At 59.5% G+C, this 115,343-nt stretch carries 88 protein-coding genes, 1 tRNA gene and 1 pseudogene (2 of these 90 only partly in view); 36 read left to right on the top strand and 54 right to left on the bottom strand.

Annotated elements, in window-relative coordinates; genetic code table 11:
• Both KVG88_RS12835 and KVG88_RS12830 read right to left on the bottom strand, forming a co-directional pair.
• Nucleotides 1-470: the 5' portion of a queuosine precursor transporter gene (locus tag KVG88_RS12835; RefSeq protein WP_217871627.1), read on the bottom strand. Its footprint begins 403 nt before the window's first position; the window shows 470 of its 873 coding nt (coding positions 1-470); the start codon lies at nucleotides 468-470; the stop codon falls past the left edge of the window.
• Nucleotides 463-1,059, bottom strand: a complete 597-nt coding sequence (locus KVG88_RS12830) for a helix-turn-helix transcriptional regulator (protein WP_217871833.1) — start codon at nucleotides 1,057-1,059, stop codon at nucleotides 463-465. Before KVG88_RS12830 ends, KVG88_RS12835 begins: the two co-directional genes overlap by 8 nt.
• A gap of 410 nt (nucleotides 1,060-1,469) precedes the next feature.
• Here KVG88_RS12830 and KVG88_RS12825 point away from each other — a divergent pair, with 410 nt between their 5' ends.
• The 4 genes from KVG88_RS12825 (at nucleotide 1,470) to KVG88_RS12810 (ending at nucleotide 5,249) form a co-directional block, all read left to right on the top strand.
• Entirely contained in the window at nucleotides 1,470-1,838 is a 369-nt protein-coding gene (locus KVG88_RS12825) for a DUF6124 family protein (protein ID WP_217871626.1), read from the top strand.
• A gap of 41 nt (nucleotides 1,839-1,879) precedes the next feature.
• Nucleotides 1,880-2,134 carry a hypothetical protein gene (locus KVG88_RS12820; RefSeq protein WP_217871625.1) on the top strand — a complete coding sequence of 85 codons (255 nt, stop codon included), beginning with the start codon at nucleotides 1,880-1,882 and terminating at the stop codon, nucleotides 2,132-2,134.
• 404 nt (nucleotides 2,135-2,538) lie between these two features.
• A complete protein-coding gene (locus tag KVG88_RS12815; protein WP_217871624.1) occupies nucleotides 2,539-3,660 on the top strand; it encodes an HlyD family secretion protein in 1,122 nt (373 codons plus the stop codon).
• Nucleotides 3,657-5,249 (top strand): DHA2 family efflux MFS transporter permease subunit, encoded by a 1,593-nt coding sequence (locus KVG88_RS12810; protein WP_217871623.1) that lies wholly within the window; start codon nucleotides 3,657-3,659, stop codon nucleotides 5,247-5,249. Before KVG88_RS12815 ends, KVG88_RS12810 begins: the two co-directional genes overlap by 4 nt.
• 22 nt (nucleotides 5,250-5,271) lie before the next feature.
• On the opposite strand, the gene KVG88_RS12805 is transcribed toward KVG88_RS12810, so the two are convergent.
• The gene (locus KVG88_RS12805; RefSeq protein WP_150703163.1) at nucleotides 5,272-5,712 is read right to left on the bottom strand and encodes a carboxymuconolactone decarboxylase family protein; all 441 of its coding nucleotides are present in this window, start codon (nucleotides 5,710-5,712) and stop codon (nucleotides 5,272-5,274) included.
• Between the two features lie 211 nt (nucleotides 5,713-5,923).
• On the opposite strand from KVG88_RS12805, the gene KVG88_RS12800 reads away from it, so the two are divergent.
• From KVG88_RS12800 to KVG88_RS12790, 3 genes are read left to right on the top strand one after another with little or no spacing between them, the layout of a single operon-like run.
• The gene (locus tag KVG88_RS12800; protein WP_150703162.1) at nucleotides 5,924-6,430 is read left to right on the top strand and encodes a sigma-70 family RNA polymerase sigma factor; all 507 of its coding nucleotides are present in this window, start codon (nucleotides 5,924-5,926) and stop codon (nucleotides 6,428-6,430) included.
• Nucleotides 6,430-7,389: a FecR domain-containing protein gene (locus KVG88_RS12795; RefSeq protein ID WP_217871622.1), complete on the top strand. Its 960-nt coding sequence runs from the start codon at nucleotides 6,430-6,432 to the stop codon at nucleotides 7,387-7,389. The genes KVG88_RS12800 and KVG88_RS12795 overlap by 1 nt, the downstream gene beginning before the upstream one ends.
• A 15-nt stretch (nucleotides 7,390-7,404) precedes the next feature.
• Nucleotides 7,405-9,789 (top strand): TonB-dependent receptor, encoded by a 2,385-nt coding sequence (locus tag KVG88_RS12790; protein ID WP_217871621.1) that lies wholly within the window; start codon nucleotides 7,405-7,407, stop codon nucleotides 9,787-9,789.
• Nucleotides 9,790-9,855: 66 nt separating this feature from the next.
• Here the strand turns inward: KVG88_RS12790 and KVG88_RS12785 are convergent, their stop codons facing one another.
• From KVG88_RS12785 to KVG88_RS12770, 4 genes are all read right to left on the bottom strand, one after another.
• A complete protein-coding gene (locus KVG88_RS12785; protein ID WP_150703159.1) occupies nucleotides 9,856-11,298 on the bottom strand; it encodes a mechanosensitive ion channel domain-containing protein in 1,443 nt (480 codons plus the stop codon).
• A 167-nt stretch (nucleotides 11,299-11,465) separates the two neighbouring features.
• Nucleotides 11,466-12,092, bottom strand: a complete 627-nt coding sequence (ycaC, locus tag KVG88_RS12780; RefSeq protein WP_150703158.1) for an isochorismate family cysteine hydrolase YcaC — start codon at nucleotides 12,090-12,092, stop codon at nucleotides 11,466-11,468.
• A 55-nt stretch (nucleotides 12,093-12,147) separates the two neighbouring features.
• Nucleotides 12,148-12,831 carry an isochorismatase family protein gene (locus KVG88_RS12775; protein ID WP_150703157.1) on the bottom strand — a complete coding sequence of 228 codons (684 nt, stop codon included), beginning with the start codon at nucleotides 12,829-12,831 and terminating at the stop codon, nucleotides 12,148-12,150.
• A 94-nt stretch (nucleotides 12,832-12,925) separates the two neighbouring features.
• Nucleotides 12,926-13,792, bottom strand: a complete 867-nt coding sequence (locus tag KVG88_RS12770) for a pirin family protein (protein ID WP_150703156.1) — start codon at nucleotides 13,790-13,792, stop codon at nucleotides 12,926-12,928.
• A gap of 104 nt (nucleotides 13,793-13,896) precedes the next feature.
• Here KVG88_RS12770 and KVG88_RS12765 point away from each other — a divergent pair, with 104 nt between their 5' ends.
• The 3 genes from KVG88_RS12765 (at nucleotide 13,897) to dkgB (ending at nucleotide 16,387) form a co-directional block, all read left to right on the top strand.
• A complete protein-coding gene (locus KVG88_RS12765) occupies nucleotides 13,897-14,805 on the top strand; it encodes a LysR substrate-binding domain-containing protein (protein ID WP_217871620.1) in 909 nt (302 codons plus the stop codon).
• Between the two features lie 124 nt (nucleotides 14,806-14,929).
• Entirely contained in the window at nucleotides 14,930-15,469 is a 540-nt protein-coding gene (locus KVG88_RS12760) for a PaaI family thioesterase (RefSeq protein ID WP_150703154.1), read from the top strand.
• A gap of 114 nt (nucleotides 15,470-15,583) precedes the next feature.
• Nucleotides 15,584-16,387 carry a 2,5-didehydrogluconate reductase DkgB gene (dkgB, locus tag KVG88_RS12755; RefSeq protein ID WP_217871619.1) on the top strand — a complete coding sequence of 268 codons (804 nt, stop codon included), beginning with the start codon at nucleotides 15,584-15,586 and terminating at the stop codon, nucleotides 16,385-16,387.
• Here dkgB and KVG88_RS12750 read toward each other — a convergent pair.
• The 6 genes from KVG88_RS12750 to KVG88_RS12725 form a co-directional block, all read right to left on the bottom strand.
• Entirely contained in the window at nucleotides 16,384-19,575 is a 3,192-nt protein-coding gene (locus KVG88_RS12750; RefSeq protein ID WP_367616842.1) for a transporter substrate-binding domain-containing protein, read from the bottom strand. The two genes, dkgB and KVG88_RS12750, sit on opposite strands and share 4 nt — an antisense overlap.
• 48 nt (nucleotides 19,576-19,623) lie before the next feature.
• A complete protein-coding gene (locus tag KVG88_RS12745) occupies nucleotides 19,624-20,250 on the bottom strand; it encodes a response regulator transcription factor (RefSeq protein WP_150703151.1) in 627 nt (208 codons plus the stop codon).
• A gap of 108 nt (nucleotides 20,251-20,358) precedes the next feature.
• Nucleotides 20,359-20,772, bottom strand: a complete 414-nt coding sequence (locus KVG88_RS12740; protein ID WP_150703150.1) for a response regulator — start codon at nucleotides 20,770-20,772, stop codon at nucleotides 20,359-20,361.
• Between the two features lie 129 nt (nucleotides 20,773-20,901).
• Nucleotides 20,902-23,604: a magnesium-translocating P-type ATPase gene (gene mgtA / locus KVG88_RS12735; RefSeq protein ID WP_217871617.1), complete on the bottom strand. Its 2,703-nt coding sequence runs from the start codon at nucleotides 23,602-23,604 to the stop codon at nucleotides 20,902-20,904.
• Between the two features lie 484 nt (nucleotides 23,605-24,088).
• A complete protein-coding gene (locus KVG88_RS12730; protein ID WP_217871616.1) occupies nucleotides 24,089-25,426 on the bottom strand; it encodes a lysine N(6)-hydroxylase/L-ornithine N(5)-oxygenase family protein in 1,338 nt (445 codons plus the stop codon).
• Nucleotides 25,427-25,575: 149 nt separating this feature from the next.
• Entirely contained in the window at nucleotides 25,576-26,088 is a 513-nt protein-coding gene (locus KVG88_RS12725; protein ID WP_150703147.1) for a sigma-70 family RNA polymerase sigma factor, read from the bottom strand.
• Between the two features lie 351 nt (nucleotides 26,089-26,439).
• Here KVG88_RS12725 and KVG88_RS12720 point away from each other — a divergent pair, with 351 nt between their 5' ends.
• From KVG88_RS12720 to KVG88_RS12710, 3 genes are read left to right on the top strand one after another with little or no spacing between them, the layout of a single operon-like run.
• Complete coding sequence (locus KVG88_RS12720; protein ID WP_150703146.1) at nucleotides 26,440-27,612, top strand: efflux RND transporter periplasmic adaptor subunit; 1,173 nt, start codon at nucleotides 26,440-26,442, stop codon at nucleotides 27,610-27,612.
• Nucleotides 27,613-29,586: a MacB family efflux pump subunit gene (locus tag KVG88_RS12715; protein ID WP_217871615.1), complete on the top strand. Its 1,974-nt coding sequence runs from the start codon at nucleotides 27,613-27,615 to the stop codon at nucleotides 29,584-29,586.
• Nucleotides 29,587-29,593: 7 nt separating this feature from the next.
• Nucleotides 29,594-30,988: an efflux transporter outer membrane subunit gene (locus tag KVG88_RS12710; protein WP_217871614.1), complete on the top strand. Its 1,395-nt coding sequence runs from the start codon at nucleotides 29,594-29,596 to the stop codon at nucleotides 30,986-30,988.
• Between the two features lie 85 nt (nucleotides 30,989-31,073).
• Here the strand turns inward: KVG88_RS12710 and pvdP are convergent, their stop codons facing one another.
• Nucleotides 31,074-32,684, bottom strand: coding sequence for a pyoverdine maturation tyrosinase PvdP (gene pvdP / locus KVG88_RS12705; protein WP_150703143.1), 1,611 nt, complete (start codon nucleotides 32,682-32,684; stop codon nucleotides 31,074-31,076).
• Between the two features lie 239 nt (nucleotides 32,685-32,923).
• Between pvdP and pvdM the strand changes: the two genes are divergently transcribed.
• The 5 genes from pvdM (at nucleotide 32,924) to KVG88_RS12680 (ending at nucleotide 41,185) form a co-directional block, all read left to right on the top strand.
• A complete protein-coding gene (pvdM, locus tag KVG88_RS12700) occupies nucleotides 32,924-34,273 on the top strand; it encodes a pyoverdine-tailoring dipeptidase-like protein PvdM (RefSeq protein WP_217871613.1) in 1,350 nt (449 codons plus the stop codon).
• A gap of 29 nt (nucleotides 34,274-34,302) precedes the next feature.
• A complete protein-coding gene (pvdN, locus tag KVG88_RS12695; protein ID WP_217871832.1) occupies nucleotides 34,303-35,595 on the top strand; it encodes a pyoverdine-tailoring periplasmic protein PvdN in 1,293 nt (430 codons plus the stop codon).
• 135 nt (nucleotides 35,596-35,730) lie between these two features.
• Nucleotides 35,731-36,594, top strand: a complete 864-nt coding sequence (gene pvdO, locus KVG88_RS12690; protein WP_217871612.1) for a dihydropyoverdine dehydrogenase — start codon at nucleotides 35,731-35,733, stop codon at nucleotides 36,592-36,594.
• 207 nt (nucleotides 36,595-36,801) lie between these two features.
• Complete coding sequence (locus KVG88_RS12685) at nucleotides 36,802-38,451, top strand: cyclic peptide export ABC transporter (protein ID WP_150703140.1); 1,650 nt, start codon at nucleotides 36,802-36,804, stop codon at nucleotides 38,449-38,451.
• Nucleotides 38,452-38,704: 253 nt separating this feature from the next.
• Entirely contained in the window at nucleotides 38,705-41,185 is a 2,481-nt protein-coding gene (locus KVG88_RS12680; RefSeq protein ID WP_150703139.1) for a TonB-dependent siderophore receptor, read from the top strand.
• Between the two features lie 249 nt (nucleotides 41,186-41,434).
• Here KVG88_RS12680 and KVG88_RS12675 read toward each other — a convergent pair whose 3' ends face one another.
• The 5 genes from KVG88_RS12675 to KVG88_RS12655 all read right to left on the bottom strand — a co-directional run bounded on the left by KVG88_RS12675 (nucleotide 41,435) and on the right by KVG88_RS12655 (nucleotide 67,063).
• Nucleotides 41,435-42,391, bottom strand: coding sequence for an alpha/beta hydrolase (locus tag KVG88_RS12675; protein ID WP_217871611.1), 957 nt, complete (start codon nucleotides 42,389-42,391; stop codon nucleotides 41,435-41,437).
• Between the two features lie 143 nt (nucleotides 42,392-42,534).
• Nucleotides 42,535-54,297 carry a non-ribosomal peptide synthetase gene (locus tag KVG88_RS12670; RefSeq protein WP_217871610.1) on the bottom strand — a complete coding sequence of 3,921 codons (11,763 nt, stop codon included), beginning with the start codon at nucleotides 54,295-54,297 and terminating at the stop codon, nucleotides 42,535-42,537.
• Nucleotides 54,297-65,279 (bottom strand): non-ribosomal peptide synthetase, encoded by a 10,983-nt coding sequence (locus tag KVG88_RS12665; RefSeq protein WP_217871609.1) that lies wholly within the window; start codon nucleotides 65,277-65,279, stop codon nucleotides 54,297-54,299. The genes KVG88_RS12670 and KVG88_RS12665 overlap by 1 nt, the downstream gene beginning before the upstream one ends.
• Nucleotides 65,280-65,533: 254 nt before the next feature.
• A complete protein-coding gene (locus tag KVG88_RS12660) occupies nucleotides 65,534-66,268 on the bottom strand; it encodes a thioesterase II family protein (RefSeq protein ID WP_217871608.1) in 735 nt (244 codons plus the stop codon).
• A 99-nt stretch (nucleotides 66,269-66,367) separates the two neighbouring features.
• On the bottom strand, nucleotides 66,368-67,063 hold the full coding sequence (locus tag KVG88_RS12655) for an HAD-IA family hydrolase (protein ID WP_150703134.1): 696 nt from the start codon (nucleotides 67,061-67,063) through the stop codon (nucleotides 66,368-66,370).
• A gap of 245 nt (nucleotides 67,064-67,308) precedes the next feature.
• Between KVG88_RS12655 and KVG88_RS12650 the strand changes: the two genes are divergently transcribed.
• Together KVG88_RS12650 and KVG88_RS12645 are read left to right on the top strand one after the other, a co-directional pair.
• A complete protein-coding gene (locus tag KVG88_RS12650) occupies nucleotides 67,309-72,156 on the top strand; it encodes an RHS repeat-associated core domain-containing protein (RefSeq protein ID WP_217871607.1) in 4,848 nt (1,615 codons plus the stop codon).
• A gap of 3 nt (nucleotides 72,157-72,159) precedes the next feature.
• Nucleotides 72,160-72,555 carry a hypothetical protein gene (locus KVG88_RS12645; RefSeq protein WP_217871598.1) on the top strand — a complete coding sequence of 132 codons (396 nt, stop codon included), beginning with the start codon at nucleotides 72,160-72,162 and terminating at the stop codon, nucleotides 72,553-72,555.
• Nucleotides 72,556-73,035: 480 nt separating this feature from the next.
• On the opposite strand, the gene KVG88_RS12640 is transcribed toward KVG88_RS12645, so the two are convergent.
• The 8 genes from KVG88_RS12640 to KVG88_RS12605 all read right to left on the bottom strand — a co-directional run bounded on the left by KVG88_RS12640 (nucleotide 73,036) and on the right by KVG88_RS12605 (nucleotide 76,262).
• Nucleotides 73,036-73,254, bottom strand: a complete 219-nt coding sequence (locus tag KVG88_RS12640; protein ID WP_150702812.1) for a hypothetical protein — start codon at nucleotides 73,252-73,254, stop codon at nucleotides 73,036-73,038.
• A 107-nt stretch (nucleotides 73,255-73,361) separates the two neighbouring features.
• Nucleotides 73,362-73,550 (bottom strand): hypothetical protein, encoded by a 189-nt coding sequence (locus tag KVG88_RS12635; protein WP_150702813.1) that lies wholly within the window; start codon nucleotides 73,548-73,550, stop codon nucleotides 73,362-73,364.
• A 127-nt stretch (nucleotides 73,551-73,677) separates the two neighbouring features.
• Complete coding sequence (locus tag KVG88_RS12630; protein ID WP_412071271.1) at nucleotides 73,678-74,094, bottom strand: glycine zipper domain-containing protein; 417 nt, start codon at nucleotides 74,092-74,094, stop codon at nucleotides 73,678-73,680.
• A 164-nt stretch (nucleotides 74,095-74,258) separates the two neighbouring features.
• Entirely contained in the window at nucleotides 74,259-74,627 is a 369-nt protein-coding gene (locus tag KVG88_RS12625) for a hypothetical protein (protein WP_034150136.1), read from the bottom strand.
• A gap of 311 nt (nucleotides 74,628-74,938) precedes the next feature.
• Nucleotides 74,939-75,127 (bottom strand): hypothetical protein, encoded by a 189-nt coding sequence (locus KVG88_RS12620; RefSeq protein WP_150702866.1) that lies wholly within the window; start codon nucleotides 75,125-75,127, stop codon nucleotides 74,939-74,941.
• Between the two features lie 144 nt (nucleotides 75,128-75,271).
• The gene (locus KVG88_RS12615; protein ID WP_150702815.1) at nucleotides 75,272-75,592 is read right to left on the bottom strand and encodes a YbjQ family protein; all 321 of its coding nucleotides are present in this window, start codon (nucleotides 75,590-75,592) and stop codon (nucleotides 75,272-75,274) included.
• An 88-nt stretch (nucleotides 75,593-75,680) separates the two neighbouring features.
• Nucleotides 75,681-75,863, bottom strand: coding sequence for a hypothetical protein (locus tag KVG88_RS12610; protein WP_217871596.1), 183 nt, complete (start codon nucleotides 75,861-75,863; stop codon nucleotides 75,681-75,683).
• Between the two features lie 309 nt (nucleotides 75,864-76,172).
• Nucleotides 76,173-76,262, bottom strand: a tRNA-Ser gene (locus KVG88_RS12605).
• A 308-nt stretch (nucleotides 76,263-76,570) separates the two neighbouring features.
• Here KVG88_RS12605 and KVG88_RS12600 point away from each other — a divergent pair.
• The 3 genes from KVG88_RS12600 to KVG88_RS12590 all read left to right on the top strand — a co-directional run bounded on the left by KVG88_RS12600 (nucleotide 76,571) and on the right by KVG88_RS12590 (nucleotide 79,343).
• Complete coding sequence (locus KVG88_RS12600) at nucleotides 76,571-77,260, top strand: crotonase/enoyl-CoA hydratase family protein (RefSeq protein WP_150702817.1); 690 nt, start codon at nucleotides 76,571-76,573, stop codon at nucleotides 77,258-77,260.
• A 214-nt stretch (nucleotides 77,261-77,474) separates the two neighbouring features.
• Nucleotides 77,475-78,197, top strand: coding sequence for a lysophospholipid acyltransferase family protein (locus tag KVG88_RS12595; protein WP_217871593.1), 723 nt, complete (start codon nucleotides 77,475-77,477; stop codon nucleotides 78,195-78,197).
• 174 nt (nucleotides 78,198-78,371) lie between these two features.
• Nucleotides 78,372-79,343, top strand: a complete 972-nt coding sequence (locus KVG88_RS12590) for a magnesium and cobalt transport protein CorA (RefSeq protein WP_150702819.1) — start codon at nucleotides 78,372-78,374, stop codon at nucleotides 79,341-79,343.
• A gap of 84 nt (nucleotides 79,344-79,427) precedes the next feature.
• Here the strand turns inward: KVG88_RS12590 and KVG88_RS12585 are convergent, their stop codons facing one another.
• The 3 genes from KVG88_RS12585 to KVG88_RS12575 form a co-directional block, all read right to left on the bottom strand.
• Nucleotides 79,428-80,150: an amidotransferase gene (locus KVG88_RS12585; protein WP_150702820.1), complete on the bottom strand. Its 723-nt coding sequence runs from the start codon at nucleotides 80,148-80,150 to the stop codon at nucleotides 79,428-79,430.
• Between the two features lie 95 nt (nucleotides 80,151-80,245).
• Nucleotides 80,246-82,390 (bottom strand): 3-hydroxyacyl-CoA dehydrogenase NAD-binding domain-containing protein, encoded by a 2,145-nt coding sequence (locus KVG88_RS12580; RefSeq protein WP_217871592.1) that lies wholly within the window; start codon nucleotides 82,388-82,390, stop codon nucleotides 80,246-80,248.
• Nucleotides 82,391-82,414: 24 nt separating this feature from the next.
• Entirely contained in the window at nucleotides 82,415-83,620 is a 1,206-nt protein-coding gene (locus KVG88_RS12575; protein ID WP_217871591.1) for an acetyl-CoA C-acetyltransferase, read from the bottom strand.
• A 300-nt stretch (nucleotides 83,621-83,920) separates the two neighbouring features.
• Between KVG88_RS12575 and KVG88_RS12570 the strand changes: the two genes are divergently transcribed.
• Both KVG88_RS12570 and KVG88_RS12565 read left to right on the top strand, forming a co-directional pair.
• A complete protein-coding gene (locus tag KVG88_RS12570) occupies nucleotides 83,921-84,124 on the top strand; it encodes a hypothetical protein (RefSeq protein ID WP_150702823.1) in 204 nt (67 codons plus the stop codon).
• Nucleotides 84,125-84,221: 97 nt separating this feature from the next.
• Nucleotides 84,222-85,043, top strand: coding sequence for a c-type cytochrome (locus tag KVG88_RS12565; RefSeq protein ID WP_217871590.1), 822 nt, complete (start codon nucleotides 84,222-84,224; stop codon nucleotides 85,041-85,043).
• Between the two features lie 106 nt (nucleotides 85,044-85,149).
• On the opposite strand, the gene KVG88_RS12560 is transcribed toward KVG88_RS12565, so the two are convergent.
• The 10 genes from KVG88_RS12560 to KVG88_RS12515 all read right to left on the bottom strand — a co-directional run bounded on the left by KVG88_RS12560 (nucleotide 85,150) and on the right by KVG88_RS12515 (nucleotide 94,368).
• Nucleotides 85,150-85,953, bottom strand: coding sequence for a transglutaminase family protein (locus KVG88_RS12560; RefSeq protein WP_217871588.1), 804 nt, complete (start codon nucleotides 85,951-85,953; stop codon nucleotides 85,150-85,152).
• On the bottom strand, nucleotides 85,950-86,900 hold the full coding sequence (locus tag KVG88_RS12555; RefSeq protein WP_150702826.1) for an alpha-E domain-containing protein: 951 nt from the start codon (nucleotides 86,898-86,900) through the stop codon (nucleotides 85,950-85,952). The genes KVG88_RS12560 and KVG88_RS12555 overlap by 4 nt, the downstream gene beginning before the upstream one ends.
• A 12-nt stretch (nucleotides 86,901-86,912) precedes the next feature.
• The gene (locus KVG88_RS12550) at nucleotides 86,913-88,322 is read right to left on the bottom strand and encodes a circularly permuted type 2 ATP-grasp protein (protein WP_150702827.1); all 1,410 of its coding nucleotides are present in this window, start codon (nucleotides 88,320-88,322) and stop codon (nucleotides 86,913-86,915) included.
• Between the two features lie 477 nt (nucleotides 88,323-88,799).
• Nucleotides 88,800-89,144: a ribonuclease E inhibitor RraB gene (locus KVG88_RS12545; protein ID WP_150702828.1), complete on the bottom strand. Its 345-nt coding sequence runs from the start codon at nucleotides 89,142-89,144 to the stop codon at nucleotides 88,800-88,802.
• 214 nt (nucleotides 89,145-89,358) lie between these two features.
• The gene (locus KVG88_RS12540; protein WP_217871586.1) at nucleotides 89,359-89,592 is read right to left on the bottom strand and encodes a hypothetical protein; all 234 of its coding nucleotides are present in this window, start codon (nucleotides 89,590-89,592) and stop codon (nucleotides 89,359-89,361) included.
• Nucleotides 89,593-89,826: 234 nt separating this feature from the next.
• The gene (gene speE / locus KVG88_RS12535) at nucleotides 89,827-90,702 is read right to left on the bottom strand and encodes a polyamine aminopropyltransferase (protein ID WP_150702830.1); all 876 of its coding nucleotides are present in this window, start codon (nucleotides 90,700-90,702) and stop codon (nucleotides 89,827-89,829) included.
• 268 nt (nucleotides 90,703-90,970) lie between these two features.
• Complete coding sequence (locus tag KVG88_RS12530; protein ID WP_075948699.1) at nucleotides 90,971-91,162, bottom strand: PLDc N-terminal domain-containing protein; 192 nt, start codon at nucleotides 91,160-91,162, stop codon at nucleotides 90,971-90,973.
• A gap of 82 nt (nucleotides 91,163-91,244) precedes the next feature.
• Nucleotides 91,245-91,775, bottom strand: a complete 531-nt coding sequence (locus KVG88_RS12525) for a hypothetical protein (RefSeq protein WP_217871585.1) — start codon at nucleotides 91,773-91,775, stop codon at nucleotides 91,245-91,247.
• 136 nt (nucleotides 91,776-91,911) lie between these two features.
• Nucleotides 91,912-92,430 (bottom strand): ankyrin repeat domain-containing protein, encoded by a 519-nt coding sequence (locus KVG88_RS12520; protein WP_150702832.1) that lies wholly within the window; start codon nucleotides 92,428-92,430, stop codon nucleotides 91,912-91,914.
• A 111-nt stretch (nucleotides 92,431-92,541) separates the two neighbouring features.
• Nucleotides 92,542-94,368 carry a long-chain-acyl-CoA synthetase gene (locus KVG88_RS12515; protein ID WP_217871583.1) on the bottom strand — a complete coding sequence of 609 codons (1,827 nt, stop codon included), beginning with the start codon at nucleotides 94,366-94,368 and terminating at the stop codon, nucleotides 92,542-92,544.
• Between the two features lie 366 nt (nucleotides 94,369-94,734).
• On the opposite strand from KVG88_RS12515, the gene KVG88_RS12510 reads away from it, so the two are divergent.
• A complete protein-coding gene (locus tag KVG88_RS12510; protein WP_150702834.1) occupies nucleotides 94,735-95,013 on the top strand; it encodes a DUF3509 domain-containing protein in 279 nt (92 codons plus the stop codon).
• 118 nt (nucleotides 95,014-95,131) lie between these two features.
• Here the strand turns inward: KVG88_RS12510 and mtnC are convergent, their stop codons facing one another.
• The 5 genes from mtnC to aroC are packed head-to-tail and all read right to left on the bottom strand — an operon-like array spanning nucleotide 95,132 to nucleotide 99,266.
• Nucleotides 95,132-95,815 carry an acireductone synthase gene (gene mtnC, locus KVG88_RS12505; RefSeq protein WP_217871581.1) on the bottom strand — a complete coding sequence of 228 codons (684 nt, stop codon included), beginning with the start codon at nucleotides 95,813-95,815 and terminating at the stop codon, nucleotides 95,132-95,134.
• Nucleotides 95,816-95,819: 4 nt separating this feature from the next.
• On the bottom strand, nucleotides 95,820-96,365 hold the full coding sequence (locus tag KVG88_RS12500) for a 1,2-dihydroxy-3-keto-5-methylthiopentene dioxygenase (RefSeq protein ID WP_150702836.1): 546 nt from the start codon (nucleotides 96,363-96,365) through the stop codon (nucleotides 95,820-95,822).
• 12 nt (nucleotides 96,366-96,377) lie between these two features.
• Nucleotides 96,378-96,998 carry a methylthioribulose 1-phosphate dehydratase gene (locus KVG88_RS12495; RefSeq protein WP_217871579.1) on the bottom strand — a complete coding sequence of 207 codons (621 nt, stop codon included), beginning with the start codon at nucleotides 96,996-96,998 and terminating at the stop codon, nucleotides 96,378-96,380.
• A complete protein-coding gene (locus KVG88_RS12490; RefSeq protein ID WP_217871577.1) occupies nucleotides 96,995-98,146 on the bottom strand; it encodes an MFS transporter in 1,152 nt (383 codons plus the stop codon). The genes KVG88_RS12495 and KVG88_RS12490 overlap by 4 nt, the downstream gene beginning before the upstream one ends.
• A gap of 28 nt (nucleotides 98,147-98,174) precedes the next feature.
• Entirely contained in the window at nucleotides 98,175-99,266 is a 1,092-nt protein-coding gene (gene aroC / locus KVG88_RS12485; RefSeq protein ID WP_054048587.1) for a chorismate synthase, read from the bottom strand.
• 84 nt (nucleotides 99,267-99,350) lie between these two features.
• On the opposite strand from aroC, the gene KVG88_RS12480 reads away from it, so the two are divergent.
• Complete coding sequence (locus KVG88_RS12480) at nucleotides 99,351-100,349, top strand: alpha/beta hydrolase (protein ID WP_217871576.1); 999 nt, start codon at nucleotides 99,351-99,353, stop codon at nucleotides 100,347-100,349.
• Nucleotides 100,350-100,448: 99 nt separating this feature from the next.
• Nucleotides 100,449-101,240, top strand: coding sequence for a hypothetical protein (locus KVG88_RS12475; RefSeq protein ID WP_217871574.1), 792 nt, complete (start codon nucleotides 100,449-100,451; stop codon nucleotides 101,238-101,240).
• Between the two features lie 89 nt (nucleotides 101,241-101,329).
• Here the strand turns inward: KVG88_RS12475 and prmB are convergent, their stop codons facing one another.
• Entirely contained in the window at nucleotides 101,330-102,238 is a 909-nt protein-coding gene (gene prmB / locus KVG88_RS12470; RefSeq protein WP_217871573.1) for a 50S ribosomal protein L3 N(5)-glutamine methyltransferase, read from the bottom strand.
• Nucleotides 102,239-102,477: 239 nt separating this feature from the next.
• On the opposite strand from prmB, the gene KVG88_RS12465 reads away from it, so the two are divergent.
• The 4 genes from KVG88_RS12465 to KVG88_RS12450 all read left to right on the top strand — a co-directional run bounded on the left by KVG88_RS12465 (nucleotide 102,478) and on the right by KVG88_RS12450 (nucleotide 104,667).
• Nucleotides 102,478-103,065: a cysteine hydrolase family protein gene (locus KVG88_RS12465; RefSeq protein ID WP_217871571.1), complete on the top strand. Its 588-nt coding sequence runs from the start codon at nucleotides 102,478-102,480 to the stop codon at nucleotides 103,063-103,065.
• Nucleotides 103,066-103,197: 132 nt separating this feature from the next.
• On the top strand, nucleotides 103,198-103,518 hold the full coding sequence (locus KVG88_RS12460) for a hypothetical protein (RefSeq protein WP_150702844.1): 321 nt from the start codon (nucleotides 103,198-103,200) through the stop codon (nucleotides 103,516-103,518).
• Between the two features lie 76 nt (nucleotides 103,519-103,594).
• A complete protein-coding gene (locus tag KVG88_RS12455) occupies nucleotides 103,595-104,152 on the top strand; it encodes a Smr/MutS family protein (RefSeq protein ID WP_095059191.1) in 558 nt (185 codons plus the stop codon).
• Between the two features lie 305 nt (nucleotides 104,153-104,457).
• Nucleotides 104,458-104,667, top strand: coding sequence for a hypothetical protein (locus KVG88_RS12450; protein WP_212625048.1), 210 nt, complete (start codon nucleotides 104,458-104,460; stop codon nucleotides 104,665-104,667).
• 59 nt (nucleotides 104,668-104,726) lie between these two features.
• Here KVG88_RS12450 and KVG88_RS12445 read toward each other — a convergent pair whose 3' ends face one another.
• Together KVG88_RS12445 and KVG88_RS12440 are read right to left on the bottom strand one after the other, a co-directional pair.
• Complete coding sequence (locus tag KVG88_RS12445; RefSeq protein ID WP_217871570.1) at nucleotides 104,727-105,140, bottom strand: response regulator; 414 nt, start codon at nucleotides 105,138-105,140, stop codon at nucleotides 104,727-104,729.
• A gap of 212 nt (nucleotides 105,141-105,352) precedes the next feature.
• Nucleotides 105,353-105,607 (bottom strand): DUF1652 domain-containing protein, encoded by a 255-nt coding sequence (locus tag KVG88_RS12440; RefSeq protein ID WP_217871559.1) that lies wholly within the window; start codon nucleotides 105,605-105,607, stop codon nucleotides 105,353-105,355.
• A 269-nt stretch (nucleotides 105,608-105,876) separates the two neighbouring features.
• Here KVG88_RS12440 and KVG88_RS12435 point away from each other — a divergent pair, with 269 nt between their 5' ends.
• Nucleotides 105,877-106,362 carry a DUF6130 family protein gene (locus KVG88_RS12435; RefSeq protein ID WP_217871831.1) on the top strand — a complete coding sequence of 162 codons (486 nt, stop codon included), beginning with the start codon at nucleotides 105,877-105,879 and terminating at the stop codon, nucleotides 106,360-106,362.
• A gap of 317 nt (nucleotides 106,363-106,679) precedes the next feature.
• Here the strand turns inward: KVG88_RS12435 and KVG88_RS12430 are convergent, their stop codons facing one another.
• Nucleotides 106,680-108,092 (bottom strand): DUF1254 domain-containing protein, encoded by a 1,413-nt coding sequence (locus KVG88_RS12430; RefSeq protein WP_217871556.1) that lies wholly within the window; start codon nucleotides 108,090-108,092, stop codon nucleotides 106,680-106,682.
• Between the two features lie 697 nt (nucleotides 108,093-108,789).
• On the opposite strand from KVG88_RS12430, the gene KVG88_RS12425 reads away from it, so the two are divergent.
• Nucleotides 108,790-108,999, top strand: a complete 210-nt coding sequence (locus KVG88_RS12425) for a hypothetical protein (protein ID WP_217871554.1) — start codon at nucleotides 108,790-108,792, stop codon at nucleotides 108,997-108,999.
• A gap of 284 nt (nucleotides 109,000-109,283) precedes the next feature.
• Nucleotides 109,284-110,630 (top strand): protein kinase, encoded by a 1,347-nt coding sequence (locus KVG88_RS12420; RefSeq protein WP_217871553.1) that lies wholly within the window; start codon nucleotides 109,284-109,286, stop codon nucleotides 110,628-110,630.
• A 259-nt stretch (nucleotides 110,631-110,889) separates the two neighbouring features.
• Here KVG88_RS12420 and KVG88_RS12415 read toward each other — a convergent pair whose 3' ends face one another.
• The 4 genes from KVG88_RS12415 to KVG88_RS12400 all read right to left on the bottom strand — a co-directional run bounded on the left by KVG88_RS12415 (nucleotide 110,890) and on the right by KVG88_RS12400 (nucleotide 114,503).
• A complete protein-coding gene (locus KVG88_RS12415; protein WP_217871543.1) occupies nucleotides 110,890-111,489 on the bottom strand; it encodes a DUF4145 domain-containing protein in 600 nt (199 codons plus the stop codon).
• Nucleotides 111,490-111,606: 117 nt separating this feature from the next.
• A complete protein-coding gene (locus KVG88_RS12410; RefSeq protein ID WP_217871540.1) occupies nucleotides 111,607-112,260 on the bottom strand; it encodes a hypothetical protein in 654 nt (217 codons plus the stop codon).
• Between the two features lie 547 nt (nucleotides 112,261-112,807).
• Nucleotides 112,808-114,085, bottom strand: coding sequence for a translesion error-prone DNA polymerase V subunit UmuC (gene umuC, locus KVG88_RS12405; protein WP_217871530.1), 1,278 nt, complete (start codon nucleotides 114,083-114,085; stop codon nucleotides 112,808-112,810).
• Complete coding sequence (locus KVG88_RS12400; protein ID WP_217871523.1) at nucleotides 114,078-114,503, bottom strand: LexA family protein; 426 nt, start codon at nucleotides 114,501-114,503, stop codon at nucleotides 114,078-114,080. Before KVG88_RS12400 ends, umuC begins: the two co-directional genes overlap by 8 nt.
• A 194-nt stretch (nucleotides 114,504-114,697) precedes the next feature.
• Between KVG88_RS12400 and KVG88_RS31065 the strand changes: the two are divergent.
• Nucleotides 114,698-114,784 (top strand): annotated as a pseudogene (locus tag KVG88_RS31065) (DUF159 family protein); the annotation flags it as partial.
• Nucleotides 114,785-115,024: 240 nt separating this feature from the next.
• Here KVG88_RS31065 and KVG88_RS12395 read toward each other — a convergent pair.
• On the bottom strand, nucleotides 115,025-115,343 hold the 3' portion of the coding sequence (locus KVG88_RS12395; RefSeq protein WP_217871522.1) for a DNA adenine methylase. Its footprint extends 476 nt past the window's final position; only the last 319 of its 795 coding nucleotides appear in the window; its start codon lies off the right edge, out of view; the stop codon is at nucleotides 115,025-115,027.

The following is a 115,343-nucleotide window of genomic DNA, read 5'->3' as shown; positions in this document are numbered from 1 at the left end:
ACAAGAATAAAAGCATTGCTCGCGAAGGCAAAGTATATAGCCCTCCTCGCCAACCTAAGACCATAGGACTCATTCAAAAGGTCGACGATCAAAAATGTCAGAGGATAGAGAAACACCCCTGGAGTAACCACAACATCAAAATATTCAAGATAAATCAGCTTCGCCGCCGCAACATTGGTAAAAATATAGAGAGCGAACAACAATAGATTAAGAACAACATAAGCCATCCAGGACCTTTCATGGCGATCACTGATCTCATAGGCCGTTATTGCACCGCCCCCAGAATAAAACTTCCTGTAAACATCCTTCACTTCCACCTTACTAAAGTCATCCATAACTTCACTCTTCAACAAATCACGCAGCTTGACCTTGACAACCTTTCCTGTCGAGACAACCATAATGACTGCAAGTGACTTTTTATTCTCAAACCCCAAAAGCTTGAATTTACTATTATCCGAATCGCTAGCCATTGAATCTTTCCTCTATTATTTCACCCACAATGCAAACCGCATCGGGGTCAAAATAATCTGCACTGACGATCAATAGCTTCTTTGTTTTCTTGTCGTACACCAGTTTTTCTCCGTCTCCGTACAGCATTCCTTTGTTTACGATCAATAGGTCTCCCGGTTCATTCACACCGCTAATTTCATTTTCCAAAAGCACGCCGATCAGGTTACAGGCAGTACCAAAGTAATACGTAAGAGGATAAGTTGCTGCCAACTCCCCCACTCTCTTGTCGAGACTCTGAAAAAGAAGACCCTCTCTAATAATAGGCACTGCAGCCGGATTCATATTGCCTTCGGGCGAGACACTAGCCTCTATGATTTCTCTTTCTTCAAAATCAATGACCTCTATCTCTTGATAAGACACGCCAAAGAAATCTGAAATCTTCCGAATGGTCGATTGCTGAACATTAACCACCCTTCCTTCTAAAATATTATAGATAGTCGTCCGCGTTAATCCACTGGAGTTACACAATGACAACTGTGTCTCTCCACGACTTTTTATCAGATACTTTATATTACTTTTCAGCCTTTCTGTTTTTTCCTTTTTGTGCATCATCCAATTACCACTCCGCTACTTTAGCAGAATATCTGCAAAGCTATTTTCGAGAAAAACATCCTACCTCCGCCGATCATGATGCAGAGAACAATATTGCAACCTCATCAAACAATCGTCAAATCCTGGTGCTTCAGAGTAAATTCCTACAACCTACACCTACTTAATTTCGAGACTTTTCTCACAAAGATTAGAAATCTATCTGGCGAATCAACCTACAGAAAAATAGCAGTAGATTGTGAAGCAACTAAACATGAATCATTTAATTACACAGATGTTCAATATTTTGATTAATTATTAGGAATTTTCTGGTAATAAATCTGGCAACCCGCCGACTCAACCAATGCCATCAATCAATTTCTTTGACGGCATTAGACGGGCACATCTTTAACGTTGCTAGGAACTCCCATATGAAAAAGACATCCCCTAAATCTCCGCAAACTCCTGATGCAGAATCCATCGATATATCGAAGCTCTCTGACATCACCGAACCTCTGGTCAGTGCGCGTCTGCGTAACCCGAACCGCCCCGATCCTGTCAGCCGTGTCTTTACCATCATTCCGAATATCGATACGGAGTCCTTGCTCTGTCACGCCTGTGAAACCCTCGCATCCCTGAATGTCATGGCCACCGATCTTGCGTGCGAGTTGGAGGGCTCGCGACGCAACGTGACGCTGGCCATTCAGCAACTGGCAGTGCTGGGCGAATTGCTGGTCAATCGGGCACTGGACAACCTCGACCCACCCAGCGGTTTGCCAGAGCCTCCATCCAGTAGCTAACGCACAGTGGCCCGTTCTTTTTCCAAGGAGGTATTTTTGTCATGGATCGATACATGCCCATCACTGGCATCGACTGCCCCATTGCGTCGTTGCTGATCGACACCGAAGCACCACTGGACGTATTGCATGAAACCGCGGCCTACCGCATTCGCACGGCAACTCAACTGTTGGAGGCTTTTGCATTCAGCGAAAGCGTTCACAGCGAACTAGCGCGAGTGCTTGTGACTTCATTGCGAGACGGCTGTGATTTGCTGGATATCGTTGGACGACGATTGCAGGCACAGCTTTCGGCATAGGTCACAGGCCAAACGACAACGGGCGCCCTACGGCGCCCTTTTTATTGCATGTTTCCATTTTCAGGATCAAAAGATCGCAGCCTGCGGCAGCTCCTACATTGGCTGATGCAGACCCAGAGTTTGCAGCGCCCGCGGCACTTGTAGGAGCTGCCGCAGGCTGCGATCTTTTGATTTTGCCTTGATGTTTTCACGCCGCAACTGGTCGCTTTCCATCAATCGCCCTCTCCCCTCGCCCCCTAGATTAGGTCCCAGAAGACGAGGCCGTACCGTACGGCCAGACACAGAGGAGATCGCTGCCCCCCCCACTTCACCCGACAATAGGCAGCACAAACCAATTGCAACAATATATTACCTACGTCATATTATTATCATCATAAACACACTGCGCCGACAGGTAATCCTCAATGACCAGCATGCCCACCGTTGAACCCGACCTGGCTGCTCCGGTGTCCAACGCCAGACCACCTCGGCTCAAACGCCTGCTCTTGCTGACCGCAGGCGTTGTGGGGCTGGCATTGGTCGGTGTGTATGCCACGCACTGGTGGACTGCCGGCCGCTTCATCGAAGAAACCGACGACGCTTACATCGGCGGCGATGTGACGGTGATCGGGCCGAAAGTTGCCGGTTACATCGACGAAGTGCTGGTGACCGACAATCAGAAGGTCAAGGCGGGCGACGTGCTGATCCGCCTCGATTCCCGTGACTACCGCGCCAACCTGGCCAAGGCCGAAGGCGCGGTGGCCGCTGAAGAAGCCTTGTTGGCCAACCTCGACGCCACCGAACAATTGCAACAGGCCGTGATCGGACAGGCCCGCGCTGGTATTGATGCGGCCGGCGCCGAAACCGCGCGTTCGCGCGATGACGATGCGCGCTACAAAAAACTGGTCAGCACCAACGCCGTCTCGGTGGAAAGTGCGCAACGGGCCAACGCCACGTTCAAGACTGCCCAAGCGCAGACCAATCGCGCCCAGGCTGAATTGCTGGCGGCGCAACGACAGCTGAACGTCATCGCCACCCAGAAACAGCAGGCCCGCGCCGCGTTGATACAAGCCAAGGCCGAACGAGACCTGGCGCAATTGAACGTCGGCTATACCGAATTGAAAGCCCCGGTGGATGGCGTGATCGGCAATCGACGGGCGCGGGTTGGCGCCTATGCCCAGGCCGGTTCGCAGTTGCTGTCGGTGGTGCCTTCCAGTGGTTTGTGGGTCGATGCCAACTTCAAGGAAGATCAACTGGCGCGCATGGTGCCCGGGCAACGAGTGATCATTCACGCCGACGTCCTATCTGGGCAGGAATTCCACGGTCACCTGGACAGCCTCGCGCCCGCCAGCGGCTCGCAGTTCAGCGTACTGCCACCGGAAAACGCCACCGGCAACTTCACCAAAATCGTGCAACGGGTGCCGGTGCGGATTCACCTCGATCCGGCCGACAGTGTGCTCGGTCATCTGCGCCCAGGTCTGTCGGTCACCGCTGAAGTCGACACCCGCAAGGAGCCTGAAACGTCCGCCGTGGCCAGCGCGCCATGAGCCGCGCCCTCGCGGCCCCGGCGCAACCGTTCAATGCCGCGGACATGGCCACGGCGACCAAAGTCTTCGCCTTCGCCAGCATGTGCATCGGCATGTTCATTGCGCTGCTGGACATCCAGATTGTTTCGGCATCACTGCGTGACATTGGCGGCGGGCTTTCCGCAGGCACCGACGAAACGGCCTGGGTGCAAACCAGCTACCTGATCGCGGAGATCATTGTGATTCCGCTGTCCGGCTGGCTTTCGCGGGTGTTCTCCACGCGTTGGCTGTTCTGCGCCTCAGCCGTAGGTTTCACCCTGACAAGCCTGCTCTGCGGCGCCGCCTGGAACATCCAGAGCATGATCGCCTTCCGCGCGCTGCAAGGGTTTCTCGGCGGCTCGATGATCCCGCTGGTGTTCACCACGGCGTTCGTGTTTTTCACCGGCAAGCAACGGGTGATCGCCGCCGCCACCATCGGCGCAGTGGCGTCGCTGGCACCCACTCTGGGGCCGGTGATCGGTGGCTGGATCACCGACATTTCGTCCTGGCACTGGCTGTTTTACATCAACCTGGTCCCGGGTATTTTCGTCGCGGTTGCGGTGCCGATGCTGGTGAAGATCGATCAGCCGGAGTTGTCGCTGCTCAAAGGCGCCGACTATATAAGCATGGTGTTTCTGGCGCTCTTTCTCGGCTGCCTGGAATACACCCTCGAAGAAGGCCCGCGCTGGAACTGGTTCAGCGACAGCACGATTCTGACCACGGCGTGGATCAGTGGCCTGTCGGGGCTGGCGTTTATCGGCCGGACGCTGCACGTGGCCAATCCGATTGTCGACCTGCGCGCCTTGAAGGATCGCAACTTCGCCCTCGGTTGCTTCTTCTCGTTCGTTACCGGCATCGGCCTGTTCGCGACGATTTACCTGACACCGTTGTTCCTCGGTCGGGTACGCGGTTATGGCGCGCTGGACATTGGCCTGGCGGTTTTCTCCACGGGCGTGTTCCAGATCATGGCGATTCCGCTGTACGCCTTTCTGGCCAACCGCGTCGACCTGCGCTGGATCATGATGACCGGCCTTGGGCTGTTTGCGTTATCGATGTGGGATTTCAGCCCGATCACCCACGACTGGGGGGCCAAGGAGTTGATGCTGCCGCAAGCCCTGCGCGGGATTGCCCAACAATTGGCAGTGCCACCGGCGGTGACGCTGACCCTGGGCGGGTTGGCACCGGCGCGGCTCAAGCATGCGTCGGGCTTGTTCAATTTGATGCGTAATCTGGGCGGCGCCATCGGCATCGCCGCGTGCGCGACCATTCTCAATGACCGCACCAACCTGCACTTCACCCGGCTGGCGGAAAACCTCAACAGCACCAACGAAGCCCTCAACCAGTGGTTGTCCCAGGTCGGCACCAACTTCGCCGCTCTGGGCCAGAGCGGCGATGTCGGGGTGACGGCCAGCCTGCGTCAACTCTGGCTGCTGACCTACCGCGAAGCGCAGACGCAAACCTACGGCGACGCGTTTCTGATGATCATGGTCTGCTTCATCATCGCCACGGCCATGGTGCCCTTGATGCGCAAGGTGCAACCACCGGCCGCGCCGAGTGCCGATGCCCATTGAGGCTCGGCACTGTTGCTGACAATCAGGCCTGAGGGGTTTTGCGAAAGCCTACCGCCAGGCGGTTCCAGCTGTTGATGGTACTGATGGCGACGGTCAGGTCGACCATTTCCTTGGGGCTGAACTGCGCCGCGACCACCTCGTAGTCTTCGTCCGGAGCGTGGGTCAGGCTGAGCTGGGTCAGGGATTCGGTCCACAACAGGGCTGCGCGTTCACGCTCGGTGAAGAAAGGCGCTTCACGCCAGGCCGTTACTGCGAACAAACGACGCGGGGTTTCGCCGCCCTTGATCGCGTCAGCGGTGTGCATGTCGATGCAGAAGGCGCAGCCGTTGATTTGCGAGGCGCGCAACTTGACCAGTTCGATCAGGTTCTTTTCCAGTGGCAGTTTGGAGACCGCAGTTTCCAGGGCGATCATGGCTTTGAGGGCGTCAGGGCTAGCGGTGTAAAAATCGATGCGCGATTGCATGGCGTGCTCCAGGGCAAATGGGTGTGGAGCTAAGTTAGTCCCGCGAGCGTTTTGTACAAATAGCCAATATTCGAGAAGTCGAGGAGGCCACTGGGGCAGCCCTGAAAGAAAGTGCGAAATGTGAATTGCCATCACTCGGTCCGCCCCACTAGAATGCGATCAATTCTTAATTGCACTCACGCAGGACGCCCGAGTTGAGTATCTGCCCGCCATGTCGTCCGCCGATCAGCCTCTGAACCAGCAAGTCCACACTCTTTACAGCGAACATCACGGTTGGCTGCAGGGTTGGCTGCATCGCAAACTGGGCAACCGATGCGATGCGGCCGACCTGGCCCACGACACGTTCCTGCGCTTGTTGACGCGTCAGGTGGTGAAACCGCTGGGCAGCGAACCGCGAGCCTTGCTGACGCACATTGCCAAAGGCCTGGTGATCGATCGCTGGCGACGCCAGGACATCGAGCGCGCTTATCTGGACACCATCGCGCATCTGCCGATGGCCGAAGTGCCGTCGCCGGAAACCCGTCTGCTGATCCTCGAGACCCTGTGGCGCATCGAAGCATTGCTTCGTGAACTGCCCGCCGTTACCCGCGAGACGTTTTTGCTGTCGCAGATCGAGGGCCTGACGTACGCGCAGATCGCCACCCGTTTGAACGTCTCGTTGATCACCGTCAAACGCCACATGCGCACGGCGTTCATTGCCTGCCTGAGTGTCGCCTGATGAATTCGTCGATGATCAATCCGCAGATTCTTGGCGAAGCCGCCGACTGGCTGGTGCAATTGCATTCCGGCACGGCAACCCCCGCCGATCACCAGGCCATCGCCCAATGGCGCAGCCGCAGTGCCGAACATGCCCAGGCCTGGCAAAGGGCCGAAGTGCTGCTCGGGGATTTTCGTGGAGTGCCGGCCAACATCGCCATGCAAACCCTGCAACGGGCTTCACGCAAGGATGGCCTGAGTCGCCGACAGACCCTCACTCGCCTGGGCTTGCTGTTGATGGCCGGACCGCTGGGCATCGCTTCGCAGCACCTGCCCTGGGAGCAATGGACCGCCGATCAGCGCACCGCCGTGGGCGAGCAGAAAAACCTGCAACTGCCCGATGGCAGCCAGTTGCTGCTCAACACCGACAGCGCGGTGAACATTGCCTTCAACCCACACGAACGACGGATCCTGCTGCTTAATGGCGAGATGCTGGTCAGCACCGCCAAAGACCCTGGTGCCCGGCCCTTTATCGTCGAAACCCCGCAAGGGACGGCCCGAGCGCTGGGCACGCGGTTTTGTGTGCGCACCGCAGACGCCACCAGCCAGGTGTCGGTGCTCGAAGGGCAAGTTGAAGTCACGCCGCAGTTGCTGCGCCAAAGCACAACCCTCAGTGCCGGCGAACGACAGAGTTTCAGGCTCAACCGGCTCGATGCCGCGCAACGTTTTGACGTTGAAACCCTGTCCTGGGACAAAGGCATGTTACTGGCCAACAACATGCGCCTGGATGACCTGTTGAGCGAACTGAGCCGCTATCGCCCGGGCATGTTGCGCTGCCATCCGGATGTCGCTGCGTTGCGTGTATCGGGGGCATTTTCCCTGCGCGACACCGACGCCAGCCTGCGCCTGCTCAGCGACACCTTGCCGTTGAATATAAGCCGCATGACCCGTTACTGGTTGTCGGTTGAACCGAGGGTCTGACGCGATCAGTCGTCGATGTTTACTCATACTTTTCTTCGCCTCGCCCTGACCTGCCTGGCCTTGCTGCCGCTGCATGGCCAGGCCGTCGATAACGTCAGCGAGAGCGCCAGCCGCAGCGTCGCCATCGCGCCGGGCCTGCTCAGCGAGGTGCTGGCACAGTTTGCCGTGACGGTCGGCGTGCCGCTGTCGTTCGATCCGGCCTTGTTGGGCGATCGGCAGAGCCCGGGCCTGCGCGGCAACTTCAGCGCGCAAACGGGATTTGAACGGTTACTCGATGGCAGCGGATTTGCGTTGATGCGCAGCGGTGAAAGTGGTTTCACCCTCAAACCCCAAGACGCCGCTGGCGAGGCGCTGGAACTAGATACCACCCTCATCAGCGAGTCGGGCGCCGATACCTACGACGGTGGACAAGTTGCCCGTGATGCGCAGATCGGCGTGCTCGGCCATCAGGCACTGAACGACCTGCCCTTCAGCGTCACCAGTTTCACGGCCAAGACCCTTGCCGACCAACAGGCCCGCACCCTCGGCGACGTGCTGCTAAATGATGCGTCGGTGCGCCAGTCCGCCGGTTTCGGTAATTTTTCCCAAGTGTTCATCATTCGTGGCTTGCCACTGGCTTCCGATGACATCTCCTACAACGGCCTGTACGGCGTACTGCCTCGGCAGATCATCGCCACCGAAGCGATGGAGCGGGTCGAACTGTTCAAGGGACCCAGCGCCTTTATCAACGGTGTGACACCCAGCGGCAGCGGCATCGGTGGCAGCGTCAACGTGCAACCCAAACGTGCCGCTGACCTGCCGACCCGCAGCATCACCCTTGATTACAACAGCAACGACCGCGTCGGCGGACACCTCGATCTGGGGCGGCGTTTTGGCGAGGACAATCGTTTCGGAGCGCGGGTCAATCTGCTGCAACGCGAAGGCGATACCGCCGTGGAAGGCGAAGACCAGCGCACCTCATTGATCAGCCTGGCCCTGGATTATCGCGGTAAACGCCTGCGCCTCTCCACCGATCTGGGCTACCAGAAGCAGGTGATCAATCAGGGGCGCGCCGTGGTGTATGTCGACTCCACCTTGAGCAAAGTCCCCAAGGTGCCTGACGCCAACGCCGGTTATGCGCAGCGTTGGAGCTACTCGCAACTGGAAGACACGTTCGGCATGGCCCGCGCCGAATATGACCTGAGCGAATCCTGGACCGCGTACCTCGCCGGCGGTGCCAAGCACACCCGGGAAAACGGCGTGTACTCTTCGCTGACCGTCACCGACCTCGATGGCAACGCCCGGGGCGGCATGCTCTACCCGCCCCACGACGAGGACAATCAAAGCCTGATGGCCGGTCTCAACGGACGGATTCAAAGTGGTCCGGTCAGCCATCAACTGAACCTGGGGCTGGCGGGGATTTGGGGACAGCAGCGTTCGGCTTTCGAGACCATCGGCAGCGCCGGACGCTACAGCAGCAATCTCTACAATGTCACTCAGCAGCCGCGTCCTCCGGCCACATTGTTCGGCAGCGACGTTCATGATCCCCGCATCGTCGGCAAGAACACCCTGCGCAGCATCGCCCTCGCCGACACCCTCGGCTTCATCGACGACCGGGTATTACTAACCCTCGGCGCGCGTCGCCAAACGTTGGAAGTCGACGGCTGGAGCAGCACGTCCGGTGCCCGAACTTCACGTTATGACGCGGCGATCACCACCCCGGTGTTCGGTCTGGTGATCAAGCCCTGGGACCACGTTTCGTTCTACGCCAACCGCATCGAAGGCCTGGCGAAAGGCCCGACGCCACCGACCAGTTCACTCAACCGCGACGACACTTTTGCCCCGGTGCGCAGCAAGCAAATCGAAGCCGGCGTACGTCTGGATAATGGCAGCTACGGTGCGGGCCTGAGCGTGTACCGCATTGAACAACCCTCGAGCTACACCCAGGACGGTTTTTTTCGGGTCGATGGCCAGCAGTTGAACAAAGGTGTTGAACTCAACGTCTACGGCGAACCACTCGATGGCCTGCGCCTGCTCAGTGGCGCGACCGTCATGAAGACGGAAATCGAAGGCAGTGCACAAGGCGTCAACGACGGCAACCGCGCCGTTGGCGTGCCGCGCTTTCAGTTCAATCTGGGGGCTGACTGGGATGTGCCGGGGGTCGAAGGTGCGGCGCTGAGCGCCCGAATGCTGCGCACCGGCGGGCAATACCTGAACGCCGCCAACAGCCAAAGCATTCCGGCGTGGAATCGTTTCGATGTGGGCGCGCGTTATGCCTTCAAGGTCGACGAACAGCACATCACTGTGCGCGCCAACCTTGAGAATGTCGCCAATGAGGCGTACTGGGCGTCGGCCAATGGCGGGTATCTGACCCAAGGGACGCCGCGTACGTTGAAAGTTGGGGTGACGGTGGATTTTTGAACTAACCCGGCCATCGCGAGCAGGCTCGCTCCTACAGTTGGCCGCATTCCATATTCGTTATCCACGCTACGCCCGCTTGAGCAGCCACTGCAAAAAGCCCTTGCGCTGCACCACCACCGGCACTTCATCTATCAGCGCCTGGGCTTTGTGCAAGCGGAAGTCCAGCAAGGTTTTCATCGCATCGTTGATGTCGTGACGGGCTTCCAGGCAAGGTTTCAGGTAGCCCTTCTCGATGCGATAAAGGGTGCAAGGGGTCTTCGCGGAAAACTCCGCCGGCAGCGCACTGTCACTCAGGATACCGGCCTCGCCGATCACTTCTCCCGGCCCCATGCGCCCGGACTCGATGAGCGTCCCGTGACGGTTCAACGTGACAGACACCACCCCGGATTCAATGATGAACAGGTGATCGCTGACTTCCTGCGCGGCCAGGATCGTCTCGCCGGCACGAAAGTTTTGCAGGGTCATGTTCTGGCTGAAGGTTTCTTTCTCTTCCTGGCGCAAGGTGGAGAAAAGCGGCGAACTGTCGAGCAACATCCGTTGCCGCGAAAGCTCGCTCACCGGGGTCGGTTCCACGCTCGACAACAGGATGACCCCGGATGCCTGCAAGTGCCGATAGGCCAGGTCGTACAGTTGATTGCGCACCGTGCGCTTTTCGCTCATCGAGGCGACGAATCCGCTGATTTCATATTCGGCGCCCGCAGCACTTGAGCTTTTGAGTGCCACTTTCGGCCCGGGTGCACTCAGCAGAATCCGGCAGCCCTGCATGGCCCGTTCAAGGGCATCGATCACGATTTGCGGGCGGACGTGAGGGCTGACCTGCAAACTGATGGACACGCCAAACATGTCGCTGGGCCGGCTGAAGTTGGTGATCTTGGCCTTGGCCGCCAGCGAATTGGGAATCACGATCATGCTGCCCTGGGACGTTTGCAGTCGTGTGGCACGCCAATCGATATCGATCACCCGGCCTTCGGTGCCGTCGATGGCGATCCAGTCATCCAGTTGATAAGGCTTGGTGGTATTGAGGACGATCCCGGAAAACACGTCGCTCAGGGTACTTTGCAAGGCCAGGCCGACAATGATCGCCAGGGCGCCGGACGTAGCCAGCACGCCTTTGACCGGCAAATTGAGCACGTAGGCCAGGGCCGCGATAACCGCCACCAGGAAAATCACCGCGCCGAGCAGGTCTTGCAGCAAACGGCCAGTGTGCCCGACCCGTTGCATCATGGCCGCGCCAATCAGCACCGTCAGCACGCGTGCGCCAAACAACCACCATCCGATCTGCAACCCCGTGGCCGCCAGGTGCATCGGCACGTTGTCGTCCCAGGGCGGCGGCTCCATCGGGCTTAAACCTTCATTGAACAGCAGGAGGCTGTACAGTGAAAAAATCACCACCCTCAACAACAGTTTCCAGTTGGGATGGTTGGCACCGACGAAACGCCACAACACCAGATCAATCAGGATCAGGGCAAAGGCGCAAACCAGCGGGTGTTCGGCGAGCATTGACAGCATCAAGCAGCTCCAGCAAAGGGCATTCACGCAAATATCGCATAGATTGTAGGAGCTGCCGCAGGCTGCGATCTTTGGATCTTGATTTTTTAGCGAAATGAAACCGCTCTAAGATCAAGATCCAAAGATCGCAGCCTGCGGCAGCTCCTACAGGGGCGATATACGTGGAGTTATTTGCTGTTGGTCAACGTGCTGTAACTGGTCATCAGATTGCGGTAATCCGGGATATGGTTGGAGAACAGCGTGCCCAACCCTTCCACATCATTGCGCCAGTCGCGGTGCAGTTCGCAGGCCAGGCCGAACCAGGTCATCAATTGCGCGCCGGCGCTGGACATGCGGTTCCACGCCGATTCGCGGGTCAGTTCGTTGAAGGTGCCGGACGCATCGGTGACCACAAACACGTCAAAACCTTCGGCCAGGGCCGACAGCGCCGGGAACGCCACGCACACTTCAGTCACCACGCCAGCAATGATCAGTTGCTTCTTGCCGGTGGCCTTGATCGCCTTGACGAAATCTTCGTTGTCCCAGGCATTGATCTGGCCAGGACGGGCGATGTACGGCGCGTCCGGAAACTGTGCCTTGAGCTCGGGCACCAACGGGCCGTTGGGGCCGGTTTCGAAACTGGTGGTCAGGATGGTCGGCAGCTTGAAGTAGGTGGCCAGGTCGGCCAACGCGAGCACGTTGTTCTTGAAGCGGTCCGGATCAATGTCGCGCACCAGCGACAGCAGCCCCGTCTGATGATCCACCAGCAGAACGGCGGCGTTGTCTTTGTCGAGTCGCTTGTAGGAAGTCGTCATGGCAGTAGTCCTTAAAAGTTATCGGTGCCGATAGAGTTCGGCGTTCGGTACCCGGTTAACGTTCGGAATCCAGCTTTTCGTGTTCGTTGGCCACTTGTTGCGCCTTGATATAGCTCTCGATCAGCAGTTGATAATGCGGCATGGCCTGGGCGTAGACGGCGGCCCACTGCTCGGCATCCGGACGGTTCCACGAGCCTTGCAGCTCAGAGAGCGTAGCCATGATGTCGATCGGCACCACCCCGGCCTGGGCCAAACGGGCGACCGTCAGATCAGTGGCAAGTTTGGAGTGGTTGCCCGATGCGTCGACTACGGCAAACACTTTGTAGCCTTCATGCACCGCCGCAATCGACGGGAACGCCAGACAGACGCTGGTCAGGGTGCCGGCGATCACCAGGGTTTTCTTGCCGGTGGCTTTGACGGCAGCGTGAAATTCCGCGTTGTCCCAAGCGTTGATTTCGCCCTTGCGTGCCACGTATTGCGCATGCGGCGCGGCCTCGTGAATTTCCGGAATCAACGGCCCGTTTGGCCCTTGAGGGACCGAGGCCGTGGTGATCACCGGCATTTTCAGCAGCGTCGCGGCCTTGGCCAGTGCGATGGCGTTGGCCCGCAGTTGCGGCACGTCCATGTCCTTGACGATCTGGAACAGCCCACTCTGGTGATCGATCAACAACATCGCACTGTCATTGGGGTCGATGGTCGGCTTTTGGCCATTGAAGTTGGCTACATTTGCAGCGTTCATGAACGTTTCCTCTTTCTTTTGGGCAACAGCCATCCCTGGCCTGAAAACCGGCCTACTCATCCTGGGTAGAGTCGGGTTGTAGAAGCGCTACGGATTAACCGTGCATCTGGCCGAAGCGGCCGGACTGGAAGTCGGCGAACGCCTGATGGATTTCCTGCTCGGTGTTCATCACGAACGGGCCGTGACCGACGATGGGCTCGTCGATCGGCTCGCCGCTGAGCAACAGCACCACAGCGTCGCCATTGGCTTCCAGGGTCAACTGGTCGCCCTCGCGTTCCAGCAGGGCCAGTTGACCCTCGCGCACCAGTTCCAGGCCATTGACCTGAACCGTGCCGCGCAGCACCACCAACGCTGTATTGCGACCTTCGTGCAGGTCGAGGGTCAGCAACTTGCCGCCGTTGAGGCGCAGGTCCCAGACGTCAATCGGGGTGAACGTGCGCGACGGGCCGGTATGACCGTCGAACTCACCGGCGATCAACCGCAGGCTGCCAGCGTTGTCCTTCAAGGCGATGTTCGGGATATCGCCATCAAGAATCGTCTGGTAACCGGGTTCGGCCATTTTGTCCTTGGCGGGCAGGTTGACCCACAGTTGCACCATTTCCAGGGTGCCACCGCTTTTGGCGAAATCGCCGGAGTGGAACTCTTCATGCAGGATCCCGGACGCGGCGGTCATCCATTGCACGTCGCCGGGGCCGATCTTGCCGCCGCTGCCGGTGGAGTCGCGGTGTTCCACTTCACCCTTGTAAACGATAGTCACGGTTTCGAAGCCGCGGTGCGGATGCTGACCAACGCCACGCCGCTCGGTGGTCGGAGTGAATTCGGCGGGACCGGCGTGATCGAGCAGCAGAAACGGGCTGATGTGCTTGCCAAGGTTGTCGTAGGAAAACAGTGTGCGGACCGGAAAACCGTCGCCGACCCAATGAGCCCGTGGGCTGGTGTAGATACCGATGATGTTTTTCATGGTGTCTCCTGATGAGGTGAGTGAAGCCATGGACAAAGCTTAAAACCGTGACCTTTGCTGCGCTAGACTGCAAAAATCAGTCTTAGCGTTCTATCTGGAGAACGATGGTGGAAGACCTCAACACTCTCTACTACTTCACCCAAGTGGTGGAGCATCACGGTTTTGCCGCAGCCGGTCGGGCGCTGGACATGCCCAAATCCAAGCTCAGCCGGCGCATCGCCGAGCTCGAAGAACGCCTTGGCGTGCGCCTGCTGCACCGCACCAGCCGCCACTGCTCATTGACCGAAATCGGCCAGGCCTATTACCAGCGCTGCCTGGCCATGCGGGTGGAAGCGGAAAGCGCGGCGGAATTGATCGAGCGCAATCGTTCGGAGCCCCAAGGCCTGGTGCGCATCAGTTGTCCCACGGCGCTGCTCAACTCGTGGGTCGGGCCGATGCTCACCCGTTACCTGCTCAAGTACCCGCTGGTGGAGTTGTTCATCGAGAGCACCAACCGTCGGGTCGATCTGATCCACGAAGGTTTTGATATCGCTCTGCGGGTGCGTTTTCCGCCGCTGGAAAACACTGACATGGTGATGAAAGTACTCGGCAACAGTACCCAAAGCGTCGTCGGCAGTCCGGCGTTCGCCGAGCGCCTGTCGACCCCGCCCTCACCGGCCGACCTCAGCGGCTTGCCGAGCCTGCACTGGGGCGCGGCGCAGCGCGAGTATCAGTGGGAACTGTTTGGCGCCGATGGCAGCAGCGCGGTGATCCGGCATGCGCCGAGAATGGTCACCGATGACCTGTTGGCCTTGCGGCATGCAGCCGTTGCCGGGATCGGCGTCGTGCACCTTCCCAGTGTAGTGGTGCGCGATGAAATCGCTGCCGGGCATCTGGTTGAACTGGTACCGGGTTGGGCGCCGAAAAGCGGCATCATCCACGCGATTTTCCCCTCGCGTCGCGGCTTGCTGCCGTCGGTGCGCACGCTGATCGACTTTCTCGGCGAAGAGTTCAGCCACAGCGACATCGCCTGACGAAACCTGTAGCAGCTGGCGCAGCCTGCGGCTACAGGACGGAAGGTGTGGTGGAGTTTTTATTTCGGACATAATATCAGCGAGGATTACAACCATAATATCCATTCTCGCCGAGGTCTTGATCATGCAGAGCCCCAACCGCGACGCCACGCTCGCCCAATGGATCGCCCAGGAACAGGCCATGCGCGCGCGCCTTCAAGGCCCGGGCAGTTTGTCCATGGCCGAGGTCAGTGCGCTGTCGCCCGCTGAGTTTTTCGAAGGCATCGGCAACGGTGACCTGCCCTCGCCGCCCATTGGCGCGCTGATGGATTTCATCCCCATCGAATGGTCCGACGGGCTGTTCATTTTCCAGGGCACGCCGGATGCGCGGCACTACAACCCGCTGGGCACTGTGCACGGAGGCTATGCCGCGACACTGCTGGACTCGTGCATGGGCTGCGCCATCCACACGCAATTGAAAAGGGGCCAGGGCTACACCACGCTGGACCTGCGCATCAGCTATGTCCGCGCACTGAATAACGCCAGCGGCCCGGTGCGCGCCGAGGGCAAGATCGTTCACCTCGGGCGTTCAACGGCCCTGGCCGAGGGGCGGATCTATGATGTCGATGGGCGGCTGTATGCGACGGGGTCGACGACTTGCATGATTCTTGAGCCGCGGGGGTAGGCTTCAAGGATTTTTGATTTACGGTAAACATTGCTTTGCCCATCCAGCGGTTTTTCCCACGAATGCAGGCGGGGATACTCCTGCCCATTCCCACTGCAACTTCTGGAGTCAAACATGTCTGTTCCCGCATTCGGCCTGGGTACTTTTCGCTTGCAAGGCCAGGTGGTCATCGACTCGGTCAGCACCGGCCTCGAACTGGGTTACCGCGCGATCGACACCGCGCAAATCTACGAGAACGAAGCCGAAGTCGGTGAAGCCATCGCCGCCAGCGGCATCTCCCGCCAGGACCTGTTCATCACCAGCAAGATCTGGGTCGCCAACTTCGCCAAGGATCGTCTGATCGACAGCCTCAAGGAAAGCCTGCAAAAACTGCAGACCGACTACCTGGACCTGACACTGATCCACTGGCCGTCGCCCGAAGACCAGGTGCCGGTCGAAGAATTCATGGGTGCCCTGCTCGAAGCCAAACGCCTGGGGCTGACCCGGCAGATCGGCGTCTCGAACTTCACCGTCGACCTGATGAAACAGGCCATCGTCGCCGTCGGCGCCGAGAACATCGCCACTAACCAGATCGAACTGCACCCGTACCTGCAAAACCGCAAAGTGGTCGAGTTCGCGCAGAGCCGGGGCATCCAGATCACCTCGTACATGACCCTGGCTTACGGCGAAGTGCTCAAAGACCCGGTCATTGCACAGATCGCCGAACGTCTTCAGGCAACGCCCGCGCAGGTCACCCTGGCTTGGGCCATGCAACTGGGGTATGCGGTGATTCCTTCGTCGACCAAATGCGCCAACCTCGAAAGCAACCTCAAGGCCTATGACTTGCAATTGAGTGATGCTGACATGGCGCTGATCGCCAGTCTGGATCGCGGCCAACGCCTGACCAGCCCCAAAGGCATCGCACCGAACTGGGATTAATCGCCGCTGCCCTCAAGGCTGTGGTCCAGGCGCAGCATGGCGTGTTGCAACTGATCGACGGCGGCGTCGATCAGTCTGGCGTCGCCCTCACCGCAGGCACGCTCCAGATGTTCACAACAGGCCACCAATGCCTGTGCACGGACCATTTGCGCGCCGCCCTTGATGCGGTGCGCCAGGTCTTGCAGGCCTGGATAGTTCTGGGCAGCGTGGGCCTGCAGCAGGCGCGCGCGATCTTCACGATTGGTCGCCACCACGTCGCGTAGCAGTTCGGCGATCAATTCGTCGTCCGAGCCGACATAGTTCGCCAACCCGCTCAAATCGATCTCGGCGTTCGGACCGCGCTCGCTGGCTTTGACCGGCCCATGCGAAAACCTTCCCAGCAACCAAGCGCGCAGGTCATCCAGTCGAATCGGTTTGAACAGGCAATCGTCCATACCCGCTTCGATACAACGGACCTTTTCCTCTGGCTGAGCATTGGCGGTGAACCCCAGAATCAAAGTCGGCGGCCCCCCCTGGAAGCGTTCTTCATCGCGGATCGCACCGGCCAATTCGTACCCACTGGTCACTGGCATGTTGCAATCGGTGATGACCAGATCCAGCTCGTGCTCGCGCCACAATTCGAAACCTTGTTGGCCATCCTGTGCTGTCAGCACCTGATGCCCCAGATAGCTCAACTGCCGCGAGAGCAACAAGCGATTGGCCGGATAATCATCGACCACCAGAATCAGCAGCGCCGGGACCGGTGGCTGTTGTTCCTGCGCCTGCGCAGGTGGTAATGGGTGCAACTCAGTCAATTCAAGGCTGATGTCCACCTGGGTGCCGCGCCCGAGAACGCTGTCGAGTTGCAATCGACCGCCCATCATTTCGCACAACGTACGGCTGATCACCAGCCCCAGACCGGAGCCCTGACGGCCCGACTGCTGGCTGTTGCCGGCCTGCACGAACGGGCTGAACAACCGCTGCTGGTCCAGCGCGCTGATGCCGATGCCGCTGTCTTCTATGCGCAGGCTGACCGCCAGGCGTTCGGGCGATGTCGGCAGCACTCGCAACCGCAGACTGACCTCGCCCTCTGCGGTGAACTTGATCGCATTGCTCAACAAATTGGACAGCACCTGCTTGAAACGCGTGGGGTCAATCAGCACGTCGCGGTCGCTGTGGTCGTCGAGTTCGACCCGCCAGCGCAGATTCTTTTGCTGCGCCAGGCCTTCAAACACCCGACACACCGAAACCACCAACTCTCGCAGATTGGCCCGTTCCGGTGTCAGCGACAAATGCCCGGACTCAATGCGCGCGATGTCCAGAATGTCGCCGATCAACCCCAGCAACTGTTGCCCGGCATTCGACGCCACTTCGATGGCCGCGCGGTCGGTGACGCCCTCGTCTGCCCGTTTCAGCGCCAGCTCCAGCATGCCGATCAAGGCATTCATGGGTGTGCGGATTTCATGGCTCATGGTCGCCAGAAACGTGGTCTTGGCCCGGTTTGCATCGTCGGCCGCTTCCTTGGCGTCCTGCAATTGCCGCAGCCACTGTTGACGCTGACGAATCTGCCGGCGCTGCCAGACGATCCAGGCCAGCGCGAGCAACAACAGGACCCCGGCCACAGCGAAGGTCTGAAGAATTTGCTGGCGATGGCGCAACCAGTAGCTCTGCTCAAGCATCAGGTCGTTGCGCCAATACTGGGTCATTTCGTCGATTTCTTCGGGGGCGATGCTCAGCAGGGTCTTGTCCAGAACCGAATGCAGCTCGGACGCGTCCCGGCCGGTCGCCAGCGTGCTGCGAGCAGGATCGACGCCAACGGTGCTGGTCACTCGCAGTCGACCTCGATACAGGCGCGAAATCATATAGCGAGCGCCGATCAGCGAGTTGATCCCGCCATCGGCTTTGCCTTGGGCAACCATTTCCATCGCGTCCGCCGTCAACGGCGCATTGACCAGCCGGATCTGCGGAAAATGCTGGCGGATAAACTCGCCGGTGCTGTTGCCCTGAGTGATGGCCAGGGTTTTGCCGGCCATGTCGTCGAGGGTGACGGGGCTGCCCGCTTCTACGCGAGTCACCAGTACATTCGGACTGGTCAGGAACGGGCGAGTGAATTGCAGCTCGGTTTCGCGCTCGATACTGGGGCTGATTCCCGCGACGAGGTCCACCTGATCGGTCCTGATCCACTCCAGCATTTCAGCGACAGATCGGGTCGGGCGAATATCGAACTTCAAACCGGTGCGCAGGCTGATTTTCTCCAGCACATCGGCACCTATACCGCGAAATCGACCCTCATTGTCAAAGAAGGAAATCGGCATCAGGTTTTCATTGATTGCCACCCTCAAACGCGGGTGTTGCTTGAGCCAACGCTGCTCGGCCACGCTGAACTGCAAAGGCTGATTGCCGGAAATAGAAGCCCCGCCAGCGCCCCAGCGGCGCAAGATGTTGATCTGTTCATTGGCGCTGATTGCCGACAAGGCCTGGTTGACGATGCGCAGTAACCGGCGATTGTCGCGGGCCATGGCAAACGCGAACCGGCCCGGTTCAATGGAGGACAAATCCGCCAGCTTGACGTTGTTCAGGTAGTTTTTGCTGATCAGGTAATGGGCGCTGATGGCATCGCCCAGGTAAACATCCGCTTGCCCGAACGCCACGGCCCCTACCGCCCCCAGTGTCGAAGGAAACAGCTCGACCTGCGCCTTGGGGTAGAACCGCTGCACGTACCCTTCAGGCAAATAGTGATACAGCATCGCCAGGCTTTTGCCGGTCAACGCCCGGTCCAACGTTTGCGGTGAGTCGGTGCGGGTGATCAATACCGGTTGATCGTCGGCATAGCTGCCGGACATTTGCAACTGTGGGTCCTGTGCTTCGAAGCGGTTGGCCGTACCCAGAATGTCAGCCCCGCCCTGCTTGAGAGCCAGCACCGCCTCGGCACGCGAGGCGTAGCGATGAACGTCAATCGGCACCTGCAACGACTGTCTGAGCAGGTCGGCATAGTCTGCGGTCAGACCTTCCAACGCATGCCCGGTCGTGGTGATGTCGAAGGGTGGATAGTCCGGTGCGGAAACCGCCAGCACCAAGCGACCCTTTTGCTGCAACCAGCGTGCATCGGCCTCCGACAGTTTGACCGCATAGCCCTCAACGCTGGAGCGTCCCAGCAACGTCAGTGTTTGCGGCTGCGCGCAGACACTTGATGCCCACAGCAAAAGCACCAGCCATAAGGTTTTTTTAAAGCTGCGCAACGGTTCGATGGCGTTCTCTCAGATCAGATGATTGCGCCGGGCAAGATCCCTCAGGTGCACCGACGACTCCACGTTGAGCTTCTCGGTCAAACGGGTTTTGTAGGTGCTGACGGTCTTGTGGCTCAAATGCATGACTTCGGCGATGGCCTTGTTGCTCATGCCCCTGGCCAGTTGCAAAAAAATAGTCAGTTCCCGGTCCGACAGGTTGTCGATCATCTGCTTCTCGCTGCGCTGCAAGGTGCTCATCGACACTGAGCTATTGGGAAGCCGCGAGAAGTAGGTGTAGCCCCCCATCACCGCGTGCACAGCCTTGTGCAGATGCTGAAGATCGTTGGTTTTGGCGACGTAGGCCGCGGCACCAGCGCGCATGCAGCGATCCTGATAGAACATCGGTTCCTGGGACGTGAAGACCACCACACGACACCTCACGTCAAGAGCCTGGATACGCGCCAGCACATCCAGCCCGTCCAGCGACGGTATGTTCAGGTCCAGGATCACCAGTTCCGGTTTGTGTTCACGGATCATCGGCAACACTTCATTACCGCTGGAGGCTTCGTGGATGCGCTTGTACCCCTCCAGCTTGAGTACGATCTTGACTGCGCCGCGAATCACCGGATGATCGTCCACAATCAGCACTGACTTCATGGCAACTCCTGGCAAAAACACGACAAACGGGCGCTGACAGCCCTCGGACAAAGCCCGAATCACACGCAACGGCTGCGCGTCGACTGTTGCATGGAACGCGGGGTGAAACTACCTGACAGAAATGACAGTACCGACAGACGGTCGCAGCGGATCAACCAGCGCCATCAGGCGCTGAATCAATGGCAGTTCAGGCAAAACGGCATGACTGACATGAACCATTTGCTGCGCGCAGCCTGTGATCACAGGCAGGTGCGCCCGCTGGCCGTCGTAGATCATCACTCGAGCGAGCTGGCGGTTATCGAGGCAAAAATCCAGCAGGTTGAGTTTCCCGTGACCCAACGCGGCATTGATGACCAATAGGTCGATCGGCTCGCTGCCGTACTCCACCAGGGACAGCAGCTCCTCCAGGTTTTGCACCGGTGCCACCCGGTAATAACCGAGCTGATTGAACCAGCGCTCGATTCTCAGCCGGCTGAAGTGTTGTTCGTCAGCAATCAGGATGCGTGTGGACTTTTTGGACAACGTGGCCCCCGGGTCAGATCAATGAGGTCGCAAGGCTACGGAAGACCCAACGACCTTTCTGTAGGACTTTTCCCAAATACTGAGGCGCTTGTTCGGTAGGAGCTGTCGCAGCTCCTGCACCTGGCAGCATTACTGCCAGCCAAACCGCCGGATGTAGAACCCCTTCACCGCCTGGGTCAGGCCCATGTACGCCAGCAGAATCACCGGCAGGAACACGAAGTACAGCGACGGCAGCGCCTGCAATTTGAAGTAGTGCGCCAGTGGCCCCATCGGCAGGAAAATCCCCACGGCCATGATGACTCCGGTCATGACCATCAGCGGCAACGCCGCGCGGCTTTGCAGGAACGGCACTTTCGGCGTGCGGATCATGTGCACGATCAGCGTCTGGGTCAGCAGCCCGACCACGAACCATCCGGACTGGAACAGGGTCTGATGGTCCGGGGTATTGGCGTCGAACACGTACCACATCAAGGCAAACGTAGTGATGTCGAAGATCGAGCTGATCGGCCCGAAAAACAGCATGAAGCGCCCGACATCCGCCGGCTGCCAGCGCTGTGGTTTCTGCAGCATGTCGGCATCGACGTGATCGAACGGGATGGCGATCTGCGAAATGTCGTAAAGCAGGTTCTGCACCAACAGGTGCATCGGCAGCATTGGCAGGAACGGAATGAACGCGCTGGCCACCAGCACCGAGAACACGTTGCCGAAGTTGGAGCTGGCAGTCATCTTGATGTACTTGAGCATGTTGGCGAAGGTCCGGCGCCCTTCCAGCACGCCCTCCTCCAGCACCATCAGGCTCTTTTCCAGAAGGATGATGTCAGCCGCTTCCTTGGCGATGTCCACCGCGCTGTCGACGGAAATGCCGATGTCGGCGGTGCGCAGGGCCGGGGCGTCGTTGATGCCGTCGCCCATGAAACCGACCACGTGGCCGTTACCCTTGAGCAACCGGACGATGCGTTCCTTGTGCGAAGGGGTGAGTTTGGCGAAAACGTTCGTTGTCTCGATCGCCACCGCCAGTTCGGCGTCGCTCATGCGCTCAATGTCATCGCCCATCAGCAGGCCTTGTTGCTCCAGCCCGACTTCGCGGCAGATTTTCGCAGTCACCAGCTCGTTGTCGCCGGTCAGCACTTTCACTGCCACGCCATGGGCAGCCAGCGCCTTGAGCGCCGGTGCGGTGCTTTCCTTTGGCGGATCAAGGAACGCCACGTAACCGATCAGCGTCAGCGCCTGTTCATCGGCCAGATTGTACGTGTCGCGGCCCTCGATCATCGGCCGTGCAGCCACGGCGACCACCCGCAGACCTTCGGCATTGAACGCCGCCGTGACCTGACGAATCCGCGCCAACAGTTCATCGCTCAACGCTTCATCCACCACGCCGTGACGTACACGGGTGCAGACCGCCAACACTTCTTCCACGGCGCCTTTGCAGATCAACAGATGCGGTTGATCGCGCTCGGCGACCACCACCGACATGCGCCGCCGGGTGAAGTCGAACGGGATCTCATCGACCTTGCGAAATGCCGTGCCGACCTTCAGCTGCCGGTGGATTTCCACATGCTCAAGCACCGCCACATCCAGCAGGTTTTTCAGGCCGGTCTGGTAGTAGCTGTTGAGGTAAGCCATTTCCAGCACGTCATCGCAATCGTTGCCCCAGACGTCGACGTTGCGCGCCAGGAAGATCTTGTCCTGGGTCAGGGTGCCGGTCTTGTCGGTGCACAGCACGTCCATGGCGCCGAAGTTCTGAATGGCGTCGAGGCGTTTGACGATGACCTTTTTGCGCGACAGGAACACCGCGCCCTTGGCCAGTGTCGAGGTGACGATCATCGGCAGCATTTCCGGGGTCAGGCCCACGGCAATCGACAGCGCGAACAGCAACGCTTCAGTCCAGTCACCCTTGGTGAAACCGTTGATGAACAGCACCAGCGGCGCCATGACGAACATGAAGCGAATCAACAGCCAGCTGACTTTGTTGACCCCGGTCTGGAACGACGTCGGAGCGCGGTCGGTCGCCCCGACGCGCTGGGCCAGTGCACCAAAATAAGTGCTGTTGCCGGTGGTGAGGATCACGGCCATGGCCGTTCCGGACACCACGTTGGTGCCCATGAACAGGATATTTTCCAGGTCCAGTGGGTTGAGCGTGGCGGTGTCCTGCTGGTGCGGGAATTTTTCCACCGGCATCGATTCGCCGGTCATCGCCGCCTGGCTGACGAACAGGTCCTTGGCACTGAGCACCCGGCAATCGGCCGGGATCATGTCACCGGCCGACAGCACGATCAGGTCGCCCGGCACCAGTTGCTTGATCGGTAATTCGCCGCGGGCCTCGTCGCGACGCAGCACCGTCGCGGTATTGCTGACCATCGCCTTGAGTGCATCGGCAGCCTGGTTGGATTTGCTTTCCTGCCAAAAACGCAGCAGCGTCGAGAGCACCACCATGGAAAAAATCACAGTGGCGGCTTTCATGTCTTCGGTCAGCCAGGAGATGACTGCCAGCAACGTCAGCAGCAGGTTGAACGGGTTCCTGTAGCAGTGCCACAAATGGGTCCACCAAGGCAGCGGCTGTTCGTGCTCGACCTCATTGAGACCGAACTGCACGCGCCGGGCCTGGGCCTCCAGTTCGCTCAAGCCGTCGGTGTGGCTGCCCAGGGAATTCAGCAACGGGCCGGCGTCACTGCCGGCGGCACTCACCAGGGTTTGCGCCAGGGTCGGCGGCACCTCACGGCTGACCGTGGTGTCGGTGAAGTTTTCCAGCAGCGCCAGGCGACGGAAGTGTCGGGCGATGTGGCGGGTACGCAGGAATCCGGCGAAGAATTCTTTGAGCAGGATCAGGTTCATGGCAGTTCCCCCAGGGTCAGCCGGGAAACCGTCGAGCAGGCGTGTCGGTGCGCCGCGATGCCGACAAAAAGTCGAACATCACGCACGGTTCAGCGTCGATGAGAAGGACGTCGGGATGCCGGCCGGGACTGGCCATGATCGGGATGCCGCTGCTCGCTTTTAACGGCGAGACAACGGCACAAAAAGTCTGCGCGTTATCGGGCCGAGGATGTGCCGGTTATCGAAACCGGCCGACTACTGTCACTCGAACTAGTACCCACTGTGGGTCTCCGCTATGGATTGAAAACGCGCGAAGCTTACGCCCCGGTTTTTGCAGAGTAAACGCTGCGGCGGGGAATGGCTGGGGAAATGCGGGGTTCTTCAGGAAGGGTTCAGGATTGATTGCAAAATCAAAAGATCGCAGCCTTCGGCAGCTCCTACAGGTGAATGTCATTCCACTGTAGGAGCTGCCGAAGGCTGCGATCTTTTGCGGTTCAACTTAAAGTCAGCTGGCAGTCGCCAACAACAAATCCACCACCGAACGGCTGTGCCCACGGTTCTTGCCATGGTCATACAGCGACCCGGCAATTTCATCGGCGCGGATCGGCAGGATCGACAGCAGCGTATCGCTCAGGCCATGGCTGGCCTGACAGAAGCCCTGCATGTAGATGCCGGCCTTGCAGCGCTCGTCGGTGATCAGCTTGTAATTGCGATCGACCTCGAAATCACCCAGGTACTGCTCCAGCGGAGCCAGCAGTTTGCGATGCATCTGGCGCTCGTAACCGGTGGCCAACACCACGGCATCGTAGTGGCGAACCGTGACTTCACCATTGGCGTTGTTGCGCACCGCCAGTTCTATGCCACGCTCGGTGGCGGTGGCTTTTTCGATCGTGGTCAGGGTGCGGAACGCGTGTCGGGCAATACCCGAGACTTTCTGCCGGTAGAAAATCCCGTAGATGCGCTCGATCAGGTCAATGTCCACCACCGAATAGTTGGTGTTGTGGTACTCGTTGACCAGTCGCTCACGCTCGCTGCTTTCCTGCTGGAACACCAGGTCGGTGAACTCCGGCGAGAACACTTCGTTGACGAACGGGCTGTCGTCCGCCGGTTTCAGCGCCGAGCCGCGCAGGATCATGTCGACCTGTACCGACGGGAAGCTGTCATTGAGATCGATGAAGGCTTCCGCCGCACTCTGCCCGCCGCCGATGATCGCAATGCTCATCGGTTGGTTGTTCACGCACGGCTGCTTGGCCATTTGCGCCAGGTACTGCGAATGGTGGAACACCCGACCGTCATCTTTCAGTGCCTTGAACGCCTCGGGAATACGCGGCGTACCGCCGGCGCTGACCACCACCGAACGCGCAGTACGCACGTGTTGATGGCCGCTCGCATCCCGGGAAATCACCCGCAGCGCTTCGACTTGCTGGTTATGCAGCACCGGCTCGATGGTCAGCACTTCTTCGCCATAGCGGCTCTGACGTCCGAACTGTGCGGCGACCCAGCGCAGGTAGTCGTTGTACTCCATGCGGCACGGATAGAAGGTGCCCAGGTTGATGAAATCCACCAGACGCCCGTGGGCCTTGAGGTAGTTAACAAACGAATAAGGGCTGGTCGGGTTGCGCAGGGTCACCAGGTCCTTGAGGAAGGAAATCTGCAACTCGCTCTGGGTCGACAGTGTGTTGCCGTGCCAGCTGTAGTTGGCCTGCTTGTCGAGAAACAGCACATCCAGCTCGCCCTGGATCGGCCCGCGCTCTTGCAGAGCGATGGCCAGCGCCAGGTTCGAAGGGCCAAAACCGACGCCGATCAGGTCGTGAACGATGGGCGATGCAATTGCCTGTGTCATTTCCAGTGTCCTCTGGATGAACCCCGCTGCTGTGGGGCAAGGAGAGCCTAAGTGACCTGACCGGCCCGGAGCAGGACAGTAGGTCGTCTGTTGAGTAGGAACGAGGACAGTGAAATAAAATTTAACAAGAAGGGATCAAAGGACGCCGATCAATGCGCATCCCATTGCAGCATGCGCACCCGGCAATGCTTCATCGCATTGACGATGTGCTTCTCGACCAGGGCTTTGGAAATGCCTAACTGTTCGGCGATTTCCGGGTGTGACAGGCCTTCGATCTTGCGCAACAGAAAACTCTCGCGGCACAGCCGAGGCAGTTCCGCCAACGCGCGCTGGAGCATGTCCAGGCGCTGACCGTGATCGAGGCTGCTGAGGGGCGACGGGCTGAAATAACGCTCTTCGTTGTCCAGCACGTCGAGTGATTCGACCTGGCGCAAGGCATTGCGCCGATGATCGTCGATCACCAGGTTCAGCGCCGTGCGATAAAGAAACGCCCGGGGCTGCTCGATCGGCGTGTCGCTGGAGCGCTCCAGGACCCGCAGATAAGCGTCATGCACCACATCTTCGGCAACCTGCCGGTTGCCGAGCTTGGCGTTCAGGAAACACACCAGCTCTCGATAGTAGTTTTCCAACATGACTCCGGCACGGGTGCGGTCTTGAACCAGCTAATCGAGCAAAAAACAGCCAATGGCAAGATAGTGGCAATTTGAGTTGCGTAATTTATAGTAATTCTCATATAGATTTAAAGTATTGCTTTCTATTGCCCGACAAATAGTCGTGGTCTAGCGCCTGTACGCCCCTGTAGGAGCTGCCGAAGGCTGCGATCTTTTGATTTTAAAGATCAAAAGATCGCAGCCTCGTTTCACTCGACAGCTCCTACAGGTCCTGCGGATCCACAGGTACTGGTGTTACGCCATGTGTCGCGGGCTAAATTCGCCGCTGCTGTCCTCGTCTACAAGGACAGCTCCATGTCCCTGCCGGCTCCACGGCAGTGTTCAACTGCTTTGGAACCCTGCATGAAACGTCCCCGTCACACCCGACGCGCCCTGCTTGTCGCACTCAGCCTGATCCCCGTTATCGCCGTCGCGGCCTGGCAAATCATCCCGCCGGGGCGTGATCAGTTTGCCACCGTGCAAGTCACCCGCGCCGACATCGAAAGCAGTGTCACGGCCTTGGGCACCCTGCAACCGCGGCGCTATGTCGACGTGGGCGCCCAGGCGTCCGGGCAGATCCACAAGATTCATGTGGAGGTCGGTGACGTGGTCAAGGAAGGTCAGTTGCTGGTGGAAATCGACCCGTCCACGCAACAGGCCAAACTCGACGCCGGACGTTTCTCCATCGAAAACCTCAAGGCGCAGCTCGAAGAGCAGCGGGCGTTGCATGAGCTGGCGCGGCAGAAATTCCAGCGCCAGCAAAATCTCAAGGCCGGCGGCGCCACCCGCGAAGAGGACGTGCAAACCGCCCAGGCGGAACTGCGCGCCACCCAGGCGCGGATCGACATGTTCCAGGCGCAGATTCGCCAGGCTCAGGCCAGCCTGCGCAGCGATCAGGCCGAACTTGGCTACACGCGAATTTACGCACCGATGGCCGGCACTGTGGTCGCACTTGATGCCCGCGAAGGCCAAACCCTCAACGCCCAGCAGCAGACTCCACTGATTCTGCGCATCGCCAAACTGTCGCCGATGACGGTCTGGGCCGAAGTCTCGGAAGCCGACATCGGCCACGTCAAACCCGGCATGACGGCGTGGTTCACCACCCTCAGCGGCGGCACCCGGCGCTGGAAAAGCACCGTGCGGCAGATTCTGCCGGTGCCGCCCAAGCCCCTCGATCAAACAAGCCAGGGCGGTGGCAGCCCCGCCAGCTCAAGCAAAAGCGGCAGCGCTCGCGTCGTGCTGTACACCGTGTTGCTCGATGTCGACAACGCCGACAACGCGCTGATGGCGGAAATGACCACCCAGGTATTTTTTGTCGCCGACCAGGCACAAAACGTACTGACTGCACCGATTGCCGCTCTGCAGGCCGGCACACAAGCCGATACCCAGATCGCGCAAGTGGTCGCCAAGAACGGCAGCATCGAACAACGCAACGTGCGCACCGGTATCAGCGATCGCCTGCGGGTGCAGATCCTCGACGGCTTGCAGGAAGGCGATCACCTGTTGATCGGCCCGGCCGACGGGAGCGGCGGTTGAATGCAAACGCCCCTGATCGAACTGCAGGACATCCGCAAAGCCTACGGCGGTGGCGACGCGCCTGAAGTTCACGTGTTGCGCGGGATCGACCTGTCGATCCATGCCGGGGAGTTCGTGGCGATCGTCGGCGCCTCCGGTTCCGGCAAGTCGACGCTGATGAACATCCTCGGCTGCCTCGACCGTCCAACCTCTGGCGAGTACCGCTTCGCCGGGGAAAACGTCGCGGCGCTGGACAGTGACGAACTGGCCTGGCTGCGCCGCGAAGCGTTCGGTTTCGTGTTCCAGGGTTACCACTTGATTCCCTCGGGCTCGGCCCAGGAAAACGTCGAGATGCCGGCGATCTATGCCGGCACCCCGGCCGCCGAGCGCCACGCCCGCGCCGCCGCCCTGCTCGACCGCCTCGGCCTGGCCTCGCGCACCGGCAACCGTCCGCACCAACTTTCCGGCGGCCAGCAACAACGGGTGTCCATCGCTCGCGCCTTGATGAACGGCGGCCACATCATCCTCGCCGACGAACCCACCGGCGCCCTCGACAGCCATAGCGGCAAAGAGGTCATGGCACTGCTTGACGAGCTGGCGAGCCAGGGCCACGTGGTCATCCTGATCACCCACGACCGCGAAGTCGCGGCGCGGGCCAAACGCATCATCGAAATCAGTGACGGCCTGATCATCAGCGACAGCGCCCGGGACAATCCGGCCGCGCAACACTCGGCCACCCCCGGGGCCTTGCAAGCCGTCGATTTACGCAAACGCCTGAGCGAAGGCGCCGAAGCCACCGGTGCCTGGAAAGGTGAACTGGTGGATGCCGTGCAAGCGGCGTGGCGGGTGATGTGGATCAACAAGTTCCGCACCGCGCTGACTTTGCTGGGGATCATCATCGGCGTGGCTTCGGTGGTGGTGATGCTGGCCGTGGGTGAAGGCAGCAAGCGCCAGGTCATGGCGCAGATGGGCGCGTTCGGTTCCAACATCATCTACCTCAGCGGCTCGGCGCCCAACCCGCGTACGCCGCTGGGCATCATCACCCTCGACGAGGTCAAGGCCGTGGCGAGTCTGCCGCAGGTGATGCGGATCATGCCGGTCAACGGCCAGGAAGCCGGGGTGCGCTTCGGCAACCTCGACCATTTGAGCTACGTCGGCGGCAACGACACCAACTTCCCGGCGATTTTCAATTGGCCCGTGGTCGAGGGCAGCTACTTCACCGAGGCCGATGAACAGAACGCGGCTGCGGTGGCGGTGATCGGCCACAAGGTCCGTACAAAACTGCTCAAGGACGTGGCCAACCCTATCGGCCAGTACATCCTGATCGAGAACGTGCCATTCCAGGTGGTCGGCGTGCTGGCGGAAAAAGGCGCCAGCTCCGGCGACTCCGACAGCGACGACCGCATTGCCATCCCCTACTCCGCCGCCAGCGTGCGCTTGTTCGGCACACACAACCCGGAGTACATCGCGATTGCCGCGGCGGATGCGCGCAAGGTCAAGGAGACCGAGCACGCCATCGAGCAACTGATGCTGCGTCTGCACAACGGCAAGAAAGATTTCGAACTGACCAACAACGCGGCGATGATCCAGGCCGAAGCGCGCACGCAAAATACCCTGTCGCTGATGCTCGGTTCGATCGCGGCGATCTCGTTGCTGGTGGGCGGTATCGGCGTGATGAATATCATGCTCATGACCGTGCGCGAGCGTACCCGCGAGATAGGGATTCGTATGGCCACCGGCGCCCGCCAGCGCGACATCCTGCGCCAGTTCCTCACCGAAGCGGTGATGCTCTCGGTGGTCGGCGGCCTGGCCGGGATAGCCCTGGCGCTGATCGTCGGCGGCGTGTTGATCCTCAGCGAAGTCGCTGTGGCGTTTTCCCTGATAGCGGTGCTGGGCGCCTTCGGCTGCGCCCTGGTCACCGGTGTTGTCTTCGGCTTCATGCCGGCTCGCAAAGCTGCCCGACTCGACCCGGTCACGGCCCTTACCAGTGAATAATCGATTGATGAAGCCGCCACTCAGCCTGTTGACCGTGTGCCTGTTGCTCAGCGCCTGCGGCAGCCCTGCCCAGCGCCCGGACAGCGGCATTGCGCCGCCCGCCGCCTGGCAATCGCCGCATACCGCCGGCGCCACTCGCGACAATCAGCAATGGTGGAACCGTTTCGGTAGCCCGCAACTTGGGCGCCTGATCGAACAGGCCCGGAACGGTAGCTACGACCTGGCTGCCGCCATCGCCCGAGTGCGGCAGGCACAGGCCGAAACGGTGGTCGCCGGGGGCTCGCAGTTGCCCGAGGTCAAGGCCGGGATCAACGCCAATCGGCAGAAGTTGCTACGCGGCAACGGGTACAGCCAGCTCGATGCCGACAGCAGCAACGACGCCGTGGATTACTTCGACGCCAACCTCACCGCCAGCTATGAAATCGATTTCTGGGGCGGCCAGCGCGCCACCCGCGACAGCGCACAATTTGCCCTGCGCGCCAGTGAGTTCGATCAGGCAACCGTTGAACTGACGCTGCTCAGCGGCGTGGCCAGCGGCTACGCGCAGACTTTGTCGTTGCAGGAGCAGAGCCGCATTGCCGAGTTGAACCTGGCCAACGCGCAGAATGTGCTGAAACTGGTGCAGACGCGTTTTGACGCGGGCTCGGCAACGGCGCTGGAACTGGCACAGCAGAAAAGCCTGGTGGCGGCGCAGCAACGGCAATTGCCACTGGTGCAACAACAGACCACGGACGCACAGATCAGCCTCGCCGCCCTGCTCGGTCGTCCGGTGCAGGAACTGTCTCTGGGCCAGGAGCGTTTTGATCAACTGTCATGGCCGGCCATCGATGCCGGTGTGCCCAGCCAGTTGCTCAGCCGCCGCCCGGACATCGCCCGCGCCGAAGCGCAACTGGCCGCGGCCCAGGCCGACGTCACCGTGGCCCGCGCCGCCATGTTGCCGACCGTCACCCTCAGCGCGGAAATCGGCTCCGGCGCCGACCGCGCGGGTGACATTCTGCGCAGCCCCTTCTACAACCTCACCGCCGGGTTGCTCGCGCCGGTGTTCAACAACGGCCGCCTCGGCGCTGAGCGCGACAAAGCCACCGCCCGCCAGGAAGAACTGCTGGAGACCTATCGCGGCGCGATCATCAACGGTTTCGCCGATGTCGAGAAAGCCCTCAACAGCATTCGCGGGCTGGACGAACAACGGCAGTGGCAAAGCGAAGAACTGAATCAGGCGCAAACCGCGTTCAACATTGCGCAAAGCCGTTACGAAGCGGGGGCTGAAGATTTGCTCACGGTGCTGGAAACCCAACGCACGCTGTATGCCGCGCAGGATTTGAATGTGCAACTGCGGTTGTCGCGGATGCAGGCGAGTATTGCGTTGTACAAGGCGCTTGGGGGTGGGTGGCAAACGCTCTGAAGATCAAAAGATCGCAGCCTTCGGCAGCTCCTACGGATGCAGGCATTCCCCTGTAGGAGCTGCCGAATGCTGCGATCTTTCGCTTTTAAGCCTTAGCCTTCAAATGCCGCGCATACCACGGCCGTTGCGGCACCTTGCGGAACAGGTCCGCGAGTTTCTTTTCGTCCTCGCCAAAGGTAATCCGCAAGGCCAGCTTCATGGTCTCCGGGTCCATCTCCACCGACTTGCCGACCTGCAATCCCGGCGTGGTGCTGCACCCATGGGTGCTCGGGCCAAGCCACGGATCAGCGATCTCGACCCAGCGCCCCGGGGCAAACCACGGCACGCCATTGACCTCAACCCGACTGACCTCACCCGGATGAAAACGCTCATGGGCGCGGAACCAGTCTTCCAGACGATCATCGATCCAGCCGTGAAAATGCCAGAACACCGGGTTCACGTGGGAGGAAAACGGGTCACCGAGGAAGTCGTTTTCCGGCGCATACCACCGCGCAGAAAAGTCCGCCGGATCGCGGGCGAACGGCACCGGCTGACCGTTGGATGGATCGCGTGGCACCGAAGCCCAGCGCATGTGCAGCCAGTCGTGCAGGCCCAGCTCCACCTCCGAGCCAAACTGTCCCAGCGTCAGCTTCGACAGGTAACGCGGATCGCGGTACTGCGACTCCCAGACCTGGAAATTGCTGTGATAGGTCTCGGCGGTCTTGATGTCGCTGACCCATTGCGAATACTCGTCATCGTCTTCGGCCAGCCAGGTCGGCGGCAGCGCGGTACCGTCGTGGTTGTCGAAATAGTTGGCGAAGCCGATGCGGTCCCTGGCCAGTTCCGGTTGCGGCAACGGGAATTGCGTCCACGACGGCAAGTCCTGCATTGACCGCGCCGTGCCGAGCATGTGCCGGTGCATGAAGAAAAAGTCCACGCCCGAGCCATTGCGATCCTTGCGCTTGCCACGGGCGTCGCGCTCCTGGTCCCTGGGGCCAGGCTGCCAGCCGATACCGCGCAAGGCATTGCGCTTGTCTTCGGGCAAGGTGTGCCACTTGTCCCGGGAGGCATGCCAGAGCTGGTGAAACAGGCGATGCTCCTGGGACGTCAGCCACCCCAACAGCGGCGGATTCAGGCCGGTGCGCTCGCGGGCTTCGGGGAAGACTTTCTTCACGGCGACGAAGCGGTTGTCCTGCGCCGTAAGCATCAAGGGCCGATCCAGATCCAGCACGCGCCCACTGAGTGAACCGCTGCCGGCATTGCCGAACCCGGCCCAGACTTCGTCCAGCGCCATGCTGAATTCGTAGTCACAGCTGCCATTGGCGCTCAACAATCGCCAACTCAACTGCGCCGGTTTGACCCCAGCCAGATCGCCGAGCACCCGGTAACGCGGCAGTTCTTTGGAGCGCAGCCGTTCAGGCGTGTCAAGAAAACCGATCAGGCCACGGCCCTTGTGGCCGATGTCGAGAAACACTTCCAGTCCGTCCCGCGGCAAGCCTTCAAGCCCCGCATCACGGCCTTCAAAACGGATCTGCCAGACGCCGCGCAATGTGTCGGCCAAACGCTGGCCGGTCACATCCGCCACATCGAATGAAGCCTCACCCGGCGTGATCGTCGGATCCGGTTTCGTCCATTCGCGATGCCCATAAAAAGCCGCAGGCACGGCCGCGCCGGTCAGCGCCAGGCCCGCCATGAACCATCGTCGAGAAATCGTCATTGCCCTACCTGTGTCAGCCATGAAGCAGGCTTTATCCAAGCTAGAACGTTTGTTGCCCCTATAAATTTATGGCGCCCCGAAAAGATCGCAGCCTTCGGCAGCGCCTACAGGGGTACGCCGATCCAAATGTAGGAGCTGCCGAAGGCTGCGATCTTTTTGGGACAGCCTAAATTCCAATGCCGCCTACTCGTTCCTCCCAGATAGCAAAGCCCCCCGCGGCGAACCTGACTGAGACGGCAATGACAAAACCACGTTCGAAAAAGGCTCTTTTCATCGGCCTGCCGCTGGCCCTGGCAATCAGCGCAGGCGCCGGCTTCGCAGCCTGGGATTACTGGTTCAAGGACAACCTCGGCTACCCGGTCAAGGTGATGAAACAGGCCGACGAACTGCATGAACGTCTGCTCTCGTTCGACAGCCACATCACCGTGCCGATGGATTTCGGTACCGCCGGCAATGAAGCCGACAAAGACGGCAGCGGCCAGTTCGATCTGGTGAAAACCGGACGCGGACGCCTGTCCGGCGCGGCGCTGACCATCTTCGGCTGGCCGGAAATCTGGAATGGCCCCAACGCGCCGCATCGCCCCACCGCCGGCTTCATCGAAGAAGCACGTTTCGAGCAGGAAACCCGCTACAAGATCATCACCACGCTGGTGCGCGACTTCCCCAATCAGGTGGCCATCGCCTACACCCCCGACGATTTCCGCCGCCTGCATGGCGAAGGCAAGTTTGCGATCTTCATGAGCATGCTCAACGCCTACCCGCTGGGCAACGACCTCACCGCCCTGGACAAATGGGCGGCGCGCGGCATGCGCATGTTCGGTTTCAGCTACGTGGGCAACAACACCTGGGCCGACTCGTCGCGACCGCTGCCGTTTTTCAATGACTCGCGCGACGCCCTTGGCGGTCTGTCGGACATCGGCAAACAAGCCGTGCACCGCCTCAATGATTTGGGCGTGATCATCGACGTGTCGCAGATGTCGACCAAGGCCCTGGAACAAGTCGCGCGCTTGAGCCGCACACCGATGGTCGCCTCGCACTCGGCGCCGCGCGGGCTGGTGGACATTCCGCGCAACCTCAGCGACCACGAAATGCAGCTGATCAAGGACAGTGGCGGCGTGGTGCAGATTGTCGGCTTCCCGACCTACATCCGCCCACTGAGCCAGGCCACCCAGGACAAACTCAACGCCCTGCGTGCGCGCTTCGATCTGCAACCCTTGCAAGGTCTTGAGATGGCGCTGATGCCGGGCGACCCGGTCATCACCGTGTGGTCCGAGCAACGTTTCGGCGAATACGCCAGCCAGCTCTACGCGATCGTCGACGAAGAACCCAAGGCCACCCTCAAGGATTACGGCGACGCGATTGACTACGCGGTGAAGAAAATCGGCATCGATCACGTCGGCATCAGTTCCGACTTCAACGATGGCGGTGGCCTCGACGGCTGGAAGGATGTCAGTGAGGCACGCAACGTCACCGCCGAACTGATCAGCCGCGGGTACAGCGAGGCCGACATCGCCAAGCTCTGGGGTGGCAATTTCCTGCGGGTCTGGGATCAGGTGGAAAAGTCCTCCCGACCGGTCGCCAAAAACTGATGCCCCTTTTGCCAAGCGAAGCCGAAGCCATGACCAACCGTCGTTCATTCCTCAAGCAGGCCGGTATTCTTGCCGCCGGCCTGCCGCTGACTGCCGGCGTGAATCTGCCGGCACTGGCCGGCAATCTGCAACAGCCGCCGCAACCGCTGCCCAAGGGCAAATGGGCGCAGCTGCGCCAGCTGTTCAATCAGGACCCGGACTACCTGCACTTCGCCAACTTCCTCGTGACTTCGCACCCGACCTCTGTGCGCAACGCCATCGACATGCACCGCGCCAACATCGACCGCAACCCTGGCCGGGCGATGGACTGGGACCTGCAGGAAACCGAGAAACGCGAGCACAACGTGCGGGTCTGGGCCGGTCGTTACCTCAACGCCAAGCCTGAGCAGATCGCCCTCACCGGCAGCACCACCGAAGGCCTGGCGATGATCTACGGCGGCATTCATGTGCGCCCGGATCAGGAAATACTGGTCAGCGAACACGAGCATTATTCGACCAATTACACCCTGGAATTCCGTCAGCAACGCCAGGGCACGAAGGTGCGCAAACTCAAGTTGTTCGAGAACAGCCACGACATTTCCGTCGACGAAGTGCTGGACTCGATCAGCAAAGGCATCCGCCCGGAAACCCGCGTGCTGGGCATGACCTGGGTGCAATCGGGCAGCGGTGTGAAGTTGCCGATTGGTGAAATCGGCAAATTGGTCGACGAGCTGAACCGTCAGCGCGACGAGAAGGACCGCATTCTGTATGTGGTCGACGGCGTACATGGTTTTGGCGTCGAGAACCTCGACTTCCCCGACATGCACTGCGATTTCTTCATTGCCGGCACTCACAAATGGATGTTCGGTCCTCGTGGTACCGGGATCATTTGCGCCCGTTCCACCGAGGTCAAGGACGTCACGCCGATCATTCCGACCTTCAGCGAATCCACCGACTTCGCGACCATCATGACCCCCGGCGGCTATCACAGTTTCGAACACCGCTGGGCGGCCGACGAGGCATTCAAGCTGCACCTGGATTTGGGCAAGGCCGAGGTTCAGACACGCATCCATGAGCTCAACACCTACGCCAAGAACCGATTACTGGAACAGCCGCGGATCGAACTGGTCACGCCGCAAAGTCCACAGCTGTCCGCCGGTTTCACCTTCTTCCGGATAAAGGATATGGACTGCGAAAAAATCGCCAGCGGATTGATGCAGAACCGCGTGGTCTGTGACTCGGTGGACCGCGACGTCGGCCCGGTCATCCGCATCGCCCCCGGCCTGCTCAACAGCGAAAACGAAATCGACCGGTTCATGGCCTTGCTCAACAAAACCGCCTGACACGCTCCCCCCCTGTAGGAGCTGCCGCAGGCTGCGATCTTTTGATCTTGCTTGTAAAAATCAAAATCAAAAGATCGCAGCCGGCGGCAGCTCCTACAGTGAACACCCCGTTTTTTTCTTCGATCGAGATGAGTCATGAACCGAAATCTGCTGACCGCTGGACTGGCTGCCACACTCGCCTTCCTGCTGCCGTCTGCCGCGCAGGCCGCCACTGCCCCGCCAGCGGGCAAAGTATTCAAGGACTGCAAAAACTGCCCGGAAATGGTGGTTCTGCCCGCCGGTACATTCACCATGGGCACCCCGGAGGACGAAGTCGGTCGCGAGCCCGATGAAGGGCCGATGCATGACGTGACCTTCGCCAAACCGTTCGCCATGAGCCGTTTCCAGATCACCGCCGGTGAGTGGGACAGCTACGTGAAAGAGAGCGGTGTGATCATCGCCAATGGCGATACCCGCCCCGGTCGCGAGTGCATCGCCAGCAAGCCGCGTTATCCACAGAGCCCACGCCAACCGGCGGTGTGCATGAACTTCGATGACGTTAAAAACTACGTCGCCTGGCTGTCGAAAAAGACCGGGCAGAAGTACAGCATGGTCAGCGAAGCCCAGCGCGAATACGCGGCGCGCGGCGGCACCAAAGACCCGTTCCCCTTCCCGTTCGATGAGGGCAAGGAATACAGCATCGCCAAACACGCCAACACCTACGGCCCGGCCGACGGCTACAGCTACAGCTCGCCGGTGGGCAGCTACCCGCCCAACGCCTTTGGCATGTACGACATGCACGGCAACGTCTACGAATGGGTAGAAGACTGCGAACACCCAAACTACGTCGGCGCCCCTGCCGATGGCAGCGCCTGGCTGGAACCCAACTGCGAAGCGGTGCGCATACGTGGCAACGACTGGGGCGAAGCACCGGTGTTCTCCCGCTCCGGCAACCGCAACAGCCAGTACCCGCAAGAACGTGGGGACTGGATGGGCTTTCGTGTAGTGCGCCAGTTCTAACCCTAAACACCTCCCCTTGTAGGAGCTGCCGAAGGCTGCGATCTTTTGACTTTGATGTTTACAACCAGGATCAAAAGATCGCAGCCTTCGGCAGCTCCTACAGGGTTTTGTGTGCCAACTCCGCCGTCAATCGGCACCGCTCTAAATTAACCCCTCGACCAGACGTTCTACTGGGTATCTGCCTTCCGACCCAAGGAACTGTCTTCCATGACCCAGCCCACACGCGGCGCCATCGGTGAATTGTTCGCCCTGCTCAAACCCTTTCGACTGATCGTCGCCGCGTCCATTTTCCTGGGCATGGTTGGCGGCCTGAGCGTCACGGTGCTGCTGGCGACCATCAACAACGCCTTGCATTCGGACAGCGGCCTGACCCAAGGCGTGGTCGCGCTGTTCGCCGGCCTGTGCCTGCTGGCGCTGGCCAGTTCGATCTGCTCCGACATCGGCACCAACTACGTCGGCCAGCACATCATCGCCAAGTTGCGTAAACAGTTAGGGGAAAAAGTGCTGTCGGCGCCAATCGAGCAAATCGAGCGCTACCGCAGCCACCGCCTGATCCCGGTGCTGACCCACGACGTCGACACCATCAGCGACTTCGCCTTCGCCTTCGCGCCGCTGGCGATCTCCGTCACCGTGACGTTGGGTTGCATGGGCTACCTGGCGATCCTGTCGTGGCCGATGTTCCTGATCATGGTCGCCGCGATCCTGATCGGCACCGCGATCCAGGCCTACGCCCAAAGCAAAGGCGTACAGGGCTTCATGGCCGCCCGTGACGCCGAAGACGAACTGCAAAAGCACTACAACGCGATTGCCGAAGGCGCCAAGGAATTGCGCATTCACCGCCCACGTCGCCAACGTATGTTCAACTCGGGCATCAAGGGCACCGCTGAATTCATCTGCAATACCCAAGTGCGTTCGATCAACACCTTCGTCATCGCCAAGACCTTCGGCTCGATGCTGTTCTTCGTGGTCATCGGCCTGGCACTGGCCCTGCAAACTTTCTGGCCGAGCGCCGACAAAACCGTGATGAGTGGTTTCGTACTGGTGCTGCTGTACATGAAAGGTCCGCTGGAACACTTGATCAGCACGCTGCCGATCGTCAGCCGCGCGCAGATTGCCTTCCGCCGCATCGCCGAACTGTCCGAACAATTTTCCACCCCCGAACCGCACCTGCTGCTCAGCGATCAAGGCGACGTCAAACCCGCCGTGCACGAGCTGCAACTGGCGGACGTGCGCTACGCGTTCCCGTCGGTGGACGGTGCCGCGCCCTTCCAGTTGGGGCCGGTCAACCTGACGATCAAACAGGGCGATATCACGTTCATCGTCGGTGAAAACGGCTGTGGCAAGACCACCCTGATCAAATTGCTGCTGGGCCTGTACACCCCGCAACAGGGTCAGATTCGCGTTAATGGCGAGGCGATTGACGCGCAGAACCGCGACGACTATCGCCAGTTGTTCACCACCATTTTCGCCGATTACTACCTGTTCGACGACGTGGTCCAGGGCGATACGCACATCCCCGAAGACGCCAACAAATACCTGCAACGCCTGGAAATCGCGCACAAGGTCAGCGTCAAGGACGGCAACTTCACCACCACCGACCTGTCCACCGGCCAGCGCAAGCGCCTGGCATTGGTCAATGCCTGGCTGGAAGAGCGCCCGGTGCTGGTGTTCGACGAATGGGCCGCTGACCAGGACCCGACCTTCCGCCGGATTTTCTACACCGAGCTGCTGCCGGACCTCAAACGCCTGGGCAAGACCATCATCGTGATCTCCCACGACGACCGCTATTTCGATGTCGCCGATCAGCTAGTGCGCATGGAAAGCGGTCGGGTCATCACCGAGCTGACGCCCGCCTGATCACCCTTTCGAGACCTTGCGCAGAACCTGTGGGAGCGGGCTTGCCCGCGATGGGGCCATCACTTTCAACATGGATGTCGATCGACCCACCGCTATCGCGGGCAAGCCCGCTCCCACAGGTTCTGCGCTGGGCTTGCCTCTCTGAAAATTATTTTTCCGGTTTCTTTTCCGGTTTCATGTCAGCGCCCCGTCTTAATAATCATTCCTATTAACAAAAACTCTGCACGACACTTTTCAGGAGCACAGGTAAGTAATGCGATCTCTTCCACGCCGCACACCTCTCGCGCTGGCCGTACAGCGCCCGACTTTGCATAGAACATTACTGACCAGCGTTCTGCTGACCGCCACCTTGCTGGGGAGCTCGATGGCCAATGCTGCACCTGTAAAAGTCAGTATCCCGGTTCAGCCGCTGTCCAGCGCGCTGACTCAACTGGGCATGCAGACCAACCTGCAAATCCTGTACAGCCCGGACCAGGTGGCCGGCCTGAAATCCCGTGCGGTCTCCGGCTCGCTGGAGCCATCCGAGGCGCTGGCTGAACTGCTCAAGGGCACCGGCATTTCGTTCCAGATCAACGGCAACAGTGTGACGCTGATGTCCAGCGGCTCTTCGAGCCTGCAACTGGGCGCCACCACCATTTCCGGCCAGGCCTTGGGTCTGACCACGGAAGACACCGGGTCCTACACCACCGGCGCGACGACTACCGCCACCAAGCTGCCGCTGACCATTCGCGAAACACCGCAATCGGTGACCGTGGTCACCCGCCAGCAAATGGATGACCAAGGCTCAAAGAGCGTGGGTGATGTCCTGCGCAACACGCCTGGCGTCACCATGCAAAAATACGACAGCGACCGTACCGAGTTTTCCACCCGTGGCTTTGCCATCACCAACTTTCAGTACGACGGCGTCAACATTCCTTACGACGGTGTCTACGGTGAAAACCCGAACAACAGCGACGACTCCGCCAGCCTCGACCGCATCGAAGTGATCAAGGGCTCGACCGGCCTGATGACCGGCGCCGGCGACCCGGCTGCCACCGTCAACCTGGTGCGCAAGAAACCGACCAAGGAGTTCAAGGCGTCGGTCAGCGGCACCGTCGGTTCGTGGGACAACTATCGCACTGAAGGCGATATCTCCGGCCCGCTCAACGACAGCGGCAGCGTGCGCGGTCGCTTTGTCGGCGCCCTGCAAGACAAAGATTCATACATCGACCACTACAGTCAGAAGAAAGACCTGTACTACGGCATCCTCGAAGCTGACCTGACCGACGACACCTTGCTGACCGTGGGCGTCGACAAGTCCAGCGCCACCCCGCGCGGCAGTTCCTGGACCGGTAACTCGCCGTTTTTCAGCGACGGTGGCCGTACCGATTTCTCGCGCAGTTTCAACCCGGGTTCCGACTGGAGCCGTCGTGATTTCGACAGCACTACCTACTTCGCGTCCCTGGAACAAGCGCTGGCCAACGACTGGAAGCTCAAGGCCACCCTTGACCAGAAAACCACCGATCACGATACCCAACTGGCCTCTGCCAGCGGCGGTAACCCGGATCGCGCCACCGGCGAGGGCATGTTCTTCTACTGGGGGCGCTGGGAAGGCCACCGCGTACAGAACACCGCTGACATTAACGTCTCCGGTCCGTTTTCCCTCGGCGGTCGTGAACATGAACTGGTCGCGGGTTTCATGACGTCGCACTCGCGTCAGACCGGTGCCACCTACGACACCAGCGCCTTCGAACTGGTGCCGGGCAATATCTTTGACTGGGAAGGCCACATCGCAAAACAGGAGTTTCCGAAGAACGGCAAATACGAGCGTACCCAAAGCCAGAACGGCGCTTACCTGGCTACGCGCCTGCGTCCGACCGACGACCTGTCGTTCATCCTCGGCGGCCGTGTCAGTACCTTCAAATACAACGAAGACTACACCTACTACCCAGGTGCGAGCCTGGCCGACACCCACGCCAGCTACAAGGAACATGGCGTGGTCACGCCTTACGCTGGTGTGGTCTATGACCTCGACGATACTTACTCGGTGTATGCCAGCTACACCAGCATCTACCAGCCGCAAATCTACAAGGACGCCAGCGGCAAGACCCTGGAACCGGTGGAAGGCGACAGCTACGAGACCGGTCTGAAAGCCGCCTACTTCGAAGGCAAGTTGAACGCCAGCCTGGCCTTCTTCCGCATCGAACAGGACAACGTCGCGCAGTACGTCACCACCGACACCGACACCGGTCAAGACGTCTACAAACCGACTTCCGGCGCCACCACCAAGGGTGTGGAACTGGAACTTGCCGGTGAACTGGCCGAAGGTTGGAACCTGTCCGCCGGCTATACCTACGCCCGCTCCCGTGACAAAGACGAGCAACGCATCTTCGGCTTCCCGTTGGCCACCACCAAACCGGAACACGTCGTGCGTACGTTCACCACCTACCGTCTGCCTGGCGCACTGGACCAGGTCACCGTCGGTGGTGGTGTGAGCTGGCAGAGCGCGTTCTACGGTCAGACGTTCAACCCGAGCGTGAATGGCAGCGGCCAAGGCGAAACCGTCAACATCAAACAAGGCGGCTACACCCTCGTGGACCTGATGACCCGTTATCAGTACGACGAACACCTGAGCTTCACCGCCAACGCCTACAACGTCTTCGACAAGAAGTACCTGACGGGCCTGGGCAACTTCGGCACGACCTTCTACGGCGAGCCGCGTAACTTCCAACTCACCGCCAAGTACGATTTCTGAGCGATTGAGCTGACCTGAAAAATGCCCGTATCGTTAGATGCGGGCATTTTTTTATGGGCCGGGATTTGTGGTGGATTTGATGCCGCCATCGCGAGCAGGCTCGCTCCCACAGGTTTTGTGTACACCACAGATCCCATGTGGGAGCGAGCCTGCTCGCGATGACGATAATCGCCACACCACAAACCCAACTGCCAGCCACAAAAAAACCGCCATCCCCAATCTGGAAATGGCGGTTCTGCTGACTTTCGATCACACCTTTGACCGCACCCACCCCGCCACTTCCGCATGAATCGCTTCCACCTCACTCAACAACCCCGCCATGCGCAGAAAGTCATGGGTCATGCCCGGTTGTTCCAGTAAGGTCACGTCGTTGCCGGCTGCGCGCAAACGTTCGGCGTAGGCCAGACCCTCGTCGTGCAACGGGTCATGGCCGGCCAGGTACACCAGCGCCGGGGCCATGCCGGACAGGTCTGGCGCCAGCAACGGCGAGCAGCGCCAGTTGGCAAGATCCGCCGGGGTGCGGCCGTAGTGGGCGTAGAACCAGTCCAGGGTCGGGGTTTCCAGCAGGTAACCTTCGGCGAAATCACGATGGGAAGCGCGGTGCGTGGTCGCGTCGGTGACCGGGTAAACGAGCAATTGCGCCTTGGGTTTCAACGCCAGCTCTTCGGGTTCACGCACGGCGATCAGCGCCAGCACCGTGGCCAGGGTTGCGCCGACGCTGTCACCGGCCAGCGCCACCCGCGACGCGTCCAGACCATGTCCCGCGCCTTCGCGCACCAACCAATTGCCGGTATCGCAGGCGTCCTGCACCGGGGTTGGGAAACACCATTCCGGCGCCAGTCGATAGTCCACGGTCAACAGGGCAAAACCTCCCTGCGCGGCCAAGCGCCGGCACAGCGCATCGTGGGAATCGAGGCTGCCGACGACGTAACCGCCGCCGTGAAAATACAGGATCACCGGCTGCAGTCCGTCGACCGCATGCCCGTCGCGATACAGCCGCGCCGCCAGACTGTGGCCGTCGCGCGCGGCGATGGTGAAGTTCTCGCAGACGACGGTGTCCAGCGGCACATCGAGAAACGTTGAAGACGCTTCGAAATCGATCCGCGCCTGTTGCGGGGTCTGTTGGTGCATCGCGCGGCTTTTGCCGGTCAGGCGGCCGAACTCGGCGAGTTCGAGGAAAGCTTCAAGTTCTGGCAGTACGGCCATGGGGTGAATCCTTTTACACAAAGAGGTCAATATTCGGGGAACACCTGTAGGAGCTGCCGCAGGCTGCGATCTTTTGGCGGTGTTTGATACACCGATAAAATCAAGGTCAAAAGATCGCAGCCTGCGGCAGCTCCTACAATGGATCAGGCGATCGCCGGGCTGCGCTCCAACAACACTTCAAGCTCATCCAGCAACTCATCACCGCGCAGCAACTCGTAATGCCCGCCCGCCAACAAGCGATCAACCCCGTGATGCCCAACCTGCGCCTCGAACACCCGGCGCTCGTCATCACGCTCGGCCACCCACCAGCGATGGGCCGCCACCTGCACCTTCGGCAATTGCCGTTGAGCCAGGGCCAGTTGCTTGAGCGACGAGCCCGTGGCGAAGATCTGCGTCAGTTCGCTCGCACCCAGCACCGCGTTTTGGTTGGACCCGTGCATCGCCGCCTCGATTACCGCGGCGGCACCTTCACGCTCGTTCAGGCCAGCGGTTTTCAAGGCAATCAGCGTCTCTGCTTCTTCAGACGGTTGACCGAGGACAAACTTAAGGAAGTCGGCCAAATCTTCGCGCCAATCCCCCGCTTCCGCCGTGCCCGCCACGTAACTGTCGACCAGTCCGGCAAACGAAACCGTCTGACCTTGGCTTTCCAGTTCATGGACAACCAGCTGCGTCAGCGCCCCCCCCAATGACCAGCCGAGCAAGTAATACGGGCCTTGCGGCTGCTGCGCACGAATCCGCTGTGCATAGGCCTGAGCCATCGCCACCAGCGATTCGTCCTGCCATTGCGGGTCGAGCAGCATGCGGCATTGCAGGCCGTACACCGTGCGTCGGCCTTCCAGACGTCGGGCCAGCGGCTCGTAGTCGAACACCGTGCCGAAACCGGCGTGCAGGCAGAACAGCGCCGGCACATTCGTGACCCGACCATTGAGCGCCAACAACGGGTCCGGCGCTTTCGCAGGCTCGGCAGCCTGATAGCCACTGAGTTCGGCGATACACGGTTTCTGCATCAAGTCGCGCAGCTTCAATTCAAAGCCCAGTTGCGGCTGGCTGCGCACTCGCGAGATCACTTTGAGCACCTGCAACGAATCGCCACCGAGTTCGAAGAAGTTATCGTCGATGCCCACTAGCGGCACGCCGAGCACTTCCTGCCAGATTGCGGTCAATGCCGTCTCCAGTGCGTTACGCGGCGCGCGATATCCACCGAGTGCCCATTCCGGCTCCGGCAGAGCGCGGCGGTCGAGCTTGCCGTTGGCCGACAGCGGGAAACGCTCGAGCACGAGGATGCGCGCCGGCACCATGTAGTCCGGCATTTGCGCTTGCAACTCAGACTTCAAGCGACGATCCAGCCCGGTCGCACCCGCGGCCACCACATAACCGACCAACTGCTTGCCAGTCGGCGTGTCGTGCACCACCACAGCGGCATCCTGCACGCCTGCGCATTCACGCAAGCGCGCTTCGATTTCGCCCAGTTCGATACGGAAACCACGGATCTTCACTTGCTGATCGAGGCGGCCGAGGTAGTCGATCAAGCCGCATTCGCGCTGGCGCACCAGATCACCGGTGCGGTACATGCGGCCACCGGCCTCGAACGGATCGGGAATGAAGCGCTCGGCGCTCATCCCCGGACGCTGGTGATAACCCCGCGCCAGGCATTCGCCGCCCAGGTACAACTCGCCGCTGACACCGACCGGCAACGGATTGAGATCGGCATCCAGCACGTACAACCCACGCCCGGCCACACCACGACCAATCGGCGCATAAGCCGCATTGCAGGTTTCGCTGGCCTCGGCACGCCACAGCAGCGGCGTGACCACGGTTTCGGTCGGGCCATAACCGTTGACCAGACGCTGCGGACGCAGGGCACGCTTGACCTGTTCGAAACTGGCGTCCGGCACCGCATCACCACCGAAGCAATACACCTCGACCGCCGGTGGATTGCCCAGACGCTCGGCCACTTCGGCCATCTGTTGCAGATACGCCGGCGGGAAGCAGGCGACGGTGACGTGGTGACGATGCAGCACTTCCAGAGTGTGTTCCGGGGTCCACAAGCTGTCCTCGCGGATCACCAGGCTGCCACCGGCCAGCATCACGCTCAACCAGCGCTCCTGGGCACCGTCGAAGGCAAACGACATGAAGTGCAGTTCGCGGCTGCGCGGTGCCAGTTCATAGAGGTCGATAATGCCCCGGCAATGCCGGGCAATCGGTCCACGCGCCACGGCCACGCCTTTCGGTTGGCCGGTGGAGCCGGAGGTGTAGATCAGGTACGCCAGGTGTCCTGGCAATGGCTCAACAACCGGGCACTCGGTGCTGACAGCGATACTCAACTGATCCAACAACAAGCGCGGCGGGCTGTCGGCCAACGTCAGGCGTTCACCCAGATCACTGTCACAAATCAACAGGCTCGCCGCCGAATCACTGAGCATGTACGCCAGTCGTTCGGCCGGGTACGCAAGATCCAGCGGCAGATAGGCCGCGCCCGCCTTGAGTACCGCGAGGAACGCCACGATGGTGCGCTCGGAACGCGGCAACGCCACCGCCACCATGCTTTCGGCACCGATGCCGCGAGCGATCAGTTGCTGCGCGAGGCCGTTGGCCTGTGCATCGAGATCGGCATAGCTGACCTCTCGATCCTCGCAGAACAAGGCGATTTTCTGCGGCTGATTGCGCACGTGCTGATTGAACGCGTGCAACAAATCCGTGTTGTCGGCAGACGCTTGCGGCAGACTCAAACGTGCTTCCGGCAAGCCGATGTTACCGAGCAGGCAGTCGGCGTCTTCAGGCAAGGCCCTCAGCAGCCCTTCCAGCTGGGCACGAATGCGCTCCACTTCGACGTCGCTGAAGCGATCTCGCAAGTACAGGTATTCGACCTCCAGGCCTTCGTCGTTGGCACTGACCATCAAATCCATCGGGAAGTTGGTGACACCGCCACTGCCGACCTCGGCAAAGCGCAGCTCGCCTTCCTCGCCACCGCGCAAGGCACGGTCCACCGGATGGTTTTCAAACACGATGATGCTGTCGAACAGGCCTTGGCCACCCTGCCCGGCCCAGCGCTGGACGTCGGACAGCGGTGTGTGTTCGTAGTCGCGCACGGCCAGGTTGTAATCCTGCAATTCGCGCAGCCACTCGCCCAGCGGCTGTTGCGGGTCGAGGGTCTGGATCACCGGTAAGGTGTTGATGAACAGGCCGAGCATTTCCTGGGCACCGGGCAGACCGGTCGGGCGCCCCGCCACCGTCGCGCCGAAGGCTACGCTGCGCTGTCCGCTATGGCGCTGCAACAGCAACAGCCAGGCGCCTTGCACCAGCGTGTTGAGGGTCACGCGCTGACGTTTGGCGAAACTGTGCAACTTGCGCGTCGCCTCGGCATTGAGGTCGCTGTACATCACGCCGTGGCCGGAGCCTGCGGCACCGGACGCCTTGGCCAGGATGGTCGGGGCTTCCAGCAACGCCAGGCGCTCGCGCCAGAAACCCTCGGCTTGGGCATCGTCCTGACGTTGCAGCCAGGCGATGTAATCGGCGTAGCGACCGGTCAGGGCCGGCAGGCTGTCGTGGTGATACAGGCGCAGCATCTCGCCCAGCAGACGCGACGCACTCCAGCCGTCCAGCAGCAGGTGATGGTAGATCCAGATCATCTGGTAACGCGCTTCACCCAGGCGAACCAGGATGAAGCGCATCAGCGGCGGGCAACTCAGGTCGAAACCTTTGGCCTGCTCGGCTGCCGCCAGTTCGCTCAGTGCCTGTTCGGTGTCACTGCGCTCACGCCAGTCGAGTTCTTCAATCGGTAAATCAACGCTGGCGAACACCGCTTGCAGCGGATCGGCCAGACCATCGCGCCAGCGGAATGCCGCACGCAGCACCTCATGACGCTCGACCAAAGCCTGCCACGCCGCACGGAAACGCGGCACCTGTAAGCCATCCACCGCGACGCTCAACTGGTTGACGTACGGGTTGAGCTCCGGTGAATCGAGGCAATGGAACAACATGCCTTGCTGCATCGGCGACAGCGGATACAGGTCTTGCAGCCCTTCTCGGGCGGACACATCGATGTGCGGCACCAGCGCGAAGGCCTCGACGGTCGGCGCTTCGACCAACGTAGTTTCACGACGGGTCGCCACAGCGGCGAGTGCGCGAATGGTCTGCTGTTCGAACAATTGCTTCGGACTGAACACCAACCCGCGCTGTCCGGCACGGCTCACCGCTTGTAGCGAGATGATCGAGTCACCGCCCAGCTCGAAGAAGTTCTCGGTGACGCCCAGCGAATCCAGGCCCAGCAGTTCCTGCCAGATCGCCACCAACAGCGCCTCGGCAGGCGTCGCAGCGGCCACTTGATCGAGACTCTGACGCGAGGCCTCAGGCGCCGGCAAGCCCTGACGATCAAGCTTGCCGTTCGGCGTCAGCGGCAGCGCGGCCAGGCACATCAAATGCGCTGGTAACATGTGTGCCGGCAGACGGCTGCGCAGGTGCGTGGTCAGTGCGTCACGCAGTTCCTGCTCGTCGGCCAGCGGATCGCGCGGCACCACGTAACCGACCAACTGGCGGCTCACCGGCCCTTCGCGGTCGATGACGAACGCTTCACGCACGCCTTCGTGCTCCATCAGGCAGGCTTCGATTTCGCCGAGTTCGATGCGGAAACCGCGAATCTTCACTTGCTGGTCGATGCGGCCGAGGTATTCGACCACGCCATCGGCCCGGAACCGTGCGAGGTCGCCGCTGCGGTACAGCCGCGCGCCCGGCACGAAAGGGTCCGGCACGAAACGTTCGGCGGTCAGGTCCGGACGCTGGTGATAACCCCGCGCAACGCCCTCGCCGCCGAGGTACAACTCACCCGCCACACCCACCGGCAACGGCTGCAAGCCACCGTCCAGAATGTAGGCGCTGCGATTGCCCACCGGGCGGCCAATCGGCATGAACGCCGAGTCGAATTCGGTATCCGGATACGCCAGCCAGATCAGCGGCGTGATCACCGTTTCGGTCGGGCCGTAGCCGTTGATCAGACGCTTGGGTTGCAAGACTTGCTGAACCTCGTCGAACGCATGCTTGGCCATGCCTTCACCGCACGGCGTGTAGGAACGGATCGGCAAATCGCGCCCGGCTTCACCCATGTAATCGGCGATCTGCGCCAGATAGGTCGGGGTGAAACAGGCGATGGTGATGCGGTGTTTTTCGATCTCGGCGCAGGTGCGCTCAACGCTCCACAACTCGTCGTCGCGCGGCATCACCGCCGAACCGAACACCAACGGCGTCAACCAGCGTTCATGGGCGCCGTCGAAGCTGATCGAGGCAAATTGCAGTTCGCGGTCGTCCGGGGTCATGCCGTACAACTCACCGATCGACACGCAATGCATGGCCAACGGACCGTGGGCCACGCTCACGCCTTTTGGCCGCCCGGTCGAGCCCGAGGTGTAGATCAGGTACGCGAGGTTTTCGCCGCAGGTCAGGTTGACCGGGTTGCTGTCCGCCATGAACTCCAACGGTTCGCGATCGATTTCCAGCACCGCCAGGCCTTCCGGCAAAGGCAGTTTTTCCCGCAGCCAGGATTGGCTGATCAGCAGTGAAATCCCGCTGTCGTCCATCAGGTAACGCAAGCGCTCCGCCGGATACGCCGGGTCGAGCGGCACGTAGGCGCCACCGGCCTTGAGGATCGCCAGCAGGCCGACGATCATTTCCGGCGAACGCTGCATCGCCAGGCCGACCCGCACTTCGGGGCCGATACCGCGCCCGCGCAAGTGATGGGCCAAGCGGTTGGCACGGCGGTTGAGTTCGTCGAAGCTCAGCTCCACGTCATTGAAGATCAGCGCCGTGGCGTCAGGTCGGGCAACGGCCTGGGCTTCGATCAGTTGATGCACGCACAACGGGTTTTCCGCGACGGTGAACGGCGGGTTCCACGTCAGCAATTGCTGGGTGCGCTCCGGTGCCGTCAGCAGGTCCAGTTCACTCAAAGCGGCCTTCGGCGCCGCGACCATCGCCGCCAGCAGTGCGGCCAGATGCTCGCTCATGCGCGCAATCGCCGTGCTGCTGAAATGGCTGCACTGGTAGCTCCAGTTCAAACTCAATTGGCTTTCGGCAGTGGCTGCCAGGGTCAGCGGGAAGTTGGTGCGTTCGTGGTTCTGCGGGATCGAGAAACTCAACCCGGCTGGCGCGCCCTGCTGCAAGGCTTCGGCCACCGGGAAGTTTTCGAACACCAGCAGGCTGTCGAACAGCGGCTCACCGGCACGCCCGGCCCAGCGCTGAATGTCACCGAGGGCGGTGAATTCGTGTTCGCGCAGTTCGAGGTTCTGCGCCTGCAAACGGCTCAGCCATTGCTCGACGCTTTCCACCGCATCCGGACTGCTGATCACCGGCAGGGTGTTGATGAACAGACCGAGTTGGCTTTCCGCCCCCGGCAAATCCACCGGACGCCCGGCCACGGTGGCGCCGAACGCCACGCTGCGTTGGCCACTGTAGCGTTGCAACAGCAGCGCCCACGCACCTTGCACCAAGGTGTTGAGGGTGACTTTCTGCTGGCGGGCAAAGTCGCTGAAGCGTTTGCTGGTGGCGACGTCGAACGTCTGGCGATGGTCGGCAAACGCCGCGTCCGAGCGTTTTTTGCTGTCGCCCTGTGCGAGGCTCTGGGCCAGCAGCGTCGGGTTGTCCAGTGTCGCCAGTTGCCCGCGCCAGAACGCTTCGTCGGCCTCGGCATCCTGACGTTGCAGCCAGCCGATGTAATCGGCGAAACGCCCGGTGGGCGCCTGCACCTCTTGCCCGGCATAGCGCTGCAAGACTTCGCTCAGCAGCAGCGAGTTACTCCAGCCGTCGAGCAACAGGTGATGGTGGGTGTAGATCAGTTGCTGACGCTCGTCGTCCAGGCGCACCAGTGTCAGGCGCATCAGCGGCGCTTTGGTGGAATCGAGATGCAGGCGTTCGCTGTCGATCAGCTGTGCTAGCGCGTCGGCCTGATTGTCGCGACCACGCCAGTCAAGGCAAGTCAGCGGCAATTGCAGATGACGGTGCACCAGTTGCACCGGCGCTTCGAAACCTTGCGGGAAGTGGAAGCTGCTGCGCAGGATCGCGTGGCTGTCGAGCACCGCTTGCCACGCCCGGCCCAAACGCTCGGCATCGAGACCACGGGCCTCGACGCTGAGCTGGTTCACATAAGCGCCAGACGCCGATTCGTAGAGGCTGTGGAACAGCAACCCGGCCTGCATCGGCGACAGCGGGTACACATCTTCGATCTGCGCCGGTGGCACCGGCAGACCATCAAGTTGCGCCTGGCTCAGGCGCGCCAGCGGGAAGTCGGTCGGGGTCACGCCACCCGCACCGTCGCTCAGGCAATGGTCGATCAGCGCCAACAGCTCAGCTCGGAAATCGATGGCCAGGGCTTCAATCTCGCGCAGCTCGAAGCAGTCGCGACTGAAGGTCCAGTCGAGTTTCAGCTCACCGCCATAGACCTGACCGTCCACCGACAGCCAGTTAGGCAATGGCGCATCGGCGGATTGCGCGGCACCGCTGGATTCCCTGGCGGGCGTGAACAGTGCGTCCTCGGCAAAGCTCTGGTCAAACTGCCCCAGGTAGTTGAAGGTCACCCGCGCCTGCGGCAACGCCGCCAATGCGGCTTGCGCCGAGGCATCACCCATGTAGCGCAGCAGGCCATAGCCCAAGCCTTTGCCGGGGATGTCGCGCAGTTGTTGCTTGATGGCCTTGATCGAAGCGCCGAGCTCGGCGCTCGGTGTCAGGCGCACCGGGAACAGGCTGGAGAACCAGCCGACGGTGCGGGTCAGGTCGATGTCATCGAACAGCTCTTCGCGGCCATGACCTTCGAGCTGGATCAGCGCCGATGCTTCACCGGTCCAGCGACTGAGTGTACGGGCCAGTGCGGTCAGCAGCAGGTCGTTGACCTGTGTGCGGTAGATCGCTGGGGCTTGTTGCAACAACTGGCGGGTCTGATCGCGATCCAGACCGATGCTCACGCCTTGGCGCAAATGCCCGGCTTGGCTGGCTTGCGGGTTGGCCGCCGGCAGTGTGTCGCTGGCTCCGGCGAGTTGCGTTTGCCACCAGTTCAGTTCATCGGCGGCAATTTCAGAGCGTGCGTAAGCGTCGAGCTTGTCCGCCCACGCCTGGAAAGCGCTGGTCTTCGGCGGCAGTTCTTCACCTTGATAAGCGGCCTGCAAATCTTCCAGCAGCACGCGCCACGAAACACCGTCCACCGCCAAGTGGTGGATCACCAGCAACAAGCGCTGCGTACCATCGGCCTGGGCGATCAGTGCCACGCGCAACAGCGGCCCGTCTTGCAGGCTGAGGCTGCGCTGGGCTTCGTCGCACACCGATTCCAGCGAAGCTTCGCTGGCCACGCGGGCGGTCCAGAGCATGTCGATGACGTCGGCGCTGTCGGCACCGACATAACGCGCCGACCATTGGCCGTCGACCTGGCTGAAACGCAGACGCAGCGCATCGTGCTGCTTGAGCACACGTTGCAAGGCGCTTTGCAGACGCGGCAGTTCAAGGGGTTCGCGCGGCGTCAGCAACACCGCCTGGTTCCAGTGAGCGCGTTGCGGGATCGGCTCTTCGAAGAACCAGCGCTGAATCGGCGTGAGTTTTTGCACGCCGTCCACCGGACCTTGTGGCGCCAGCGTTGCCGCTTGCTCCTTGACCACAGCGGCCAGGGCTTGCAGGGTTTGCTGCTGGAACAGGTCGCGCGGTTGCAGGCTCAGGCCGGCACGGCGCGCGCGGCTGACCACCTGGATCGAGATGATCGAGTCGCCGCCCAGTTCAAAGAAATTGTCCTGACGCCCGACCTGCTCCACGCCCAACACGTCCTGCCAGATCTGCGCCAGCACCTGCTCATGGCTGCTGCGCGGTGCTTCGAATGCGCGCTGGCTGACCGGCGCGGTCGGCGCCGGCAGGCGTTTGCGATCCAGCTTGCCGTTGGGGCTCAGCGGCATTTGTTCGATCAACACGGTCTGCGCCGGCACCATGTAATCCGGCAGGCTGCCGAGCAAATGGCTTTTCAGGGTTTCGCGCCACGCGCCTTGCTGGTCGGCATCGGCGCCGACCAAAGCGCGGTCCTGCGGCACGATGTACGCCACCAGTTGCTTGCCACTCGGGCCGTCGAGGGCCAGGACTACGGCCTCCTGCACGTCGGCATGTTCTTGCAGTCGCGCTTCGATTTCCCCGAGCTCGATGCGCAAGCCGCGAATTTTCACTTGATGGTCGATGCGTCCGCAGTAATCGATGGCGCCATCGGCACGATAACGCGCCAGGTCGCCGGTGCGGTACAGGCGCTCGCCGCTGCCGAACGGGTCGACCACAAAACGCTCGGCCGTCAGCGCGCCACGTCGGTGATAACCACGGGCCAGGCCGACGCCACCGAGGTACAACTCACCCACCGCGCCCAGCGGCAACGGTTGCAGCTCGCTGTCGAGGATGCAGGTGCGCAGGTTGGCGATCGGACGGCCAATCGGCACGCTGTCGCGGCCCTCTTCCACACAGGTCCAGTGGGTCACGTCGATGGCCGCTTCGGTCGGGCCGTAAAGGTTGTACAGATTGGCTTGCGGCAAACTGCGCAGGGTCTGGCGTTGCAGTTCCATCGGCAGCGCTTCACCGCTGCAAATGATCCGGGTCAGCGAGGAGCAGGCCAGCGCTTCGTCAGCTCCGACGAAGGCTGAGAGCATCGACGGCACGAAGTGCAGCGTGGTGATCGCTTGCTCGACGATCAGCGCGGCGAGGCGTTGTGGATCGCGATGCTCGCCCGGTGCGGCGATCACCAGCGTCGCGCCTTTCATCAGCGGCCAGAAAAACTCCCACACCGACACGTCGAAACTGAACGGCGTCTTTTGCAGCACGCGGTCCGACGGCTGCAGGTTGTAGGCTTCCTGCATCCACTCGATGCGGTTGTGCAACGCCACATGGCGGTTGCCCGCGCCTTTAGGCTTACCGGTCGAACCGGAGGTGTAGATCATGTAGGCGAGGTTTTCTGCCACGGCAACATTGGGCAGATCGCTGCCCGGCAGGTCGCTCAGCCAATCGGCATCGGCGTGCAGGCACAGGGCACGCACGTTGTCCGGCGTCGGCAGTTGCGCCAGCAGATGTGGCTGGGTTAGCAGCAGGGAAATGCCGCTGTCCTCGATCATGTAGCTCAGGCGATCGAGCGGGTATTCCGGGTCCAGCGGCACGTAGGCGCCACCCGCCTTGAGGATCGCCAGCAGGCCGACGACCATTTCGAACGAACGGTCGCAGGCGATCCCGACGATCACTTCCGGGCCGACGCCCTTCGCACGCAAGTGATGGGCCAGACGATTGGCGCGCAGGTTCAGCTCGGCGTAGCTCAAGGACTGGCCCTGAAACACCAGCGCCGTTGCTTCAGGGTTTTCAAGCACCCGCGCTTCGAAATGCCGCTGCACGCAGACTTCACCCGGATAGACCTGAGCCGTGTCGTTGAGATCATCGAGGATGCGCAGGCGCTCGTCGGAATCCAGCAGCGGCAGTTCGGCCAGTGGGGTTTGCGGGTTGGCCAGCACGCCGGCGAGCAGGTTGCGCCAATGCCGGGCCAGTGTTTCGATGCGCTCGGCGTCGAACAGGTCGGTGGCGTAGGTCAGGCTGGCGAACAGTTGGTCGCCCTCCTCCTGGGTATCGAGTTGCAGGTCGAACTGTGTGGTCTGGGCCGTGGCGTTCAGCGCCTCGACCCGCAACCCCGCCAGCAAACCGCTGACCGCTGCCGGCCGGGCTTGCTGGTGATTGAACATCACCTGAAACAACGGGCTGTGGCTGAGGCTGCGCTCGCCTTGCAGCGCCTGCACCAGCCGCTCGAACGGCAGGTCCTGATAATCCTGGGCATCCAGCGAAGCGGCGCGGGTTTGCTGCAGCAACTGGCTGAATGGCAGGCGCCCGTCGACCTCGGCACGCATCACCTGAGTGTTGACGAAAAAACCGATCAGGCCACGAGTTTCCGCGCGGTTGCGGTTGCCGATCGGCACGCCGATGCGCAGATCAGCCTGGCCGCTGTAGCGATAGAGCAAAGCCTGGAAACTGGCGAGCAACAGCATGAACGGCGTCACGCCGTGCTGTTTGGCCAGGGTCATCAAACCGCTGGCCAGATCAGCGTCGACGGCGAAATCCAGACGTGCACCGCGCTGGCTTGGTTGTGCCGGGCGTGGACGATCCGTCGGCAATTCCAGCAACGGCTGTTCGCTGCCAAGCTTCTCACGCCACCAGTTCAGTTGACGTTCCAGCTCACCCGCCTCCATCCAGCGACGTTGCCACGCGGCGTAGTCCGAATACTGGATCGGCAGCGCTGCCAACTCTGCGCCCTGCCCTTGGCAATGCGCGGCATACAATCGGGAAAACTCTTCGACCAATACGCCCATCGACCAGCCATCGGTGACGATGTGGTGCAGGGTCAGCACCAGCACATGATCCTCAGCATCCATTTGCAACAGGCTGACGCGCAGCAGCGGGCCATGCTGCAAATCGAATGGTCGGGCGATGTCCTGCTCGACCTGTTTCATTGCGCATTCGAAGCGCAGTGCCGCCGGTTCTTCGCGTAAATCGTGCTGTTCGATGGACAGCGAAGTGAACGCCGCCAGCGTTTGCATCACCTGGCCGTCGTCCTCGACAAAACGGCTGCGCAGGCTCTGGTGCCGCTCCAGCAGCACATCAAAACTCTGTTGCAGGGCCGCGACGTTCAGTGGGCCGTGGAGGCGCAGGGCGGCGGGAATGTTGTAGGCCGAACTCTGTGGATCGAGCTGCCAGAGGAACCATTGGCGCTGCTGCGCGTAGGACAATTCAAACGTCGCTTGCGGCTCGGCAGCGGCCGGAATCGGCAGTTGGCCGAAACTCACACCCTGCTCTTGCATCTTGGTCAGAAACTCGCGGCGCTTGTCGGCGGACAGGCCGGCGAAGCGCGTGGCGATACGCATGGCGGTGGTGTGTTCCATCAGTTGATCTCCATCTCGTCGAGAAGCGACTCAAGCGCATCCAGACGTGCATCGTTGTCAGTCGGGGCTTGTTGCCCGGCCATGGCGGCGTAAGCCTGAAGGTCGTTGCTTTCAAACAGCGCGCGCAGCGGCAGCTCGATGCCCAGTTCCAGCTCCACGCGGGCACTGGCCTGGGCGGCGAGCAACGAGTGCCCGCCCAATTCAAAGAAGTTGTCGCGCCGACCGATCTGCGCCACGCCCAGCACGTCGGCCCAGATCGCCGCGAGTTGCTGTTCGAGTTGGCCTTCGGGGGCTTCGAACGGTCGTTGCCAGTCTTCAGCATCCGGCAGCGGCAAGGCCTTGCGGTCGAGCTTGCCGTTGCTGGTCAGCGGCAGGTCATCGAGCAGCAGCCAGTGGCTAGGCACCATGTAGTCCGGCAGATCAACCTTGAGCGCGGCGCGCAGGTTGTCGCGCCAAGCGATCGGGTCATGCGGGGTTTGTTCAGCGACGACGTAGGCGCAGAGCTGCGGCCCAGCGTCACCGGTATGCACGCTCAACACCGCCTGACGCACACCCGGTTGCGCCAGCAGCGCGGCTTCGATCTCGCCCAGTTCGATGCGGAAGCCTCGAATCTTCACTTGCTGGTCGATGCGTCCGAGGTAATCGATGCTGCCGTCGGCGCGCTGACGCGCCAGGTCGCCACTGCGATAGAGGCGTTGCGCGGCGTCAAAGGGGTTCGGCACAAAACGCTCGGCGGTCAAGCCGAAACGCCCGTGATAACCCCGCGCCAAACCCGCACCGGCGATGTACAACTCGCCTGCCACGCCCACCGGCACCGGTTGCAACTGGCTGTCGAGCAAGTACCAGCGCAGGTCGCGGATCGGCAGGCCAATCGGGCTCTGCGCCTTGCCGTCGAGGTCGGCCAGGCGAATGGCGCGGTAGGTCACGTGCACGGTGGTTTCGGTGATGCCGTACATGTTCACCAGCGTTGGCTGTTGATCGCCGAAGCGTTCGAACCAAGGACGCAGGCTGGCGACTTCCAATGCTTCGCCACCGAAGATCACCTGACGCAGCGCCAGATTGCGTGGGCTGGCGCAGGCAATCGGCAACAGTTGACGGAACGCGGTCGGGGTCTGGTTCAACACCGTCACGCCTTCATCGCAGAGCAAACGGTGGAATTCCTGCGGCTCGCGGCTGATGTAATACGGCACGATCACCAAGCGCCCGCCGGTGCACAGCGAACCGAACAGTTCCCACACCGAGAAATCGAAGGCGTAGGAATGGAACAGGGTCCAGACATCGTCCGCACCAAAGTTGAACTCGGCAGCGGTGGCCGTCAGCAAGCGACCAACGTTGCCGTGGCTGAGCAGCGCGCCTTTTGGCCGACCGGTGGAACCGGAGGTGTAGATCACGTAAGCGAGATTGTCCGGCGTCGCCAGCGGCAGCAAATTGTCGGTGCTGTAGGCCTCCAGTTGCAGCGACGTCAGGTCCAGCACCTGCACGTCATCGCGGGCCGGCAAACCGTCGATCAAGTGCGATTGGGTCAACAACAACGCGATGCCGCTGTCGTCGATCATGTAGCTCAAACGCTCGGCGGGGTATTGCGGGTCCAGCGGCACGTAGGCGCCACCGGCCTTGAGAATCGCCAGCAAACCGACCACCAGCGGCAGCGCCCGCTCGGTGGCGATGCCCACGCGCACTTCCGGCCCGACACCCTGCTCGCGCAGTTTGCGCGCCAGTCGGTTGGCCTGGGCGTTGAGCGCGGCGTAGGTCTGGTGCTCGCCTTCATACACCAGCGCAATCGCGTGCGGTCGTTGCGCGGCTTGAGCTTCGAACAGTTGATGCAAGGTGGGTGACGGCGCTTGGGTTTGGAATGCCGGATTCCAGTGCTGGACCAACCCCGCCGATTGCGATGCTTGAAGCAACGGCAGTTCGGCGACGCGCTGTTGAGGATCGGCCACCACCGCGCGCAACAGGTTCAGCCATTGTTCGGCCAAGCGCTGCATCGACGCTTCGTCGTACAGATCGGTGGCGTAGCTCAGGCTGGCATCCAGTTCGTCGCCCTGCTCCTGGGTATCAAGCACCAGATCGAATTGTGCGGTGTGCTGCTGCCAGTGCAGGCGCTCGACCCGCAACCCGGCAACGACACGCTCAACGCTCGCGCCCATTTGCTGCTGGTGGTTGTAGAGCACCTGGAACAACGGGCTGTGATTGAGGCTGCGGTCCGGTTGCAAGGCATCGACCAGTTGCTCGAACGGCAAGTCCTGGTGGGCCTGCGCGGTCAACGCGGTTTGCTTGACCTGTTGCAACAAGGTGCTGAATGGCTGTTGCCCATCGATCTCAGCACGCAGCACTTGGGTGTTGATGAAGAAGCCGATCAGGCCTTCGGTTTCCAGCCGCGAACGCCCGGCGCTCGGCACGCCGACACTGATGCCCGACTGCCCGCTCTGACGGTGCAGCAAGGTCTGGAAACTCGCCAGCAACAGCATGAACAGGGTCACTTGCTGTTGCTGTGCACATGCACGCAAACCGGCCAGCAGTTCGCGATCAACGTTCAGCGTCAGGTTGGCGCCACGCTCGCTGCGGCGCGCCGGACGGGTCAGTTCACTCGGCAGTTCCAGCGGAGCCTGGCTACCGTCCAGTTGCTCGCGCCACCACGCCAGTTGCCGGGCGCCCTCACCCGCCTCCAGCCAGTCGCGCTGCCAGCGGGCGTAGTCGCTGTAAGCCACCGGCAAGTTGTTGAGGCTGGCCGCGCGGCCTTCGGCAGCGGCCTGATACAAGGCGCTGAACTCATCAACCATCACTTGCATCGACCAGCCATCGGCGGCGATGTGGTGCACGGTCAGGACCAGCACATGTTCCTCGGCGCTGACTTGCAGCAGCAATGCGCGCCACAGCGGACCGTTGCGCAGGTCGAACGGTTGGGCGATTGCTTCGGCCACGGCATCGTTGATCGACGACTCGGCGACTGGTCCCTCGCTCAACTGCAACGCCAGTTCGGCGTGCACTAACGGACGTGCTTGCTGACCGTCTTGTTCGAAGGTCGTGCGCAGGGTTTCGTGACGAGCCTGCAATTGCAGGAAGGCTTGGCGCAGGGCCTGGCGGTTCAGAGCGCCTTTCAGGCGCAGCGCGGCGGGAATGTTGTAGGCGCTGCTCTGCGGGTCCAGTTGCCAGAGAATCCACTGGCGCTGTTGGGCATAGGACAAAATTCGCGGTTGATCGTCCGCCGCACGTTGCAGTTGCGGCTGAGCGCTGACCTCGGCAAGCGCCGCACGCTCGGCGAATTGCGCCAGGTTCGAGGCAGAGAACAGGCTGCTCACTGACAGTTCGATGTTCAACTGCTGGCGAACCCGGGAAATCACTTGCAGTACCAGCAACGAATGGCCGCCCAACTCGAAGAAATTGTCGTCGCGACCGACGTGCTCAACCTGCAATACGCTCTGCCAGATCTGCGCCAGTTGCGCTTCCAGCCCTTCAATCGGGGCAACGAAAGCGCGCTGTGCAGCGCCGGCTTCAGCCCGCGGCAAGGCCTTGCGGTCGAGTTTGCCGTTGTTGTTGAGCGGCAATTTCGCCAGCAGGATCAGATGGCTCGGCACCATGTATTCCGGCAGCGCTTTGCGCATAACGGCCTTGAGGGCTTCAACGTAGTCAGCCTCGGAATTCACCACGCCGCTGGCGACGACGTACGCCACCAGTTGCGTGCCGTCCTGGGCGATGACTGCCGCTTCGCGCACCTCGTCCCGAGCTTGCAGGCAGGCTTCGATCTCGCCCATTTCGATGCGGAAGCCGCGAATTTTCACCTGATGATCGATGCGCCCGACGTATTCCAGATCGCCGTGGGCGTTGTAGCGCGCCAGGTCGCCGCTGCGGTACAGACGCGCACCGGGTGCGCGGGCAAACGGGTCCGGCAGGAAACGTTCGGCGGTCAGCGCCGGGCGGTCGAAATAGCTTTGCGCCAGGCAAGCCGGTGCGCCGATGCACAACTCGCCGACACCATCGGCCGGCAGCAACTGACCGGCCGCATCCAGCACATACAACGCACGACCGGCGATGGCACGACCAATCGGGATGCCGAACGCATCGCTGGCATCGTCCAACCGGCATTCATGCACGCTGGACACCACGGTCGCTTCGGTCGGCCCGTAGGTGTTGAGCAAACGCACGTGACCCAAACCGGCCTGATGCCACAGGCGCAGACCTTCCACCGACATGGCTTCGCCGCCAACGTGCACCTGACGCAAATCGCCAAGGTTGCGCACCACACCGCTGGCGCATTCGCGGGCCAGCAGGAACCAGTAGGCGGCGGGCAAGTCAGCCACGGTCACGCCTTGCTCAATGATTTGTGCAGCCAGTCGACCGGCGTCCCACAGGTCATCGCCGCGCATGATCAACGCCGCGCCAACGCACAGCGCCGGGTAGCATTGCTCGACGAAACCGTCGAAGCTAAAGGTCGCGAATTGCAACACGCGGTCGGCGGCCGACAGCACCGAATAATCGGCGGCGCTTTGGCAGAATTCACGCAGCGCGCCATGGTCGATCGCCACGCCTTTGGGCTGACCGGTGGAGCCGGAGGTGTAGATGATGTAAGCCAGGTCTTCTGCCACGGCGTGGTTTTTTGGATCGCTGTCCGGGTAGCCTGCGGCTTCGTCGAGGCTCAGCAGGCGCACATGCACCGGCAGCGGCAAATCTTCCAGCAAACCGGACTCGCACAGCAACACGTCGAGACGGCTGTCCTCGATCATGTAGGCCAGTCGCTCGCTCGGGTATTTCGGGTCCAGCGGCACATAGGCCGCGCCGCTTTTCAGCACCGCGAGCAGGCTGACGATCAGTTGCGGGCCACGACGCAGCGCCAGGCCAACACGTTTGCCAGGACCGGCGCCGTTGTCGATCAAGCGATGCGCCAAGCGGTTGGCCTGGGCATTCAGTTCACCATAGCTCCGGCGCTGACCATCAACCTGCAACGCCAGCGCATTCGGGGTGGCAGCGGCTTGAGCGGCGATGCTCTCGTGAACCAGAAGGCCTGTGGATAACTCAACCGGCGCCGGTTGGCTGATCGCGAGCAGCGCGTTTTTGCCTTCGCCATCGAGCAGTTCCAGTGCACCCAATGCAGCGTTCGGCGCGGCGACCAATTGCGTCAGCAGGTGCTGAAGATTGGCCGACAGTTGAGCCACCTGAGCAGCACTGAAACGCGCCGCGTCGTAGCTGAAATCGAAACTCAGCGCCTCGCCCAACTCGACGCCAAGCGTCAGCGGATAGTGAGTGCGCTCATGATTGTGCAGGTTGCCGAACGACAACCCGGCCGGCGCGCCTTGCTTCAGCGCCTCGGCGACGGGGAAGTTTTCGAACACCAGCAAATTGTCGAACAGCGCCGAGCCCTGTTGCCCCGCCCAACCCTGAATGTCGTAGAGCGGCACGTGTTCAAACTCGCGCATCGCCAGGTTCAGGCCTTGCAACTCGCCTAGCCACTGGCTGATGGTCTGATCCGGTTTCATCGAACACACCAGCGGCAGCGTGTTGATGAACAGCCCCAGTTGTTCTTCGATCCCCGGCAACGGTGCCGAACGCCCGGCCACGGTGGCGCCGAACACCACGCAATCCTGGCCGGTGTAGCGTTGCAGCAACAGGCTCCACGCCGCTTGCAGCACGGTGTTGAGGGTGACTTTCTGCTGACGGGCGAACTCGCCCAGACGCTGGGTCGCGCGGTTGTCGAGCACCACGCGAAGTTCCTCGCTGCCTTGGGCATCGACCGGTGGGCGCAGGGCCTCGGCCAGCATCGTCGGTGCTTGCAGCGGTGCCAGTGCGGCTTTCCAGAACTGCTCACCAGCGTCGGCCGATTGCTGCTGCAACCAGCCGAGGTAATCGCGGAATTGGCCCATTGGAGCCGGCAGCGACTGTCCGGCGGCGTAGTGCTGGATCACTTCGGCGAGCAACTGCGCGTTGCTCCAGCCGTCCATCAGGATGTGATGACTGGTGTAGATCAGGTGCCAGGCGTCGGTGCCGGTACGCACCAGTTTCAAGCGGAACAGCGGTGTCGTGCCCAGCTCGAAACCTTGGGCACGTTCGGCATCGGCCAGCGCGTCAGTGTCGGTCGCTTCAAGCACTTGCAGCGGCAGCGTCACCTGACGGGCAATCGCCTGATGCGCAACGTCGAGACCCTGCCAGTGAAAGCTGCTGCGCAGGATGTCGTGACGCTCGACCGCCGCCTGCCAGGAGCGGGTGAAACGCTTGGTGTCGAGGCCGCCAATGTCCAGGCGCAACTGACTGATGTAGGCGCCGACTTGCGGCTCGTACAGGGTGTGGAACAGCATGCCCTGCTGCATCGGAGACAGCGGATACAAGTCTTCCAGCGTCGAGACGGAAAGCGGCAATCCATCGAGTTGCACCTGACTGATCTGCGCCAGCGGGAAGTCCGACGGCGTGGCTTGCGCCAGTTCAAGCGCACAGCAGTGATCGATCAGCGCGTTCAACTCATGCGCATACTCGTCGGCCAGACGCTGGATGGTCGCGGTGTCGAACATCTCGCGGCTGAAACCCCAGCTCAGGGACAACTCACCGCCGTAAACCTGACCTTCGACCACCAGCCAGTTGCCGAGCGGCGCCGTTGGGTCCTGCGCCACACCATTGCCTTCGGTGGACGGCGTGAACAACGCGCCCTCATCGAACTGACGGTCGAACTGCCCCAGATAGTTGAAGGTAATGCGCGGTTGCGGCAGCGACGCCAGTTCAGCGCGTACCTCAGGCGCGCCGAAGTAGCGCAGCGCGCCGTAGCCCAGTCCTTTGTCCGGGACGTTGCGCAGTTGCTCCTTGATCGACTTGATCGATGCGCCGAAGTCGACAGCGGGTTTCAGATTGACCGGGAACAGGCTGGTGAACCAGCCGACGGTGCGGGTCAGGTCGATGCCGTCGAACAGGTCTTCGCGGCCATGGCCTTCGAGCTGGATCAGCGTGCTGCCCTGCCCGCTCCAGCGGCAAACGGCTCGGGCCAGTGCGGTCAGCAGCAGGTCGTTGACCTGGGTGCGATACGCCGCCGGGGCTTGTTGCAGCAGCCGGCGGGTTTGTTCGGTGTCGAGTTTGAGTTCGAGCTTTTCTTCAAATCGGTTTTCCAGCGCACCGTTCGGGCGCTCGCATGGCAGGTCGGTGGGCGCGTCTTGCAGTTCAGTTTTCCAATGGCCGAGGCTGTGTTCGAAGGCTGGCAAATGCTCCTGCAAGCGCGCGACCCAACGCTGATAAGTGCTGCTTTTCGCCTGCGCCGTGCCGCCGTTGTAGAAGTGCTGCAAATCTTCCAACAACACGCGCCAGGAAACACCGTCCACCGCCAGGTGATGGATCACCAACAGCAAACGTTCGGTGCCGTCAGCCATCGCGACCCACAGGGCACGCAACAACGGACCGTTTTGCAAATCGAGGCTGCGCTGGGCTTCATCGCACAAGGTATTGAGCTGCTCGACCGATTGCGCCTGACGCCGCCACAACACCGACTCCGTAGTCGGCGCGGCGTAGGTTTGCTGCCAGGTGTTTTCTGCCTGTGCATAACGCAGGCGCAGGCTATCGTGCTGGGTCAGCAATTGCTCCAGTGCACGCTCCAGCGCCTCGACGTTCAGCGCCTCGCGCGGCACCAGCAGCAGCGACTGGTTCCAGTGCTGACGCTCGGGAATCGCCTGTTCGAAGAACCATTGCTGCACCGGCGCCAACGCCACTGCGCCCGCCGCCGGACCTTGATCGATCTGCGATTGCCCGCCAGTGCGCGCCGCTTGGGCGAGGCTGCGGATGGTCTGGTGCTGGAACAGGTCCTTGGGGCTGAGCACAATCCCGGATTGCCGCGCACGGCTGACCACTTGCATCGAAACGATGGAATCGCCGCCCAGTTCGAAGAAATTGTCTTCCAGGCCGACGCTGTCGATGGCCAGCACCTCTTGCCAGATGGCGGCGAGGGCTTTTTCCAGTTCGCTGCGCGGCGCGACGTGTTCGCGCTGTTGGGTCGATCCATCAATCGCTGGCAAGGCCTTGCGGTCGAGTTTGCCGTTCGGCGTCAGCGGCAAATGGTCTAGGAACAGCAGGAACGCCGGGACCATGTAGTCCGGCAGATGCTGACGCAGCGCGGCTTTCAGCGACTCGCGCAGGGTCGCTTGCGCCTCGGCATCGACCACCAGCGCCGAGTCGCTCGGCACAATGTACGCCACCAGTTGCTGACCATTGGCGCCGTCCTGGGCCAGCACCGCCAGTTCGCGCACCGCGTCCTGCTGCAACAGCCGCGCTTCGATTTCACCGAGTTCGATACGGAAGCCACGCACCTTGACCTGATGGTCGATGCGGCCGACGTATTGCAGGGTGCCGTCGGCTTGATAACGGGTCAGGTCGCCGGTGCGGTACAGGCGCTCGCCGGTGCTGGAAAACGGGTTCGGCACGTATTTTTCAGCAGTCAGGCTCGGCTTTGCGAGATAGCCACGAGTGATGCCCGCACCGCTGAGGTACAGCTCGGCGGACACGCCTTGCGGCACCGGTTGCAGGTCGGCATCGAGCAGATAGCTGGCGGTGTGCTTGAGCGGGCGACCAATGTTGGCGTGGCCATCGGCTTCACGCCGGGTCCAGGTCGAATAGGTGGTGTCTTCTGACGGGCCGTACAAGTCGTAGACGTGCTCGACGGTCGCTTGCTGATACAGCGCGTCAACCAGGCTCTGTTTGAGTGGTTCACCGGCCAGATTGATGATGCGCACGCTCGGCGGGATCTGCCCGTCGCGTTGCAACGCGTTGATCGCCGATGGCACGGTGTTGATCAGCCGCAACTGATCCCGCGCCGGCAGTTGCGGCAATTCCAGGGCGTTGCGGGCGATGATCAGCGAACCGCCGTTGGCCAGCGTGACGAACAGCTCCCACACCGACAGGTCGAAGCACACCGACGTGGAGGCCAGCACGCCTTGAATGTCGTCGCGGCTGTAAACCGATTTGGACCAGTCGATCAGCGCCAGCACGTTGCGATGGGCGATGGCCACGCCTTTGGGCTTGCCGGTGGAACCGGAGGTGTAGATCACGTAGGCCAGGTTGTCGGGCGTGACGCGGCTGATCGGCGCACTTTGCGGGAAAGCGGCCAGCGACGGGATATCGTCCATCAACAGGACTTGAGTGTCTGCGCTCACATTCAACGATTCGGCGACGGCCTGCTGCGTGATCAGCACTAAAGCGCGGCTGTCTTCGAGCATGTAGGCAACGCGCTCGGCTGGGTAATCCGGGTCGAGCGGCACGTAGGCGCCACCGGCCTTGAGCACGGCGAGCAAAGCCACCAGCAGTTGCTCGGACCGCTGCAGGGCCACGCCGACCCGCACTTCCGGGCCGACACCGAGTTCGATCAGTTTGTGCGCCAGGCGGTTGGCTTGCTGATCGAGTTCGCTGTAAGTCAGTTGCGTATCCGCGAAGGTCACGGCCAATGCATCAGGGCTCGCAGCCACTTGCTGGCTGATCAATTCATGAACGCACAAATCTTCAGCGAAGCGTTCATCGGCGCGGTTCCAGTCATGCACGATGCGCTGATACTCGGCGTGCTCCAGCATCGGCAAATCACCGATGCGCTGCTGTGAATCGCTGACCATGCCTTGCAGCAAACGCGTCCAGTGCTGCGCCATGCGCGCGATGGTCGCGGCGTCGAACAGGTCGTTGGCGTAAGTCAGCGCGGCGTGCAGTTTGCCGCCCTTCTCATAAGTATCGAGGGTCAGGTCGAACTGCGTGGTGCGCCCTTGCCACTCGATCATGCCCAGCGCCAGGCCGGACGCCGTGGTCACCGTGGAAATGTCCGCGACCTGCGGCTGGTGGTTGTACATCACCTGGAATAGCGGCGTGTGACTGAGGCTGCGTTCCAGTTTCAGCGCTTCGACGAGGCGCTCGAACGGCAGGTCCTGATGGGCCTGCGCGCCGAGCGCCGTTTCCTTGATGCGACGCAGGAAGTCGTCGACACGGGTCTGACCGTCCAGTTGCGTGCGCAGCACTTGGGTGTTGACGAAGAAACCGATCAGGCCTTCGATCTCCGCGCGGTTGCGGTTGGCGATCGGCACGCCGACGCGGATGTCGTTCTGCCCGGTGTAACGGTGCAGCAGCACGTTGAACGCACCGAGCAACAGCATGAACAAGGTGATGTTGTGTTTCTGGGCCGTGGCGCGCAGTTGCTCGGCCAGTTGCCCGTCGACAGCGAATTCGTAGCGCGTGCCGCGATAGCTCGGCATCGCCGGGCGCGGATGATCGAGCGGCAGTTCCAGCACCGGGTGTTCGTCACCCAATTGCGCTTGCCAGTATTCAAGTTGACGCGCCTGCTCGCCCGCCTCCAGCCAGCGGCGCTGCCACAACGCGTAGTCGCCGTACTGGATCGGCAAAGGCGCAAGTTGCGGTTGCGTGCCGGCATCGAAGGCGTCGTAGCAGCGGATGAACTCGTCGATCAGCACGTTCATCGACCAGCCATCGGACACGATGTGGTGCAGAGTCAGCAGCAGCACGTGCTCCTGCTCGGCGAGCTTGAGCAAGGTCACACGCAGCAGCGGCCCGGTGCCCAGATCGAACGGCAACAGCGATTGTTGCTCGGCGGCATGCGCCACGGCCTGCTCCCGCTCGGTGGGCGGCAAGGCACAGAAATCGACTTGATCAATCACCAGCGGCGCCGTGGCTGGAACTTGCAGCAGGGTGTCATCCGGTTGCGGCGCAAACACGGTGCGCAGGGTTTCATGACGCGCCACCAGGCTGGCGAAGGCTTGCTCCAGCGCAGGCAGATTCAGACGACCGGTCAGGCGCACCGCACCGGGCAGGTTATACGCGCCGCTTTGCGGGTCCAGTTGCCACAGAAACCACATGCGTTGCTGGGCGTACGACAGCGCCTGGCGGTCCTCGGCCTCGACGCCGGCAGGAATGGGGAAACGGGCGAAATCAACGCCCTCCTTGTGCAAGGCCGCAAGGAACATCTGGCGCTTTTCCAGGGGCAACCCGATAAACCGGCGAGCAAGTTTCAAGGAGTCTTCAGCATTCATTTCTGGGTATCCGGATCAGTGGCGGGAAGCACAAAGGCACGTCGTCCCTATAAAACGAATGCAGGCCGGAAAAATTAGCGAATGAGAACAACTATCAGAAGGGAGGTGAAACGCGGAAAATTGAACGATGAAAAAACCTGTGGGAGCGGGCTTGCCCGCGATAGCGGACGTTCAGACACTTATGTGTTGACTCTTCCATCGCCATCGCGGGCAAGCCCGCTCCCACAGGGATTTGGGTACAGCCTGGAATTGAGTTATCCCACAGCCGCCATGGCATGCCGCCGATGATGAACCTCCAGCTGATCCTTGATCACCCGCAGCACCTTGGCCTCATGCTCATGGATGAAGAAGTGCCCACCAGCGAGCATGTCCACGGAAAAACTGCCGTGGGTTTCCTTGCTCCAGCCGATCAACTGCTCGGTGGTGGCGCGGTCAGCCTTGCCGCCGAGCACGTGCACCGGGCACTTGAGCAACGGTCGCTGGATCGGTTCGAAACGCCCGCACAACTGGAAGTCGGCGCGCAGGATCGGCAGTGTCAGGCTCATCAGCTCTTCGTTGGCCAGCACTTCTTCGCTGGTGCCATTGAGGTTGCGCAGTTGCTCGATCAGTTCGGCATCGGTTTTCGGCTCGGCAAAACCGCGGTCGTAATCCAGGCGCATGGTCGGCGCGGCGGTACCGGAGGCGAACAAGGCCACCGGCTCCGGGGCGCCGAGGGCGCGAAACGCATGGGCCATCTCACACGCCAGCAACGCACCGAGGCTGTGGCCGAACAACGCATAAGGCGCCTTGAGCATAGCTTTTTGTTCGTTGGCCAGTTGCAGCGCCAGGCGGCGCATGTCGGTGTGCAATGGTTCGCCGTAACGCGCACCGCGCCCGGGCAACTCCACCGGTTGCAGCTTGATCCACTCCGGCAGTTTGCGCCGCCAGCGGCTATAGACCATGGCGCTCGCGCCAGAATAAGGCAGGCACAGCAATGTCAGCGGAGTCACCGGACGTACCTCAAAAGTTGTCTGTAAAGAGAACGGATGAAGTACGTCGTGAATTAGTCGCCGATGAAATGCGCCTGCCGGGATGCGCCGCTTTTTGCGTCAGGCCCACTCCAGCGCCGGCAAGCCGAATGCGCTCGGCTTGAACCCTTTGAGCGTACGAAGAATGCCATCGGCGTGTGCGTATTTTTCGTCGGCCATGGCCGCATCCGGAATCGCAATCGCCGTCATCCCCGCCGCTTTCGCCGCCGTGACACCGAACGGTGAATCTTCGAACACCAGGCAATCTTCAGGCGCAACGCCCAGGCGTCGCGCGGCAGTCAGGAAGATGTCCGGCGCCGGTTTGGCCGCGCCTACTTCCGGGTCATCGGCAGTGACGACGAAGTCGAACAGGGCGAACCAGTCGCGGTGCAACGTGGTTTTCTGACCAAACGACTGGCTCGACGAACTGGTGCCCACCGCAATCGGAATGTTGTGGGCCTTCAGATGCCGAACCAGTTCCTGTGCGCCCGGCATCGCCTGCGCTGTAGGAAAACGCTCGCGCATCAGCGGTTCGCGGATCACCAGAAACTCTTCGGCGCTGATCGGCAGTTCAAGCGCCTCAACCACGTAACGCGCCAGGTCACCGGCGCCACGACCAATGATGTTCTGTTTGACGCTCCAGTCGAACGTCCGCCCGTAGCGCGCGGCAATCATGGCCGTGACTTCGGTGTAGATGCCCTCGGTGTCCAGCAACAAGCCGTCCATATCGAAAATCACGGCCTTGATCGGGCCGAACTCTTTCAGCGCTGCATTCATCGCATCTGATCCGTATTGAACGACATCCCAGGCGGCTCAGGTGCGGCCGGCTCCGTGACGGATTAAAGGATTCAGCAGCATAGCGAGCGCGACAGCCCGAGAGCAACGGGCAAAACCCGGACGGTGACGAAGTAACGACATTGCTTTAGCGATTCGCCCTACAACAAACACCTCCTTTCCCGACTTCTTTCTCGACCGATCCAACGCAAAGTTTCTCGCCCATTCACCCAGGCGAAATTGCGCGCATGTTTGATCCCGACAAGCTGCTGGCCATGAACAACACCATCGGCTTGCTGGTGGTGGCGGCGATGAACCCGCAGCAGCCGGACATCGAAACGCTGCTCAGTGATTTTCGCCTCAGCCTCAACCGCTACGACAGCTGGGCGGAAAATTTCTGGAGCGGCGGCACGCTGGGCGTCGAGCAGGTGTTCACGATCGGCGATGAAGTGCGGCTCACCGCGCCGAAGCATTCGACCGTACCCGTCAGCTCCACCGTCACAAGCTGCCCCGCCAGCGGTCCGCTGACGCTGGTGCATCTGTTTGAAGCCGCGCGTTTCGTGCCGATTGGCAACACGCCGGTGACGCTTGAACCGCTGCTGGCAGAGGACCGAAATGGTCCGACATTTGGCGAGCCCATTCACAAAACCATCGGCCCCACCGGCATCCTGGAAATCCCCGATTGCTGGCGCGGCAATCGCTATCGCATCACCTTTTTTCCCAACGTCACCACGGCGCACGTCAAGGCACTCTACGACTCCTATCAAGGCGTGCTGGCAGAACTGGAAGGCTGGCTGCGCCACGAATGGAACACCGAGTTTCAACCGTTGTGGGCCGGGTTTGCCGAAGCGGATTTCACCGAGCGCTACGGCATGCTGCAACGCGCCGACTGGCGCGGCGTTGATAACGCACTTCACGGCTTTTGGGATGACGTGCAGCAGCTTTACGCCCTGATCTCCGATCTGCGGGCCAATAGCGCGAAGCTCCTTGAATACCTGACCGAAGCCGAACTGCAGCAGCTCTTGAAGGCGTCGGCTGAAACCATCGCCAATGTGTTGCTGGTGCTGAGCGACGAGCCGTTGATGTTCATTCATCTGGCGGCTTTCACCAGTTGGCTGCGAATGCTGCCGCCCCAGTACACAGCGGAAGTCGTAGCGGAAATTCGTACCGAGTTGCTGGTCAGTTTCCTGCTGGTGCGCTTGATGGGTCCTGTGGGACTGAAGCTCGGCATGAGCGCCAAGGTGCTCAACAGGATCAAATCCGAACGCGCCCGACGCTGGCTTACAGCGGCGAGTCTGCGCCTGGCGCAGTTGACGAGTCGGTCTGACCTAAGCGCTCACGCGGGCACACTCAGACCCTTGATGCTCAATGCGCAAAGCGCCGCGCTGAGACCGACGCCAACGGTGCCGTTGCAGATCAGCACGCCCGGGGCGGCGGATGCTTGGGTGAACAATCCACTGGTTCTTGCGCGCAGCACGTCCGAGGCGAAAACGCGTCTGGGTCGGCACGAGCCCTTCGACGACGCCCCAGCCCAAGCCAAAAACCCCAACGGCGACAGCGCCGATTCAGCCGAGCGCACCGCCACCCACGGCTGCCCGGTGTCGCTGGTCACCGGCGAAGAACTGCTGACCCTCAGCGATGGTTTTCTGGATGGTTTGCTGCCGTTCGAATTCACCCGCCTTTATCGCACCAGCGCCGTCGAACTCGACAGCGGCCTCGGTTTTGGCTGGAGCCATTCGCTGGCCCAGCGCCTGGAAATCGATGGCGAATCCGTGGTGTGGATCGACGCGGAAAACCGTCGCACGCCGTTTCCGCTGCCGAGCCTGACACGTCCTGCGATCCATAACAGTTTGTCGCGAGCGGCGATTTATCTGGGCGATGCGGCGGAAGAGTTGATTGTCGCGTTGGCGGGTGAGTCGGCGCGGTTTTATCACTTTCGTGATGGCGGCCTGAGCGCGATCAGTGATGCCTACGGCAATCGTCTGGGCGTACAGCGCGACCTGTCCGGACGCATTCAACGGCTCGATAACGGCGCCGGTCGCTGCCTGTTTTTGCGCTACGAGCGCCAGCACCTGATCGCTGTCGACTATCAGCGTTTTCACCCGACCGACGAGGGCTGGCGCACCGAGCAGACGCTGGTCAGCTACCGCTACGACGCCCGCTGGCGCTTGATCGAAGCCACAAATGCCGCCGGTGAAAGCGAGCGTTACGACTACGACGAACAGCACGTCATTTTGCAGCGGCAACTGGCCGGGGGTGCGAGCTTTTATTGGGAGTGGGAACGCAGCGGCAAAGCGGTGCGCTGTGCCCGGCACTGGGCCTCGTTTGCGCAGATGGACACGCGTTATCGCTGGGACGACGACGGCAGCGTGTTGCTCAAGCACGCCGACGGCAGCGAAGAAACCTACGTCCACGATGACCGCGCGCGGTTGGTGCGGCGGGTCGCGGCCGACGGTGGCGAACAGCGCAAAACCTATGACGCCCAGGGCCGTTTGATCGCCGAGCAGGACGCGCTCGGTGCCGTCACCGAATACCGCTACGACGAACTCGGGCGCTTGATCGCGCTGATTCCGCCGGAAGACGAGCCGACGTCCTACGAGTATCGCAACGGTTTCCTGCATGCGCGTTATCGCGGTAAAGCCAAGTGGACCTACCAGCGTAATGCCCAGGGCGATGTCACCTGGCTGATCGATCCCGACGGCCAGAGCACCTATCACGAGTACGACGCTCAGGGCCGGTTGCTGGCGATTCGTTATCCGGATCACAGCCGCCATCTGTTTGAGTGGAACGGCCTTGGACAACTGCTCGCGGAAACCTTGCCCGACGGTGGGCGCCGGCAGTTTTCCTACGATGCGCTTGGGCGGCGGATTACGTTTCAGGACGAACACGGCGCTGTCAGCCGTTATCAGTGGGATGCGCTTGGGCGGTTGCTGCACAGCACATTGCCGAACGGGGCCAGTCGCTGTTTCAGCTACAACGCCTATGGCCAGGTCACCGCCGAAACCGATGAGCTGGGGCGGGTCACGCGTTTTGAATACGCTGACGATCTGCACCTGGTCAGCCGACGGATCAACCCTGACGGCAGCGAACTGAAGTACCGCTACGAGCATGCGCAGCTGTTACTCACCGAGATCGAGAACGAGTCTGGCGAACGCTATCGGCTGGACTACACGCCCAGCGGTTTGATTCAGGCAGAAACCGGTTTCGACGGTCGCCGTACGGCGTATGCCTACGACCTCAACGGCCAGTTGTTGGAGAAAACCGAATTTGGCGATGACGGCTCGCAACTGCTCACCGACTACCAGCGCGACAGCGCCGGGCGTTTGCTGGTCAAGACCCTGCCCGACGGGCTCAAGGTCGACTACCGCTACGACAGCCTCGGTCGTTTGGTCAGTGTCGACGACGGTCAGGATCATCCGCTGGAGTTCGAATACGACGCCCATGACCGGCTGATCACCGAGCATCAGGGCTGGGGCACGTTGCGTTATGGCTATGACGCCTGCGGCCAGCTCAAGCACCTGCGCTTGCCGGACAACAGTCGTCTTGAATATCACCGCGCGCAAGGCGGGGCGCTGACGGCGATCGACCTCAATGGTTCGCGGCTGACAACGCACACCTTTGTCGGCGGGCGAGAACAACAACGCCAACAAGGCTTGCTGCACAGCGACTTTGCCTACGACGAGCAGGGCCGTTTGCAGGCCCATGCCGTCCGGCAAGCGCAACGTCCACTGTACCGCCGCGATTATGCCTACAGCGCTAACGGCAACCTCGCACAGGTCAACGACACCCGTCACGGCGAACGCCACTACCAGTACGACCCGCTCGACCGCCTGATCGGTGTTCGCCATGCCCGCGATCAAGACCCGGAGAACTTCAGCCACGACCCGGCCGGCAATCTGCTGATCCACGACCGCCCCGGCCCCTGGCACCTCAAGGGTAACCGCCTGCTGCGCCACGCCGACCGGCATTACACCTACGACGCCTACGGCAACCTGATCCGCGAACGCCGCGGCGAGACCGTCACCGCCTACACCTACGACAGCCAGCACCGCCTGATCCGCTTCACCGCGCCCGACGGCCAAGAAACGGCCTACCGCTACGACGCCTTCGGCCGGCGTATCGACAAAACCGTCGACGGCCAGACCACCGCGTTTTTCTGGCAAGGCGACCACCTCATCGCCCAAAGCAGCCCCGGGCACTACCGCAGCTACGTCTACGAACCCGGCAGCTTCCGCCCCCTGGCACTGCTGGACGGCCACGGCCCGAAAAACGCCTGCCCGTTCTACTACCACCTCGACCACCTCGGCACCCCGCAGGAACTGACCGACTACAGCGGCGAGATCGTCTGGTCGGGCAAATATACGGCCTACGGCAAGCTCAGCCAGTTGAGCCATGGTGGCGGCGAACAACTGGAACAACCGCTGCGGTTTCAGGGGCAGTACTTCGACGCCGAAAGCGGGCTGCACTACAACCGCCATCGCTATTACCACCCGGACACCGGGCGGTATCTGACGCCGGATCCGGTGAAGCTGGCGGGTGGGTTGAATGCCTACCGCTACACGCCGAACCCGACGGGGTGGGTGGATCCGCTGGGGTTGAGCGATTGTCCTGGGGCGGGTGGGTGTAAGAGACCGGTGGGTGGGGAGCGGGGTCCGGCGGAGAATGTGAGTGTTGATGAGGGGGATGCTCAGCTCCCTGTTTATCCGGAGGAAAAATATTTATACCGTGGTGACGGCCATCACCCAGACGAGATATTTGAAAACGGGTTTAGACCCAAAGGTACCAGTGACGATTTACTGCTCCACTCAATTGACAGCAATAAGCCTCCTAGTAACTTTGTAAGCACTAGCCCCGATAGAGAAGTCGGAATCGATTTCGCAACAAAATTCAATATGCGAAGTGGATTCCTATATACCATTCGAATGATTCCAGGCAGAGATCTCATTAAGGAACTTGGAAAAAAATACAAATTCTCTAATGAACGAGAGGTTGCAATCCAAGGAGGAGTCAAGAAAGAAGACATTCTCGGCGCCACACCTATTGGTGCTAACGGTCGAGCAGGTGATCACAGCATCTTAAACCCGAACAGGAAATAGAATATGGACAGCGTAAAAATCACGATAATCAGAAACGACAAACGCGAGCAGGCTGTGCTGGTTTGTAGTTCTGAAAACCTAACCATTACCTTTGCCATGGAAGATGGGTATAGCAAATCTTACACAGGTGATGACTTTTACAAATGTTTTGGAAGCTTAAGAGCAGATCATCCTGAGATAGTTTTTCTGTGCAAGGGTGCAAAAGTCAACGTACATCCATCCAGCATGTCCTCTCAAATGACTTTAGGAGCAAAGGCGTATGAACTTACCTTGGGAAAACATGCGTCAAGAAAAGACATAGTCAATATCTTTGACTACGAGGAAAACAATCTTACGAACGACCCTAAGGTGCAACAGACATTTTTTTTACAATGGATGGAAACGGATAATTATGAGTAAGCACACGCAAAAAGCCCAGCAATCCGCCGGGCTCAATAATTTCACACCCACATAGCCCTAATCACCTTTCTTTCCTTCTGCACTACCCGCCCCACCACTCGTAGTCCCCGCCTCTCCCGCTTTGCCTTCACTCCCTTTCGAACTCCCACCATTCGCACTCCCCGTCCCAGGACTGGTACTACTCCCATTAGCATCCGCCCCATTTCCACCACCAATCGTCCCAGGTGGCAGCGCGTTTTCAGGGCCGGAGCCGGCATTCATTTCCGTAGATGGCGGCATCCCGCCCTTATCGACGGGAGCGTCGCTACCGGAATACGCCAGTCCTGAACTCAACGACAACAATCCGGCTACCGTCAGCGCAGTCAATAATGGCCTGTTCATGACGCACCTCCTTTGAAAGTTGCATACCTGACTTCAGGCAGCAGCGCCTTTTCAAGGGTGCCGTTCAATCGACGAGCGGCCATGCGCCATGGCGGCCAATCAACTGGGTTCGCCGGAGCCATCCTTGCCGGCAATGTCCGGGTCTTCAGGCGTTGCCTCAACATCCGTATCCGTGCGCCTTACATCTTCGCTGGGAACTTGCTCGACGCCGGCGTCATCGTCCGGTGGGCGCTGGTCCCGGCTTAACGGATCGGTCGGTGAAGGCAGCGGATATTCCGGGGTTTCGTCGATGTCGGAGTCTTTCGGGTCAGTGTTCATAGTGCACCTCGTTCAGAGCCTGGAAGGCAGACTCTGAACGTTCGAGGTATCCACAGCGCATGGGTTCGATCAGCAAGACAACCGGTCAACGTGGCAGCGAGGGCCGATCAATCCTCTTCGCCGTCTTCGTCCTCATCTTCATATTCGAGATTGCCCACATCGCCAGCATCATCGGAGTCGTTGAGCGGCACCGTCGCATCGTCCATCAGGGAACCAGGATCTTCATTGCCGGGGTCGTTGATAAATGGCAAACCACTCGGGCCTTTTTCTTCGTTACCTTCGGTTTCCGGGGTCATGGCGGGCCTCAATTGTTCAGGGGTGTATGAAGTTCGAGGCGACTGACCGCCAAACGTTCCTGAGGCGAACGGACAGACACGAAAAACCCGGCGCATGGCCGGGTTTTATCGGTGGAAAACTTTTGAATCAGTGGTGTTTGTTCTTGTGCTTGTTCTTGTGTTTATGACCGCCACCGGAATGAGAACTGTGGTTGTCGTCGCCGAGATTATTGCCAACGGCGCCACCGGCGGCCCCACCCAGGCCTGCACCGATGGTCGAACCGGTAGAGCCGCCCAGGCTGTTACCAATCACCGAACCACCGGCCGAGCCCAAACCGCCACCGATCGCAGCTTCGGTGCGATTGCCTTTTTGCGCACCAACCGCACTACCGGCCGCGCCGCCAACACCGGCACCAATTGCGGCCCCCGTGCTGCCACCCATTTGACCGCCCACTACGTTGCCTAACGCACCGCCAAGACCACCACCCACCGCCGCTGTACCGTCACCGGCCGCCATCGCCGCTTGCGAGAGGAACAATCCAAAAACAATCGCGGGCAACGTCATACGTCGAGCACTCAGGCTAGAAACTGCATTGCCTTTGGTTTTCGGGTTCATGGCACGCCTCATATTCTTCACGGGTATGCAAAGTTTGAGGTGCTGCACCGAGAAACGTTCAAAAAACAAAGAGCCCGGCATTTAGCCGGGCTCTTTTAAAGTATCACCGCGGATCAGTGACGCTTGTGACCTTTGGCCAGGTTGCTGCCTACGCCGCCGCCCAGTGCGCCACCCAGGCCTGCACCGATGGTCGAACCGGTCTTGCCACCCAGGCTGTTGCCGATCACCGAACCGCCCGCAGCGCCAACGCCACCGCCGATGGCTGCGCTGGTGCGATGGCCTTTCTTGGCTGCAACGGCACTGCCCGCTGCGCCGGCAACGCCCGCACCAATCGCTGCACCGGTGCTGCCGCCCATGCTCTGGCCCACGACGTTACCCAGTGCACCGCCCAAACCGCCACCGATGGCGGCAGTGCCGTCACCGGCCATTGCACCTTGAGCAACCAGAAGACCCAGAACCAGAGCAGGCAGAGTGAAACGCATGACAAAAACCTCAAAAAATAGGGGTGAAAACGAAAGGGGCGAGATTGAATGCTTTAGAGGAGAAAAAGTCCAGCCACGCGCGCGCTCAACCTCGTAGTTGGCGACGGTTGGACAGCTTTTTTGGAAAAGGTTTTATGACAGGCAAAAAAAAGCCCGCTGGGGAACGGGCAGGGTGTTGCTTCTAACGGATGAGCTGAGCCTACGTAGGTCGTTGTGAAAACTTTGTGAAAAAAATCCGCATTAAATAAACGTTCACACCATCATCCAGATACAAAAAACCCCGCTCGATGACGGGGTCTGTTCAATGTCCATTATTTCCTGGCCGGTGCCGTAACCTTGGGTAGGAATTTTCCCTTCAGCACTCGGCAAGCCCGGGTTTTGATCTTGTCGACCTCGGTCTGGTCTTCACCGAAGCTGGCTACATACTGCGTCTGGCCGCACTGTACGCAGTTGTTGATCGGAAACTCCGCACCGTCGTCCTCAATATACGGATCAGCCATCTCTTCGCCCCTCTCAAAAACGGGATCGACACCGGCAAGCCCTATTGCCCGAAAAATATCGACCACCAAGGATTTTGAGACTAGCCGGTCATTACTGGACTTGCCGTTCAGATAACCCAACGCCCGACGAATGGCCCCCCTGATTCAACGCAGCTTGACCGCCGTTCCGGTGACAAAAACCACCACCATCCCGCCCTTACCGGCCGGCATGCTGATCTCATAATCGAGCCCCACCACCGCATCCGCCTGCAACGCTCGCGCCCGCTCCTTGATCTCGTCAGTGGCCTGCTCGCGCGCTTCTTTCAACGCACGCTCCAGCGTCTGCGAGCGCCCACCAAAAATATCCCGCATGCCGGCAAACATATCGCGAATAACATTGACGCCCTGCACCGACTCGGCGCTGACGATGTCGAGGTACGCAACGATTTGCCGCCCCTCGATGGAATGGGTAGTGGTGGTGATCATTTAATTTCCTTGTTGCTCAAAGAATGAAGTGCATTAAACGCTACGCAGCGTCGCTCATTCTGATCGGGGAATTTGGGCAGACGACGAATCAGAGAAACTTGACCAACACCGCCGTGACAGTCGCCACCGTGCCAATCAAACCAGTGGCTACCACCACCGGGTACCAGAACGTCGCCCGCGTCATCTTGCCAACTTCAGCGTTCAACTTGCGCTGCTCAGCCATCAGCTTGACGATCTCCACATGAATCTTCTCCAGCTCCGCCTGCTTCATGGTGAGTTCCTGCATAACGTGCGCGTATCCGTGCTGGTGGATGGGCCTGTCAGAGTGCGTTGCCCTTTGATTCACTTTGTACCTCATCGAAGGCGCAAAACGAATCCCGGCAAGAACGGGGTTATCAAGTGCTGAAACCTCCTAAAGCGTCTAAACGTGCGGGTTTGCAGCAGGCGTTCCCACACGTCGATCCAACGTCCTACATCAATTTCAGAAGCGGCCTGGTTTCTGCCGCCTGAAAATTCAGGCACCTGAAACAACAAAACCCCTGGCTTCTTTCGAAACCAGGGGTTTTGTTTACATCGAATTTGGCGGTGAAGGAGAGATTCGAACTCTCGATACAGTTTCCTGTATACACACTTTCCAGGCGTGCTCCTTAAGCCACTCGGACACTTCACCGTATCTCTTCAAACATGTTCTGTCTGTCGAGGCGCGCTAATGTAGTCGAAAGCATTTCTGATGGCAAACATTTTTTTCAGAATTTTCATGCGGTTAACGCGATTGGTTGATCGCGATCGCTCAGGGGCATGGCAAACCGGCCAATCTCCGGCTTCGCGCCCGCTTCTATATAGAGGGCAATGCGCGGCGGGTGTGGCGGGCTACGCTTGCCGGGCGGGTAAAGGGTGACTGGCGGGTCAGTCACGGCGCTTTACCTGGCCGGTGGCGGTGAGTAACTTCTGCCCTACTTTATTGAAAGGAATAGCGTCATGAGTGAGTTGATTTCCTACCATCTCGAAGACGGTATCGCGACCCTGACCTTGAGCAATGGCAAGGTCAATGCCATCTCTCCGGACGTGATTGCCGCTTTCAACGCAGCGCTGGATCAAGCAGTGACTGATCGTGCCGTGGTGATCATTACCGGGCAGCCAGGGATTTTGTCGGGCGGTTATGACTTGAAAGTGATGACGTCCGGTCCTAAAGAAGCCGTGGCGCTGGTGACGTCCGGCTCGACGCTGGCCCGTCGCCTGTTGTCGCACCCGTTCCCGGTGATCGTGGCCTGCCCTGGGCATGCCGTCGCCAAGGGCGCATTCCTGCTGCTGTCGGCCGACTACCGCATTGGTGTCGACGGCCCGTTCAGCATCGGCCTGAATGAAGTGCAGATCGGCATGACCATGCACCATGCCGGTATCGAGATTGCGCGTGATCGCCTGAACAAAGTTGCGCTGCAACGTTCGGTGGTCAACGGTGAAATGTTTAATCCGCAGTCGGCGCTGACCGCAGGTTTCCTTGACGTGGTGGTAGCGGCCGAAGAACTGCAAGGCGCGGCGTTGGCGGCGGCTCGTCAGTTGAAGAAGATCAACATGACCGCCCACAAGAACACCAAACTGAAAGTCCGCAAAGCACTGCTGGATGCCTTGGATAACGCGATCATTCAGGATCAGGAGCATTTGGGATAAGCCCAAACCTGCGTTAGCGAAAAGCCCGACCGTCGTGTCGGGCTTTTTCGTACGTGCGCTGGCGAAAAGCCTGCGAGCGCTCTAGAACACGTCTTACCCGAGATTCAGAAACATGTGCACAAACATCGGCCATCTTCCGCCTATATAGCGGCAATTGCCGAAAACAGTGCACATCCGTACACTGCGCCACCTTTTGTCCCGGTGGGGCCTGAAAATGCTGTTTGCGTTACGTATGTCATTGATGGGCCTGCACTTTATTGTGGCGGGCGTGCTGGGGGTGATTCTCGGCCTGTGCCGTCCGTTCAATCCGGATAACAGTCGCCTGTGTGCACGCCTCTATGCGTGGCCGGCAATGTGCATTTTGCGTTTGCGGGTGAAGGCCGACGTCGGCCCGTTGATGGATAAACCCGACAGCTGCGTGATCATCGCCAACCACCAGTCCAACTACGACCTGTTCGTCTTCGGTAACGTCGTGCCCCGCCGTACCGTGTGCATCGGCAAGAAAAGCCTGAAGTGGGTGCCGCTGTTCGGTCAGCTCTTCTGGCTGGCCGGTAATGTGTTGATCGACCGTGGCAATGCGCAGAAGGCCCGCCAGTCGATGTTGACCACCACCCATACCCTGCAAAACGAAGACACCTCGATCTGGGTGTTCCCGGAAGGCACGCGCAACCTGGGCGAGGATTTGCTGCCGTTCAAGAAAGGTGCGTTCCAGATGGCCATCGCCGCCGGTGTGCCGATTGTGCCGGTGTGTGTCAGCAGTTACGTCAAGCACATGCGATTGAACCGCTGGCGCAGTGGGAAAATTCTGATCCGTTCGCTGCCGGCGATTCCAACGACGGGTTTGAGCCTGGATGACATGCCGATGCTGATGGCCCAGTGTCGCGAACAGATGCGCGAGTGCATCGATTCAATGGACCGGCAGCTGCAAGCCGCTTAAAAACAAAACCCGCCTGGTGCGGGTTTTCTTTTACCTGTGGTTTTTTACCGTCGAACTCAGCAGATTTCACTGACTCTCACACCATAGACAAGGCTAAGCTGGACACTGCCTGCCACGGCCTTCTTTTGTAATAGAACGCGACCAATAAAAGCTGCCGAGAAGTGAACCAAGACCATGGGTAGAGTTGTTGCTGCTGCGGTTTACAGCGCTGGAAAGAAAGTCACCAATATCACCCTCGATGAAGGCGCGGCCTGGGCCGCAAAGCCTGGCCACTTTGTCTGGATCGGCCTTGAAGAGCCGAATGCAGAGGAACTGTTCAATCTGCAACGACAGTTCAATCTGCATGAACTGGCCATTGAAGACGCCCTTGAAAAACACAGCCGGCCGAAACTTGAAACCTTTGGCGATGCGCTGTTCATCGTCACGTATTCGCCGATTCGCGAAGACGGCAAACTCAAGTTCATCGAAACCCATATTTTTGCCGGCAATGGCTACATCATTACCGCACGCAACGGTCACTCAGCGTCCTACGCCTATGTCCGCCAGCGGTGTGAAGCGCGTCCGTTGTTGCTGGAGCATGGGGAAGATTTCGTCCTCTATGCCATCCTCGATTTCGTGATTGAGAACTACCAGCCAGTGGGCGAAGCGATCCATGACGAGATCGATGAGCTGGAACGCAATGTGATGTGCGGTTCACTGAACGAACGCGATATTCAAAAACTCCACAGCCTGCGCCGTGATGTATTGCGCTTGCGTCGATTTGCGGCGCCCATGGTGGAGATCGGAGAAGAGCTGCAAAAGTTGAGCTTCCCGTTTATCGACAAGAACATGCGCCCGTACTTTCGCGATGTGCAGATTCATGTGACACGGCAAATGGAAGACCTGACGACCCTGGCCGATATCGCCAGCCAGACCATCGAGGTCGGGGTGTTGCTGGAGGCGTCACGCCAAAGTGTGGTGCAGCGCAAGTTTGCCGCATGGGCGGCGATTCTGGCGTTCCCGACGGCGGTGGCGGGGATCTACGGGATGAACTTCCAGAATATGCCTGAACTGACTTGGCACTACGGATACTTCGCCGTACTGGGGTTTATTTCGGTGGGGTGCGTGGGTTTGTGGGCGAGTTTCAAGAAATCGGGTTGGCTTTAGATCGTCCGCAAGTGCCTCGCACTCGATCGCGGGCAAGCCACGCTCCTACAGGTTTTGCGCCTGTGGGAGCGAGGTAGCAGCTGGTTAAACGGTTTCTGGCTTGTGCGCCACAAAGCGCATCATCCACTCGGCCACCGTGGTGCCGTGGTGTTCGCTGTCCAGGCTGGCGATGCCTTTCGAGTAGATCTGCTCACCCAGCGCTTGCTGACGAATTTCCAGCAAGGCCCGGGAATAGTCGTGAATGAACTCCGGATGGCCCTGGAAGCACAGCACCTGGTCGTTGATGTGGTACGCGGCAAACGGGCAGAAATCGCTGGAAGCGATCACCGTGGCGTTTTCCGGTAGTGAGGTGACCTGGTCCTGGTGGCTGATCAACAGGGTCAGCTCTTCGCGCACCGGACTCATCCAAGGGGCCTTGGCGGCGAGTTTGTAGTTGTGCGTGCCAACGCCCCAGCCCTGGGTCGCGCGCTCGCTCTTGCCACCGAGCAACAGCGCCAGCAACTGATGACCAAAGCACACGCCCAACAGTTTGTCGCCGCGCTCGTAGCGGGTCAGCAAGTACTTTCTGAGGGTTTCGATCCACGGGTCGGTGCCAAAGGAGTCGGCCTTGCTGCCCGTCACCAGGTAGGCGTCGAAGGTCTGGTCATCACTCGGGTAGTCACCCTGCACCACGTTGTAGATGGTGAAATCGGCGGCAACCGGTTGCTGCGAAAACAGGCGCTTGAACATCTGCCCGTAGCCCTGATATTGGTCGACCAATTCCGGACGCAGGTTGTCGGTTTCCAGAATGCAGATGCGTAACGACATAAAAAATACCTGACACGTGATGGGAATAATGCACACCCCAGAGCCTGCCTCGAAACACGGTATCAAGGCAAGCCCCACGGTGCGTCACCTGTCCCTTAGAACGCCTCCCCTTTGGCAGCCTTTTCCAACAACAGCGCCGGGGGAGCAAAGCGCTCGCCGTACTGCCCGGCCAGGTACTGGGCGCGGGCGACGAAGTCCTTGACCCCGTACTGGTTGATAAACTGCAGTGCGCCGCCGGTCCACGCGGCAAAACCGATGCCGAAGATCGATCCTACGTTGGCATCCGCCGTCGAGGTCAACACGCCCTCTTCTACACAGCGCACGGTTTCGATGGCTTGAACAAACAGCAGGCGATCGCGTACGTCCTTCGGTGATATCTGCCCGTCGGTTTTCTCGAAACGGGTTTTCAGTTCTGGCCACAGGTGTTTTTGCCCACCGGCGGGATACTCGTAAAAACCGCCCCCGGCCGCTTTACCCGGACGTTTGTATTCGTTGAGCAGCAAGTCAATCACGGCGAACGCAGGGTGCTCAATCAGCGGTTTCCCTTCTGCTTGCAGGTCTTTGGCGGTTTGCTGACGGATATGGCTCATGAGGCTGAGGGAAACTTCGTCAGAAATCGCCAGCGGCCCGACAGGCATGCCCGCCTTGCGCGCCTCGGTCTCGATCATCGCCGCGCTGACGCCTGCGCCGAGCATGGCGATGCCTTCGTTGGTGAACGTGCCAAATACCCGCGAGGTGAAGAAACCTCGACTGTCGTTGACCACTATCGGCGTTTTCTTGATTTGCAGGACGAAATCGAACCCGCGAGCCAGGGTTTCGTCGCTGGTATTGCCGCCCTTGATGATCTCCACCAACGGCATTTTTTCCACAGGACTGAAGAAATGCAGGCCGATGAATTTGCTCTGGTCCGGCACTGCCGTGGCGAGGCCGCTGATCGGCAGCGTTGAAGTATTGGACGCGATCACCGCATTCGCGCCGACGACGCCTTGTGCCGCCAGCGAGACTTTGGCTTTCAACTCGCGATCTTCAAACACCGCTTCGATGATCAGGTCGCAGCCCGCCAGGTCGGCATCACTTTCAGTGGTCTGGATGCGCGCAAGCACTGCGTCGCGCTGCTCGCTGTTCATTTGGCCACGGGCCACTTTCTTGTCCAGCAAGGCTGCGGAGTGCGCCTTGCCCTTCTCTGCCGACGCGAGATTGACGTCCTTGAGCACCACGTCGATACCCGCCGACGCGCTGACAAAAGCGATGCCCGCGCCCATCATTCCGGCGCCGAGCACGCCGACTTTTTTCGTCACATACGGTGCAAAGCCTTGAGGTCGGGAACCGCCGGCATTGATTTCGTTGAGCTGGAACCAGAACGTGCCGATCAGGTTTTTCGAGACCTGGCCGGTGGTCAGTTCAGTGAAGTAGCGGGTTTCGATCAGGTGCGCGGTGTCGAAATCGACTTGTGCGCCTTCAACCGCTGCACAGAGGATTTTCTCCGGCGCAGGCAGCGTGCCTTGGGTTTTGCTGCGCAAAATCGACGGTGCAATCGCCAGCATCTGCGCGACTTTCGGGCTCGACGGTGTCCCGCCGGGAATCTGGTAGCCCTTCACATCCCAGCGTTGCACCGCGCCAGGATTGGCCAGAATCCAGGCCCGCGACTTGGCCAGCAGTTCGTCATGATCGGCCGCCAGTTCATCGATCAGCCCCGCCTGCAACGCCTGTTGTGGCCGGACCTTCTTGCCTTCGAGCAGGTACGGCAGGGCCTTTTCCAGGCCGAGCATGCGCACCATGCGCACCACCCCGCCACCGCCCGGCAGCAGGCCGAGGGTGACTTCCGGCAGGCCGAGTTGCACCGACGGATTGTCCAGCGCCACCCGGTGATGACAGGCCAGGCAGATTTCCCAGCCACCACCGAGAGCCGCGCCGTTGATGGCGGCGACGACCGGTTTACCGAGTGTTTCCAGGGTGCGCAGTTGCCCTTTAAGGGTCAGCACCATGTCGTAGAAAGCTTTGGCTTCGGGTTTGCCGACCTTGATCAGCTCATTGAGGTCACCGCCGGCGAAGAAAGTTTTTTTGGCCGACGTGATGATCACACCGGCAATGTGCTCCTTATCGCTGACCAGGCGGGCGACACAGTCTGCCATGGCTTCGCGGTACACCGCGTTCATGGTGTTGGCGCTCTGGCCCGGCATGTCGATGGTCAGGACAACGATCTGGTCCTGGCCCTTTTCGTAACGAATGGCTTGGCTCATAAACAGGTTCCTTGAAGGCGAGGCTCAGAGGCGTTCGATGATGGTGGCAATGCCCATGCCGCCGCCGACACACAGGGTCGCGAGGCCATAGCGCAAGCGCCGCGCTTCGAGTTCATCGAGCAAGGTGCCGAGGATGGCGCAACCGGTCGCGCCCAGCGGGTGGCCCATGGCGATGGAGCCGCCGTTGACGTTGACCTTTTGCGGATCGACGGCCATGTCCTTGATGAACTTCAACACCACCGAGGCAAAGGCCTCGTTGACCTCGAACAGGTCGATGTCTTCGACGCGCAACCCGGCCTTCGCCAATGCCTTGCGCGTCGCCGGCGCGGGGCCGGTGAGCATGATGGTCGGGTCGGTGCTGGTGACTGCCGTGGCAACGATTCGCGCCCGTGGCTGCAAGCCCAGCGCCCGGCCCTTGGCTTCAGAACCGATCAACATCAATGCCGCACCATCGACGATCCCGGAACTGTTGCCGGGGGTATGCACATGGTTGATCCGCTCGACATGGCTGTAGACCCGCAGCGCCGTGGCATCGAAGCCCATCTGCCCCATCATCTCGAAACTCGGCTTGAGCTTGCCCAGGCCTTCCAGGGTCGACTCGGCACGGATGAACTCGTCATGATCGAGCAGGACGACGCCGTTCTGATCCTGCACCGGCACCAGCGACTTGTTGAAGGAACCCTCGGCCCGGGCTCGCGCGGCTTTCTGTTGCGAGTGCAGCGCGTAAGCGTCGACGTCCTGGCGACTGAAACCTTCCAGGGTGGCGATCAGGTCGGCGCCTACGCCTTGCGGGGTGAAATGGCTGTGCAGGTTGGTGGCCGGGTCCAGTGCCCACGCCCCGCCATCACTGCCCATCGGCACCCGCGACATCGACTCGACGCCGCCCACGACCACCAGGTCTTCAAAGCCGGAGCGCACTTTCATTGCCCCCAGGTTCACTGCCTCCAGCCCGGACGCGCAAAAGCGATTGATCTGCACACCGGCCACGCTGACATCCCAATCGGCCACTTGAGCGGCAGTCTTGGCGATGTCAGAGCCTTGATCGCCGATGGGCGTCACGCAGCCCAGCACCACATCATCGACCTGACTGGTGTCGAGGGCTGTTCGCTGTTGTAGCGCCGTGAGCAGCCCGGCCACCAGGTTGACCGGTTTGACACTGTGCAATGCGCCATCGGCCTTGCCTTTGCCCCGTGGGGTGCGTAACGCGTCGAAAATCAAAGCTTGGGTCATGTCGTCCTCGAACCGGATGGTGAATAAGGGCTGGGATCTTTTTATTTTGCGAGCCTCCACCTTATTCCCAGCCACCGTGGATTCAATGACCGCAGCGCTCACAGACGTTGACGCTCACGCTCAGACGGACGGTCATCCATGGCCCGGTGAACCGGTTCAGGACACGCAGGTGTCTAGCAAAAGGCCGCCAAAGAAGCTGGCAATAGGCCTCATGCCTTTTTGATAGCTAATTTCGAGAACACCATACGAAATGGATCTAAACCAAGCGTGACACGGGCTCTAAGGTGAAGGAGTACGAAGTTGTCGTCGGGTTTTGCCGAGGCGCTCGTCTTACAGGAAGTGCACCGCGCTGCCGTCATGGAGATATGCAGGCAGGCATCAGGAAATAACAAAAAAGGCGGTCAAGCCATGTTCAAACAATCGAAAGTTCGTCAAGCCGGGCTCATTCTTTTCGCCACCACGCTGTTGTTAATCGTGCCGAACCTGACCAAGGTGATCGGCTGAATCAAGCGCCAAAGTTAATTATCGCCACATCAAAAATGTGACTGGCTCGCTATCCGGGCCAGCGTGGCTGTGCCAACCTTTGCGGCACTACCACGACATGGACGGCGATCCTTTGAAAACGCTCATTCTGTTCGGGGCCTTGCTGCTCAGCACGCCTCTGTCTGCCGCACAGCTCAACCTGGAGCTGGGTGCGAATAGCCGCACCTGGCAGACCGAGGAATTACTCAAGCATCCTCAAGTGCAGACCATCACCATTGCCAATGACGTTTCCTATAAACGCGACATGAGCTATCGCGCGGTGCCCATGGCGGCGTTGTTGACCGGCATCAAATCTGACGATCACCTTCAGGCCGTGGCGCTGGACGGTTTTGCCGCTGAACTGGCAGCCGCGCCCTTGCTCAACACCGAGGGTGCTCGTGCCTGGCTGGCGATTGAAGACCCCGCCAAGCCTTGGCCGCCGCTGTCCGAAGGCAAGCACAGTGCCGGGCCGTTTTATCTGGTCTGGACCGATCCGCGAGCGGGCAACATCAGCCCGGAACAATGGCCGTTCGAAGTCGCCAGCATCAAGCGCATGGCACCAGTGGCCGCACGTTTCCCTGCCCTGCTGCCCGACCCGGCGTTGAAGGCCGATGATGCGGTCAACAAGGGCTTTGCCTTGTTCCAGAAGAATTGTCTGGCCTGCCACCGATTGAACGGTGCCGGCGATGCCCAGTTCGGGCCGGACCTGAATATTCCGTACAACCCGACCGAGTATTTCGGCGCGGACTTCCTCAAGCGCTACATTCGCGATCCGCAGAGTTTGCGCCAGTGGCCGCAGGCGAAGATGCCGGGGTTCTCGGCCGAGGTATTGCCGGATGAGGATCTGGGGATGTTGGTAGGGTATTTGAAACACATGGCGGGGCGAAAAATTAAGCCCTGAGTCGTGATTCCCTGTAGGAGCTGCCGCAGGCTGCGATCTTTTGATCTTGTTTTTTAGAATCAAAAGATCGCAGCCTGCGGCAGCTCCTACGGGGGTGTTCCGGCAGTTATTGCTGCTGCACGGAAATCACCGGCGTCGGTGTCACCAACACCTTGGCGTGCATCTGTTCACATCCGCCACCACGGCGCATGCCGCGTACCGGGCAGGCATCGAGGTAATCAAGGCCCACCGCCAGTTTCAGGTGACGCTCGGGGCGTGCCAGTTCGTTGGTCACGTCGAAGCTGTACCAGGCGTCATCGAGCCAGGCTTCCGCCCAGGCGTGACTGGCCAGGTGTTCGCTGTTCTCGCTGTACAAATAACCCGACACATACCGCGCCGGAATGCCCAGGCTGCGGGTGCAGGCCAGAAAGGCGTGGGTGTGGTCCTGGCATACGCCTGAACGCCCGGCGAAGGCCTGGGCGGCGCTGGTGTCCACTTCGGTTGAACCCGGCGTGTAGGTCATGTGCTGGTTGAGGCCGTGCATCAGGTCGATCAACGCCGTGCGATCGCGGCGCTGCTTGCATTCTTTTTCGGCAAACGCACGCAGTGCGGCGTCAGCCTCGGTCAAACGGGTAAAGCGCAAAAACGGCAGCGCCGACTGGCTCTCGTGCTCCGCTTCGCGCAGCTCATCGATGTCGACCTGGCCCCGCGCACCGATGATGATCGCCTCGTGGGGCTCATCCATGGTCAGCACATGCAGGATGTTGCCGAACGGATCGAGTTGCGCGCGCACCGGGCGCGGCAGGTCGAGCTGCCAGCTGAGCACGTGCTGGCGCTCGCTGTCGTGAGGTGTCAGCCGCAGGTACTGGATGCTCGCCCGCACCTGATCTTCGTAGTGATAGGTGGTCTCGTGGCTAATGGAAAGTCTCATGCAGCCTCCAGGTAAGAACTGTGAATCGCGTTGCCCAACTGGCGCACCAGCGGGATGAACTCGGTCAGCCAGGCGTGCAGGCCTTCGTCGAGAATTTCGTTGATGCCGGTGTAGCGCAGGCGTGCGTCTATTTCCGCTGCCAAGCGTTGCGCCGGTCGGCCATTGGCCCCCGGCAACTGGGCGAGGATCTGGTCGATTTCTTCAGTGCAGGCACGCAGCGAACGCGGGACATCCGCCCGCAGCAACAGCAATTCCGCCACATGCCGCGCGCCGGGAGCGTCGCGGTAGATTTCGGTGTAGGCCTCGAAGGATGAGAGCGCCCGCAGCAACGCACTCCACTGGTAATAGGCGTGGGCCGTTCCATCGCTGACGGCTTCGGCCTGATCGCCAGCCATTTCGTAACGGGCATCGAGCAGGCGCAGCGTGTTGTCAGCCCTTTCGATAAAAGTGCCCAGGCGGATGAAACGGAAAGCATCGTTACGCATGATGGTGCCGTAGGACGCGCCCCGGAACAGGTGTGAACGTTCCTTGATCCACTCGCAGAAACGGCTCATGCCGTAGCGGCTGAGGCCCTGTTCGGCGATGCCGCGAATTTCCAGCCAGGTGGCGTTGATGTTTTCCCACATGTCGGCGGTGATTCGCCCACGCACCGCATGGGCACTGGCCCGCGCCGCGCCGAGGCAACTGTAGATACTGGCCGGGTTGGCCGCGTCCAGGGCGAAGAAATGCAACAACCGCTCGGCGTGCAATTCGCCGTGGCGTTCGAGGTAATCGTCCAGGGTGCCGGTAATCAACAGCGGCATGGCCAGTTCGTGCAAACCGTTGCCACGGCCATCCTGTGGCATCAGCGACAGCGAGTAACTGATGTCGAGCATCCGTGCGAGGTTTTCCGCCCGCTCCAGGTAACGCGACATCCAATACAAATCCGAGGCAGTTCTACTTAGCATGACAGGCTTCCTTCAATCCTCGACCACCCAGGTGTCCTTGGTTCCGCCACCCTGGGAGGAGTTCACCACCAGGGAGCCTTCGCGCAGGGCGACACGGGTCAAACCGCCGGGTACGACCCGGGTTTCACGGCCTGACAATACAAACGGACGCAGATCGATATGGCGCGGTGCGATACCGTTTTCGACAAAGGTCGGACAGGTCGACAGCGACAGCGTCGGTTGCGCGATATAGGCATGGGGCTTGGCGATGATGCGCGCGCGAAAGGCTTCGATTTCCGCAGCCGTCGCCGCCGGCCCCACCAGCATTCCGTAACCACCGGACCCTTGGGTTTCCTTGACCACCAGTTCTGGAAGATTGGCCAGCACGTGGGAAAGTTCAGAAGGGTTACGGCATTGCCATGTGGGAACGTTCTGGAGGATCGGCTCTTCATCCAGATAGAAGCGGATCATGTCGGTCACGAACGGATACACCGATTTGTCGTCCGCCACCCCCGTGCCGATGGCATTGGCCAGCACCACGTTGCCCGAACGGTATGACGACAACAGCCCCGGCACGCCAAGCATCGAATCCGGATTGAACGCCAGCGGATCGAGGAACGCATCGTCGAGGCGACGGTAGATCACGTCGACTGCTTTGGGGCCGTCGGTGGTGCGCATGTAGACCTTGTCGTCACGCACGAACAGGTCCGCGCCTTCGACCAGTTCCACACCCATTTCCCGAGCCAGGAACGCGTGCTCGAAGAACGCACTGTTGAAGCGCCCCGGCGTCAACACCACCACGCTCGGGTTGTCGATGGGGCTCGAGCTTTTCAGGGTGTCGAGCAACAGGTTCGGGTAGTGGTCGATGGGGGCGATGCGTTGCGCCGAGAAGAGCTCGGGGAACAGGCGCATCATCATTTTGCGGTCTTCGAGCATGTAGCTGACGCCGCTCGGTGTGCGCAGGTTGTCTTCGAGCACGTAGTACGTGCCGTCGCCGTCGCGCACCAGATCGACGCCGGAGATGTGCGAGTAGATATCGCGGTGCAAATCCAGCCCTTGCATCGCCAACTGGTATTGCTCGTTGGCCAGCACCTGTTCGGCGGGAATGATCCCGGCCTTGATGATGCGCTGCTCGTGGTAGAGATCGGCGAGAAACATGTTCAACGCCTTGACCCGCTGGATGCAGCCGCGTTCGACCACGCGCCATTCACTGGCGGGGATGCTGCGCGGGATGGTGTCGAAGGGAATCAGGCGCTCTGTCCCCTGCTCATCACCGTAGAGCGTGAAAGTAATCCCGGCGCGATGAAATAACAGATCGGCCTCGCGTCGCCGTTGTGCCAAAAGCTCGTCAGGCGTTTCGGCCAGCCAACGGGCAAACTCCCGATAATGCGGGCGGACCTGGCCGCCGGCATCGTACATCTCATCAAAATAGGTGCGGATCATGCCGTACTCCTTGTCACCCGGACATGCAGGCCTTCGCAAGGCCCGTGCCATCGGCATAAACGCTTTGATTTCAATCGGTTGGATAATCACCGCACGCACACCGCACCAATCCTGTGCGGCAAACGCCCCAACCTGATCGCCCCCGCTTCATAGCAAGGCGTTGTTGTCGCCTATCACCAGCATAGTCAGAGTTGATTTCACTGCCCGGTTAACACTGGGGATAATCCGCTCATTCGCTGAATAGCTGACCGAACTTCCCTTTTAGCCGCCCGTTTTGGGCGGTTTTTTTTGCCTTCGCGAAATATCGGGAAATAAAGCAACGTCAAAAGATCGCAGCCTTCGGCAGCTCCTACATGTGAATGGCGTACAACCTGTAGGAGCTGCCGAAGGCTGCGATCTTTTGATTTTCAACATCCACAAACGAAAACGGCCAACCCGAAGGTCAGCCGTTATTGCCGATTATTGCTGTTCATAAGTTTATGCGAGTCGCCCTCGTACCTCCTGCTTGACGCCCCAGCCCTCAATGATGCCGCCCAATGGCTCGACCACCGCTTCGAAACCCTGTTCGAAATCGCCGATGTCATCGTAAGTGGCGTACATCACCTTGCTCAGTTCCAGCGCCCATGCGCCGTCGTCGCGCACACTGATCTGCGCATTCAGGCATTCACCATGGTGGAAATGACGTGCCGCCCTGCGTGCCCGCTCCTCGTCCGGGAAAATGGCGTAGAACTCGATGGGATGAAACCGTGAAAAATCAAAACCGCCTTCTTTCATGCGGCGCAACACGCTGCTGCTGATGTCTTCTTGATAGGCTGTGCTCATGAAACGTCCTCCTCAAACCGATGGATAGACTTTCCGTACTCCCTGGCGCGCGCAACCCGATGGTGCGGGCGCTTCGGCAACCGATGTGCCGGCGGGAAACAAGCATGGAGCTGACAAGACCAGACCTTAGCGATCCATTCGCTGATCTCGCTTGCAGATTAGCCCCAAGATAGAGCTGCTGCCAAGGCCTGGTTGTGAATGTGACAGGAGGTGTTCAGATTGGCGTGATGTTGCGGATTTCAATGCTGTTCTGGGTTTTCAGACTTTTGACGCCTGCATCGTCAGTTCGCCCTTCCAGATCGTTCAGATCCAGTTCAGCGGCGACGGGAAGGAATCGTTCCTTGATGAGCTTGGCAGCCCGTTCGTGACTTGGGCACTCTTCGCACTCGAAGACTTCGTCGATTACTTCACCATGATCATCCACGAAAGTGACTTTCCACTTTTGCATCGGTGCCTCCTCGATCAAACCCGCAAATGGGCTTACCTCTATCTCGACCTGATTAGCTGGCTAATCGTTCCGCTGGATCACGGTGGTCAAGATGAAAGAAAGCCGTAGCGGCTAGCGCAGCCCGCGTCCGGCTGCGAAGCAGCCGTAACACGGGCCATGCGGTCTCATTGCAAGACCGCGCTGGTTGATTCAGGACTGCTGCGCAGCCGGCCGCAGGCTGCTACCGATTGATGATCAGTCGTTGCTTGGCTTGCCCACAGCCTGCAATACGTATTGTGGCAAGGCGAAGGCGCCGATGTGGATTTCCGGATTGTAGTAGCGCGTGACGATGCCACTGCCGGCGAAGCGCTGTTGCAGGGTTTCGCGTGACAACTTGCGATAAGCCGTGTTGGTTGCGCCCCAGGCGAACGTCATCGAGCCGCCGATGTAGGTCGGCACCGCGGCCTGGTAGAAATGCCAGTCCGGGAACAGGCTGCGCAGACGACCGGCGGTGGTCTTCACTTCTTCGATCTGCATGAACGGCGTGCCGTTCTGGGTCACCAGGATGCCGCCTTCGTTCAGGCAGCGGTGGCAGGCCTGGTAGAAGTTTTCCGAAAACAGCACTTCGCCCGGGCCGATCGGGTCGGTGGAATCGGAAATGATCACGTCGAATTTTTCAGTGGTGGTGGCGACGAAACGCATGCCGTCGTCGATCACCAGGTTCAGGCGAGGATCATCGAACGCACCTTTGGAGTGGTTCGGCAGGAATTCCTTGCACATATCGACCACGGTGCCGTCGATCTCGACCATGGTGATGTGCTCGACGCTGCGGTGCTTGGCCACTTCACGCAGCATGCCGCCATCGCCGCCACCAATGATCAGCACGCGCTTGGCGGTGCCGTGCGCCAGGATCGGCACGTGGGTGAGCATTTCGTGGTAGATGAATTCGTCGGCTTCGGTGGTCTGGATCACACCGTCCAGCGCCATGACCCGACCCATGCGCGGGTTTTCGAAAATCACCAGGTGCTGGTGTTCGGTGCGCACTTCGTGCAGCAGTTTTTCCATGCGAAAACGCTGGCCGTAGCCTTCGTAGAGGGTTTCCAGGTAGTCGCTGGCGGGGATGTTGCTCATGGGAAGTGCTCCGATGAATGCGGTGGCAACGGACGGTTACCCGCCCATGATGGCCAATCGAACGCGTCGATTGCCCGGGAAAGGCGCGCATTCTACGTCGCGGAAGATGACAGGTCGAACCTTCCTCATCGAACGACACACAACCCCCCCTGTGGGAGCGAGCCTGCTCGCGATGACGGCGGCACCTTCAATATCAATGTGGCAGATGGGACGCCATCGCGAGCAGGCTCGCTCCCACAGGGAAATTTCGTTGTGCCTGAGAACTCGGTCAGATCCGCACATTGCCACGCGGTCCGGCAATGGCCCAGATAATCAGGCCCAGAACCGGCAGCAACAGGATCAACAGTACCCAGAGGACTTTCATCCCCGTTTCAGAGCCACTTTTCAGCACATTGATGATTGCCCAGATGTCCAGGGCAAGAATGATCAGGCCTACAAGGCTGTTGAACGTGGAACCCATGGTGACGCTCCCGAAGAGTGGTATGCCCCCTTAGGATAGCCGGCCACGGCCAGGGTTCCCTTTTATTGACAGCTTGGTAGCTTCAGACGTGGATGGCCACCTTCAACGCTTCGAGGGATGGCGCCGCGCTGATGCCCACTTCGGCGCACAACTCAACCACCCGTGGCACGTCGTTGCCGAACACCAGCACCACTTGCAACTCGTCATCGAGCAACTGGCTGAAGTTCATCAGCGTGTAGCCGCCGTTTTCCTTGTTCAGGCTGCTCATCTGCACCTGGATGCGGTTAAGTGCGGTCAGGGCTTCAGTCTTGGCCAGTTGCTTGGGCTTGAGGTTGAAATCGACACCCGGGCCGAACGAAGCGACGATCTGCGCAAACAGGTCCATGTAGGTGTCGGCCTGGAACAGCACGGTTTCCGGCAGGCTGCCGACGACCACCCACTCACCCAGTGGGATCGGGAAGGTTTCGTCGTAGTTGATGTCCGGGTTGGCCGTCAGAAAAGCCTCTGGATCCGCGTAAGCCTGGGCCGCTTCGTCAGCGACTTTCTGGATTTCGTCATCGCCCATGCACCCGGAGCTGATTTTGCTGATGAGTTCGACGAGTGCGGCTTTCATGGGGTAGATCCTGTAGCGAGGGAGATTTGAGGGCGCGAAGGATAACGCAAGGATAGATTCGAATGCCCAAAAAAGATCGCAGCGTGCGCCATCCCAATTTAGGAGCTGCCGAAGGCTGCGATCTTCTAAAAATCAATCAGCCCAGCAGTTTTTCCAGCTGAGCGATGGTATCGGAAGCCCCCAGGGTCTTGGCGGCATCCAGTGCGGTAATGCCATTGGCATCCTTGGCTTTCGGGTCGGCGCCTTTGCTGATCAGGTAATCGACAACTTCAACGCGGTTGAACATCGCCGCCATCATCAACGCCGTGCGGCCGTCGAAAGACGAACCCTCCACCTGCGCGCCACCTTCGACCAATGCCTTGATCACCGCCAGGTCACCCTTGAACGCGGCGCCGGCAATCGGGCTCTGGCCATTATCATTGCGGATCTCAGGATCGGCTTTGTGTTCAAGCAAGACTTTCACGGTATCTACATGGCCGTGGTACGCGGCCAGCATCAACAAGGTGTCGCCCTTGTGATTGCGCAAGTTCGGCGGCAGGCCCTTGCTCAGCAGTGCTGCCATCATGGCCGCATCGCCCTCGCGCGCCTTGTTGAAGACCTGTTCGGCAAACTCGGCAGCTTCTTCGGGGGTCATCTGGCGGCTTTTGTCGGACATTGGGCACTCCATTTTCTGTCGTTCGTAAAAGCCGACAGTTTCCCGAGCCGCTCCGGCACTGTCACTTCTTTTTTCTGATGCGCGGCCATAGCCGCATTCAATAGCATCGTCTCAATAACGATGTTTGCCGCCCTGAATGTCCGACAGCACCTGCTCGGTGACCTGCACATAAGTGTCGGTGCCGGGCAGCCAGGCGTAAATCGGATCGTCGCCGGTTCTGCCCGGGTCGAAGGCTTCGTCCTTGAGTCGGGTCTTCTGGTACTTGAAAGTGCCGGTGGTCTCCATTTTGACTTTCACCCGCAGGAACAAAGGCACCGCGTAGGCCGGCAACTGTTGCCGCACGAACGCGAGTAATTCGCTGAAGTCCAGGGTCGCCAAAGACTCGGCCGGCGTGATGGCGGCCATCCCGGCGCGCCCGTTGGTGTTGCGGATTTCCACACCGTAAGCCACGGCTTCGGAAATATGCGGGTATTGCAGGAGGATGTTCTCGACCTCGGTGGTTGAAACGTTTTCGCCTTTCCATCGGTAAGTGTCACCCAGCCGATCAACAAACTGGGCGTGCCCAAAACCAATGTTGCGCAACAGGTCACCGGTGTTGAAGTAACGGTCGCCCTTCTCGAACACATCGTGAAGGACCACTTTCTCGGTTTTCTGCGGATCGGTGTAGCCATCCAGCGGTGCTTTGTCGTCGATTTTCGCCAGCAACAACCCTTGCTCGCCCTTGCCGACCTTGCGCATGAAACCGTTGGCGGCACGGGTTGGCGCACCCGAGTCGTGGTCGTAGGCCGCCAGTTCCCAGGACATCAGGGAAAAACCGACGGTGTTGTCGAAATTCAGGATATTGGTGAAACCGATGTTGCCGTCGCTGGCGGCATACAGCTCACAGATGTGATCCACCGCGAAGCGTGTCTTGAACTCGTTCCATGCGCCGGGCCGCAGACCGTTGCCGATCATTTTCCGGACCCCGTGCTTGCCGTCGTCGGCACTCGGCGGCTGATCGACCAGATAGCGGCATAACTCGCCCACGTAACCAATGGTCGTCGCCTGGTACTTGTGCACGTCGCTCCAGAACTGGCTGGCGCTGAATTTGCGGCGAATGGCAAACCCCGAGGCACCGCTGATGGCCGAGCCCCAACACACGCACAAACCGGTGGCGTGATACAGCGGCAACGTGCAATAGACGACGTCCTCGGGACGCATATCAAGGGCGATCATGCCGAAGCTGGCGGAGCTGCGCATCCAGCGCCCGTGCTTGAACACCCCGGCCTTGGGCAACCCGGTGGTGCCGGACGTGTAGATGTAGAAACAAGGGTCGTCGAAAAAAACCTGCTGGCTGCTCGCGGGGTTTTCACTGTCGGCGTCGACGCTGGCGGTCATCAGATTGACGAAGCCGTGTGGCGCGATTCCCGGGTGGCTCCAGGTGTCCTGATCGGCGACAAACCAGGTGCGCGTCGCGTCGATCGAGACCTGATCACGTACGGCCTGGAATACAGCAAGCAGCTCTTCGCCCACGACGATGGCCGCCGGGTTCACCAGATTCACGCTGTGCACCAGGGTGTCGCGGGTCTGCGAGGTATTGAGCAACGCCGAGATCGCGCCAACCTTGGCCACCGCCAGTATCGTCACCAGCAGTTCCGGGCGGTTCTCGATGAAGACTGCCACGACATCGCCTTTGACGATGCCTTGTTCGATCAGGTGATGGGCGATGCGATTGGCCCATTGGTTGACCTGTGCATAAGTCAGCGACACGTCGCCGTGAAGCAGTGCCGGGCCATCGGGATTGCGCAAGGTGGCTTGCTCGAAACTCCAGCCCAGGCCACACGGTTGGGTCGGATCCTTGACGTTGGCGACCTTCATTCCCTTCACCACGCGCGGAATGGCTTTGGCAATGGAAGGCAGCTTGCGGAGCATCATGCCCCAGGTAATCGTGTCGCTCATGCTTGCTCCCGTTCGATCTTTTTATTGTCGGGCGGCGGTGACTGAAGCCCGAAAATACGTCAACGGTTCTTGAGCTGTACACGCGGTTTTTGAAATGTTTTGTATCCGCGACGATCTGCGTTCTTGAGTGACAACGGCACGGCGTCAGCGCGAGCGCCGGGCTGCGCAATGGTTCCATTCAATAGCCGATAAACCCGCAAAATGCAGGATGCACGATGGCCATTCATGCAATTTGCACGGAAGCAAAAAACCGATAGGTTGTTAACCTGCTGTTTTTAAAGGAATTTTTTAGAGATCAGATGCTGGCACAAACGCTGCAACCCTCTGTGCATGCTTGCCATTCAAGTCATCACGGAGCTGAAAGACATGAGCCTGATTCAGGAAAAATTTTCGTCCCTGTTCTCCAACTTCGAAGTCAGCACTCAGGCGCGCCCTGACGGTGGAATCCTGCTGACTCTGCGCGGCGGCGAAGGCCGGGAGTTCAAACGCTCGATTTCCTACCAACAGTTGCACAATGGCGATCAACTGTCGTGGGTCATCAGCGCGATTCGCCGTGACCTTGCGGAACAAGCCAGTGAACTGCCGCAAATTTCGATGCTGCAGAGCCAGCAACGTTTTGCACTGCCGACTTATCACTCGCTGTAAAAATACCAACACTGTAGGAATGAGCCTGCTCGCTAAGAGGACGTGTCAGTCAACATTAACGTTGAACGACACAGCTCTATCGCGAGCGGGCTCGCTCTCACGTGTTTGGTGTGGTGGGTTAGAACGCTGAAGGCTCTATCCGCGCAAAACTGTCCACCGTGACATGCCCCGCCAGTTCGCCACCCTCGCGGGCCAATCCGCAAGTGGCCATTCCCGCCGCGCTCGCCGCGTCCAGCTCTTCGACGATGTCCGACAAAAACAGAATCTGCCCAGCCTCGACGTTAATCGCTTGCGTGATGTTGGCGTAGGACTGCGCCTCACGCTTGGGCCCGGACGTGGTGTCGAAATAGCCGCTGAACAACGGCGTCAAATCCCCCGCCTCCGAGCAGCCGAAGATCAACTTCTGCGCCTGGATCGAGCCAGAGGAATAAACGAACAGTTGATAACCCGCCGCATGCCATTGCTTGAGCGCTTCAACGGCATCCGGATAAACGTGGCCCTTCAACTGCCCGGCCTGGTAACCCTGTTCCCAGACCATCCCTTGCAGGGCTTTCAACGGCGTGGCCTTGCGGTCCTCGGCGATCCAGCCCAGGAGAATTTCGATGACACGCTCTACATCGGCGTTTGGCTCTGAGCTGTCGCGCCGCACGGCTTCCAGTTGCTCGGCCACGTCGGCACGCTCAGCCTGCTGACGTACAAAGTCCGGCAGATGTTTGGCCGCGTAGGGAAACAACACGTCGAACACAAAACTCACCGCGCTGGTGGTGCCTTCGATGTCGGTGAGAATCGCTTTGATCGGCATCGAGTCAGTCCTCAAGACGCGGGAATTGGCTGGCGATGTTTTCACCGGTGAAGTTCGCCACCCAGCCTTCCGGGTTGTTGAACAGGCGGATCGCGACGAAATGCGGATGCTCGCCCATGTCGAACCAGTGTTTGGTACCGGCCGGCACCGAAATCAGGTCGTTTTTCTCGCACAGCACCGCGTAGACGTAATCGTCGATGTGCAGGGTAAACAGGCCACGGCCGGCAACGAAAAATCGCACTTCGTCCTCACCATGGCGATGCTCTTCGAGAAACTTCGCCCGCAGCTCGGCTTTTTGCGGGTGATCGCTGTTGAGGCTGACCACATCGACAGTGATGTAGCCGCGCTCAGTCATCAGTTGGTCGATTTGCGCCTGATAGGCAGCGATCACTTCTTCCTGGCTGGCGCCGGGCTGGATCTTGGCCGCGGCTTGCCAGCGGTCGAAACGCACGCCTTGCTCGGCCAGGGTCGACTGAATGTCTTCGAGATGGGTCAGCACCTTATTGGGAATCTCAGGGCTGGAGACGTGATAAACGGACAGGCTGCTCATCAGGGCAACTCCTTAACGGTGCGAGAGCGAGCGCGTCTTCAACTCGCACTCGAACAAAAATTCAAAGGCTTCGATCTGCCGCAGGGCATCGCTCATGCGCGCCCCCCAGGTATAGAGGCCATGGCCACGGATCAGGTAACCGACGCAATCGGGATGGGCTTCGAGCCAAGGCTGCACCTTGGCGGCCAGGCGCGCAATGTCCTGGTCGTTGTCGAAAATCGGCACACGCACCCGCGACTCGTGGGTTGTCACACCGCTGAAGGCTTTTTGCAGTTCGTAGTCTTCGAACTCGATGAAGTCCTGCGGCGTCAGGCGCGACAGTACCGTGGCGTTCACCGAATGGGTGTGCAGCACCGCACCGATTTCCGGGCGCCAGCTATAGAGTTGGGTGTGCAGCAGGGTTTCGGCGGACGGCTTCTTGCCCGGTTCCAGGCTGTTGCCGGCAAGGTCAGTGGCCAGCACATCGTCCAGGCCCAACTGGCCTTTGTGCTTGCCCGATACCGTTAACAGGGCTTCGGTCGGCGACAAGCGAGTCGAATAGTTGCTGCTGGTGGCCGGCGACCAGCCGCGGCCATACAGAAAACGCCCGGCGTCGATGATTTCCTGGGCGAGGTGTTCACGGGTAAGGCTCATGGCCTGTCCTCTTGCATACGTGTGGCAATGATAACGGCAGCCGCGACGGCTGCGAGACTGGCAATACTAAAGGTCCATGCGGCGCCCAGGGCATTCCAGCTGTAGCCGGAATACAGCGCGCCCAATGCACCGCCGGTGCCGGCCAACGCGGCATACAGCGCCTGGCCCTGCCCTTGCTGGCGCGCACCGAAGCTACGTTGCACGAAGGAAATGGCAGCGGCGTGAAAGCTGCCGAACGTTGCCGCGTGCAACACCTGGGCAAACAGCAAGACCCAGAGGAATTCGGCCAACGAACCCAACAACAACCAACGCAGCGCGGCCAGCAGAAAACTCGCCATCAGCACCCGCCGCAGGGAAAACCGCGCGAGGATCCTGCTCATGGCTAGAAACATCAACACTTCCGCGACCACGCCAACGGCCCAGAGCATGCCGATCACACCGCGGCTATAACCCAGACGCTCAAGGTGCAGGGTCAGGAACGTGTAATACGGGCCGTGACTCATCTGCATCAGCGCCACGCAGCCGTAAAACGCCAGGACGCCGGGGCTGCGCAGTTGCTTGAGAAACCCCTCGCCCGCCACCCGGTTGCCCGGCGCCGGCTGGGCGTTCGGCACCCACAGGCTGCTGAGGACGATGCCGGCCATGATCAGCACCAGCGCCGCCGGATAAATATCCAGGCTCAGCCATTCGAACAACCGGCCCAAAGCAACCACGGTAATGATGAAGCCGATCGAGCCCCACAGGCGAATCTGACTGTAACGCGAGGTCTGGCCCTGCAAGTGCGCCAGGGTGATGACTTCGAATTGCGGCAACACCGCGTGCCAGAAGAACGCGTGCAAGGCCATGACCATCACCAGCCATGCGTAGGTCTTGCTGACGAAAATCAGCGAAAAGGTCAGCAGAGTGCACACGGCGCCAAAGCGCACGATAGCCAGGCGCCGACCGGTGTAGTCGCCGAGCCAGCCCCAGATGTTCGGTGCCACGCAGCGCATCAACATCGGGATCGCCACCAGTTCGCCGATGCGCGCGGCGCTGAAACCCAGGTGATCGAAGTACAGCGCCAGAAACGGCGCTGTCGAACCGAGCAAGGCGAAATAGAACAGATAGAAACTGGAGAGCCGCCAGTACGGGAGCGCCGCTGCAACCATCAGATTGCAGCGGCCGTGAGGTCAGCCATTAAAGCTGACCCAGCACCGGCGTGCTCACGCGCACGTCGGCGTTCTGCCCGCGGTGACGCAGCAGGTGGTCCATCAGCACGATGGCCATCATCGCCTCGGCAATCGGCGTGGCACGAATGCCAACGCACGGGTCGTGACGGCCCTTGGTGATCACGTCCACCGGGTTACCATGAATGTCGATGGACCGGCCCGGCGTGGTGATGCTCGATGTCGGCTTCAACGCCAGGTGCGCAACGATTGGCTGACCGGACGAAATACCGCCGAGGATGCCGCCCGCGTTGTTGCTGAGGAAACCTTCCGGGGTCATTTCATCGCGATGTTCGGTGCCGCGCTGGGCGACGCTGGCGAAACCAGCGCCGATTTCCACGCCCTTGACCGCGTTGATGCTCATCAGCGCATGGGCCAGTTCGGCGTCGAGGCGGTCGAAAATCGGCTCGCCCAGGCCCGGCATCACGCCTTCAGCGACGACGGTGATTTTCGCGCCGACTGAATCCTGGTCGCGACGCAACTGATCCATATACGCTTCCAGCTCCGGCACTTTGTCCGGATCCGGGCTGAAGAACGCGTTCTCTTCGACCGAATCCCAGGTCTTGAACGGGATTTCAATCGGGCCGAGCTGGCTCATGTAGCCGCGAATCACGATGCCCTGGCTGGCCAGGTATTTTTTCGCAATCGCTCCTGCCGCCACGCGCATCGCGGTTTCGCGCGCCGAACTGCGGCCACCGCCACGGTAATCGCGCTCGCCGTACTTGTGGTGGTAGGTGTAGTCGGCATGGGCCGGGCGGAACAGGTCCTTGATCGCCGAGTAGTCCTTGGACTTCTGGTCGGTGTTACGGATCAACAGGCCGATGGCGCAACCGGTGGTGCGGCCTTCGAACACGCCAGAGAGGATTTCGACTTCGTCGGCTTCCTGGCGCTGGGTGGTGTGGCGGCTGGTGCCGGGTTTGCGGCGGTCCAGGTCGCGCTGCAGATCTTCAAGGGAGATCTCCAGGCCCGGCGGGCAGCCATCGACAATGGCGACCAACGCCGGGCCATGGCTTTCGCCCGCGGTGGTGACAGTGAACAGCTTGCCGTAGGTATTGCCGGACATGCAGGACGCTCCGTGAAATCGAACCCAAATACATAATGCGCGCCAGTATACGCAGGCTACCCAAGTAGTTCATCCTCGAACCTTATGGGTGTCTGCGAGTCCAACCGGCATCTTGATGATGATGGCGTGATGATGCTGCGAGTTTTGCTCTTGACCCTTACCTTGTTTACAGGCTTCGCCCAGGCCACCGTCCTGCAACGGCCGATCTCGTTGGACACCGGCACCGGAGAGCTTTTCGGCTCGCTGCTGTTGCCAAAATCCGACACGCCGGTGCCGGTGGTCCTGATCATTTCCGGCTCCGGTCCTACGGATCGTGACGGAAACAACCCCGATGGCGGGCGCAACGATAGCCTTAAGCGGTTGGCGTGGGTGCTGGCCAAACACAATATCGCCAGCGTGCGCTACGACAAACGAGGCGTGGCGGCGAGCCTCGCGGCCACGCCGGATGAGCGCAATCTGACGCTGGATGCCTATGTTTCGGACGCCCAAGCCTGGGGCCGCAAGCTCAAGACCGATCCGCGTTTCGGCCAGTTGATCCTGCTCGGTCATAGCGAAGGCGCCTTGATCGCCAGCCTGGCGGCGCCGAGCGTCGATGCGGCGGCAGTGATTTCCATGTCCGGCAGCGCCAGGCCGGTTGATCAGGTCATTCGCCAGCAACTGGCTAATCGCCTGCCACCGCCACTGATGCTGCGAAGTAACGAGCTTCTCGACAGCCTCAAGGCCGGGAAAACCGATGACAACGTGCCACCGCAACTTCAGGTGATTTTCCGTCCGAGCGTGCAGCCGTATCTGATATCCCTGTTCCGTCAGGACCCGGCCGCGGCGTTTGCAAAGCTGAAGATGCCGGCGCTGATCATTCAAGGCAGCAATGACATTCAGGTCGGCGTCAACGACGCTCGCCTGCTCAAGGCTGCCAAACCCGACGCCGACCTGGCGCTGATCGAAGGCATGAACCATGTCATGCGCATCGTGCCCAACGACGTCAAACGCCAATTGGCTTCTTATAAAGACCCGAACTTGCCCTTGGCGGCGGAATTGGGTTCGCGAATCCTCGGATTTATTGACGGACTTCGCTCCAGTTAACCGCCATTTACCCTCTAGTGATGAAAAAAACGGCCGATAAGCCTTTGTCGCCAGCGCAATGACTGGTGACAAGTTGAGCTTGGACAGGATCTCGCCGTTATGACTGATACCCAGACTTCACCCGACACCACCGCTGAAAAAGAGGCACCGCCAGCGGTCGAACTGCCCTGGGCGGACGTCCACGTCGAGCACCATAAGATGCTCCGTCTGGCGCCGTTGCAGACCGATCGCAGCACCGGTGGCCGCCCCCTGCGCTTTGTTGAATTCGGCTATGCCGAACGCAATGACAAGCAGCGCAGCCTGATGCGCATGAGCATCACCCTGCCCGGCCAGCGCGTGCGCAAGGAACAGAATCATCTGGACGTTTGGGTCGATCACGTCGAAAAACGCGTGCATTTCGGCCCCGACAGCGGCTTGCAGATTGAACCGATGAACCGCGGCATCGGCCGCTTCCTGGCCGCGCAGGGCATTACTTGGGCGAAGAAGCGCTGGCCCGGCTACACCGTCGATGGCACCGACCTGAACAACAAGGACGCTCTCAACGAAGACACACGTCTGCGTCGCGACCACTTTTTGCGGGTGCACGGTTTTGATGTGGTTTACGCCGACGCCCAGCATTTGAAGGGCAGCGTCGAAGAAGTGCAGGTCGGCGACCTGTTGGGAGACTGGAACACGGAAAAACTGCAGATCGTGGAAATTCTCGAAGCGGCGCAGATGCTCCAGCAGGCCGAACAGAACCTCGCCGAGCAGGAAGTGAAACTCAAGAAACACGAAGAAAAGGTCAGCAAGTACAAACGCGAAGACGCCGGGCTGCGTTTCACCATTACTTGTCTGGTGGCGTTTGCGGTGTTTCAGGCGGGGTTGTTGATCTGGATTGCGACACACCGGTAAATCAAAAGATCGCAGCCTTCGGCAGCTCCTACAGCGATACGCGTTCCATGTAGGAGCTGCCGAATGCTGCGATCTTTTGCGTTTTAAGGTTAAACGCGAGAAGCGAACAGGGCCTGATGATCGCGGCACTGTTCGGCCGTCAGCATGAACACTCCATGCCCGCCCCGCTCAAAGTCCAGCCAGGCAAAATCGACTTCCGGGTACAACGCCTCGACGTGAACCTGGCTGTTGCCCACTTCGACAATCAGCAAGCCCTTCTCGGTCAGGTGATCCGCGGCTTCGGCGAGCATGCGTCGCACCAGGTTCAAGCCATCGTCACCGCAGGCCAGGCCCAGTTCCGGTTCGTGCTGGTATTCATCCGGCATGTCGGCGAAGTCTTCGGCATCCACATACGGCGGGTTCGACACGATCAGGTCGAAACGCTGGCCCGGCAAACCATCAAAGCCATCGCCTTGTACCGTGTAAACCCGCTCATCGACGCCGTGACGCTCGATGTTCTGGTTGGCCACTTCCAACGCTTCGAACGACAGATCCGCCAGCACCACCTCGGCATTCTGGAACTCGTAGGCGCAGGCGATACCGATGCAACCGGAACCGGTGCACAGGTCGAGAATGCGCGCAGGCTCGGTGCCCAGCCACGGGGTAAAGCGGTTTTCGATCAGCTCGCCAATCGGCGAACGCGGGATCAACACACGCTTGTCGACGATGAACGACATACCACAGAACCAGGCTTCACCCAGCAGGTAAGCGGTGGGCACGCGCTCTTCGATGCGGCGCTTGAGCAACAACTGCAAGCGGACCAGTTCGTCTTCTTCCAGACTGCAGTCGAGATAGCTATCGGCGATTTCCCACGGCAAGTGCAGCGCACCCAACACCAGTTGACGGGCTTCGTCCCAGGCGTTGTCGGTGCCATGGCCGAAAAACAGATCCTCCCCATGGAAGCGGCTGACGGCCCAACGGATATGGTCACGCAGGGTACGAAGGCGGGAAGTGATCACGACGGCAAACTCCAGAAAAATCGACTGGCGATTCTACCAGCCAAACGACGCCACGACGACGCAGGAAAAACACCGGAGCAAATGTAGGACTAATCTCTTTTTTCAGCCGGGCATTGAACAAAACAGACCACTTGACAACGCTGCACGCCAGTAACGACGGTGCCTACGATGGTAGCGATTCACAGAAGCGCTCAGCCAGAGGACAATGTCGCAAAAGCCCCACTCGAAGGAGCCCCAGAATGTCCGTTCCACAAACGATGTTTCAACTCAGCGGCCGCGGTTATGCAGCAGCCAAACTGAGTCATGCGACCCTGATCATCATCGATGCCCAGAAAGAATACCTCAGCGGTCCACTGGCCCTGAGCGGCATGGATGCGGCGGTTGCGAACATCAAGAAATTGCTGGCTGCTGCCCGAGCAGCGGGCCGGCCGATCGTACACGTGCGCCACCTGGGCACTGTCGGCGGGCTGTTCGACCCGCAAGGCGAACGCGGTGCGTTCATCCCCGGCCTTGAACCACAGGACGACGAAGCCATTATCGATAAGCTGCTGCCGAGCGCGTTCCATGGCACGGACCTGAAAAAGCGTCTTGAAGGGTTGGGCCTGGACCTGGTGGTGTGTGGCTTCATGAGTCATTCCAGTGTCAGCACCACGGTGCGCGCCGCGAAAAACCTGGGTTTCCGCTGCACCCTGGTGGAAGACGCCTGCGCCACCCGCGATCTGCCGTACAAGGGCGGTGTCCTGAGCGCCGAACATGTTCAACAGACCGAAATGGCGATCATGGCGGACAACTTTGCCGCGCTTGCCCTGACCAACGATCTGGTCTGATCACTACTGATATGAGCGGTATGCACCGCCGCTCATCCGCAAAAGCCTCTCATTAGCCGTAATTGTCTTAGCCTCAGGAACATCCCGGTCAACTCCCGGTCGAAGGGCCGATACCCATTGAGGAAGGTCGGAATGAAGTTATCCGATGGTTTTGACGCTCGCCGCTTGCGGCCCAAAGGCCAAAGCAACTGGCGTTTTAGAATTGGTGCGGCGTTCGCTGCGCTGCTGGCAATGAGTGGCGTGCTGCTCGCCATGGCCGGGGTTGCCGCCCTGCTGGGCCACGCCCCAGCTCTGGGCGAGATGAACTCCAACAAGGCCGGGGCGGCAGTGATTCTGGTCATTGGCCTGTTCGTGCTGTACCTCGGCGTGTGGCTGTGGCGCCGCTGCCGTCGCCGTTCGCGCCAGTCGCGGGAGCTGAACATGTCCCCACACCTGATGAAAAAACACGACTGAGCCAAATGCGGCGCACTTTGTCGCGCGCCCATTCGCTTCGAGTTGGGTAAACTGGCCGCCCTTCGCGGAGGCTGACATGCAAGACGACGATTTTTCCCTGTTCAAAAGCGCGATCCAAGGCGTCAAGCCGATCAAGCACGACCGCGCCGAAACCGGCAAACCCAAAGCCGACCGCGCGCAGATCGCCAAGCTGCGCCAGGCTGCTACCGTGCGCACCGATGCCACCACCGTCGACGGGCTGTCCGATCAGTTCGTCATCGACGTCGGCCCTGAAGACGAGCTGATGTGGGCGCGTGACGGCGTGCAGGAAAGCCAGATGCGCAAGCTCAAGATCGGCCAGATTCCGTTCGAAGGCAGCCTAGACCTGCATGGCATGAACGTGGAAAAGGCCCGGGAAACCCTTTGGGCGTTCCTCGCCGAAGCAACCAAATTCGAAATCCGCTGCGTGCGCGTCACCCACGGCAAAGCCGTGCGGCTGGACGGCAAGCGGCCGATGATCAAAAGCCACGTCAACACGTGGCTGCGCCAGCATCCGCAGGTATTGGGCTTCACCTCCTGCCAGGCGAAACATGGCGGTGCCGGAGCGGTTTATGTGATGCTCAAACGCACCATGATGGAAGGTCGCGACGAGTAAAGCTGATGCGTCACGCTTGCAGCGTCGTGTCTGCCACCGTACCCTTGCCCTTTGCGTAAAATCCCACAGGTAGTTTCATGTCCCTGGAACAGAATTACACCGCGATTCTAAAGGGGTAAGACAAAGTACTCAGGGCCAATAAAACCGGGCACTTCCTTACTTTGGGATCCCCGGTTTTCGCCTGATTTACACGGTCATTGGTACAAAAATTGGTACGAGATTCATTCCCTTTCAGGCGTCCTGCCTACCGTTCGTCACTTTCTAAGCTACTGCTACGCTTTCCTCAATCCACGGAGGAAAAGCACATGCCCAATTCCGATCTACTCCCTTCTCTACTGTTCAAAATCAACGAAAACCAGCTTGCCCTGGAAGCAGCCATCATGGAGCTTTCCAACTGGGTCGAGCAGCGCGGAGCCGCTGACGTAGCCGACAACGTGCGCGGAGCCCTCGAAGCAATCGACCGGAACGAGGAGTTCATCAAAATGACGCTCGCCGTCATGATGACGCCGGAGTGACCGTGATCGGCCATAAGCAGTCGGTCGTGACCGTCTGCTGTTGCCCGATACCTCCGTCGTCACGATGTTTTTTGGAGTGGGCGACCAGGTTGAAGTAGGTTTGCTACAGCCATCACCAGATCTTCCAAAGACCAAGGTTTCTCCAAGTACGTCGTTGAGGTGGGAACAGTTGAGGCATCCAGCGCGTAGCCGGAAGTGAGGATCGTAGCGATGGACGGCCATTTCGTCTTCACCAACGCGACAAGTTCGGCGCCTTGCAGTTGACCTGGCAAGCCATGATCCGCGATGACGAGCGAACAATCATTCGGCCTGCTCAGCAGGTAAATCAAAGCCTCATCTGCGGTTTCAAAATCCAAGGAGTGGAGACCAATCTCGGCCAAAATATCGACCATCAACACGCGAAGTATTGGGTCGTCCTCAACAACGATCCCCCATCCGGGTATGGGTGAGAGTTTTTCCCATTCTATGTTCACGCAATGGTTCCTTGCTCGAATGTCGCCATATGCGGTTTTGACGCCTCCCATATAGCCATTTTTTGAGAAACTAATGATAAGACGTCCGCGAAGAAACGTCTCTTAATTGAGAGAGACAAACGACACCTTTGAGTTGATCGCGGCCCTTCTCGGTAGCCAGCGATCGGCCACTATCGATCTCTTCGGCAGCACCATTTTTATGGTCCTGGTCACTACTTGGCTAATACCACCGTGCCCGTCGCTTTGTGCGCTGCCATTTCAGAACGAAGCTCACCAATCAAATTTGCAATTGCCCGGCTGGACGTCAGTTCGCTGGTCGTAACCGCAGTGACCAGAAGATCGACCCGGCCAGAGGTCGAATCGAATACCTTGATCATCAAAGATCCGTCCGGATTGGCTGAGCATGTGCAGGAGAGAGGCTGGAATCCACATTCGATAATGTGACGAAGCTCTAGTGTCGAGATCATGACTCGCGTCCCTTGGGTCGGAAGAAAGGAATCTAGCTTATTAATATTAGCTGCTGATCCTCGGTATGGGAGGCTGGAGTCACATCTCGTTGCAACCCTCCGCAGTGACCGCTACGGGTCGCACTCTGCCCTTTTTTACAGGCACCGATCGGCCAGAAGCAGTCAGTCAGTGTCGATGGAAAAAGGTGGGGGATGCCGATTTCGAAGAAGCACTGGACAGTACTTGGTTTGATCTAGGCTTAAATGAAACTACGTGGGAGAAAAACACTATGTCCCTCGCTCTCGGAAATCTATCGTCCCTTGCTTGGGGTGTCTTCTTTTGCACAGTTGCGTTTGGTCAAGGATCAGCAGACACCAATCACCCACCGGCAATACTTCCGTTGGAATCCGAGACGGTGCCGACGCTCATTGCCTATCCGCCGCTTGCCGAGCCGCTCGTCCGCGGAGTCGTGATTATCCAGTATCAAACAGAGCACGCCAGAATCATGCCGGTATTTGGTAAAGCAGCGGCTGATGTATCACCACGTCTTGGTCACCTTCACGTGACCATTGATGACTGGAACGGTACATGGGCGCACACCAGTGAAGACCCGATTATCTTGGTCGGGCTCAAGCCCGGCACTCACAAGGTACTTCTTGAAGTGGCCGACCCGACTCACAAAATCCTCACCAGTACGATCGTGAGTTTTACAGTTCCGGAGAAGAAGCCAACCGACGCCCCGCACGTTAACGATACTCACCCAGTAAAACCATAACTGTGGACAAGGGTGGATCAGTCACAGTGTTTGGTGGTCGCTAACCGACCCAAACCTGACGGTGGCGACTGGTTGAATCCACAGCCAAAAGCAGCCTGTCGAAATTTGAAACTATCCTAGGTCGAGAGCCCACATTGCCAGCCGCTCAGTGGTGAGCTGGTCAGATAGCAACTGGCAAAGTGAGCTAATCCAACCCTAGCTCATCCTAGAAAAGATTTCTTTGTCGATTGCCTACCTTCGCAACAGGTATCAATCGGCCAATAGCGGACGATCCGTCGATGCTATTGGCCAATGATTCAATATATATGTCCTGATGCTCAATTGACCTTGTTCAGCTGCGGTAGCTGCCACTTGCCCGAGAGAGCCTCCTCTGAGGGTTGATACAAACGTAACATCACGTAGAAACCGCCTTCGGGTGCCGGTAGCCAGTTGGCGGCATTCTCCCCCTGGGGTTTTTTGTGGGAAATGGGAATGGTGATCGAACCGTCCGCCGCGACTTTCAACCCCTGCGTATCGGAGCCGACCTTGTAGCGACTGATCTCGTTATCGACCAGCATTTTGTCGCTGGCGTCATACATGGTCAGCGACCAAAAGGCATTCACCGGCGGTGCCGAAGCCAGTTTGATTTCGTATTGATTGGCGCCAGTGAGTGGCTGGTTGTTGCTGTCGGTGAAGCGCAGTGGATACATCGCTTCGTGCTCACCCTGACCGCCCAGATAAGGCCCGGCCACCATGGCGCGCAGCGGGTAGTTGTAGCCAAAACTGTCAAGACCGGTCACCCAGTTCCAGCCATTGCGCACTTCCGATGTGCTGGCCAACGACGCAATCGCAACGTAGGGCGCAACTTTCAATCCTTCCTCGAGACCTTTGCGTGTGGCCGGATTCAACTTATCGGGTGAAAAGCCCTTTTCCGTCAGGCCGATGCGGGCGAACTGGGCAAACAAGGCCGCGTCGGCAGGCTTGACCGGATTGTCCTTAAGCGCCGAAGCCAGTTCGGTGAAGAACCCCAGCGGGTCGTCGCCGGTCTTCGGCAACGCATGCAAGGTTTCATCCTTATGGGTTTTGCCGCTCAACGGCACGACACTGAACTGTTTCTGCAAGGCGAGGATCGGTGCTACATCTTCACCCTGCTTGACGTGAATGCGCCCCCACAGCCAGATTTTTTTGGTCGAGACGTCGAGACGCTTAGCGTCCTTTGGCAACTCGCCCTTCCAGCCCGGTGGCACCAATACAAACTTGCCTGCCTTGGTGCCGGTCGTGCGCCGTCCGACATAGTGTTCAAGTTCCTGCCACATGTTGAACACATCGACCACGTAGTAACGGTCATGGGTATCAGGAACAGTCAACACGTAGGGCTCGGTCAGATCCAGCACCGCGCTCATGTAATAGGTGTCATTGTTGGCAGTGGGCATGTCCTTGGCGGACGGTGACGCCAGCGAAGTGGCCCAGCCGATCTGGTTCAGGCCTGCGCGATAGCTGGTGTCGGGCTTGGGTGAGGGAACGCTGATGTATTCACGTGCCACTCTTTCCATGCGCACCAGCGGATAACCCCAGTTGTAAGCCGAGATCGCCAGACTGTAGCCATCAGCCTGCATCCCTTTTTCTACTGCATCGGGTGTGGCAGGTGTAGTCAGCAGTAAATCCGGCGTGCTGGCTTGCGCGTGCATCGCGCTGCCGAGCGCGGCACATAGGGGCAGAATACAAAACAACAACTTGCGTGATGAAGTCATAACGAGCGTCCTTTCACGAGTAAGTGCGACGGGTAAAACCCACCTGAAGCACCAGACTGACGACTAAATGTCTGCAAGAACCCTAGGCACAGGGTTCCGGCTCGTCAAACGGATATGGGCAATTTTGAATTTCATCAGCGGTTTGAGAGTGTTTGACAGATGTTCCTGACGCACATTTTGGGATGGGTTGGTGCCCTGGCTGACAGGCAGCTATGGGTCGACAGCAGCCTTTCATGTAAGGTCTAACGCGGGACAATTGGATAGGGATTCGAACCCCTTCTAACATACCCATGGGCCGCTTCAGGCCAGCAAATATGGTGGTTTCGCCTGTTGCCCTCGGCGTGATGCGGCCTCAAGCGGGCTGTAATCTGCCCTAATTTTGCCCTAAGCGATCCCCCCTTCACGCCCGGCTATGCTGTTTGAACCCAAACCGGACGAGGTGCGTATGGAGGTGCAAGGTCGGTCTGATGATGGATTGGATGTAGTCATCCACTCCAGCCCCGGCCCGCCTGGCCCATCCTGTTTTATTTCTTCGCCTTGTAGCAATTTTTAAGCAGGTTTTCACACAGGCCCATCAAGGGCACTTCCGGGTCATGGTTTGGCGTCTTGGAGAGCGACCCTTGCTTGTGAGAAGGCGGCAATAAGTCACCCGCTCATTATTCGACTGCTACGCTGAATTTTCCACGGAGGATTCTTGATGCCCAATTCAGACCTGCTCCCTTCCCTGCTGTACAAAATCAACGAAAACCAGCTCGCCCTGGAAGCGGCCATCCTGGAGCTTTCCAATTGGGTCGAGCAGCGTGGCTCTGCCGAGGTCGCCGAGAATGTTCGCGGCGCCTTGGCGGCTATCGACCGCAATGAAGAATTCTTCAAGATGACGCTTGCAGTGATGTTGGCACCAGAGTGACTGCTACCAGCCAAAAGCAAATCCTCAAGGTCGATTGAATTGGCCCTGATTTGCTTGAGGCTGAAATCCGCCGATTTGGGTTGATAGCCGCCCTTCCCGACTGGAGCTCTTGGCAGAAGCGGCCGCTCACGAATTACTCAACCGGCCCGTCACGCCGGGCAGAGGCTAAATAGAAGTCGCCATAGACAGACTAGTAGCACATTGATAGCCTCAACTCCCTACTTCTTTTCGCCTTGAACATCGTATTTACTACGCCTACTAACCAATTGATATGAAAAATAATTATGAAACTGGAGCTGATTGAGCAACTTGGTGATGGAGCGTTCGCAGATGTTTGGCGTGCACGAGACGAACTAGATAGAGAGGTCGCCGTAAAAATTGTTAGAGAAGCGAGTTTAGGAGTCGCAGATGCTTTGGCGCATGCAAAAGCCTTGGCTCGTGCGACGCACCCAAATGTTGTAGCGGTTCTCACTCTCGAAACTATTCAGGACCCAAATACCGGCAAAGACGCCAGCTGCGTAGTTATGGAATTGATTCATGGGGTAACACTTGCAACATACCTAAGCCGTGGAAAATTGACAGCTACAGACGTTGTTTTGTTTGGGCTAGGGATAATTGATGGGTTAGCCCACATTCATGCACAAGGTATGGCGCATGGAGATCTTCATGCTGAAAATGTTATGATTGGCGCTAACGTTGCCAAAATTATCGACATCCTATATTTAAACTCCTTGTCTACATTGACGAGTGAAAATCGTGCATCCCGCTTGAACAGAGACATACTTAGTCTCCGACTAATGATTCAGGAGCTGATCGTTAATTCGGATATCGACTCTGCTGAGGCTACTGAATTCAACAATATGCTTGGATCACGCGCCCAATTAAACGACATACGTACCGCTTTCATAAAGATAACTTCGCCTGATGATCCTGAGCGCGAGCAGCGCACACTTGACCACCTATTTTCCCGTGTAGTCGACACAGACTTCGTAGAGGGGGAAGCATATGCAGCGGCATTAGGCGAAGATACACCAGATCACGCTGTACTGGAATTGCTTGAGCGTATCGCAAACGAGTTAGTGTACGAGTATAAACATAGCAATTATGTAAGAGTACTTTGGTCTCGTCTATCGGTTGCCAAACGAAGCGAGTTTCTCACGCACCTAAGCGCTGTTATCGATAAGGAGACACCAAGAGGGAAGTGGTCACCGAACTTGCGACTGCTTGCTACCTTACCACGAGCCAACTGGTCAGGTTTGCGGAAGCTGGTGCAAATACGGCTTGAAGAACTTATCACTAAAGACGTGCTGGCCGGCCATGTTGACATACATGGTACAAAGAAAATATCCGGTGGCATTTTAGGAACATATGCGAATAGTTTCTGGGGCGTCTTTCAGAACAAAGGTATTTTGGCGGACAACCTTATTTCTCTACTTCGACAAAGCTGGTACACGCAAAACTATGTTGGAAGTTATTTCATGACTACCATCCCGCCGCTTGCAGAAGCTACGGGCAAACGAACTGAATTTATAAACGCTTTCCGATCGGCGCTGAATAATGATGCTCGAATAGTAACAAATAAACTTGAAGAGCTACCGCCCGACTGGGCCGAAGAGATTCGTGCTAAATGATACCCTCTGAAGCCAGGCACCGCCTGCATCAATCTATTATCAGACTCCGCTAAAAGCTCCGTTTAGTAAAGATTCGGAATCAGCCGGTCCTGACCGGCTGAACGCAACTCAAACCTGACAATTCTATACATAGATATGATAATGAATACCCGTACTAGACTCTCAACTATTAGGCTTCTAATTTCCACCCCCATTGCTCACCTCAGTTCAAGCCAAGGGGTTAACTTATTCTAATAAATAGCCAAATCGCAATTTTTTATTATTTTTTTGTACTGCGCTCAATAAAGCGATTAAATTTAGCATTCAATACAAATACGTACTCGCATATAGCACTACTAAAATCCAGTAAATCCTTTGCATCTTCTTTGGATATTTTCTCACTACTAGCATGCGCTCCAATATTTCTATGTTTTCTCAATGCCTCCCCCCACTCAAATAGTCTTGTATCAATTATTTCAGCCTCCTTTAATTCTTTCAACCCACCAGCTAACGTTTTATTTTTTGTTTTATGGTGCATGCATAAACCTTCGATAGTTCTCCCACACATCACTGCACATGCGCTATACGCTTTAGCTTTAAAGCAAAGCCTTGCTTCTACAAGTGAAACACCTGCTATTTCAGGGATTTCACGATCAATACTGGCATCTTGCGGTGGCCACAACCGATGTAAATTATCCCACTCCCAATCATCGTGACCAACTTGTATCTTCTCCGTAATCCCTAGTAGAGCCGACTTACACACTGGGCATTGAACCAATACTCTTTTACAGGGAAAAGGATAATCTGGGTCGTTATCATAGACCTCCCCTTTTTCTATCCCATCTACTTTCGACTCACAATGATTGCATTCAATTATCATGACTATCCTTTGCGTTCTGAGATTAAATAATTTTGGTTTTAGCCCAAGGATGGAGTTGCGGATAACCTGATTGCTATGCGCTCAGGCCCGCACCAGTGAGGACGGCGAAGCCGCTTTCTAAATTATGCCAGCTTCTTTCTGTAGCTTCTGAATATAACCACATAAAGATTTATGGAAAACAGGAATAGTGTCACTCACAAAGCCCCAGTCAAAAGTCAATAAGGCGCTACTCCAGCCTACGCTATAAATAATGCCGTCCTCACCGAGCTTTTTATTACCATGCGTCATGGTAAATCCTTCTTGGTCAAAGTGAGCGCCGCGCTTGTTGCGGTATGCTCTGGCATCCTCCATAAATTCATTAAACTTTATTTTAATATCATCAGAAAACGCCTCTAAAACAATCTCATCGAGGATCGGCTTCCAGAAGAGTTTCTTGTTGGCGGCAACAACATCTGCTTTCCCATAGCCGTCGTTAAAAATTGTACAAAACTTTATAATTATTTCTTCAGTTATTAGCTCATAAATAATATGAATATCATGAATATCAGGAAATAAAGAACCATGTTCTTCTTCGAAACTACTCAATGCCTCACCGTCAAGTCGCAGACCAGTCTTCAATCTTCTGCGCTCATTATCATATAACTCGGTAATATGCAGCGGCCTGCCAGTGTGGCAAAAGCGATCAACTCGCTGTCTAAGCTCCAGAAGATCAATTATTCTGCCAATGGCCACTTGCCACAAATATAACCTTCCAAGGGTTTCTTTCACCATTAGCATTAAACCCACTCAATATTTGTAGCGAAATTTTAAATGACTTATTCTGGCTAAGAGCACATAAGTATAATTAGGTGATATTTATGGCGTGAATGCTTACGCCAAATCTGTCGCAAACCTTCCATATCCATACCTAATCCCTAGATCCATTGAGTTAAACGCTTGAACGAGCAAACTAGCAAACTAGCAATAATGGAGCAGAAGCGATAACACTTGCCCTGAGGCTACGTAATCGTTGGATAGCGTGTCAATGGTCGGGGGTGGATTAAGCGCTCCGATCTGAGAATGTCCGCTCCTGGCCGATTCTGTTGAAAAAGTCGATCCCTCCAGACTGCCCACATACTGACTGCTGAAAACGCTTTTTTGCGCGCAGCTATGCGAAATCTGAGCCTGGAATCCTCTAATCAACGTAAAGATTTCAATCTCAAGCGGGTACTTTTCTGCGGTGGAAACCATGGCCGACTATTTTCAACAGAATCGGCCGATAGCCGTCCTTCACACGCTCCTCACTTGCGCTTGTAGGATGTAGCGACAACGCTGTTGGTTATGAACACGTTACCCGCCAAAGCTGATCAAGCCGGGTGGTGTAGCTTTGGCTCATCATTTCGCGCCGCATGCCCCACTCCGGATTGGTAGGCACGCTAGCCGAACGGAGTGTTCCCCTCCCCCACCGCTGGTTGATTTCGTCGAGTACGCCCATCAGCTTGGTGGAAGCGCCTGGCTGGGATGCGGCGAAGAAATCTTCGGTGTATTCACCTGGCTGACAGAGATTGAGCAGGATGACCTCTGCCTTGCTGTAGCTGAATCCCGGCCTGAAAATATGATCCAAAGCGTCGACGGCCATCTTGGTCAACAGCCTCACATCGTCAGTCGGATACGGCAGGTCGACGACGACGCCATTGGCATACTTGGCCTCCTCCGGATTGAACATACCGGTGCGAATGCTGACCCGGATCTTTCTGCACAAAGATCCCTGGGCCCTAAGCTTTTCTGAGGCTCGCATCATGTAAGTCGCCACGGCCTCCTTGATAGGTGGCAATTCTCTCAGGCGCTTGCCGAACATCCTGCTGCAGCAGATCTCCTGCTTGGGCGGGTCGGGCTCATCCAGTTCCAGGCAGGGAGTACCGGCCAACTCCCTCGCCGTCTTCTCGATCACCACGCTGAACTTCTTGCGCAGGGTCCACGGGTCGGTTTTGGCCAGGTCCATGGCTGACTTGATGCCCATGCCGTCAAGATGAAGTTTCATTTTCCGGCCGACACCCCACACCTCAGAGACGTCGGTATTACGCAGCACCCAGTCGCGCTTGGCCGGTTCGGTGATGTTGACCACTCCACCGGTTTGGGCCTGAAGGCGCTTTGCGGTGTGGTTGGCCAGCTTGGCCAGGGTCTTGGTGTGAGCGATGCCGACGCCGACAGGGATGCCGGTGCAACGCAGGACCTTGGCGCGGATCTGACGACCGAGCGGGTCAAGGTTACCAATGCCGGTCAGATCGACGAACGCTTCGTCGATGCTGTACACCTCAACGGCCGGAACCAGCGACTCGATCAATGTCATGACGCGCTCGCTCATGTCACCGTAAAGCGCATAGTTTGATGAAAACGGGACGATGCCGTGCTGTTTGAGTTTGTCCTTGATCTGGAAGTATGGCTCGCCCATCTTCACAAACGGCTTGGCATCGTAGCTGCGCGCGATGACACAGCCATCGTTGTTGGACAGGACCACGATCGGCACCTTGGCCAGGTCCGGTCGGAACACTCGCTCGCAACTGGCGTAGAAGCTGTTGCAGTCGATCAGGCCGAAGACTGACGCCGGCTTAGACATGGCTGCGCACTGTGCTGGTGATCACGCCCCAGATTGATAACTCATCGCCCTCGAGGACATAGCGCGCAGGGTATCTGGAGTTTTCCGACAGCAGGACGATGTCATTTCCGCGCTTGCACAGTCGCTTGCAGATCGGTTCGTTGTTGAGCAGCGCCACGACAACGTGACCATGGGCCGGCTCGATCGACCTATCCACAACCGCCAGATCGCCCTCAAATATTCCAGCGCCCTGCATGCTTTCACCGGTGATTGCGACCAGGTATACGTGCGGAGCCCGGATATTGAGCACTTCATCCAAGGACAGATGCTGCTCGATGTGATCCGCTGCCGGCGAGGGAAAGCCAGCCGGCACCCTGAACGAGCAAACCGGCAGTTTTACACCGCCTGCGGAAATAGGACCCAGAATGGAAAAGCTCATGATCGTGCCTTTGACAAGTACTGTATTTTTGTACAGTAAACTTTGTGAAAGCCTAGCGGTCAATTTTCTTGCATGCCATCGCGACCAGCGGAGATCAATCTACTGTGCGGCAGCACACTTTCCCAGTACAGCGGAATACATGACTGGGTCGCGGCGCTCAGCATGGCCAAAGCCCTGGACCGGTGATCAGCTGTTTGGTTTTGTTACAAGGTGAACCGAGCGAGGCCTTCGAACGGTTCAAGGTCGACCCCGCTGTGGGTAATATTCGCAGCCAGGGGTAGCAATTGATCGAACCGCTGGGATACCTGCTGGGCGGGGACGAAAAACGCAATAGCTGAGCCATTACCTTCACTACCACATCCAATACATCGCCAGCAGCACGGCTGAAATCCAGCCGACAGTCATTAAAATCGAAAGTTCTACGAAGAGTTTGTCCATCTGCCCTGCCACTTCTGTTGACCACCGATGCTGCACCCAGCACAGCCTCAGCACATCGATTGCCTCTCGTTGTGCGAGCACTATCAGAACAGCCCACCTAACGACGTCGGCTCCCAGTTCATGATCACCAGTTCACCGCTCACTTCGGCTTTTCCTTGGCGCTGGTTGCTGTTGCAATAGCGAATATCCAACGTTTCGAAATGGAAGCCTTCGAACACGCGCCGGATGTCCGGATGGTCGTTGATGCTAACCATCACTTTGCCTTTACATCGGCGCATGAAGTCAGCCATCCGCTCGTAGTTTTCGAATGGAAAATCCACACCGTAACCGACGGTCTGCCAGTAAGGCGGGTCCATATAGTGGAAAGTGTGCGCACGATCGTAGCGCTCGGCACAATCAAGC

Source organism: Pseudomonas azerbaijanoccidentalis, assembly GCF_019145495.1.
Lineage (GTDB): Bacteria > Pseudomonadota > Gammaproteobacteria > Pseudomonadales > Pseudomonadaceae > Aquipseudomonas > Aquipseudomonas azerbaijanoccidentalis.
This window is presented reverse-complemented; position numbering and strand designations above follow the sequence as displayed.

Coding starts and splice junctions, on each gene's coding strand:
- KVG88_RS12435 (WP_217871831.1), top strand. CDS start 105,877: ATGTCCCTCGCTCTCGGAAATCTATCGTCCCTTGCTTGGGGTGTCTTC.
- KVG88_RS12785 (WP_150703159.1), bottom strand. CDS start 11,298: ATGCTGTCAATGCTCGCCGAACACCCGCTGGTTTGCGCCTTTGCCCTG.
- KVG88_RS12805 (WP_150703163.1), bottom strand. CDS start 5,712: ATGCAATCGCGCATCGATTTTTACACCGCTAGCCCTGACGCCCTCAAA.
- KVG88_RS12500 (WP_150702836.1), bottom strand. CDS start 96,365: ATGAGCAGCCTGTCCGTTTATCACGTCTCCAGCCCTGAGATTCCCAAT.
- KVG88_RS12800 (WP_150703162.1), top strand. CDS start 5,924: ATGTCGTCCGCCGATCAGCCTCTGAACCAGCAAGTCCACACTCTTTAC.
- KVG88_RS12665 (WP_217871609.1), bottom strand. CDS start 65,279: ATGAATGCTGAAGACTCCTTGAAACTTGCTCGCCGGTTTATCGGGTTG.
- KVG88_RS12830 (WP_217871833.1), bottom strand. CDS start 1,059: ATGCACAAAAAGGAAAAAACAGAAAGGCTGAAAAGTAATATAAAGTAT.
- KVG88_RS12745 (WP_150703151.1), bottom strand. CDS start 20,250: ATGAAGTCAGTGCTGATTGTGGACGATCATCCGGTGATTCGCGGCGCA.
- KVG88_RS12550 (WP_150702827.1), bottom strand. CDS start 88,322: ATGATCCGCACCTATTTTGATGAGATGTACGATGCCGGCGGCCAGGTC.
- KVG88_RS12410 (WP_217871540.1), bottom strand. CDS start 112,260: ATGGTGAAAGAAACCCTTGGAAGGTTATATTTGTGGCAAGTGGCCATT.
- KVG88_RS12610 (WP_217871596.1), bottom strand. CDS start 75,863: ATGAAGCAGGCGGAGCTGGAGAAGATTCATGTGGAGATCGTCAAGCTG.
- KVG88_RS12520 (WP_150702832.1), bottom strand. CDS start 92,430: ATGTCCGACAAAAGCCGCCAGATGACCCCCGAAGAAGCTGCCGAGTTT.
- KVG88_RS12590 (WP_150702819.1), top strand. CDS start 78,372: ATGGGTAGAGTTGTTGCTGCTGCGGTTTACAGCGCTGGAAAGAAAGTC.
- pvdO (WP_217871612.1), top strand. CDS start 35,731: ATGAACCGAAATCTGCTGACCGCTGGACTGGCTGCCACACTCGCCTTC.
- KVG88_RS12530 (WP_075948699.1), bottom strand. CDS start 91,162: ATGGGTTCCACGTTCAACAGCCTTGTAGGCCTGATCATTCTTGCCCTG.
- KVG88_RS12620 (WP_150702866.1), bottom strand. CDS start 75,127: ATGGCTGATCCGTATATTGAGGACGACGGTGCGGAGTTTCCGATCAAC.
- KVG88_RS12820 (WP_217871625.1), top strand. CDS start 1,880: ATGGATCGATACATGCCCATCACTGGCATCGACTGCCCCATTGCGTCG.
- KVG88_RS12715 (WP_217871615.1), top strand. CDS start 27,613: ATGCAAACGCCCCTGATCGAACTGCAGGACATCCGCAAAGCCTACGGC.
- KVG88_RS12810 (WP_217871623.1), top strand. CDS start 3,657: ATGAGCCGCGCCCTCGCGGCCCCGGCGCAACCGTTCAATGCCGCGGAC.
- KVG88_RS12495 (WP_217871579.1), bottom strand. CDS start 96,998: ATGAGCCTTACCCGTGAACACCTCGCCCAGGAAATCATCGACGCCGGG.
- KVG88_RS12595 (WP_217871593.1), top strand. CDS start 77,475: ATGCTGTTTGCGTTACGTATGTCATTGATGGGCCTGCACTTTATTGTG.
- KVG88_RS12490 (WP_217871577.1), bottom strand. CDS start 98,146: ATGGTTGCAGCGGCGCTCCCGTACTGGCGGCTCTCCAGTTTCTATCTG.
- KVG88_RS12710 (WP_217871614.1), top strand. CDS start 29,594: ATGAAGCCGCCACTCAGCCTGTTGACCGTGTGCCTGTTGCTCAGCGCC.
- speE (WP_150702830.1), bottom strand. CDS start 90,702: ATGAGCAACATCCCCGCCAGCGACTACCTGGAAACCCTCTACGAAGGC.
- KVG88_RS12475 (WP_217871574.1), top strand. CDS start 100,449: ATGACTGATACCCAGACTTCACCCGACACCACCGCTGAAAAAGAGGCA.
- KVG88_RS12465 (WP_217871571.1), top strand. CDS start 102,478: ATGTCCGTTCCACAAACGATGTTTCAACTCAGCGGCCGCGGTTATGCA.
- KVG88_RS12685 (WP_150703140.1), top strand. CDS start 36,802: ATGACCCAGCCCACACGCGGCGCCATCGGTGAATTGTTCGCCCTGCTC.
- KVG88_RS12565 (WP_217871590.1), top strand. CDS start 84,222: ATGGACGGCGATCCTTTGAAAACGCTCATTCTGTTCGGGGCCTTGCTG.
- dkgB (WP_217871619.1), top strand. CDS start 15,584: ATGTCTGTTCCCGCATTCGGCCTGGGTACTTTTCGCTTGCAAGGCCAG.
- KVG88_RS12430 (WP_217871556.1), bottom strand. CDS start 108,092: ATGACTTCATCACGCAAGTTGTTGTTTTGTATTCTGCCCCTATGTGCC.
- KVG88_RS12440 (WP_217871559.1), bottom strand. CDS start 105,607: ATGATCTCGACACTAGAGCTTCGTCACATTATCGAATGTGGATTCCAG.
- KVG88_RS12615 (WP_150702815.1), bottom strand. CDS start 75,592: ATGATCACCACCACTACCCATTCCATCGAGGGGCGGCAAATCGTTGCG.
- KVG88_RS12545 (WP_150702828.1), bottom strand. CDS start 89,144: ATGAGCACAGCCTATCAAGAAGACATCAGCAGCAGCGTGTTGCGCCGC.
- KVG88_RS12635 (WP_150702813.1), bottom strand. CDS start 73,550: ATGACCCCGGAAACCGAAGGTAACGAAGAAAAAGGCCCGAGTGGTTTG.
- KVG88_RS12420 (WP_217871553.1), top strand. CDS start 109,284: ATGAAACTGGAGCTGATTGAGCAACTTGGTGATGGAGCGTTCGCAGAT.
- KVG88_RS12760 (WP_150703154.1), top strand. CDS start 14,930: ATGCAGAGCCCCAACCGCGACGCCACGCTCGCCCAATGGATCGCCCAG.
- KVG88_RS12515 (WP_217871583.1), bottom strand. CDS start 94,368: ATGAGCGACACGATTACCTGGGGCATGATGCTCCGCAAGCTGCCTTCC.
- KVG88_RS12425 (WP_217871554.1), top strand. CDS start 108,790: ATGCCCAATTCAGACCTGCTCCCTTCCCTGCTGTACAAAATCAACGAA.
- KVG88_RS12525 (WP_217871585.1), bottom strand. CDS start 91,775: ATGAAAGCCGCACTCGTCGAACTCATCAGCAAAATCAGCTCCGGGTGC.
- KVG88_RS12775 (WP_150703157.1), bottom strand. CDS start 12,831: ATGAACGCTGCAAATGTAGCCAACTTCAATGGCCAAAAGCCGACCATC.
- KVG88_RS12510 (WP_150702834.1), top strand. CDS start 94,735: ATGAGCCTGATTCAGGAAAAATTTTCGTCCCTGTTCTCCAACTTCGAA.
- KVG88_RS12400 (WP_217871523.1), bottom strand. CDS start 114,503: ATGAGCTTTTCCATTCTGGGTCCTATTTCCGCAGGCGGTGTAAAACTG.
- pvdM (WP_217871613.1), top strand. CDS start 32,924: ATGACAAAACCACGTTCGAAAAAGGCTCTTTTCATCGGCCTGCCGCTG.
- KVG88_RS12670 (WP_217871610.1), bottom strand. CDS start 54,297: ATGGAACACACCACCGCCATGCGTATCGCCACGCGCTTCGCCGGCCTG.
- umuC (WP_217871530.1), bottom strand. CDS start 114,085: ATGTCTAAGCCGGCGTCAGTCTTCGGCCTGATCGACTGCAACAGCTTC.
- KVG88_RS12795 (WP_217871622.1), top strand. CDS start 6,430: ATGAATTCGTCGATGATCAATCCGCAGATTCTTGGCGAAGCCGCCGAC.
- KVG88_RS12770 (WP_150703156.1), bottom strand. CDS start 13,792: ATGAAAAACATCATCGGTATCTACACCAGCCCACGGGCTCATTGGGTC.
- KVG88_RS12680 (WP_150703139.1), top strand. CDS start 38,705: ATGCGATCTCTTCCACGCCGCACACCTCTCGCGCTGGCCGTACAGCGC.
- KVG88_RS12450 (WP_212625048.1), top strand. CDS start 104,458: ATGCCCAATTCCGATCTACTCCCTTCTCTACTGTTCAAAATCAACGAA.
- KVG88_RS12630 (WP_412071271.1), bottom strand. CDS start 74,094: ATGACGTTGCCCGCGATTGTTTTTGGATTGTTCCTCTCGCAAGCGGCG.
- KVG88_RS12730 (WP_217871616.1), bottom strand. CDS start 25,426: ATGACACAGGCAATTGCATCGCCCATCGTTCACGACCTGATCGGCGTC.
- KVG88_RS12455 (WP_095059191.1), top strand. CDS start 103,595: ATGCAAGACGACGATTTTTCCCTGTTCAAAAGCGCGATCCAAGGCGTC.
- KVG88_RS12540 (WP_217871586.1), bottom strand. CDS start 89,592: ATGCAAAAGTGGAAAGTCACTTTCGTGGATGATCATGGTGAAGTAATC.
- aroC (WP_054048587.1), bottom strand. CDS start 99,266: ATGTCCGGCAATACCTACGGCAAGCTGTTCACTGTCACCACCGCGGGC.
- KVG88_RS12460 (WP_150702844.1), top strand. CDS start 103,198: ATGAAGTTATCCGATGGTTTTGACGCTCGCCGCTTGCGGCCCAAAGGC.
- KVG88_RS12575 (WP_217871591.1), bottom strand. CDS start 83,620: ATGACCCAAGCTTTGATTTTCGACGCGTTACGCACCCCACGGGGCAAA.
- KVG88_RS12600 (WP_150702817.1), top strand. CDS start 76,571: ATGAGTGAGTTGATTTCCTACCATCTCGAAGACGGTATCGCGACCCTG.
- pvdN (WP_217871832.1), top strand. CDS start 34,303: ATGACCAACCGTCGTTCATTCCTCAAGCAGGCCGGTATTCTTGCCGCC.
- KVG88_RS12640 (WP_150702812.1), bottom strand. CDS start 73,254: ATGAACACTGACCCGAAAGACTCCGACATCGACGAAACCCCGGAATAT.
- mgtA (WP_217871617.1), bottom strand. CDS start 23,604: ATGAACCTGATCCTGCTCAAAGAATTCTTCGCCGGATTCCTGCGTACC.
- ycaC (WP_150703158.1), bottom strand. CDS start 12,092: ATGACGACTTCCTACAAGCGACTCGACAAAGACAACGCCGCCGTTCTG.
- KVG88_RS12815 (WP_217871624.1), top strand. CDS start 2,539: ATGACCAGCATGCCCACCGTTGAACCCGACCTGGCTGCTCCGGTGTCC.
- KVG88_RS12625 (WP_034150136.1), bottom strand. CDS start 74,627: ATGCGTTTCACTCTGCCTGCTCTGGTTCTGGGTCTTCTGGTTGCTCAA.
- KVG88_RS12790 (WP_217871621.1), top strand. CDS start 7,405: ATGTTTACTCATACTTTTCTTCGCCTCGCCCTGACCTGCCTGGCCTTG.
- KVG88_RS12650 (WP_217871607.1), top strand. CDS start 67,309: ATGTTTGATCCCGACAAGCTGCTGGCCATGAACAACACCATCGGCTTG.
- KVG88_RS12555 (WP_150702826.1), bottom strand. CDS start 86,900: ATGCTAAGTAGAACTGCCTCGGATTTGTATTGGATGTCGCGTTACCTG.
- KVG88_RS12655 (WP_150703134.1), bottom strand. CDS start 67,063: ATGAATGCAGCGCTGAAAGAGTTCGGCCCGATCAAGGCCGTGATTTTC.
- mtnC (WP_217871581.1), bottom strand. CDS start 95,815: ATGCCGATCAAAGCGATTCTCACCGACATCGAAGGCACCACCAGCGCG.
- KVG88_RS12720 (WP_150703146.1), top strand. CDS start 26,440: ATGAAACGTCCCCGTCACACCCGACGCGCCCTGCTTGTCGCACTCAGC.
- pvdP (WP_150703143.1), bottom strand. CDS start 32,684: ATGACGATTTCTCGACGATGGTTCATGGCGGGCCTGGCGCTGACCGGC.
- KVG88_RS12765 (WP_217871620.1), top strand. CDS start 13,897: ATGGTGGAAGACCTCAACACTCTCTACTACTTCACCCAAGTGGTGGAG.
- KVG88_RS12480 (WP_217871576.1), top strand. CDS start 99,351: ATGGGTGTCTGCGAGTCCAACCGGCATCTTGATGATGATGGCGTGATG.
- KVG88_RS12560 (WP_217871588.1), bottom strand. CDS start 85,953: ATGAGACTTTCCATTAGCCACGAGACCACCTATCACTACGAAGATCAG.
- KVG88_RS12825 (WP_217871626.1), top strand. CDS start 1,470: ATGAAAAAGACATCCCCTAAATCTCCGCAAACTCCTGATGCAGAATCC.
- KVG88_RS12415 (WP_217871543.1), bottom strand. CDS start 111,489: ATGATAATTGAATGCAATCATTGTGAGTCGAAAGTAGATGGGATAGAA.
- KVG88_RS12580 (WP_217871592.1), bottom strand. CDS start 82,390: ATGAGCCAAGCCATTCGTTACGAAAAGGGCCAGGACCAGATCGTTGTC.
- KVG88_RS12675 (WP_217871611.1), bottom strand. CDS start 42,391: ATGGCCGTACTGCCAGAACTTGAAGCTTTCCTCGAACTCGCCGAGTTC.
- KVG88_RS12645 (WP_217871598.1), top strand. CDS start 72,160: ATGGACAGCGTAAAAATCACGATAATCAGAAACGACAAACGCGAGCAG.
- KVG88_RS12585 (WP_150702820.1), bottom strand. CDS start 80,150: ATGTCGTTACGCATCTGCATTCTGGAAACCGACAACCTGCGTCCGGAA.